This is a genomic window from Streptomyces cucumeris (genome assembly GCF_024295805.1).
Taxonomy (GTDB): domain Bacteria; phylum Actinomycetota; class Actinomycetes; order Streptomycetales; family Streptomycetaceae; genus Streptomyces; species Streptomyces cucumeris.
The window spans coordinates 56,955-151,292 of record NZ_JANCLX010000022.1; the positions used below are offsets into that span (position 1 = coordinate 56,955).

The following is a 94,338-nucleotide window of genomic DNA, read 5'->3' on the forward strand; positions in this document are numbered from 1 at the left end:
CCAGGCCGCACGCTGCGGCTGTTCCTGCACTGGATGGAGAGCGAGGAGTCCGGCGACACCGATCTGGACCTGTCGCTCGCGCTGTTCAACGGGGCGTGGGAGCACATCGGCACCTGCGACTACACCCGACTCCGCCACACCGGTGCCGTCCACTCCGGGGACCGCACCAGCGCCCCGGCCCCGGACGGCGCGTCGGAGTTCCTCGACCTGGACCTGGACGAGCTGGAGCGGGCGGGTGTGCGCTACGCCGTCGCCGTGGTGTTCTCCTACAACGGCGTGCCGTTCGACGAACTGCCCGAGGCGTTCGCCGGTTTCATGGTGCGCGACGAGCCGGGCGACAAGGGGCCGGTCTTCGATCCCCGCGCCGTCGAGCAGCGCTTCGACCTGACGTCCGCCGCCCGGAGTTCGGTACCGCTGGTCCTGGACATCCCCGGGCGCACCATGCGCTGGCTCGACGTGGTCCAGGGCGTCTCCGGCACCCACCACGCCGTCCACCGGCACGTCGAGGTGCTGGCCGCCCTCGGCAGGAGCCTGACCGGTCTGTTCACCTCGGGTGCCCGGGTCGAGCTCGGTGAACTCGCCGTCTGGCAGGCCGCGGCCCGTGCCACCACCGTGCTGCTGCGCCACTCCGACGGTTCGGTCACCCCGTACCGCCGCCGTGCGGACGAGGACGCCCTCGCCTTCGCGGGACGTATCGGCGCACCGGACCACGACCCGTCGGCCGGTGACACCGGTCAGGATCCCGCCCGGATCGGCGCGGCGTTCCTCGTCCGCGGGGACGTCCCGCTGCCCGCCGGCTGCCCGGTGTACGCACTGCACCCGGCGGGTCTTGACGCGGCGGTGGTGCGCCTGCTCACCGCCTCCGATGTGGTCAACTCCCTGGCGCACAGCGGCCCGACGGCCGACTGAGCGCCGGTGGCCCCGGGCGGGGCGCGGCACCGCGCCCCGCCCGAAGTCATGAGCTTCGTCGTACTCATGCGCCCTATGTCCATTCCGGGGGAATTCCCGGCCTTTCAGTGGGGCCGCGGCCCGATGGTGCAGTTGTCATAACGCACGCCGATCGGCGGGATGGACGGAATTCAGTCGCGTTATCGGCTCCCCGCCGCACATGTCGCATTCCCGATCTGTACGGGATGGGGAATTCGAGTACAGGTCGTCCAGTCTTCAAGCGATCGGCACACCTATTCCACAGACGCCCTGTGTACCGCCTGTGCCGGGCAGTGGAGCAGGGGCCCGGATGGGGGCTTCGCCCGTGATCGCGGGGATGTCCGGCGAGGTCAACCCGGGTGCGGCGGGCGAGCGTGACGACAGTGTGAAGAAAGACCGGTCACCGCGTGGGCAGATGTGTGTTCCCCGTGATCGGAACGTGGCGGAATGCACGGTTCCGCGCGATGTCTGATTCGCAGCCCACCGTGCGGGCGTGGTTACATCCTTTCGCGCTGAGGCGTTCTCAGGATCCCGGGCTCCGGAATCCTGTGGTTGTTCTGCGGGGGCCGAGTCATTCGGCAACCGCGGGCCGCTGAAAGCTCATTTCGAGATTATTTATCCAAGGGAGACGCAATAATGAACAACGCACCCAAGGTCGCGACCCAGGAGATCTCCGACGCTGAGCTGGACAACGTGGCCGGCGGGCTGGGTGCGACGGTCACCGACACCCTCGGCACCGTCGACGCCGTCACCGCCCCGGTCACCGGCGTGGTCGGCACCGCCACCGGCACGGTGGACGGCCTCACCGGCCTGAACACCACCGGCATCGTCGGCACCGTCGGTGCCCTCTGAGGCGACCCTCACCCCCTGAGGCGATCTCACCTCTGAGGCGACCTCACCTCGCCTCACGGTGCCGCCGAGCGCGGCACCTCCGGTCGGACGGCTCCGCCGTACAACCGGCCCCGTGCCCCGGGCCCGCCTGGTCCGGGGCATTCGGCGGTCCACCGGCGCCCTGCCGGCGGACCGCCGCGGCGCCACCACGACGAGGTCCTGTCCTGTCGGGCTGGGCGGGCCCCCCCACACCCCCCGGCACGGGGCGGGGCGCCCCCCCCCACCCGCGGCCCGGGCCGGCGGGCCGGCGGGGGCCCGCGACGCCCGACAGGACAGGGCCTGGCCGCGCACTCCATCCGTTCCCGCGGTTGAGGACAGATCTCGTGCAGTTCCGCCAGCAGGCCCTTTCCAAAGCGCAGTCGGCAGAGGACATCGATCTGCCGGTGCGCTACGCCCGCCCGCAAGGGTGGCTCGCCCTGGCGGTCACACTCGTCGTCATGGCCGCGGCCGCCGTCTGGTCCGTGACCGGCACGGTGTCCAGCACCCTGGCCGCGCCCGCCATCCTCACCCATGGACAGGGCAGTTACATCCTCCAGAGCCCGGTGGCCGGACAGGTCACCGCCGTGCTCGCCAAGGAGGGCAGCACCCTGCGCGCGGGCGCCCCGCTGCTGAAGATCCGTACCCCGCGCGGCAACAGCGTGGTGCGCACCCTCGCCGCGGGACGGCTCACCACCCTGGTGGTCTCGATCGGCTCCGTCCTCACCACCGGCGCCGATGTCGCCTCCGTCGAACGGGTCCGCCGCTCCGGCGACCCGCTGACCGCCACTCTCTACGTACCGGCGGAACGCGCCGCGTCGGTGCCGGTCGGCGCGGCCGTCGACCTCGGCGTGCAGTCGGTGCCGACCCAGACCTACGGGGTGCTGCGCGGCCATGTCCGGGCCGTCGGCCGCACCGCCCAGTCACGTCAGCAGATCGGCTCACACCTCGGCAGCGAACAGCTCGGCGAGGAGTTCTCCCGGCACGGGTCGCCCGTCGCGGTGCTGGTCCGGCTGGACCGCTCGGACACCACCCGCTCCGGCTACCGCTGGTCCTCCCCGAAGGGCCCGCCCTTCACCCCCGACTCCATGACCCTGGCCACCGGTACGGTCCACCTCGCCGACCGGCACCCGATCGAATGGCTGCTCCCGTGACCCCCACCCACGACGGCGGACCGCCCCGCCCGGCACCCGCCGGAAGCAGTGGACGCCGCCGCCCCGAGCCCGCCCGGGGGCGGCGGCGCGCCCCGCGGCGCACGGCCGGGCCCGCGCGGCCCCGGCGCCGTACGGTACGCACCCCCACCGTGCTCCAGATGGAGGCGCTGGAGTGCGGGGCCGCCTCGCTCGCCATGGTGCTCGGACACTACGGACGCCACGTACCGCTGGAGGAGCTGCGGATCGCCTGCGGCGTCTCCCGGGACGGCTCCCGCGCGAGCAATCTGCTGCGGGCCGCGCGCAGCTACGGGCTGAGCGCCAAGGGCATGCAGATGGAACCGGAGAGCCTGGCCGAGGTGCGGGCACCGGCCATCCTCTTCTGGGAGTTCAACCACTACGTCGTCTACGACGGCACGGGGCGACGGTTCGGCAAGCGCGGGGTGTACATCAACGACCCCGACAAGGGGCGCCGGTTCGTCCCCACCGAGGAGTTCGACACCAGCTTCACCGGTGTGGTCCTGGTCTTCGAACCCGAGGCGTCCTTCCGCCGCGGCGGCCGCCGCCCCGGAGTGCTGGGCGCCCTGCCCGCCCGGATGCGGGGCACCACCGGCACCCTGCTGGCCTCCCTGCTCGCCAGTCTGCTGCTGGTCGTGGTGGGCGCCGCCGTCCCCGCGCTCAGCCGCACCTTCATCGACACCTTCCTGATCGGCGGCGAGACCTCCGCTCTGGGGCCCCTGTTCACCTCCATGGCCGTGGCGGTACTGCTGACCGCCGTGCTCACCGGAGTCCAACAGGCCAATCTGCTGCGCGGCCGGATCATCTCCTCCACCCTCAGCAGCGCCCGGTTCCTGCGGCATCTGCTGCGGCTGCCCGTCACGTTCTTCGCCCAGCGCAGTCCCGCCGACCTCGTCCAGCGGCTGCGCTCCAACGACACCGTGGCCGAAACGCTCGCCCGCGACCTGGCCGCCGCCGCGGTCGACGGGATCGTGGTGGTGCTCTACGCGCTGCTGCTGTGGACCTACGACCCCCAGCTCACCCTGGTCGGCGTGGGACTGGCGCTGCTCAACGTGGTCGCCATGCGCGTCGTGATCCGGCTGCGCGCCACCCGCACCCAGAAACTGCGGGCCGACACCGCCCGGCTGACCACCACCTCCTACACCGGCCTCCAGCTCATCGAGACGATGAAGGCCACCGGCGGTGAGAACGGATACTTCCGTCGCTGGGCGGGCCAGCACGCCATCACCCTGGAGGAACAGCAGCGGCTGGGTGTGCCGAGTGCCGTCCTGGCCGTGGTGGCGCCCACCCTGGCCACCCTCAACAGCGCGCTCATCCTGTGGATCGGCGGACTGCGCGCCGTCGAGGGTCATGTGTCGGTCGGTCTGCTGGTGGCCTTCCAGGCGCTGGTGGCCCGCTTCACCGCACCCATCACCCGGCTCAACGGCGTGGCCGGGCGCATCCAGGACTTCTCCGCGGATGTGGCCCGGCTGAAGGACGTCGAGAACTTCCCGCTGGACAGCCTCTACACACGTGACCAGCCGGAGCCCGACACCCGCAGGCTCACCGGCCATGTCGCGCTGGAGGACGTCACCTTCGGCTACAACCCGCTGGACGAACCCCTGCTGCGCGGTATCTCCCTGTCGGTCGGACCCGGCCGGCAGGTGGCGCTGGTCGGCGGCTCCGGAAGCGGCAAGTCCACCGTGTCCCGGCTGGTCTCCGGCCTCTACAGCCCATGGGAGGGGAGTATCCGCATCGACGGGCAGCGGCTGGAGGACATCCCCCGCGGCGCGCTCGCCGCCTCGGTGTCCTTCGTCGACCAGGACGTGTTCCTCTTCGAGGGAACCGTGCGGGACAACGTGGCGCTGTGGGACCCCTCCATCCCGGACGAGGCGGTGGTGGCGGCCTTGAAGGACGCAGCGCTCTGGGACGATGTCATCGCCCGTCGCCCCGAGGGCATCCACGGCCGGGTGGAACAGGACGGCCGCAACTTCTCCGGTGGCCAGCGGCAGCGTCTGGAAATCGCCCGTGCCCTGGTCCGCCGCCCCAGTGTGCTGGTGCTCGACGAGGTCACCAGCGCCCTGGACGCGCGCACCGAACGCACCGTCATGGACAGTCTGCGCCGCCGAGGCTGTGCGTGCGTGGTGATCGCCCACCGGCTCAGCACCGTGCGCGACAGCGACGAGATCCTCGTCCTGGACCGGGGCACCGTCGTGGAACGCGGCCGCCACGAGGACCTCGCCGCGGCCGGCGGGCCGTACGCGCGGCTGATGAAGGAGCACTGAGATGACCTCCGCCCATCCGGCCGCCGCCGTGGCCGCGGACGGCGGCGACGCGGTGGTCCAGGCGCTGGGCGCGCTCGGCACCCCCGTCGACCGCACCGGACTGCGCAGCCTCCCGCTGGAGGGACCGCAGGTGCTCTGGCTCGTCACCGGCGGCGCCCTGGACCTGTTCGCGGTCGACGCCGCCGAGGAAGGACACTGGCACTTCCTCGGGCGGCTGGAGCCGGGTGCGGCGCTCCCGGGCCCGGTCGAGGGCCCGCGCCACACCCTGGTCGGCAGGCCCTCGCAGGACTGCGCGGTGCGCCGGATCCCGCTGCGCGAGCTGTACCGGCCGGAGAGTTACGACGCGTACGCCACCGGCTGGACGGACGAACCGTACGGCGACGTACCCCCCACCCCGCTGGAGCACGCGGTGGCGCTCGGAGTCAGCCGCAGTCTGGGCGTGCTGTTCCAGGCCCCGCTGGACGGCGGTGGCCCCGCGGGTGAGGGGGAGGCGGCCGACGAGGACCTGCTCTGGCTCCCGGTACCTCCCGGCAGTGTCCGCTACGGCGCCGAGTGCAGCGCCCAGGCCGCCGGGGACCTGCTGGTCGACGGTGCGCTGTGGCAGCGGATGGTCAATCAGCAGTACCGTCTCGGCACCGCCGTGGACCGCTGGATCGAGGCGCTGGAGCGCACTCACGCCGATCGCACGGCAGCCGGGATCCGGGCCGGTGAGGCGGTCCGCTCCCGCGCCGACCAGGCGCTGATCGCCTCCATCGGAAGTCCAAGGCAGGCGGCGAGGGCGGCGGAGGACACCAGCGACGACACCGTTCACGCGGTGTGCCGCACGGTGGCCGGGGCCGCCGGGATCACCCTGGCCGACCCGCCGCGGGGCGCGACCGCCGATGACGACCGCACCAGCCCGGTGGAGCGCATCGCCGTGGCCTCCCGGATCCGCACCCGCGCCGTCCGGCTGGAGGGCGCGTGGTGGCGCGAGGACGCCGGACCACTGGTGGGCTACCGCGCGCTGTCCGGCGCCCCGGTGGCACTGCTGTGGCGCCGCGGCCGCTACGAGGCGGTCAACCCGGCCTCCGGGCTGCGGCTGCGGATCGGCGAGGGCAACGCCGATGAGTTCGAACCGCGCGCCGTGATGTTCTACCGTCCGCTGCCCGACCGTCCGATGACGCCGTGGCGGCTGCTGCGGTTCACCGCCCGCGGGGTGGCGCCCGATCTGCGCAACCTCGTGGTCGGCGGACTGGTGACGGTGGTGCTGGGCGCCCTGGTGCCGGTGGCCACCGGCCAGGTGCTCGGCGGTTTCGTCCCCCGGGCGGAGAAGAGCCCCATCGTCCAGATCTCTCTGGCGCTGATGGTGGCGAGCGTGGTCTCGGCCGCCTTCATGCTGCTCCAGAACCTGACCCTGCTGCGTCTGGAGGGGCGGCTGGAGAGCACGCTCCAGCCCGCGGTGTGGGACCGGCTGCTGCGGCTGCCGACCCGGTTCTTCGCCCAACGCTCCACGGGTGAACTGGCCAGCGCGGCGATGGGCATCAGCGCCATGCGGAGGGTGCTGTCCGGTGTCGCGCCGGTGGTCCTCCAGGCGGGCACCGTCGGGGCCGTGAACCTCGCCCTGCTGATGTACTTCAGCGCCGATCTGGCGCTCGCCGTGCTGGCCATGCTGGTGGTCATCTCCGCGGTGTTCCTCGGTATGGGGCTGTGGCAGGTGCGCTGGCAGCGGCGGCTGGTGGAGAGCGAGAACAAGCTCAACAACCAGGCGTTCCAGACCCTGCGCGGACTGCCCAAACTGCGGGTGGCCGCGGCGGAGAACTTCGCGTACGCGGCCTGGGCCCGTGGCTTCGCCCACTCCCGCGAACTCCACCAGCGCACCGGCCGGATCAAGAACCTCACCCAGGTGCTCGACGCGGTCTACCTCCCGCTGTGCGCGCTCATCGTGTTCATGCTGCTGGCCGGACCGGCGCGGGGGAGCATGTCGGCGGGGGCGTTCCTGACCTTCAACACCTCGGTCACCATGCTGCTCACCTCGGTCACCCAGCTGACCAACGCCCTGGTCTCGGTGGTGGCCGTGCTGCCGATGTTCGAGCAGGTCAAACCGATCCTGGACGAGCCGCCCGAGGTACGCGGCGGCAGCGCCCAGCCCGGGACGCTCACCGGGGACCTGCGCGCCCGCAACCTCACCTTCCGCTACGCCGACGACGGTCCGCTGGTCCTCGACGATGTCTCGCTGGAGATCCGGCCCGGGGAGTTCGTGGCCGTCGTCGGCCCCAGCGGATGCGGCAAGTCCACCCTGCTGCGCCTGCTCATCGGTTTCGAACGGCCGGTGTCCGGCAGCGTGCTCTACGACGGCCAGGACCTCGCCGCCCTGGACCAGGCCGCCGTACGCCGCCAGTGCGGGGTGGTCCTCCAGAACGCCCAGCCCCTCAACGGCACCGTGCTCGACTGCATCCGCGGCGCCGAGCCGTACACCCCCGAGGAGGCGATGGCCGCCGCCGAACTGGCGGGTCTGGCCGAGGACATCCGCCGGATGCCCATGGGGCTGCACACCATGATCTCCGGCAGCGGCGCCATCTCCGGTGGCCAGCGGCAGCGGTTGATGATCGCCCAGGCGCTGATCCGCCGTCCGCGCGTCCTCTTCTTCGACGAGGCCACCAGCGCCCTGGACAACGAGACCCAGCGTGTGGTCATCGACAGCACCCGCGCTCTCCGGGCCAGCCGCCTGGTCATCGCGCACCGGCTGTCGACCGTCATGGACGCCGACCGGGTGCTGGTGATGGAGGACGGCCGGATCGTCGAACAGGGCGCCCCCGCCGAGCTGATGGCGACCCCGGGCGGCAAACTGTACGAACTGGTGCGGCGGCAGATGAGCTGAGCGACACCTCAGCCGTACGCCGCAAAGCAGAGCTGCCGCAGCGCCTCCTGTGTCACCGGGTCGTCGGGCACATGGGCCATGACCTGGTGGTCCACCGCGCCGACCACCGCCAGGGTCACCGGCCGCAGCCGCAGATCACCGACGACCGGATGGTGGAAGTGGCGCAGCGGGGGCGGCGGAGCGACCGCCTCCAGCCGCCCGTACCAGTGGGCCGCGTGCGGATCGGCCATCAACTCGCGCAGCAGCGAGACGATCCTGGGGTCGCCGGGACCAGCCGCGGCCCGCTCCTGGAACGCGGCCAGCAGGGTGCGGGCCTCCCGCTCCCAATCGGCCATCAGAAGCCGGGAGGGCGGCCACCGGAACAACAGCCAGAGCAGATTGCGCTGTTCCGGCAGCAGCCATGCGGGGTCGGTGAACAGCGCCGCGTAGCCGTCGTTCCACGCCAGCAGGTCCCAGTGCCGGTCCACCACGGCGGCCGGATGCGGTGCCATCGCCCTCACCAGGGTCAACAGCTCGCGCGATGCCCAGCCGGGCGCGGGGCCGGGCGTCACGCACTCGTCCACACCACGACAGTACGAGCGTGATCCACGAGCCGTTCAGTGTCATGTGGGGGTTGTCCGGAACGCTGTGCGGCGGAGGCCGAGCGGCGCTGTCGTGGCGTCAGACGCGGGGCTGCTGCTGGGTGGCGCAGTGGATACCGCCACCGCCCTCGGCCACCGCCGGGATGTCCACCTGCACCACCTTCCGTCCCGGGTGGAGGTCCCCGATGACGGAGGCGGCCCGGCGGTCTGCCCCGCGGTCGCCGAACCGGGGCACGATCACCCCGCCGTTGACGACGTAGTAGTTGGCGTAGCAGCCGAGGAAGTCCCTGCCGCGCCGGCCGATCACGGCCCGGTCCGGTTCGGGCAGGTCGACCACCTCCAGCCGGCGGCCGAGGGCGTCGGTGGACCCCTCCAGCACATCCCGGGCCTGGTCGTACACCCGGCTCCACACGGTCGGCCCGTCGTCCGTCCGGGGACGGCTGAGCAGCACCACCCCGCCCCCGGCGAACCGCGCCAGGGCGTCGACGTGGCAGTCGGTGATGTCCTGCCCCTTCACCCCCTTGAACCAGATGACCTTGCTGACGCCCAGCAGTTCCTTCAGCCGCGCCTCGATCCGGTCCCGGCTCAGACCGGGGTTGCGGTTGTCGTTGACCAGGGAGCTCTCGGTGGCCATCAGGGTGCCGTGGCCGTCCACCTCCAGCGCGCCGCCCTCCCCGGTCAGCCGGGCGTCGAGACGGGCGCCCCCGGCGTGGTTGGTGACGGAACGGGCGACCCGGGTGTCCCGCGGATGCCACTGTTTGCGGCCCCAGCCGTTGAAGCGCAGATCGATCCCCTCCAGCCCCTTCCGTCCGGTGACGAAGGTGGGGCCGCTGTCGCGTATCCACAGGTCGTCCACGGGGACCGGGATCACCTCCACCCCCGACCCGCACGCCCGGCGGGCCGCCTTCGCCTCCTCGGGCGCGGCGAGCAGGGTGACCGGCTCGAACCCGGCGACCGTCCGCGCGATCCCGGCGATGTCGCGCTGGACGTCCTCGGCCAAGTCCGCCCACTCCGAGTCCAGCGGCGGCCAGGCCAGATAGGTGCGGCGGTGCCGCGCGGTCTCGGCGGGCATCCGCCGTCCGGCAGGTGTCCGCGCGGGGTCCGTGGCGGACACGTCGCCACGTCCCCCGGTCGTGGCGGGCTTGCCCGAGCCCGGTGAGCAGGCGGCCGCCGCGGCACCGGCCAGCACCGCCGCGGCTCCGCCGCGCAGCACGGTCCGGCGCTTCGATCCGCTCATGGTCTGCCTCCGCGTTCCGTCCGGTTCGATTTCCTGACTGAAATTTCAGTCAGGATTCGAAGGTAACATGGGTCCCCGAGAGAGGACCGAGACAGCATGCGAGAGAGAGTGAGCGACCATGGCCGGCCGCCGCACCGCCATCCTGGAAGCCGCCGCCCGATCCATCGCCCAGCGCGGGATCCGGGGGCTGCGCGTCGAGGAGCTGGCCGAGGAGGCCGGAGTGTCGACCTCGCTGATCTACTACCACTTCCAGGACCGTTCGGGCCTGCTGGCCAGCACCCTGGAGTTCATCAACACCCGGGCCGAGCGCTACACCGACCCCGCCGCCGACCCGGACACCGACCCCCGCGGCCACCTTGAGCAGATGCTGCTGCTCGAGCTCCAGGACGAACCGGTGGTCGTCGAGAACAGCACCGCCTGGGGCGAGTTGCGCGCCACCGCCGTGTTCCAGCCCGAGCTGCGCCGCCAGCTTCGCACCACCACCGACCGCTGGACGGACTACGCGAGCGATCTCATCCAGCGCTGTCAGCGGAGGGGCACGGTTCCGCCCGAGGTGTCCGCCGAGGACGCGGCCGACCGCCTCACCGCGCTGGTCGAGGGGCTCAGCAAGCGGTGGCTCAGCGGCTCCCTGACCCTGGAGCGTGCCCGCGATCTGCTGCGCGGCGCCATCGCGGTGGAACTCGGCCCCTGACCCCGGCTCCACGGCCGTCCGCTCCATACCGGACTGACGGTCCCTGCCGCTATGTTGAGCGCCATGCAGCCACCACAGCCCGACCCCGTGCCCGTTGCGACGACCGCGCCGGCGTCACCGCCCCGCCGCCCCTTCGGGCCCCTGCTCGCCGCGCTCGTGGCCGGGCTGGTGCTCGGTGGCGGGGGAGTGGGCGCCGTCTGGGCCCTCTCCGGCGGTGACGGGGACTCCCCCGGCCGCGGTCCGGCGGCCGACGCCCGGGACGCCTGCACGGCGCTCGACGGATTCGACGAGACGAAATACGGCACCAAGGGCAAGAAGGGCGAGGTCGCCATCAACCGCTACTACGCCGCGAACACCCTCGCCACCGCGGCCGCCGCGGGGGACAAGCGCTACAAGCCGCTCGCCGAAGCGATACGCGGCTCGCAGTACCGCCTCGCCGACGAGCTCGAGTTCACCGCCAAGGTGATGAAGGAACTGAACAAGGCCCGCGGCTTCTGCGACGACCTGTAGTCGTACGGCCCGTACCGCCCGCCCCGGCCGTCACGGCTTCCGGCCGACCCCGCCGAACATCGCCACCTCGTCGGGTTCCTCCCCGGAGGTGTCCTCCAGCCGCCACCGCGAGCACGAGACCACGCCCGGTTCCAGCAGCTCGGTACCGTCGAAGAACCGGGCGACCCGGTCCGGGGTGCGCTGGGTCAGCTTCGGGATGCCGTTCTCGTTCCAGAACGCCACCGCCTCGTCCACATCCGGCATCGAGGGGCTGGAGATGGTGTGGGACAGCACCAGATGGCTGCCGGAGGGCAGGGCGTCCACCAGGCGGCGGACGAGGGCGTAGGGATCCTCCTCGTCACCGATGAAGATCACCACACCGAGCAGCATCAGCGCGATCGGCTGGTCGAAGTCCAGGGTCTTCCGGGCGCGTTCGAGGATGGTGTCGACGTCCCGCAGATCGGCGTCGAGATAGTCGGTGACTCCCTCGGGGGTGCTGGTCAGCAGGGTGCGCGCATGGGCCAGCACCAGCGGGTCGTTGTCCACGTAGACGACCCGGGAGTCCGGGGCGATCCGCTGCGCGACCTGATGGGTGTTGTCGGCGGTGGGCAACCCGGTGCCGATGTCCAGGAACTGACGGATCCCCCGCTCGGCGGTCAGATGGCGCACCGCGCGGCCCAGGAACGCCCGGTCGGCCAGGGCGTAGTCACCGATCCCCGGATGCAGCCGCCGGATCTGATCGCCCGCCTGCTGGTCGACGACGTAGTGGTCCTTCCCGCCCAGCCAGTAGTTCCAGATCCTGGCGGTGTGCGGTTTGGTGGTGTCGATCCGGCCGGACACCCGTGCGGCGGAGTCGTAGGTAGCCTCGTAGTCGGTCACGCCCGCGCCTCTCTCAAAAAGCGTCGCTGATACAGCCGTTGCGCCCCCGCACTGTGCATAATCTAGACGATCCGCCGCGATCAGTACGGGGGAAGGGCCTGTTGGCACCAGATGACCTTGCCGTTCGCGGTGTGCCGGGTGCCCCAGCGCTGGGTGAGCCGTGCGACCAGCAGCAGACCCCGGCCGCCCTCGTCGAGCACCTGCGCCCGGCGGGCGTGCGGGGCGGTGCTGCTGGCGTCGGACACCTCGCAGATCAGCTCGCGATCCAGGATCAGGCGCAGCCGGATGGGCGGCGCACCGTACCGGAGGGCATTGGTGACCAGCTCGCTGACCACCAGTTCGGTGACCACCGCCGTCTCCGCCAGCTCCCGTTCGGTCAGCCAGCGCACCGCGTCCGCGCGCACCTCGGCCACCGCGGCCGGATCGGGGGACACGTCCCAGACCCCGACCCGGTCCGGGTCCAGCCGCCGCAACCGGGCCAGCAGCAGCGCCGCGTCATCGCCGTGACGGTCCGGGAGCAGCCTTCCGACGACCCGGTCGCACAGCGCGTCCAGCCCCTCGGCGGGCAGCGTGAGGGCGTGGCGGAGCGAGTCCAGCCCGGCGTCCGTACCGCCGCCGCGCACCAGTCCGTCGGTGTAGAACGCGAGCAGGCTCCCCTGCGGCAGTTCCACGTCCAGCGCCTCGAACGGCAGCCCGCCCAGCCCCAGTGGTGGCCCGGCGGGCAGATCGAGGAAGGTCGCCGGGCCGTCCGGCGGAACCACCGCGGGGGCCGGATGACCCGCGCGCGCGAGACTGCACCGGCCCGACACCGGGTCGTAGACGGCGTAGAGACAGGTGGCGCCGAAATCACCCGGCGTGGCCTCGTCCGACTGCAGCTCCAACTCGTCGTCCCCCCGCGCCACCAGGTCGTCGAGCTGGGTCAGCAACTCCTCCGGTGTCAGATCGACTTCGGCGAGGGTGCGCAGCGCGGTGCGCAGCCGGCCCATCGTCGCCGAGGCCTTGAGCCCGTGGCCGACCACATCGCCCACCACCAGCGCCACCCGCGCCCCGGACAGCGGGATCACATCGAACCAGTCGCCACCGATCCCGGACCGGGCCGCCGCCGGGAGGTAGCGGCTGGCCACCTCGGCCGCGGACTGCTCCGGCAGCCCCTGCGGCAGCAGACTGCGCTGCAACTCCAGGGCCGAGGCGCGCTCATGGGTGTAGCGGCGGGCGTTGTCCAGACACACCGCCGCCCGGGCCACCAGCTCCTCGGCCAGGGAGAGATCCTCGGTGTCGAACGCCTCGGGGGTGACGGAGCGGACGAAGTCCACCACACCCAGTGTGGTGCCACGGGCGATCACCGGGACCACCAGCCATGAGTGGAACCCGTACTCCACCGCCTTGGCGAACCGTTCGGGATCCTCCTGCGTCGCCCACGAACGCAACTCCTCGTCCATCATCCGGTGCAGCTCCGAGCGCCCGGCCGCCAGCGCCCGGGCATGCGGGGAGTGCACCGAGTAGAACGCCACCTCACCCACCGCGCTCACCGCCTCCGGCGCGCCCTCGCGCACGGACTCGTTCGCCACCCGCCGCAGCACCGCCCCGGTGACCGGCCCCGGCGGCGGCTCCTCACCCCTGAGCAACGACTCCACCAGGTTGACGCTGACGAAATCGGCGAGCCGCGGGACCGCGAGCTCGGCCAGCTCCTGTCCGGTGCGCATCACATCGAGGGTGCTGCCGATCCGCGTACTGGCCTCGTTCAGCAGCGCCAGCCGTTCTCGGCTGCGGTGCTGCTCGGTGACATCGCGGGAGGTGGCGCACAGGCCCACGATCCGGTCCTCCCGGTCGCGGAGCGGGGAGGCGGAGACGGCGAAGAAGTGGTCGTGCTCCGGATCGGCCCGGGTGCGCCCCTGGAACAGGTAGTCCTCCTCCGCGCGTCCCGTCTCCAGCGCCCGGCGCATCCGCGCCTCCCACTCCGCGCTGCCGGGCCCGGTCACCGCGGCCGAGAGCCCGCGTCCGAGCCGCTGCTCGGCCCGGATCCCGACGATGCGCTCCATGGCCGGGTTCTGCCGGACGAACCGCAGATCGGTGTCATAGACGGCCAGGGCGACCGGGGAACTGGTCAGCATCCAGTCCGACAGCGCCTCGTCACCGGGCTGTGCCGGCCCTCCGGCCGGGGGATCCTCCGTCACCAGCCACAACGGTCCGTGACCACGGCCCGCCGCCAGCCGGTGCGCATGGACACCGACCGTGAGCCGATGGCCTGCGCGGTGGCGGAGTACGACCACACCACGCCACTGAGGGCCCGCGTCCCGCCACGGCGGAGCCGTGTCCAGCAGCTCGGACACCGGGCGCCCGACGGCCTGCGCGGGCTCGTGGCCGAGCAGCCGGGTGGCGGCCTCGCCCCAGGCCGTCACCTCGCCGCGTGCGTCGATCATCATCAGCGGGCCGCCCGGGTCCGCACCGGGCCGTCCGGCCCCACCGCTGGGAGGGGCGCCCCGCGTGTCCATACCCTCCAGCGTGGTCCCGGAGCCGGACATACTCAAGCACGCAGCCGTCCGTCACCCCGCAAGGCCCCCGCGCCGGGCGGTCAGCGCAGCCGCGCGGTGAAGCTGCGTCCGTAGGCGTGGCGGGTGCTGACGTCGATCCGGGTGCCACCGCGCACCCGGCTCACCCGGACCCCTTCGTCCGCCGAGACCGCCCGCATCCGGCGGCCCCGGACCAGCACCGAGACCGTCTCCCGCCGGGTGGTCGGATCCGCCACGGCCAGCGACACCGTGCCGCCCCGCGGTGCGCCGCCGGGTGCCGTGCGCAGGATCACCGACCCGGGTCCGTCGAGCGACAGCGGCCCGGCGCGGTGAGTGCCACGGGCGAACGCGTTGAGGGTGACGATCCCCAGCCCCCGGTGGCGGACGGCCTGCGCCCGGGTGGTGTTCACCAGGACCGACAGCGGCCCGTCCGCATACCCCCGCAGCCGCTCCGCCGAGGCGTGCGGCACCAGGGCGTAGGCCATCGCACGGTGCGGCACACCGGCCCGCTGCTCCACCGAGAGAGAGAAGACCCGGGCGGTCACCGCGGTGTCGGGATTGGCCAGCCGTACCGCGCGCCGGCTGCGGGTGACGCTGTCGAGCGTGACGGTGGGCCGCGGGGTGTCCAGGAAGACGTAGCCGACAGCGGCGGACCGGGTGGCGTTGCCGTAGCGCAGCCATGCCAGCGGCACCGTGCCGGTGCCCGACCAGGCGGTGCCGTCGCGGAGCTCCCCGGCGACGGTGACGGTGTCCGAGGGGGCTGCGATCCGGGTGTCCACAGTGGTGGACACCGCGCGCCCGGCGGAGTCGCCCACCCCCGCGGCGAGGACGACGATCTCGTCGTCGAACATGAACCACGACTTGGTGGCGTCCGCGTTGCGGTACACCACGAAGTCCTCCGGCAATTCGCCGTTCCGCTTCGCCGCCCAGGCCACGTCGTTCGACTGCACCCATCCGGCCGCGCCGTACGCGCCGAGGGCCGCGCCACCGGAGAACGCGTGGGTGCCGCGCGGGAAGTACACATAGGTGTTCTGCGCCTCGGACGAGGCGGTGAACCCGCGCGCGGGGTTGTCGTACCACTGCGTGCCGTACAGCTCGGGGACGCTGCGCCGGGTCTCCGCCGGTGCGGTGACACCCGCGAGGCGGTCCGGCGGGACCGTGGTGAAGTAGTCCACACCGAACGCCCGCGTCTGGTCCTGGCCGGAGAGATAGAGGTAGTGCGCGCCGTCGCCCTGGAACCACGGCATCAGGTTCTCGCCGCTCATGTACTCGTACTTGCTGATCCTCGCCGAGCTCCGGGCCAGGGCGAAGGCATAACCGGGGCGCCGGTGGACCGTCTTGTCCATGGCGTTGAACGCGGTATGGTGCGCGGCCGGGATGAGGTCCTGGGCCGGGGCCGACGGGTCCGCGAGGATATCGGCGTAGCGGGCGATGCTCACCGGGGAGACGAACGCCGAGGGATCGAGCGGGGCCTTGGCGGTCTCGTGGACGAACGCCGCGTACCCCTTGAGGGCCGTGGCCTCGGCGCCGGTGGCATGGCCGGACAGATCGACGACGGCCTCGACGACCTGGGTGACATCGGTGTATCCGGTGGTGGTCCGGGACACCCCGCGGCCCTTGACGATCTCCATCATCCAGCCTTCGAAGATCAGCGGGGCGAAACCGTCCACGACCCAGCGGTGGGCGGTGCGCACGAGCTCCGCGCCGCTCACATACCCGGTGCCGTCCAGCATCTTGACGGTCTGCACCACCCGGGTGAGCAGCCCCTTGCCGTAGGAGCCGGTGTACGCGACCGAGGCGTGCTGGATGAAGGAGCCGTCCGCGTAGAAGCCGTCGGTGACGCCGTGCCGCGGCCGGTAGGGGTCGACCGTGGCCAGCACGGTGAGCTGGTCGGCGACCGCCTTGCTCACCCGGGCGTCGTCCGCCAGCAGCGCGCCCTGGAGCATCCGGTTGGTGGTGATGTCCGCGAGATTGGCACCGGTGTGGAAACGGGAGTCCAGATCGACGTCCCCGTCTTTCCCGTTGCGCAGATAGGCGTCCATGGAGGCGACGTAGGTGGCGATGAGGTCCGGGCGGTGGAGCGCGACCTCGTCGCGCAGCAGCGCCAGCGTCCTGCTGACATGGGAGGAGATACCGATCTCCCAGGTGAACCAGTTGCCGTAGTAACCCTTCGACTGATCGCCGTAGTACTGGTCGTGGAGCCACACCAGACCGTCGATGACGCGCCGCTGGACGGCCGTGTCGCCGCGGAGACCGGACGGTGGGCCGCCGGGGACCCGGGTGGCCAGGGCGATCTCGTAGAGGTACTGGTACGAGGTCATCAGATACGGGTCGCTGGTGCCCAGGGGCAGCCCCTGGAAGAGCTCACCGTCCCCGGCGCCGTCCATCGCGGAAAGCCGGGAGCGGGCGGTCGTGGCGATGGCCGTGAGCTTGGCGGCCACTTCGGGCCGTGCGTTGGAGTCCGGGGTACCGGCGAGCACGGCCACCGTATTGCCGATCAGCGCGGTGTGGTCGGCGGCGGCCTCGGCGGCGGTGGGCGCCGGATGTCCCGCCGCCCGGGCACGCGGTGGCCGGGCGAGCGCCGCCAGGGACACGGCGGGGGCCAGGGACAGCAGATCACGACGGGAGAGAGCCACGGCATACGCTCCAACACTCACGAGGGTTCGGATGGAAAGCGCTTGCTGCATTGAACCAACAGCCGCGTGCACTGTCACTAGCGCCCGCTGACACCGGATGTGCCGTCCCCATGACGTCCAGTGTCCCCCGACCGGCGCCGCCACTGCTCCGAAGTGCGCAACTCCTGATCACTTTCTGATGGCGGGCCATGGACGCCCGGGACGGCGGGTTAGCGTCTGTCGGTATGCGCAGGGCGGGTGTCATCGACGGTACGACCCGGGCCGTCACCGGACGGCGACCGGACCGGCCGCGGGTACCGGACCGGCCGCGGGTACCGGACCGGCTCCGGCCGGGGGCCGTGCTCCGGACGCTGCGACGGCACCGGCGGACGCTGTTCGTCCTCGCCGTGGTGGCGCTGCTCGTCCAGATGGCGGTCGCGATGGTCACCACGGCCGCCGAGCAGACCCCGACCATCGACGAGCCGGTGTACGTGGGCTCGGCGGTGGTCAATGTCCATGAGCACAGCCTGCGGTACAACCCCGAACACCCGCCGCTGGGCAAGCTGGTCATCGGGGCCGGGACGCTGTTCACCGATGTCCGTACGGCCCCCGGCTTCACCGGTGACCAGACGGAGCTGGGGCGCCATTTGCTGTACGAGTCGGGCAACGACCCCTGGCGGCTGATGCTCTGCGCACGGCTGCCGGTGATCGCGCTGACGCTGCTGTTCGGCCTGGTCGTGCTGGCGTTCACCCGCGATCTCGTGGGTCCCGCGGGCGCGTTGACGGCGCTCGCCCTGTACACCTTCTCGCCCGATGTGATCGCCCACGGCTCCCTGGCCACGCTGGACGTCCCCACGGCGGGCTTCCTGCTGACCTCGGTCTGGCTGCTGTGGCGGGCCCGACGGCGTCCGCTGGTCCACCTCCCGATGGCCGGGGTGGCGCTGGGCGCCGCGGTGGCCACCAGGATGAGCGCGCTGGCGGCGGTACCCGTACTGCTGCCCCTGGCCGTCCTGTCGTTCTGGTGTGCCCACCGGGCCCGGAACCCCGGACCGCTCGGCCTCCGCGCAGTGGCGCGTCCGCTGGTGCGCGGAGTCGCGGCGGCCGCCGGGATGGGGATCGTGGCGCTGGCCGTGGTCTGGGCGAGCTATCTCGCGGTGGACCCGCGGCTGCGCTGGACCACCCCGCCGCAGGTGCCCGAGCTCCGGGGCCTGCGCGAACTCGCCGTCCAGTGGATGCCGTTCCCCGAGCCGTTCCGGGACGGGATGCGGATCCAGTTCGGCTTCGAGTACCACCGGTACCACGGCTTTCTCTTCGGCCGCCGGTACTTCGGCTCGCTCTGGTACTACCTGCCCGTGGCGCTGCTGGTGAAGACACCGCTGGGAACGCTGGCGCTGTGGGCGGCCGGTACCGTGACCCTGGTGGCGGTACGCCGTCTGCGGTCCGCCGCGCCGTATCTCCTCGTGCCCCCGGCCGTGCTGATGCTCGCGGCGATGGACGGTGCCCGTGACTTCGGGGTGCGCTACGTGGTCTTCCTGCCGCTGTTCCTCGCGGTCGCGGCGGGCTGTGTGACGGCCGTGCGCGGGCGCTGGAGTCCTGTCGCGACGGCGCTGCTGGTGGTGTGGGTCGCGATCAGCTCACTGCGGACGTACCCCTTCTACCTGCCGTACGCCAACGAGGCGTTCGGGGGACCGGCGCGGACCCATCGCCATCTGCACGACTCCAACGTCGACTGGGGACAGGATCTGGGGCGGCTGGCCGACCGGCTGCGCACCCGCTACCCGGGGGAGCGGATCTGGCTCGTCTACAAGGGCGGCGGGGAGCCGTCCGCGTACGGCATCGAGGCGTCCGACCCGCGGACCGTGGCCCCCGAGCGGGTCCACGGTCTGCTCGTGGTGTCGGACTCCTCCGCCGCCCTGGCTCGCGGACGGCTGGCCGATCTCCTCGACGGCAGTACACCGGTCGAGGAGGTCGGCCACTCCATCACGCTCTACCGCCGGTGATCCGACGGCGGCTCCACGACCGGACCGCTAGGAACCGCCGGCCACCGAGGCCGGGCACAGCCGCCGCGGTGCGCTGTCGTCCTTGAGCTCGGCGTCCACACAGCCACCGGGCAGACCCTTGTACGGGGTGCTGCCGAAGTTGGCGGTGACGGTGAGGGTGTCGTCGCCGAAGACGGTGCGCTGGACCGTGCGGTCGGCCGTCAGTGAGCGGAAGCCGGTCAGGGACTCGGTACCGGCCGCCTTGTGCAGCGGGGCGAAGTACTTCTGGAGCGCGGCGAGTTCACCGCCGTTCTTCTTCAGCGAATCACCGGTGAGCACGAAGTTCAGCGGGGTGTTGTACAGCATGGCGAGCAGTGCGCGGTCGGTCTTCTGCCGCGGCAGCTTGTCGTAGGCCAGCTCCCAGCGCTCGGTGTTCACCAGGGAGTCGTGCAGCGCGGTCTCGTACAGCGGCACCCGGTAGACCGGGTCGTACATCGCCTTCGCCACATCGGCGGGCAGCTCCGCGGGCTTGAAGAAGATGTTCGGCGCGTTCGCGGGTGCGTATCCGCCCCAGGTCTCCCGGTCGCGCTGGGCCTTCCACAGTCCGTCCGTCACCGGGGTGCCCGAGCCGTGGTCGAAGGCGAGTTCCCGGTTGGCCCAGGCTCCGGCGGATTCCGAGCCGAGGACGAGGCCCTGGTCCGCCAGCCGCTTCATCCGGGCCAGCCGGTTGGCGCGGTCCTTCGCCTTGGTCATGGGGTGGGCGGTGCTGTGGTCGCGGAACAGCTCACCGGCCGCGTCCACGTCGAGGAAATAGCTGTCGGCGCCCGCCCCGGTCATCCGGCGGGTGCGGTCGGCGAGGTAATGGTGGCGCGGCTCGGCCTTCTCGAACGCCTCGGAGCTGAGGTAGCAGCCGCGGTCGTGGAAACCGGGAACGGGCTTGTCATCGGCGTCCCGGACGCAGAAGTCCGGGTACACCGTCCCCGGCCAGGTGGACGTCGGCGCGTCGGAGGTGGCGGGATCCTGGCCGTTGGCGAACGAGTCGTAGGGGCCGACGAGGTAGCCCGCCTTCTTCGCGGCCGAGGTGGCCGCGGCGTCCATGGGCCGGTCGTCCGCGTCGTAGCCGAGCCACATGCGGTCCACCCCGAGGCCGCGCAACTGGCCCATGAACCCGGCCTTGCGGGCGTCGCCCCACAGATAGGCGTGGAAGGCGCCGAGCAGTTTCCGGGTGGCCGGGGTCTCCTCGATCTTCTTCCGCAGACTCTTCAACTCCCCGTGCTCGGCCAGCCAGCCGCGGTAGTCACGGGCGGAGGCCACCGGGGAGCCGTCGGTGAGGGAGAAGGCGACGGTGTACCGCGTGGTGCCGTCCGCGCGCGAGAAGCGGTGGGTGGCGGCGGTGCGCAACCTGCCCTCGTCGGAGGTGACGCGCAGCGCGGTGCCGATGTCACTGGGCACCAGATAGCTCACACCCTGCCGGTCACCGAGGGTGTAGCCCCACAGTGGCATCGACAGGGACGACTCCATGGCCATCTCGGAGTCGACGAGACCCGCCCGGGAGGAGTTCCAGAAGCGGTCCGCGACCGGCAGCGAGAGCCCCTCGCCACGCGGCAGCTGGACGGCGGAGGCACGCCGGTCGGTGCCGGTGACCGGCCACGACAGTTCGCGGGCGGCCTTCTCGGTGGCCTTGCCGGTGGAGGTGACCGACAGCACCAGCCGGCCGTTGTCCCCGGCGCGCGCGATCACGTCCAGACCGGTGTCCGGATAGCTCCAGCGGGCGGTGCCCGGCGAAGTGGTGACCGAACCGGGCTTCCCCGGGGCGGTGGCGGCGGGAGCGGACAGCTCCACGGTGCCCCGGGCGGTACGGGCCGTGACCCGCAGCGAGGCGGTGTCCACGGTGGCCGTGCCACCGCGCACCGGGACCTCCACCCGATGGCCGCCGACCACGACCGGCCGTGGCGCGTCCCGCTTCCCGGGGTGGGTGGTGGACGCGAGGGTGGTCGAGGCGAGGGCGAGACAGGACATGGCGCCCGCCAGTGACACCGCGGCGATCACCCGCGGCCGGGTGACGTGTTTGCGTTTCATAGGACGTTGATAACGAGCCGATATAAGAAGTCTTCTAAGAACGAGCCTTCCGAGAACGTCCTCGGCATGCCCTCCACGACCCCGGATCGGGGCCCTGGCTCACCCTTTCCGGGGCGGACGCCCGGCCCGGTTGCGGGGGACGCGCAGCCGGAACAGCGCGCCACCGCCCTCGGCCGCCTCCGCGGTGAGCGCGGCGCCGTGCGCGCGGGCGATCTGCCGGGCCATGGCCAGCCCCAGCCCCGAACCGGGCAGCGCACGGGCCTGCCGGGAGCGGTAGAAGCGGTCGAAGACGTACGGCAGGTCCTCGGCGGCGATACCGGGCCCGTGGTCCCGGACGGTGAGGTCGATGGCGTGCTCGCCGGAGGTGAGCCGGACCTCCACCTCGGTACCGGACGGGCTGAACTTGGCGGCGTTGTCCAGCAGATTGGTCAGCAGCCGCGCCAGCCGCGCGGGCACCCCGTCCACGGTGACGTCGGCCAGCTCCGCGGTGAAGGTGGTGTGCGCCCAGTGCGAGCGAGCCTCCTCCACACACCGCGCGGCCAGCAGATCCAGCCGGACCGGCTCCACCAGCGGCTGTGGCTCCTCGTCCCGCGCCAGCTCGATCAGATCGTTGACCAGACCGGTCACCTCGCGTAGCTGACCGCCGAGTGCCGAGGCGGCCCGGTCCCGCTGGGCGGGGGAGAGCCGTTCGGCGCGGGCCAGCAGCTCGGCGTTGGTGCGCAGCGCGGTCAGCGGGGTGCGCAGTTCATGCGAGGCGTCGGCCACCAGGCGGCGCTGGGCGGCCACCGACTCCTCGAGCTCGCCGAGCATGGTGTTGAAGCTCCCGGCCAGCCGGGAGATCTCGTCCCCGCGGTGTCCTTCCTGCGGCGACAGCTCGATGCGATGGGCCGGGTCACGGGTGGCGGCGATCCGTTCGGCGGTGGCGGTGAGCCGGGTGACGGGCGCCAGCGCCCGTCGTGAGGCGAGATAGCCGAGTCCGGCGGCGAGCAGCGCCCCCGCCGCCCCGATGGCGGCGAGCAGTTGCGCGGCCTGCCGTTCGCCCTGCTCGACGGTGTCGGAGCGCAGGGCGAGCTGGAGCGCCCGATCGCTGCTCAGCGGGGTGGTCAGCGTCCGCATCCGGTGTCCGTGCACGGTGATCTCGCTGTAGTACGCGCCACGGGAGCCCGCGGCCACCTGGCGGGTGGCACCGGTCACCGGGATCACCAGCTCCGCACCGGCCGGGTGTCCCGGTGTACCGGTCTTCGGGGTGACGACCTGTGCGCAGGCCGGGGCGGACAGCCAGCGGCACTCGCCGTACAGGGTCCCGGTGTCCTCGTCCCGCCCGTCCTGGGCGAGCAGAGTGGCCTGCTGGGTGAGCTGGAGGTCGAGCTGCCGCACCAGTTCGTAGCGGATGACGACGTACGCCGCCGCGCACACCCCCACCGTGACCAGCGCCACCGCCACGGAGGTGATCAGGGCCATCCGGGTGCGCAGCCGCAGACGGCCCGTCAGACGGCCGAGGAGCCCCTGGCCCGGACCGCGGTGGGCGGCGCTCATCGCTCGGCCAGTTCGTAACCGGTGCCGTGCACCGTGTGGACCAGCCGCGGGGCGTCGTCCGCCTCCAGCTTGCGGCGCAGATAGCCGATGTACACCGCCAGCGAGTTGGAGTCCGAGGCGAACTCGGTGCCCCACACCAGCTCCTGGATCAGCTCCCGCGGCAACACCTGGCCCGGATGGCGCAGGAACACCTCCAGCAGCGCGAACTCGGTGCGGGTGAAATCCATCCGCCGCCCGCCGCGCACCCCGGTACGGGTCTCCGGATCGACGGTCAGATCGGCGAACGACAGCGCGCCGGAGACCTGCTCGTCCACCGCCCCGGCGGGTGCGGCGCGGCGCAACAGCGCCCGCAGCCGGGCCAGCAGCTCATCCAGCGCGAACGGTTTGACCAGATAGTCGTCGGCGCCCGCGTCCAGCCCCGCCACCCGTTCGCTGATCTGGTCCCGGGCGGTGAGCACGAGGACCGGCGTACGGTCGCCGAGACCGCGCAGCCGGCGGCACACCGCGAGACCGTCCATCACCGGCATGGCCAGGTCCAGCACGATGGCGTCCGGCGGCTCGGCGGCCACCGCGCTCAGCGCCGCCAGACCGTCCCCGGCCACCCGCACCTGGTACCCCTCCACGGCCAGCCCGTCCACGAGGGCGGCGCGCACCTCCGGATCGTCGTCCACCACCAGCACGGCCGCCGTCCGGGGATCGGTGGGGTTTCCCCGGCCGGACGGGGAGGGGGCGGCAGCGGACATCGCGGAGCCTTTCGGATGGGCACAGGTCAGTCCCCACCCTGGCAGAACGGGCTCTTAGAAGGCTCTTAATCCGCCCTGGTGAGGCGGATGAACGGGGTGCGGCGGCACAGGGCCGCGGCGCGGCCCTCAGCCGGTCCCGGGGAGGATGAGGCAGGTCGTGGTGGCGTGGGCCACCAGCTTGCCCCGGGAGTCGACGACCCTGCCTTCCGCGGTGGCCGTCCGCCGCCCGGCGTGGACCACGGTGCCCTCGCCGGTCAGCACCTCCCCGTCGGTCCCGACGGACCGGATGTAATTGACCTTGAGTTCGAGGGTGGTGTACCCGACTCCGGCGGGCAGCGTGGTGTGTACGGCGGAACCGAGAGCGGAGTCGAGCAGTGTGGCGGCGATGCCGCCGTGGACCGTGCCGAGCGGATTGGCGAAGTCGGGACGGGTGGCGAGGGAGAGCACGACATGGCCGCGCTCCACGGTCTCCATACGCATGCCGAGCAGACGGCCGATCGACGGGATGTGATCGGGGCGCTCGGTCTGCACCCAGCGCAGCAGGTCCAGGCCGGACAATTCGGCGAGGTCGACGGGGAGCACGGTGGTGGTTCTCCTGGGCGGTCCGGAAACGGTCGGATGGGATGGGCGGAGTGGATTCGCCGCGGGGCCCGGCGGGCCGCCGGGCCCCGCGGGGCCGAGGGGGTGCCAAGCAGAATCCCCGGTACACCCGGGGCCAGCGTGCGATCAGGGAGGAGACACCCTCCGCGGCGTCGGCCGTGGCGAAGAGCCGCGGACCCACGTCGTCCCGCAGGGAGGCCCCCGACCTCTCGATGTGCGCGGCGAGAACGGTGCGGGCGTCGGCCAGGGTGGCCTGTACCGCCAGTGGTGCCTGAGCCGCGATCCGGTGCGCCAGCTCCATGGCCCGGTCCAGTTGCTCCCCGGCGGGCACCACCTCCTGCACCAGGCCGATGCGCCAGGCCTCCCGCGCGTCGAAGCTGTCGCCGGTGAGGAGGTAGCGCATCGCGTTGCCCCAGCCGACCCGCTCGGGGAGCCGTATCGTCGCCCCGCCGAGCGCGACGATGCCCCGGGTCACCTCCTGCTGCCCGAAGACCGTGTCCTCGGCCGCGACGCACACTTCGCTGTTGAGGACGAGCTCCAGGCCGGCGGTGAAGCACCGCCCGTGCACCGCCGTGACGACGGGCTTGCCGGCCGGTGCGCGGTAGAGCCCCCAGGGATCGCGTCCATCCTCGGGGAGGATGGTGTCGTCACCCGTCGCCAGCCGCGGCGCGAGGGAGGCGAGGTCGAGTCCGCCGGTGAAGTGCTTGCCGTTGCCGTGGATCACCGCCACGCGCAGCTCGGGATCGTCGGAGAGCCGGGCCAGGGCACGGGACAGTTGTCCGATCATGTCCGCGTCCAGGGCGTTGGCCTTGTCCGGCCGGTTGAGCGCCACGCGCAGTACCGGACCGTCCTGTTCGACGGCCACCTTCGCGGACGGCCTGCTCGCGTCGGCGGGTGCCGACTGTGTGGATGCCATGGCCTCACCGTAGGAAGGACGGTGAGGGCAGAAGCGACATGCAGCGGGGATTCTGCGACAACCGCGCGGTTCTCGTGCGGAGAGATCACGGCCTATTACGCGGACGGTTAGTCCAACACCCTCCGCGCACTTGTCCATGGGCGGCCGCCCCGCCGCCGCCCCAGGGTGGAGCACTGTTCCCACCAGCGAGGCGGAGGAGCCGGCGCGTTGACCCACACACAGGAGAGGCGGCCAGAGGAAGGGCGTCCCGGCCGCAGAGCGGTCGTGGTCACCACCACACTGGCCGGAATCGGAACGGCCATCGGGGCGGGCGGCACGGCCCACGCCCGTGACACCGCACCCGCCCGCGCGGCCGAGCGCACGCTGCGGTCGAAGCGGCTGGAGGTCCGGGTGGACGCGGACTTCCCGCGCGTCATCGCGTACACCGACCGCGAGACCGGCGCGGTGCTGCACGGACAGCGGGAGCCGGTGCGTTCGGTGCTGATCGACGGCACCGAAAGCCCCCCCCCGCCCCCCCCCCGCCCCCCCCCCCCCCCCCCCCCCCCCCCCCCCCCCCCCCCCCCCCCCCCCCCCCCCCCACCCCCCGGACCACCGCCGTGACCAGCGGCGCGGACCACATCACCTACACCCTCGCCTTCGGCGCGGAGGGCTCCGGCGGGGCCACCGCCCGTCCGGCGGCCGAGATCGAGGTCCGGATCCGGGTCAGCGGATGGCAGACCGACTGGCGGGTCACCCGGATCACCGACACCGACGCCCTGCGCGTGGGCACCCTGCGCATCCCCGGCCTGGCGTTCCTCAGTGTCCGCGCCGATCAGCCGGGCGCGGCGCTGCTGGCTGCCCGGATCGACCTCGACAAGGCCAGGAGCGGCGACACCCTCGTCCGCCCCGCCGCCGACACCCCCACCGACGCCGAACCGATCGGCTGCGCCTACGCCGTCGTCCACACCGACCGGCTCGCCGCCGCCATCGAGACCAACACCGTATGGGACAAGCCCACCTCCGCCGCGGGCACCACCTGGGAGAACGGCAGGCTGCGACGGCAGACCGTGCGGGAGGACGGTCGGATCACCGCCCGGCTCACCTGCGGCGAGTGGACCCACCGGGCCGCCACCGCCCCCGTCGGCGCCACCGAACCGCTGCCGTGGGCCACCGTGGTCCTCACCCGGGACCGCAACGGTGACGGTGTGGTCGACTGGCAGGACGCCGCCATCGCCTTCCGCGACATCATGGTGAACCCGCTCGGCGCCGACGAGCAGCATCTGCGGGTCGTCCCGCACATCCCGTTCAACTTCGCCAGCCAGGCCACCAACCCCTTCCTGGACACCCTCGACAACGTCAAGCGCATCGCACTGGCCACCGACGGGCTGCGGCAGTACACCCTGCTCAAGGGCTACCAGTCGGAGGGCCATGACTCCGCCCACCCCGACTACGCGGGCAACTACAACACCCGCGCCGGGGGCCTGGCCGACCTCAACACCCTGCTGCGGGCCGGACGCGACTGGAACAGCGACTTCGCGGTGCACGTCAACGCCACCGAGTCCTATCCGGTGGCCAACGCCTTCTCCGAGACCCTCGTCGACAAGCACGACAAGCAGTGGGACTGGCTCGACCAGTCCTATCGCATCGACCCCCGCCGCGACCTCGTCTCCGGTGACATCATCCGGCGCTTCCAGGAGCTGCGGAACGACACCGACCCGGCCCTGAGCGCCCTCTACATCGACGTCTTCCGTGAGTCCGGCTGGAACTCCGACCGGCTCCAGCGGGCCCTGCGCGACCAGGGCTGGCACCTCACCACCGAATGGGGCCACGGACTGGAACGCTCCGCGCTGTGGTCGCACTGGGCCACCGAGACCGACTACGGCCCGGACGGCTCGCGCGGCATCAACTCCCGGCTCATCCGGTTCGTCCGCAACCACCAGAAGGACGTGTTCGCCGACAAGTGGCCCACCCTGCTCGGCATCCCCCGGATGGGCAACTTCGAGGGCTGGACCGGCAAGACCGACTGGACCGCCTTCTACCGGCTCATCTGGACCCACAGCCTGCCCGCCAAGTACCTCCAGGCGTACCCCATCCGCACCTGGGGCGACCACGAGATCACTTTCGAGGGGCCCGGCGCCACCTCGGTCACCGACACCGGGGGCGTCCGCCGCATCACCACCGACGGGCGGCTGGTCTACGACGGCGGCACCTATCTGCTGCCCTGGGAACCGCGCGAGGCCACCGACCCCGCCAAGCTCTACCACTACAACCCGGACGGCGGCACCACCCGCTGGCGGCTGCCGCACGGCTGGTCCGGCCGGGCTTCGGTGGTGCTGTACCGGCTGACCGACCAGGGGCGCGCGGAGCCCGTCACCCTCCCGGTGAGCGGTGGCACCGTCACCATCACCGCCGACGCCGACACCCCCTACGTGGTGCTGCGCTCCCACGCCCGGGCCCGGCCGGCGCCGGGCTGGGGCGAGGGCACCCCGCTGTACGACCCGGGCTTCCACTCCGGATCGCTGCGCGGCTGGCGGACCAGTGGCCCGGCGACCGTCGAACGCAGTCGGCTCGGCGACTACGAACTGGTCGTCGGTGAGGGCGCGGCCGCCACCGTCGGCCAGCGGCTCGGCCGCCTCGCCCCCGGCGGCTACGTGGCCTCCGTACAGGTGGAGGTCGGGGCGAAGGCAGGCGAACGGCGGCGGTCCGCACTGCGGGTGCGCACCGCCGACGGCGTCACCGCGGAGAACTGGACCGAGACCTCGACGGCCGCCAACCACATGGCCGCCGACCGCAAACACGGCACCCGCTTCCAGCGGATGTTCACCTACTTCACCGTCCCCGAGGGCGGCGGACCGGTCACCCTCACCCTCGCCGTGGCCGAGGGCCGGGCCCGGGTCCGCTTCGACCGGCTGCGGGTGGTGCGGGCCCGGCCCACCACCAAGCCCGGCACCCTGGTGTACGAGGACTTCGAGCGGGTGCCGCAGGGCTGGGGTCCGTTCGTCAAGGGTGCCGCGGGCGGAGTCACCGACCCCCGGACCCATATCGCCCAGCGCCACGCCCCGTTCACCCAGGCCGGGTGGAACGGCAAGGTCATCGACGATGTCATCGAGGGCGGTCAGTCGCTGAAGTCACGCGGTGAGAACGCGGGCCTGGTCTACCGGACCGTGCCGCACACCGCCCGCTTCCGCCCCGGGCGGCGCTACCGGGTGAGCCTGACCTACGCCAACGAGGCGGCCGGCCAGTACGCGTGGGTCACCGCCGTGGACGAGCCCGGCACACGGGAACTGGAGCGCACCGCGCTGCCCGCCGCCAGCGGACGTGCCACGCACCGCTACACAGTCACCGCGCCCGCGGACGGTGAGATGTGGGTGGGGCTGCGCAAGACCGGTGACAGCGGCACCGCGGAGTTCACCCTCGACTCCTTCACTGTGGAGGAACTGGACTGAGCGGGCCGCGGCCCCGGGCTTCCCCGGTCAGCGCAGCCGCAGCTCCCGCTCACCGGCGCCCTCCAGTTCCAGCACCAGCACCGTGTTGTCCCCGGTCCGCAGCAGCGGGCCGGGGACGTACAGCGTCCGCTGCGGGCCCACCGACCAGTAGCGGCCCAGGCAGTGTCCGTTGACGAGGACGAAACCACGGGTCCAGCCGGGCAGTTCGAGGGTCGCGTCACCCACGGCGGACACCGTGAACCACCCTCGGTACAGCCCTTCACCCGGGCCCTCCGGCCGCTCTTCCCCGGGCTCCCGGAACGGCACCCGGGCCACCGCGTCCACATCCGCCACCGCGGTGAGGCGCAGCGCCCGCGCCCGTACACCGTGTACATACTGGCGTTCATGGAGCACGCCGCCGGTGATGCCCTTCGGTTCGGCCAGCCGGGGCCCGTAGCCGACCCGGCCCAGCGACTCCACCCACAGCTCCACCGCGGCGGGGCCCCGCACCCCCTCGACCACCGCGTCCGTCTCGTCCAGCACCGCGCGCCGCTGCCCGTCCACCGAGCACACCGCGCGGTCGCGCAGTCCGGTCACCCGCAGCGGATAGGGGCCGCGCGGCCCGGGTACGTCCAGGCGATAGCGGACCACTCCCCGGTCCAGGTCCAGTTCCTCGAAGGTCGGTGGCATCGGTGCGACCACTTCCTCATCGCCCAGCGCCGTCATCACATCGCCCAGCGGTGCCCACTGCGGCAGGGCGATCCGCACCGGCCGATCGAGAACGGGCGGCGGGGGCGGCACCTCCGGCAGCGGCTGGTCCGCGTAGTCCGCCAGCACCTCCCGGAACCGCCAGAACTTCTCGGTGGGAAGGCCCCGTTCATCCACCGGGGCGTCGTAGTCGTACGAGGTCACCACCGGCAGCAGCGCGCCGAGGTGGTCCTCTCCGGCGCGGTTCGCGCCTGCCCAGCCGCCGGTGTTCGTCCCGCCGTGCGCCATGTAGAGGTTGACCGACGCACCGCACTCCAGGATCTCCCGCAGCGCGGCGGCGGCGTCCGCCGCCTCCCGGACCGGGCTCTCCACCCCCCAGTGGCCGAACCAGCCACACCAGAACTCCATGCACATCAGCGGCCCCGAGGGCCGGTGGCGGCGCAGGGCGGCGAAGGCTTCCCGGGCTCCCGACCCGAAGTTGACCGTGGCGAGGATCCCGGGCACCGAACCGCCGGTGAGCATATGGTCCTCCGGGCCGTCGGAGGTGAACAGCGGCACCGTCACCCCCAGCCGCCGCAACAGGGCCGCGAGCCGCCGCAGATATCCCTGGTCCGACCCGTAGGAGCCGTACTCGTTCTCCACCTGCACCATGAGCACCGGACCGCCCCCGGCGCCGTGGCCCGGGCCCGCGGGGGCGGTGATCTGACGCGGTACGACCTCGGCCATCAGCCGCTCGAACCACGCCTCCACGGCCGCCAGGTACTCCGGGTCCGCGGTGCGCACCCGGCGGCCCACCAGCCCGGTCAGCCAGTGCGGCAGTCCGCCGTTCTCCCACTCCGCGCAGATGTACGGCCCCGGGCGCACGATCGCCCGGAGCCCGGCGTCCCGCACCGCGTCCAGGAACCGTCCGAGCGCCGCCACGTCCTCGAAGCGGCCCGGTGAGGGCTCGTGCAGATTCCACGGCACATAGGTCTCCACACAGTTCAGCCCCATCGCGCGCAGCATGGCCAGCCGGTGTGCCCAGTGGCCCTCGGCCACCCGGAAGTAGTGCAACGCGCCCGACAGCAGCCGGACCGGCCGTCCGTCCAGCGTGAAATCCTCAGCCCCCACCACGAACTCCGGCACAGCCCGGCCCGCCTCTCGTGCGCCCGCCCTCGTCCATCCGCTCCGACCGGATCACCCTTTCCCCCTGGCGGGCGGGCGGTCCATGGACAAAGATCGGCGATTGATTGGACGCAGCTGACCGGTCGCGGGGGCGCCACGACGCCACCGTCCTGGACGCACCACCGGCGGACACCACCACCGGCAGGAGGGAGCGCGGATGTATCACACCTGGATGCGGTACTTCACGCCCAGTCCGGCCCATCACCGGCTCGGTCTGGTGTGTCTGGGCGTCGGCCTCCAGCACGGCACCCTGCCCGTCGTCGGCCCGCGGGTGCTCGACCACCATGTGGCGGTGGTCATCAGCGCCGGGCGCGGATGGTTCCGCGGCGCCGACGGCCGCCGCCGTACCGTCACCGCGCCCGCGCTGCTCTGGCTCATCCCCGGTGTCATCCACCACTACGCCCCGGACCCGGACACCGGATGGGACGAGGCGTTCGTCGACTTCACCGGACCGGCCACCGCCGCTTACACCGAACTGGGTTTCGTCGACCCGGACGATCCGGTGATCGCGCTCACCGACACCGCCACCGCCCGCACGGCCATCGGCCGGATCGTGCGCGCGGCCCGCCACGGCAACCCGTTCCTGGAGGTCGAGTCCGCCGCCGCCGTCCATGAACTCCTCGTCGCCCTGCGCCGCGTCCGCGCCGACACCGGTGCCGATGGCCATCCGGTGCTCCAGGCGCTGGCCCGGGACGCGTTCCGGCCGCTGTCGGTGGCCGAGCACGCCGCCCGGCACGGTATGACACCCGCCGAACTGCGCACCGCGGTACGGCGGAGCGCGGGGTGCAGTCCCAAGGACTACCTCCTCGGGATCCGGCTGGGCCGCGCCAAGGAACTCCTGGTCGGCACCGACCTCCCGGTGGCCGCCGTCGCCCGCCGCGTCGGCTATGACGATCCCGCCTACTTCAGCAGGCTGTTCGCCCGCCGGGTGGGCACGGCGCCGGTCCGCTTCCGCGAACGGCAGGGCCGTTCGGTGCCCGGCGGCTTCACCGACCGGGTCCCCGACCCGTCCCGTCCACCGACCATCCCGCCGTCCGCGCCGGCGAACGAGGAGCGGCACGGCGACATCTGACCGGACGCCGGTCCTCGGCGGCGGGGCGGGGGAGGGGCCCGGTGCCCCGCGGTCCGGGGTGATCGATAGTGTCTCCTTCGCACGTGCGGGGGCGTGTGTGCTGGAGGAGTGCTGTCTTCCTGCTGTTCTGCGCCCGCTCATTGGACGCCGATATCGAGGAGGGGAGCCATGTCGTACCCAGGGCCACCCGGCCATCCGGGCAACGCCGGACCGTACGGCCGGCAGCCGCAGGGCGGTTGGCAGCAAAGCGGGCCGCAAGGAGGTTGGCAGCAGGGTGGGCCACAGGGCCAGGGCCCGGCCGCCGCACCACCGCCCATGCCGCCACCGCCACCGGCACCACCAGCACCACCGTCCCAGGCACCGCAGGGCTGGCAGGGAGCACCCGGCCAGCCGGGCCCGACGGGGCAACAGCCCGGCCCCATGGGGCAGCCGGGCCGGCCGCCCGCCGGTCCGTGGGCACCGGGACCGCAGCCCGGCCCGATGTCCGTACCGCATCAGCCGCCGGGCGCCCAGAAGGGCGGCGGACGCACCTGCCTCGGCGTCGGCCTCGGTATCGTCGGGGCGCTGGCGCTCATCGGCGGTGGCGCGCTGACCGCCCATGCGTACAGCAACCACGGCCAGACCACCTCCAACCGGTCCGAGTACGGCCCGGCGATGTGGCGCAACGAGCCGGTGGCCACCCTCCTCCCGGAGACCCTCGCGTACCGCGAGAACGTCCAGTCCAAGTCGACCGACCGCAGCCGGGCCCAGTGGCACCGGCTCGGCATCTCCGCGAAGACCGGCTGTGACGAGGGGCTGCGGGGCGCGACCGCGACCGAGGCCGGGAAGCTGGGCTGCAAGGCGGTGCTGCGCGCCACCTATGTCGATCCGACCGGCAACACCGTGGCCACCGCCGCCGTGCTGGTCTTCCCCGAAAGCGACACCGTCAAGACGGCGATGAGCACGTTCTTCGACGGCGAGAGCGAAAAGCGCGATCCATCGGCGGGCGTCACGGCGTATGCGGTGCCGGGCACCCTCGCGGCGCGCTGGAGCGATGACCGCAGTAACGGTTCTGCAGGGCAGTCGGTCACCGAAATGAGCCTTCCCTACGCCGTCGTGGCCTCCGCCGGAGCGGTCGACGGCCGCAAGGCGGGCCCGCTCCCCGGTGAATGGGGCGGTTCCGATATCGACGCCAAGGAGGACCGCTCTCCCTGGAGAGGCGCCGCCGACAATCTGGCGGACGCGATCGACCAGCACCTCGGTGCGCTGGTGATGGAGGAGACCACATGAGTGTCCGGAACATCGCCACGGCGGTGACCGCGGCCGCGCTCGGCACCCTGCTGGCCACGCTGCCCGCAACGCCCGCAGCCGCCGCTCCCGTGCCCACCCCGACCAGCTGGGAGTCCCAGGCGCTCGGCCTGCCCGCGGCACAGCGGATCGCCCAGGGCGAGGGCATCACGGTCGCCGTGCTGGACAGCGGGGTGATGACGGACCATCCGGCGCTCCGCGGCAAGGTGACCACGGGCCCCGACTTCTACAAGGACGGCCTCAAACCCGGCGATCCGCGCTGGGGACGGCACGGTACAGCGATGGCCTCCGATGTGCTCAAGGTCGCCCCGAAAGCCGACATCCTGTCGGTCCGGGTGCTCGACGACAAGCACGATCGAGGCTTGGACGAGGGACCGTCCGGGCCCAGTCCGGTCGGGCAGGGCATCGACTACGCGGTCGATCACGGCGCCGATGTCATCTCGATGTCGCTCGGCGGTGAGATGTGGGGCGCCAGTTATGACGACACCGAGGTCAACGCCCTGGCCCGGGCGGCGCAGAAGGGCATTCCGGTCGTCGCCTCCGCCGGCAACGAGGGGGACTCCTTCAACGAGGCCTCCTATCCCGCGGGTTATCCGGGTGTGATCGCCGTCGCCGCGCTCCAGAAGGGCGGCACCCGCGCCGAATTCTCCACGGTGCGGACCTACAACACGGTGGCCGCGCCGGGCGTGGAGATCGTGAGCGCGAAGCACACCGGTGGCTGGGCGGCGAGCAGCGGCACCTCGCCCGCCGCGGCACTGACCTCCGGTGTGGTGGCCCTGATGCTCTCCCACAACGGCAAGCTGACACCGGCGCAGGTGCGGGCGGTCCTGACCGAGACGGCCACCCATCCGCCCGGTGGACGCAACGCCCTGGTGGGATACGGCCCGATCAACGCCGCAGCGGCGGTGCGGGCCGCGGCGAAGCCGACCGCCGACGGAACCGCTCCGGTGAAGTACCGGGGCAAGGAGTTCTTCGCGGAGCCGGACGGCACAGCGAAGACCACGCATCCGCCGTTGGAGACGGATCTGGTGACGATCGGTCTCGGCGCCGCCGGTGCCGGGCTGCTGATGCTCGCCGGTGCGGTGCTGATCACCCGGGCGGGGCGCCGCCGCGCGGCCGCCCAGGGCTGACCACGGGGGAAAGTCCACCACCGCGGATAAGCGGATAAAGAGAAACACCCCGGTCGCCTTGACGACCGGGGTGTTTCTCTGCGTATATTGGGGGTTTCCATGTTCTGATGAATTCAGGGCATGGAGAAGCTTGATGCAAGTGATATTACCCGGCGGGAGTCGAATTGTCAAATGAGGAATTGCGCCGAGAGCAAGAGTTTCTTGACATGCTCCACGGGCGCCTCGCCGAATTGCGGGACGAAGCGGAGAAAGGCGTCTCCCAAGCCCTGACGATGGGCGGCAGCACCTTCCAGGGGCGGCTGGAGCGGGATGTGCTGGTCTCCGAGCGGTCCGGTCTCCTCGCCGCGTTCAACGCGGGGGAGCGCGGACTGTGCTTCGGGCGGCTGATGTTCGCCGACGGCCGCGACCACCACATCGGGCGGATCGGCATGCGGCGCGACGACGCGGAGCGCACCCCGCTGGTCGTCGACTGGCGGGCCGATGTGGCGCGCCCGTTCTACCTGGCCACCGGGCATACGCCGATGGGGCTGCGCCGCAGACGGCACATCACCACCGAAGGCCGGCGGATCACCGCCCTCCACGACGAGATCCTGGACCTGTCCGACACCATACGGACCGGCCATGAGGGCACGGACGCGGATGCCGTACTGCTCGCGGCGCTGGACACCGCCCGCACCGGTCGGATGCACGACATCGTGCAGACCATCCAGGCCGAACAGGACCGGATCATCCGCGCCCCGCACACCGGTGTGCTGGTCGTCGAGGGCGGCCCCGGCACCGGGAAGACCGCCGTCGCCCTGCACCGTGCCGCCTATCTGCTCTTCGCCCAGCGGGAGTTGCTGGCCCGCCGCGCGGTACTGATCGTCGGCCCCAACCCGGCGTTCCTCGGGTACATCGGCGAGGTGCTGCCCTCACTCGGCGAGACCGGTGTCATGCTCGCCACGCTCGGCGAGCTCTACCCGGGGGTGACGGCCACCGGGACGGACACCCCGGCCGCCGCCGAGGCCAAGGGACGCGCCACGATGGCCGAGGCGCTGGCCCGGTTCGTCCGGGACCGGCAGGCCCTGCCCGATCCGGCCATCGTCATCCCCCACGCGGACGGTGAGTTGGTGCTGGACGCGGACATCGCGTCCGATGCCCGCTGGCGGGCGCGCGGCACCCAGCTGCCGCACAACCTCGCCCGTCCGCACTTCGCGTTCTCCGTCATCGACTCCCTGACCGAGCAGTTGACCGACCGGATCGGCGCCGACCCGTACGGCGGGCCCAATCTGCTCGGCACCGATGACATCGCCCAGCTTGGCAAGGCCATCGCCACCAGCCCCGAGGTGCACGCCGCCATCGAGGAACTGTGGCCCCTGCTGTCCCCGCGGCAGCTCGTGGCGGACTTCCTCGGCGAGCCGGTCCACCTCCCCGAGGCCGACGCCGAGGCGATCCGCCGCACCGGTGGCGCATGGACACCCGCCGATGTCCCCCTGCTCGACGAGGCCGCGGAACTCCTGGGCGAGGACGACTCCGCCGCCCGCGCCGCCGCCGAGGGCGAGCGCCAGGAGCGCATCGCCTATGCGCAGGGTGTGCTCGACCTCTCCTACGGCTCCCGCACCCAGGAGTTCGAGGACCGTGACGACGAGGAGTCGGAGGTGCTGAGCGCCCATGACCTGATCGACGCGGAGCGGCTCGCGGATCGGAACGAGGAGGCCGACCACCGCAGCGCCGCCGAGCGCGCCGCCGCCGACCGCACCTGGGCCTTCGGCCACATCATCGTGGACGAGGCGCAGGAGCTGTCCGCGATGGCGTGGCGGCTGCTGATGCGGCGTTCTCCCACCCGTTCGATGACCCTGGTGGGCGACCCCGCGCAGACGGCCGAACCGGGCGGCTGCGGTTCCTGGTCACGGATCCTCGCCCCGTACGTCGAGGACCGCTACGAACACACCCGCCTCGGGGTCAACTACCGCACCCCCGCAGAGATCATGGACATCGCGGCGGAGGTGGCACGGTCGGCGGATCCCGCGTTCGAACCACCCAGTTCGGTGCGGTCCACCGGGGTCCGCCCATGGGTCCGGCACACCGCCGATCTGCCGGGCGCGGTGGCGGAGGCGGTGGCCCGGGAGACGCGGGAGGAGGGCCGGATCGCGGTGATCGCCCCGCCCGGCCGTCTCGACGCCCTCTCCGTGGCGCTGCCGGACGCCTCGGCCGGACGCGCCCCGGATCTGACCCGCCCGGTGGTCCTGCTCGACCCGCGCCAGGCCAAGGGGCTGGAGTTCGACACCGTGATCGTGGCCGAACCGGCGGAGTTCGGGACGAGCGACCTCTATGTGGCGCTCACCCGTGCCACCCAGCGGCTCGCGGTGGTGCACACCGGACCGCTGCCGGCCGGCCTGGAAGGTCTCACGGAGGAGTCAGCGCTCACGGAGGAGTGAGGAAGCCGGTGACCGGGCGCTCCTGGCGTTCACCGTCGACCGTGATGTCGACCGCCTCGTTGTAGAACGCCACCCGGTCCCTGATGATGTCCACGGCCGGGAGCGGGTCGGGGTAGCTCCAGGCGATACCGGGCGGCACCTCGCCGGCACCCGCCCAGGACCAGTACGCGGTGGCCACCCCCTTGTACGGACAGCGGGTGGTCAGCTCGGCCGGGGCGAGCAGATCCAGCCGTACGTCCTCACGGGGGAGGTAGTAGCGGACGGGCAGACGGGTCTCGAAGAGCAGGACCGGGGAGTGCGAGTCGGCCACCACCGTCCCCTGGACCGAGACCTGGACATGGCGGGTGCTCGGCAGCGCGTCCACGCGCTTATGGGGGTCACGGGGGTGGACGAAGATCTCCTCTTCCTCCTCGTACCAGTGGTCGAGCACCTCCCGGCCGAACCAGGCGAAGGAGAGATACCCGGCCAACTCCTCGCCGGGGTACGTCCACGCCGCGTCCGGGACGGTCGCCCCGCCGGTGTCCAGGTCGTAGTGGGCCGCCCCCGGGTACCGCGCACCGGCGGGCGGCGTAGTCTCGCGCAGCAGGTCCGTCCGGACGTCCTCACGCGGGAACGCGTACAGCGGGACCGGGCTCCCCGGCTCCCACACCAGGAGCGGCCGGCGGCTGTCCACCACCGTGATCCCGTCCTTGGTGCCCCGCACCCAGCGCTCGCTGGGCTCCCACACCAGGTCCGGGCCGGGCGCGGGGTCCCGCCGCCGTACGGGAACGGCCTCCGCTCCACCGCCGCTGTTCGCCACGAACGCCACCTCGCCCCTGATCTCCGGTCCGGACCCCGCCGGTACGGCGTGTGCCGTACCGGCGGTCGACCTCCACCATGCCCGGTCACCGGGGATTCCGCAGCTCCGCCGCGGGAGGCGGTCAGGCGCCGCTCCGGTCAGTTCCTCCGGCGGCGCCCCTGCGGTCATGTCGAGAACACATCCTTCGTCCCGCTCCAACATCCTTCCCTCGAAAGGATGTTGGGAAACCACGGGAGACGAGCCTCACCCCCCGGCTGACCTCGGTTTTTCGACCTCGGCGCGGGTCAGCGCACCGCGATCCGCGCGGCCACGCAGGGGTCCTCGTTGCGGTAGCCGAGACGGTTGTACAGCCGGTCCGCGGGCGCGTTGTCCGCGAGCTGCCACAGGGTGCAGAACCCATGGCTGCGCACCGCGTAGCGGGTCAGCCACGAGGTCAGCGCCGCGCCCAGACCCTGCCCGCGCATCCGGGCGTCGGTCGCCACCGACGCCATCAACGGCGCCCCGCTGTCCCGCAGGCTGCTCAGGGCGCCGCACGCCACCAGCCGTCCGTCGTCGTCGCGGATCCCGGCCCACACACTGACACCGGCGGAACCCGGGCCGGTGGAGTGGGCCGGGCTGTGCTCGTTGAGGAACGCCAGCAGTTCGTCGTGGTGGCGCTCGCCGAGTTCGACCACCCGCTCCTCACCGCGCTGCACCGGTGGTTCCTCGACCGTCCAGCGGAAGATCCACTCGACCACATCGGTCATCGGCAGATGGCGGGCCACCAGGGTGTCGGTGCCCCGCGGCCCGGTGAACTCGCGCACCCGGTCGGGATGGCCCTGCGCCGCGCGCAGTACGAGGGCGGCGGCGGCCACCGGCTCACCGACGCTCCACACATGGCCACGGACGTCGTCCAGCCAGGCCGCGGCACCGTCGCCGGACCAGCTGATCCGGTCGGCGGGTCGTTGCCGCGCGGCGCCGAAACGCAGCAGGGCCGAGCCCGGGCGCTGTTCCAGGCCCTGGTCGAAGAGGTCCGCGGGGCGGGGAAGGACAGTCGTTGCCTGCATCGCTACTCACACAAAGACATGAGGAAGGACAAGGAAGGACGGCTGAGGAGCCACGGGAGGGAGGAAAGGAAGGACGAGGGGACACGGGGACAGAAGGCGAGGGAGGGGAAGGCGGCCGTCCACTTTGGCACACGGTCCCTGGTCCGGGGCAAATTCACGGTGGCCGGTCGTCGGACCCGCGTCGACGCGCTCGTGAATTGACCCATGATTTTGCCGCGGGAATGACCGATGTCGTGGGTCGATCATCCGCCTAGGGTCATAGCCATGACGACGGAGAACACCACGGACCAGGCGGCGAACACCACGATGAACGAGCAGACCGGCGCGGCGCGGCATGCCACCTTCACCCCCGTCCACACCCGGGCCGCCGAATCCGAGACGGCGGCCGATCCGAGCAGTGTGATCACGCTGCTCGCGGATGCCGGGGACACCGGGGGTCTGCTGACGTGCTACCGGTCGACCTTCGCCCGGGGTGCGGTCGGCGCGCCCCCGCACTTCCACACCGCCGCGGCCGAGATGTTCCATGTGATCGGCGGGTCGCTCCAGGTGCTGGTGGGGGAGGAGATCCGGGTTCTGGACGAGGGCGACTTCCTGCTGGTGCCACCGCGTACCCCGCACGCCTTCGCCGCCGCCCCCGGCGCCACCGCCGATGTGCTGTTCACCTTCACCCCGGGGCTGCCGCGCTTCGACTACCTCCGGCTCCTGGGGCGTGTCATGCGCGGTGAGGCCGATCCGCGGGAGATCGCGGAGTCCTCCGAGCGCTACGACAACCACTACGTCGACAGCCCGGTGTGGCGCGAGGCGCTGGCCACGGACCGCTGAGCCGCGGGACACCTCGCCAGGCCATGAGATCTGTCACATCGGTGCCACGGCTCAAAAGGTACGCGGCGGGCGATACCTCCTAGCGGACATAAGAGGTTTTTTCCGCTCTGGTGGACATGCGTACTCCGCCCCGCCGCACCGTGCGAGCCGTGGTGCCGTCGTGTGCACTCGCTCCCGGGTCAGGTGTTCTGACGGTGTGACAGTGCTGTGGTGAACCTGTGAAGCCGGACCAGCATGCATCGCCGTGCGGCGCAAGCCACGTGTGCCACTACGAAGCTCCCTAGGACCGAACACTTGTTGCCCCGCGCGTCCGGCGGCTCTAAGAATGGCGGCCCGCAAGGCGCCCCGGCGGCTCGTGCGCGACAGCGCGCGGAACCCGCCGGACCAGGGGGAGAGGGCGTGCCGCGAACACCGAGTGAGGTCATGTATGAGCAAGCACCGCAGCAAGAAGTCGCACCGCCGGAAGATAGCCATCGCGGCCGTGGCCGTCGCCGCCGTGGGTGTGCCTTCGGTCGCCATGGCCTGTCTGGACGGGGGGCAGGACGACAAGCGGTCCGAGGCCCGTGGCGAGTGGACCACGACCACCGGCCACCGCGGCACCCCCGACGCGGACAAGGACGGCCAGCGGTGGAAGCACCGCGCCGACCGGTCCAAGGCCACCCCCAGCGCATCGCGGTCGGCCTCGCCGCGTAGCGCCACGTCCGCCCCCGCCTCCTCCGCGGCGCCGACCTCGGCCAAGCCCACCCGCACCGCCCCGGCCAAGACCACCTCCAAGGCCACCACCAAAGCCGCCTCGCCCTCCTCCGCGGCGCCCGCGTCGACCACCGCCACCACGAGCTCCGGTTCCTCCGACCTCCAGGACCAGATCGTCGCGCTGGTCAACAAGGAGCGCGCCAAGGTCGGCTGCAAGCCGGTGACCGTCGACGCCAAGCTGACCAAGGCCGCCCAGGCCCACAGCGAGGACATGGCGGAGCACAGCAATATGTCGCACACCGGCTCCGACGGTTCCTCCCCCGACGACCGCATCGAGCGCGCCGGATACTCCTGGAGCACCTACGGCGAGAACGTGGCCTACGGCTACAGCTCGCCCGAGAGCGTCATGGACGGCTGGATGAACAGCTCCGGCCACAAGGCCAACATCCTGAACTGCGACTTCAAGGAGATCGGCGTCGGCCACGCCCAGCCCGGCCACTACTGGACCCAGGACTTCGGCACCGCCCGCTGACCTCACTCGAGCGCACCTCACGCGCACCGGCCGGGGCCGACGCTCAGCCGTCGGACCCGGCCGCCCTCGCCCTCGCCCGTGCCTCCCCGGGCGGCCGGATGAACTGCAGCTCCAGCGTGGCCGGCGGCTCGGCCACCCCCGGCCCGCCCGCGAGCGCCCAGGCGAGCAGATCGTCGGTGGTCTCGTCGTCCAGGGCCCAGCCGATCCATGTCGGCCGTCCACCGTCCCGGCGCCCACCGGCGGACGGCTGGACCACCACCACATTGGCCTGACCGCAGGGGCCCAGACAGTCGGTCGTCCGCACCGCCACCCGGCCCGGCGCCGCGTCGGCCGCCGCCCGCAGCCGGTCCAACTGGCCCTGGTGATCGGTGCGGGGGTGCTTCGCCGCGTCGCCACAGCAGCAGCCCCGGCAGACGACGAGGGTGCACGGGCGTTCCGGTACGCCGCGCTGCGGCCGTCTCTGCATCGGAGCATTGTGGCACGGCGGTTCGGCGCCACCGGGTGCGCACCCGGTGGCGTACGGCCCGGTACGACGGGCGAGTTCACCTGGGCACCTTTGGTGTATCGGCGACCGGGACACGAGCCAGCTACGCTCGCGGCATGACGACGCACAAGGCCGTTCCCGTGAGTGTGGACGCGATGATCGACGACCTCAGGACCCTGGTCGAAGTCGAGTCCCCGTCACGTGACATCGACGCCCTGAAGGCATCGGCCACGACGGTCGCCGCCGTCATCGAGAGCCGCCTCGGCGGCCGGGCGGAGCTGGTGGAGACCGAGGGCGGAACCCATGTCCACTGGGCGGGCGGTGGCGATCCCCGGGTTCTGATCCTCGGCCACCATGACACCGTCTTTCCGCTCGGCACCCTGGAGCGCCGCCCGTTCACGGTCGAGGACGGCCGTGCCACCGGACCCGGGGTCTTCGACATGCTCGGCGGTGTGGTCCAGGCCGTGCACGGCCTGGCGTCGCTCGAGGACCGGTCGGGGGTGGAGATCCTGGTGACCGCTGATGAGGAGGTCGGCTCCCGCTCCTCCCGGGCCCTCCTGGAGGACCGGGCCCGCGCATGCGGTGCCGTCCTGGTGCTCGAGGGCGCCGCCGACGGTGGCGGGCTGAAGACCGGCCGCAAGGGCTGCGGCACCTTCGAGGTCTCCGTCGCGGGCCGGGCCTCGCACGCCGGCCTCGAACCGGAGGCCGGGGTCAATGCCCTGGTCGAGGCGGCACACCAGGTACTGGCCATCGCGGCGCTCGGCCGTCCCGGGATCGGCACCACGGTCACCCCGACCGTCGCCACCGCGGGCACCCTGGACAACGTGGTCCCCGCGGAGGCCACCGTCACCGTCGACGTCCGGGTCGAGACACCCGCCGAGAAGGAACGGGTCGAAGCCGCCTTCGCCGCGCTGACACCCCATCTCGACGGGGCCGCGATCACGGTTCACGGGTCCGTCGGCCGTCCCCCGATGCCCGAGTCGGCCTCGGCCGGGCTGTTCGCGCTGGCGCGCCGGCTGCTCCCCGGTATCGACGGAGTGGCGGTCGGCGGCGGAAGCGACGGCAACCTCACGGCCGCGCTGGGGGTGCCCACCCTCGACGGTCTGGGAGCGGTCGGCGGCGGTGCCCATGCCGACCATGAGTATCTGCTGGTCGACGCCATGGCCGAGCGGGCGGACCTGGTGGCCGGACTGGTGAACGCGGTCCGGGGCCCCGAGCGCCCCGTATGACCGGGCGGGAGGGCACGGCCGGACGGCGGAAACCCTCCGCGCACCCGTTGTCCGGGCAGTCGTCCGGCTCCTCGCCGGTGCCCTCCCCGTAGTCGTCGTCCCGGCCGTCGTGGCCGTGCAGTGGATCCGTGACGGACATGGAGCCCCCTGGGTGCGGGTGAGGTCGGCCAACCGTCCCCACTACGCGGGGAGTTGGTCGGCAGAGCTCACGACAGGACCCTGGCATTGTGCAACAGATCTCCGGCCGCAGCGGGAATCAAGTGATCTTCGACCGCGGGTGGCTACCAAGGGTCCGCGCGGTACGGCGCCCCCTCGGCCGAGGGGGCGCCGTGACGGGGACACCGCTCACTGGGCGCTGGCCGCCGGGCGCACCACGAGCTCGTTGACGTCCACCTCGGCCGGGCTGTGCACGGCGAAGGCGATGGCGTCCGCGATGGCCGACGCCGGGATGGCCACCGAGCGGTAGCTCTTCATCTCCTCACGCGCCCGGGGGTCGGAGATGGAGTCCGCGAGCTCCGACTCGGTCACCCCCGGGGACACCACGGTCACCCGGACGTCCCCCGCCGACTCCTGGCGCAGCCCCTCCGACAGCGCGCGCACCGCGTACTTCGTGGCGCAGTACACCGCGGCGGTGGGCACCACCTCGTACGCGCCCACCGACGCGATGTTGACGATGTGTCCGCCGCCCTGCTCCCGCATCACCGGCAGGACCGCGGCGATACCGTAGAGCACCCCCCGTACATTCACATCGATCATGCGGTCCCACTCGTGGACCTTCAGCTCCGCCAGCGGGGACAGCGGCATCACCCCCGCGTTGTTCACCATCACGTCCACCCGTCCGAACCGCTCCCGCGCGGCGGTTACGAACTCCCGTACGTCCGCGGCGTCGGTGACATCCAGCCGCTGGAACCCGATCCTGTCACCGCCGTCCGCGACCTCCGCGGCCAGCGCGGCCAGCCGGTCGGTGCGCCGCGCTCCCAGGAAGACCCGGTGGCCGTCGGCGGCCAGCCTGCGCGCCGTCGCCTCACCGATCCCACTGCTGGCCCCCGTGATCAGTACGACCTTCTCGGTGCGTGTCATCGCCGTCCGTCCTCTCGATCCTGGAGCGGATCCCGCCCCGGCACCGAGTCTGAGGAGAACACCGCAGGTCAACCAGGTGGCGCAGAGCCTGGGTGCGGCACACCCAGGCAGCGTTCCGCCCGGTTGCCTAGCCTTGGGGCCATGCCCGACAACGCACTCGGAGATTTCCTGCGCGCCCGCCGCGCCGGCCTGCGGCCAGGGGACGTCGGCATGGCGTACCACGGGGTCCGCCGGGTCCCCGGACTGCGCCGCGAGGAGGTGGCCGTGCTCGCCGGGGTCAACGCCGACTACTACACACGGTTGGAACAGGGACGGGAACGCCATCCCTCACCCCAGGTGCTCGACGCCCTCAGCCGCGCCCTGCACCTGGACCCCGACGCCCGCGCCCATCTGTACCGGCTCACCGGCACGGCACCCGACGACCGCCACCTGGCCGCCCCGGACACCGTCAGCGCCGAGCTGCGCGGGCTCATGGACGGTTACGCCCACACCCCCGCCTTCGTCGTCAACCGCACCCTGGACCTCCTGGCCGCCAACACGCTCGCCCAGGCGCTGTACTCGCCCTTCCGGCCCGCGGACAACCTCGCCCGGATGGTCTTCCTCGATCCCGCGGCCCGCCCCTTCTTCACCCGCTGGGACTGGACCGCCCAGGCCACCGTGGCCAATCTGCGCCAGGCGGAGGGCTATGCCGCCGACGGCCCCCGGCTGACCGCCCTCGTCGAGACCCTCACCCGGCACAGCGCCGAGTTCACCGCCCTGTGGAACGCCCACGCGGTGCGCGGCAAGACACGGGACGCCAAACACCTGCGCCACCCCGATGTCGGCGCGCTGAGCCTCACCTACCAGTCGTTCGACGTCCGGGCCGCCCCCGGTCAGCAACTGGTCATCTACCGGGCGGAACCCGGCAGCCCCAGCGCCCAGGCGCTGGGGCTGCTCGGAACCCTCGACGCCACCTGGCGGCGGACCGCAGGGGAGCGCGGTGGCCGGGATCAGCCGGACACGCAGGCCCCGGCGCCGCGGTAGACCCGCGGCACCCGGTCGCCGACCCGGGTGACGATCTCGTACGCGATGGTGTCCGCGGCCCGCGCCCAGTCCTCGGCACCGGGCTCACCCTGGTCGCCGGGGCCGAACAGCACCACCTCGTCGCCGACCGCCGCCCGGCCGTCCCCGAGGTCGACGACGAACTGGTCCATGCACACCGTGCCCGCCACCGTGTGCCGTTCACCCGCGGCCAGCACCGGCCCGGTGCCGGACGCGTGCCGGGGGACCCCGTCGGCGTAGCCCAGGGGCACCACACCGAGGGTGGTCGGGCGGGACGTGCGGTAGCGCGGGCCGTAGGACACGCCCTGTCCGGCGGGGACGCGTTTGACGGAGACCAGCCGGGCCGAGAGCGTCATCGCGGGGCGCAGCCCCAGGGCGGCGGCGTCGGCGGACTCCGGCACCGGGCTCAGCCCGAACACCGCGATCCCGGGGCGCACCAGGTCGAAGTGGGTCTGCGGCAGCCGCAGCGTGGCGGCCGAGTTGGCCAGGTGCAGCACCTCCGGGCGCAGCCCCGCCTTGCGTGCCATGTCCACCGCGGACCGGAAGTTCTCCACCTGTGCGTCGGTGGCCGGATGGCCGGGGGTGTCGGCGTCGGCGAGGTGGGACCAGATCCCCACCACCCGTATGTGTCCGGACGCCTCGGCGCGCGCGGCGGCCTCCAGCAGCGCGGGCCAGTCGGCCGGTGTGGCGCCGCCGCGGCCCATACCGGTGTCCGCCTTCAGATGCAGCAGACAGGGACGGCCCGCCGTCCGCGCCGCCTCCTCCGCCGCCTCGACCGCCCAGATCGCCCCGGCCGACAGTTCGATGTCCGCGGCCACGGCGGCGGCCCAGTCGTCGCCCGGGGCCAGCAGCCAGGCCATCACGCGGATCCGGGAGGTGATTCCGGAGGCGCGCAGGGTCAGCGCCTCATGGATCCGCGCGGCGCCGAGCCAGGTGGCGCCACCGGCCAGCGCCGCGCGGGCGCTGGGGACGATGCCGTGGCCGTAGCCGTCGGCCTTCACCACGGCCATGGTCTCCGCGGAACCGGCGGCCTCCCGCAGCCGCGCCACATTGGCGCTGATGGCCGCGAGGTCGATCCGTGCCTGTGCGAGAGGCGCGTCCTCGCAGGTCCCGTCCGTGCGGTCGCTGACCTCGTGGGAGCTGCCGATCGCCACACCGTCGTCCTTCCGTGGAGACTCCACCGGGCCCGGGGCGGGCCGCGGGTGAAGCCATGGTGGCGCCGGGGACGACGCTCCGTCATCGTGCAAACGCCACTGTCGTACGGCGCCGCGGAGTGCGGAGGGAACAACGGCACGGGCGCGTGGCCGCGTACCGGGCGCGGGGGAGCGGCCGTGCCGTCAGTCCGGCTCGTGCACCGCGGACCGCGGTGTGTCCCCCGGGACCGACGTGCCGTCGGCGCCGTAACGCCGGGCGGTGAGCTGGAGCAGCAGCGCCGCGCGCACCTCGGCGCTCTCCAGCCGCAGGTCCACCACCTCCCGCAGCCGGCGCATCCGGTGGCGGAGCGTGTTCGGATGGATGCACAGCCGGGCGGCCGCCGCCTTCGCGTCGCCCATCTCCTCCAGCCAGGTGTACAGCGTCACCACATGGCTGGTGTGGTGCTCGCCGTCGTGCTCCAGCAGCTCTCGCAGCGGCCCGATGGCCGCGATACGGGCGCCGCTCGCGGCCCGGGCGGTGCGGCGGAGCACCACCGTGGCCCACACCTCGTCGTGGACGGCCGCGCCCCCGGGGACCAGACCGGCGGTGAGCAGTCCGAGCGTGTCATCGGCCTGCTCCCGGGAGCCGGTCAGGCCGGGGACGGTGGTGGCGAGACCGCCCATGGCCACCAGCGGCGCGGTCGTGTCCCCGGCGGGCCCGGCGAGTTCGCCCAGCCAGTCCGCCCGCGCCTCGGCCGCGGAGTTCACTGCGTCGGCGTGCACGATGCCGTAGACCACATCACCGATCACCGCCGCGGGGGAGCGCAGCCGGGTGCCCGGGAACCGGCACAGCCGCTCCCGCACCGTCAGCCGCTGCCGCTCCGCCTCGTCGGCATCCTCACTGGGCACCCCCACGGCGATCACCCGCCAGGGGCCGCTGGTCAGGCCGAGGAGACGCGCGGCGTCGGCCGCGCCCTCCTGTCCGTGCAGCACCTTCGCCACCATGTCCGCCAGCGCCAGCCGCTGCCGGTCCGCCTCCGCGCGCCGGCGCAGCAGGTGCAGCGCGGCCGCGTCCGCGGCGTCGGCGAACGCGGCGGCCCGCTCGGGCTCGACCGGCCCCGGCACGATCGCCCAGATCGAGCCGAGCACATCGCCTCCCGCGTGCACCGGCACCACCAGCCGCGGTTTGGTCCCCTCCACGACCGCCGGAACGTAGATGGGCGTGGTGGCCTGGGCGATCCTGCGGAACACCCCCTGCCGCCGGAAGTGCGCGTTGACGTCCTCGGGTACGTGGCGGCCCATGATGGTGGCCACCCGTGCCTCGTCGCCGCGCTCCTGGCGGGTGGAGTACGCCAGCACCCGTGAGCTGCGGTCCTCGATGGTCACCGGGGCGTCGATGATCCGGGCGATGGCGTCCGCCACCCCGAACAGGTCCCCGGCCTCCGCCACCCCGAGCCCCGCGGCGGACGCGGCCAGTCCCTCGCTGTCGAGCGCCGCGCGCAGCAGGGACAGCACCTGGGCCCAGCCCGCCCCGGCGGACACCCGCAGCAGTGCCACACCCGCCTCGTCCGCCGCCGCGGCCACCCGCTCGTCGGCCGCCAACGGCGCCTTGAGCAGGACGGCGGCGGCCGACCTCCGGCCGCACAGGGCCAGCAGCCGCAGTGCGGCGTCGAGGTCGGTGAGGTTCACCCCGAGCACGATGTCCCCTGTCCGGGGCTGGAGCTCCCCGTCCGGTTCGGCTATCACCGCGTCGCCGACCGTGACGGTCAGCCGCTCCGGGGCACACGGGCCCGACAGCACCGCCGGCCCCACGGCGTCGAGAAGCCGCTGCAGACTGATCATGGCCACCACCCGCTCACCGATCGCCCACCATCCTGCCCCAGGTCCCGGTGCGGGAGGAGTGGCGTCCGGGATACGAGCGGGTCACAGGGCGATGTCGGCGGTCAGGAGCCCGTACACGGGTGTCCGGACGGCATGCGCGGACCCGTCCGGGTGTGCCGCGTGCCGGTCGCGGTCAGCGGTGGTCAGCCGTCGCCGAAGCCTCCGCCGAACCCGCCACCGAAGTCGCCCCCGCCGAATCCGCCACCGTCGCCGTAGTCACCGCCGTCTCCGAAACCGCCGTAGTCACCGCCGTCCCCGAACGCGCCCGCCTCGTCGTAGCCGGGGCTCAGCGAGCCGCCCAGCATCGTGCCGACCAGCAGGGCGGGGAGCAGCGCGGCGCCGTAACCGCCGAAGTACCCGCCTGCCCACGGGGCGTAGGCCGGGCCCGCCTCCCAGTACGGGCGGCGTCCGCCGCCCACGGGGACGGTACGGGTCTCCGGTTCGAGTCCGTCCTCGATCCGGGTGGCGTCCGCGGCGCACGCGGGCACCGACCGCTGCGCGCCACCCGCCGGCGCCCAGTCGACATCGCGCACCGACGGCCCGTGGCGGGGATCGAAGAAGCACGGCGGCCGCCGCTCGGGGAGGCGCGCTCCCTCGCGGCGGGCCTCCAGCGTCGCCAGCGAGAACCGGCCGTCCTCCAGCGCCTCGGTCACCGCCCGTACGTCCTCCGGGCGCCGGGCGGCGTCCGACTTCGCCTTGGCCTCCTCGTAGGCGTCCAGCGCACGGCCGTAGTCCGCCACCATCTCCGGGGTGGCCGTCGGATCGGACGGGGTGAAGCCGAGGCCGCTCAGCTTCTCGCCGTACGCGGTGATGTCCTCCTGGACCGCGCCGCGCACCTGCTCCAGTTGGGCCCGCTCCCGCTCGCGGCGGCGCTTGCGCGTGCGCCCCATGGCGAACAGGGCGCTTCCGGCCAGCGCCGCCAGGATGACCAGCAGGAACAGGGCGCCGCCCGCCGACACCCCGCCGGGCTCCTGGTCGCCCGGTGCCGCGTCACCGTGGGTGGCCGCGGCCACGTCCGTCACAAAGCCGTCCAGCACCTTCGGGAGGTCACCGGGGTGGCGGCGCAGATTCTGCTCCGCCAGCGCCTGGGAGGTGCTGCCCGGCAGCACCGAGGTGTCGGACGCGGCGCCGAAGGAGGTGCCGAGTGCCACCGCGTACACACCGGGGCGGTCGACGGCCTCGCGCAGCCGCGAGAAGACGCGCTCCCCTCCGTACGCGCGGTCGTCCGGCAGCACGGCGACATAGACGGGCACGTCCGCCGCGCGGATACGGTCGGCGAGGGCACGCGCCTGGCCGGCGCTCAGGGCGTCCGAGGCGGCGGGATCGACGTACACGGGGCTGGTGCGCAGTGCCTGGCCGATCCGGTCCACGTCCGTGGCGGCAGAGGCGCCCTGGGCGGCGAACAACGTCGTCACCAGGGCAACCAGGACGGCCAGCAGCAATGTGGCCCGTCGCCGTGTCTTGCGGGGCACATGGATCTCTTACCCACTCATATGGGCTATCGCACGCATTTCGGAGATTTGCCCAGAAGTGTGGCCGCGACGGCTGCTCTCAGCCGCCGTACATCCAGCTGTCGTAGTCGGCGCCGTCGACCAGGTGGTAGAGACCGAGCGCCCCGGGGAAGAGCGCCAGCGCCAGCACACCGAGCCGCACCAGGACCGGCGCCGCCACCGAGGCGCTGTCCCCCTGACCCGTGATGGTGCGCCAGTCGCGGCAGCGCCGGATATCGCCGCCGCAGGCGGTCCAGAGCAAGAGCCCGAACACGGCGAACACACCCCCGCCGACCAAGGCGAAACCGCCGGTGACCGCCAGGAACGTCATGCGGTCGTGGTGGTCGCTCACCCCGAGCGAGGCGACGCCCACCAGGGGTGTCGCGGCGAGTCCGTAGAGCAGTGCCCGCAGCACCACGTCCCGGAATCGCAGGCGTGGCTGGTGTATCCCGTCCTCCCCTGTCATGCGCGCACGATATCCCAGCGCCCCGCCGTTCTACGCTGGGGGAGAGGTGCGGCAGAACCACTCGATGCTCTTCAACGATGCCCGTCGCGAGGGTGAAGACCATGGATGGAGTGCGCAGACGTACGGTGCTCGGGGCCATCGGCGGCACCGTCGCCGCGGGCGGCGCCGTCGGACGCCTCCGGCGCGGGGAGCCCCCGCCCGGTCCACCGGACGGGGTACGGGAGGACCGCCCCCGCCCGTACGAGCCCCGGGTCCAGGCACTGCTCGGACGGATGACGGTGGAGGAGAAGCTGGGGCAGTTGCAGCAGCTCGCCTGGAGCGCCGACACCGGTCCCGGCAGTGGGCAGAACGCCGCGGCGGTCAGGGCGGCCCGCAGGGGCAGGCTCGGCTCGGTGCTCAACCTCTACGGCGCCCGGAAGACCAACGCGTTGCAGCGGATCGCGGTGGAGGAATCCCGTCTGGGCATCCCCCTGGTGTTCGGGCTCGACGTGATCCACGGTCTGTGGACCACCTTTCCGATCCCGCTGGCCCAGGCGGCCAGCTTCGATCCGGCGGTGGCCGGACGGGACGCCGAGGTGTCCGCCAAGGAGGCGCGGTCCAACGGGGTGCACTGGGCGTTCTCCCCGATGATGGACGTCACCCGCGAACCGCGCTGGGGGCGGATCGCCGAGGGCAACGGCGAAGACCCCTTCCTCACCGCGGCGTTGGCGGCGGCCAAGGTGCGTGGCTACCAGGGTGACGACCTCGCCGACGGCGACCGGGTGGCGGCCTGCGCCAAACACCTGGCCGCCTACGGGGGTGCCGAGGGCGGGCGCGACTACAACACCGTGGATGTGTCCGAGGCGCGGCTGCGCAATCTCTACCTCGGTCCCTTCGCGGCGGCCGTGGAGGCCGAAGTGGCCACCGTGATGGCCGCCTTCAACACCGTGAGCGGCATTCCGGCCCACGCCAACCGGCATCTGCTCACCGAGATCCTCAAGGAGCAGTGGCGGTTCGACGGTGTGGTGGTCAGCGACTACATCGCCGTCCGGGAACTCACCGTCCACGGATTCGCGGCCGACGGCGCCGACGCGGCCCGGCTGGCGTTCAACGCCGGGGTGGACATGGAGATGGCCAGCACCTATCTGGTCCAGTACGGCAAACGGCTGCTCAGGAACGGCCGGATCACCATGGCCCGGCTCGATGACGCGGTGGCGCGGATCCTACGGCTGAAGTTCCGGCTCGGCCTCTTCCGCCACCCCTATGCCGACGAAGCCGCCGCTGTCACCGAACCCACCAAGGCCGCGCGGTCGGCGGCGCGGGAGACCGCCGCGCGCTCCATGGTGCTGCTGCGGAACGAGAGGTCCGCGCTGCCGTTGAGCACCTCGTCCCGTTCCCTCGCGGTGGTCGGCCCGTTCGCCGATTCGGCGGACCTCAAGGGCTCCTGGGCCGGGCCCTGGGCGGACACCCCCCGACCGGTCACGGTGGCCGATGCCATCAGGGCCGCCGTCCCGAAGGCGAAGGTGACGTCCGTGCGGGGCGTGGATGCCGGGGGCCGGGACACCGACGACATCCCCAAGGCGGTCTCGGCGGCCAGGGCCGCCGAGGCGACCGTCGTGGTCGTCGGAGAGGGCGCCGAGCTCAGCGGTGAGGCGCGGGTGCGCGGTGACATCGGTCTGCCCGGGAGACAGGAGCGGCTGATCGAGGCCATCGCCGACTCCGATGCACCGTTCGTGGTGGTGCTGCTCAACGGGCGTCCGCTGACCATCGGCGGCTGGCTGGAGTCGGCGCCCGCCGTGCTGGTGGCGTGGCATCCGGGGCTGGAGGGCGGGCACGCGATCGCGGATGTGCTGTTCGGGAAGGTCAACCCCGGTGGGAAGCTGCCGGTCTCCTTCCCGCGCTCGGCCGGTCAGATCCCGGTCCACTACAACCACGAGAACACCGGCCGCCCCTATGATCCGGACAATCCGTACACCTCCGGCTATCTGGATGTGCCGGACGGTCCGCAGTTCGCGTTCGGCCACGGGCTGAGCTACACCGCCTTCGACATCGGGGAGCCCTCGCTGCCGGTGCGCCGGATCGCGGCCGAGGCGCTGTACCGGGGCGACACCGTCGAGGTGGCGGTGACCGTGCGCAACACCGGGCGGCGGAGCGGGGACGAGGTCGTCCAGCTCTATCTGCGCGACCCGGTGGCCAGCATCGTCCAGCCGGTGCGCAGACTGTGCGGCTTCCGCCGGATCACCCTCGGCGCGGGGAAGTCCACCACCGTGCGCTTCCGCCTCGGCGCCGCGGAACTGGGCTTCTGGACCCATGACCGCGACGGCGAGTTCGTGGTGGAGAAGGGCGAGATCCGGCTCTACGCGGGCAACAGCTCCCTGGCCCGGGGGACACGCACCCTCACCATCACCTAGTCACGGGGCGACTGAGCGGGTCGCGCGGTGTCCGGGCCGTGGGTGACCCGGATCTTCGACTGGCCGTGCGGCAGCGCCTCCCAGTCGTCCATGAACCGTGCCTCCAGACCGTGTTTCGCGGCCAGGGCCACCAGTGTCTCGGTGCGGTAGTAGAAGTCCTCGCGCAGCACCTGGTGCTCGGCGCCCTCGGTGCGGTCGAAAGTGAAGTCGAACCAGCCTCCGGGCGCCATCACCCGGCCGATGTTGGCCAGGCACTCCTCGATGACCGGCAGCGGGGAGTGCGAGAAGACGCTGTGCGCGTGGATGACGTCGAACCGCGCCTCGGGCAGGAATCGCAGGGTGAGATCCCGGACCGGGGTCAGATGCGGCAGCCGCTCCTGGAGCCCCGACTGCACCAGGGTGTCCTGCGCCGCGGCGAGGATGTCGGGTGAGATGTCGATGCCGTAGTAGTGGCCGGGTTCCAGATGCCGGATGAACCGCCAGCCCGCCCGGAGATTGCCGCAGCCGATCTCCAGCATCCGGTGTTCGGGCCGCAGCCCGTGACCGACGAGGTAGTCGAACTGCATCGCGCCCAGGGCGAGCCACCGCTCACGGGTCGCGCTGCCCACCGCGGCGTCCGGGCTGGTCCGGGTGTCGGAGCGCATCACGGCGCGGTAGTAGGCGACGTGGTCCGGCCAGCGGTGACGCAGCCAGGCGTCCCGGGCGGCGCGGCTCAGATAGCGCGGTACCCGGTCGGGGTGGCGCAGCGCGTAGCCGATGCGGTGGCCGAGCGACGCGCGGTTGACGGTGACGTTCCTGGCGGGCATGGGGGTCGGTCCTCTCGTGGCGGTGCGGTGTTGTGTGCCTCGATCCCAGCGTCGGTGTCCCGGCGGCACTCCGGCGTCGGTGGGACGGCCCCCGTGCGCACGCGGTCCGGCGGACCCCGGTATCAACCGATCGGATGATGCGCACCCGCGGCGGGCGCTTTAGGACTGGCTGGAGAGGTGGCGTCACGGTGGCCCTACGGTGGCCGGGTGACACGAGAAGACGAGGAGACGGAGGAGGCGGGGATGACGACGGCGATCGACCCACCATCCGTGACCGGCCCCATGGACCCCACCGGCCCCGCCGGCGGCACCGTCCCCGCCGACCCGGACGGGCGGTGGCTCAGGGTCGTCATGGACTCCGCCTTCCTCCTCCTGCTGGGCTCGTCGCTGGTCCGCTTCCTCAGCCGTGACCAGGGCCAGCCGCGTACGGCGTGGGTGGTCACCCTGTTCCTCGTCTTCGGTGCGCTCTATGTCCTCGGCAGACTGCTCGCCCCCGCGCCGCGCCCCGGTACCCGGCCCACCACCCGCCATCTGGTCTGGCTGGGGGCGGTGTCCACGGCGTGGGCCGGACTGCTGGTGCTGGCCCCGAGCGCCACCTGGTGTGCGATGCCGCTGCTCTTCACCGGGTTGCAGAGCCTGCCCGCGCGCACCGCGATACCGCTGGCGGCCGCGCTCACCCTGCTGGTGGTGGTCTCCGAACTCCGGGTGGCGCGGGGCGGACACGGTGGCCACGGCGCGTTCAACCCCAATGTGGTGGTGGCGCCGCTCGCCATCGCCGCGGTCGCCACCGCCGTCCTGGTCCATCTGCGGCGCCAGGCCGCCCGGCAGCGCGTCCTCATCGACGATCTGATGCGCACCCGGCGGGAACTGGCGGCCACCGAACGGCGGGCGGGGGTGCTGGCGGAGCGCCAGCGGCTGTCGACGGAGATCCACGACACCCTGGCCCAGGGGCTGTCCAGCCAGCGGATGCTGTTGCAGGCCGCCGACCGCGTATGGTCGGCGGAGCCGGACACCGCCCGCCGCCATATGCGGGACGCGGCCGAGATCACCTCCCGCAGCCTCGTCGAGGCCCGCCGGTTCGTCCATGATCTGGCCCCGGCCGAGCTCGCCGGGGGCAGCCTCCCGCAGGCGCTGCGCACCCTCGCCGAGCGCGCGTCCGGCGCGGGCCTGGCCGTGGACTTCCGGCTGGACGGCACACCGGGGCCGCTGCCGGAACGCGTGGAGGCGGCGCTGCTGCGCATCGCCCAGGGCGCCCTGGCCAATGTGCGCGAACACGCCTGGGCCACCCGGGCCGCACTCACCCTGACCTGTCTGGACGACCAGCTCTCCCTGGACATCGCCGACAACGGCCGTGGTTTCGACATCGACCGACGCCCGCCGCCCGGCGCGGAGCGGGGCCACGGGCTGCCCGCCATGCGGGTGCGGGCACGGCAGTCCGGCGGCACCCTCACCGTGGAATCCACGCCGGGGGAGGGCACCGTCGTCTCGGCGTCCGTCCCCCTGAACCCCGCCCCCTGATCTCCTCACCCCTGCACCCCTGCACCCCTGCGAAAGGCCCGTCGTTGCGATCACGTCCGACCGAACCCACCCCACCCGTGAGGCTGCTGCTGTGCGATGACCACGCCGTGGTCCGGGCCGGGCTGCGCGCGCTGCTCGCCAGTACCGACGGTATCGAGGTGGTCGGCGAGGCGGGCAGCGGTGAGGAGGCCCTCGCCGTGGCCGCCCGGGTCCGGCCCGATGTGGTGCTGATGGATCTGCAACTCGGCGACGGCATGGACGGTGTGGCGGCGACCCGCCGGCTGACCGCCCCGCCCGAAGAGAAGGGCGCCGAAGGCGACGCCGCCACCCCGCGTGTCCTGGTGCTCACCATGTTCGACACCGACGCCGATATCGCCCGTGCCATCGAAGCGGGCGCCACCGGCTATCTGCTCAAGGCCGAACGGCCGGACGAGCTGTTCGCGGCGATCCACGACGCCGCGTCCGGTCGCACCGCGCTCTCACCGCCGGTCGCCGACCGGGTGATGGCCCGTATGCGCAGTCCGCGCCCCACCCTGTCCGCACGCGAACGTGACATTCTGCGCCAGCTCGCCCGGGGCCTCGGCAACCGGGAGATAGCCCGGGCGCTGTTCATCAGCGAGGCCACCGTCAAGACCCATCTGGGCCGTATCTACGGCAAGTTGGGTGTGGAGACCCGGGCGGGAGCCGTGGCCGTCGCCAATGAGCGACGGCTGCTGTCCTGAGGAGGGCGCTCCGCCGGGTCCGGCTGATCCGGCGTACTCGCCCCGGGTGACCGGTGCGCACACACTGTAGTGATGGCCGTGGGGCGGCTCCGACCGGGAGCCGTCCCATGGATGCGCCCCGACCTGCCCGAACCCGGTACAGAACGTGGAGTCACCTTGACCATCACGCCGCAGGAAGCGCCCGACATCCTCTCGCCCGCCTTCGCCGCCGACCCTTATCCGGTCTACCGGCGCCTCCGCGACGAGGCACCGCTGCTCTGGCACGCTCCCACCCGCAGCTATCTGCTCTCGCGGTACGAGGACGTCCGCCGCGCCTTCAAGGACCCGGCCTTCACCAGCGAGAACTACGCCTGGCAGCTGGAACCCGTGCACGGCAGGACCTTCGTCCAGATGAGCGGGCACGAACACACCGTCCGCCGCGCCCTGGTGGCCCCCGTCTTCCGCGGTACGTCCTTACAGGAGAAGCTGCTGCCGGTGATCGAACGCAATGCCGGGGAACTCATCGACGGCTTCCGCGACACCGGCCGGGTCGAACTGGTCTCGCAGTTCGCGGGCCGCTTCCCCGTCCATGTCATCGTCGACATGATGGGCCTGGACAGGGGTGACCACGACACCTTCCAGCGCTGGTACCGATCGGTCGTCGCGTTTCTCGGCAATCTCTCCCGGGATCCGGAGGTGGCCGCCGAGGGGCTGCGCACCCGGGAGGAGTTCGCCGCCTATCTGCTTCCGGTCATCCGGCGTCGGCGCGCCGCGCTCGGCGACGATCTGCTCTCGAGCCTGTGCACGGCGGAGGTCGACGGCACGGCCATGAGCGACGAGGAGATCCGGGCCTTCTGCAGTCTGCTGCTGTCGGCCGGGGCCGAGACCACCGACAAGGCGGTGGCCGCGGTGATGCGGAACCTGCTGCTGCATCCGGAGCAGTTGGCCGCGGTCACGGCGGACCGCGAGCTCATCCCACGGGCGTTCATCGAGACCCTGCGCCATACGCCCCCGGTGCAGATGATTATGCGTCAGGTGGCCGGTGACGTGGAGATGAGCGGCGGGGTGATCCCCGACGGCTCCACCGTGATCTGTCTGATCGGCTCGGCGGGCCGGGATGAACGCCGGTACGCGGACCCGGACTCCTTCGACGTCTTCCGGACCGATCTGACGGCCAGGACCGCGTTCTCCGCCGCGGCCGACCATCTCTCCTTCGCCCTCGGACGGCACTTCTGTGTGGGCGCCCTGCTGGCGAAGGCCGAGATCGAGGTGGCCATCGGGCAACTCCTGGACGCGATGCCGGATGTCGGTCTGGAACCCGGCTTCACCCCGCGGGACCAGGGCACCTTCACCCGCGGACCGGCCGCCCTGCCGCTGCGGTTCACCCCGGTCCGCGGCCGGGTCGGCGGCTAGGGACCGATGGCTCCGCCCCCGCCGCGGCGCGGTGGGGGCGGGACCGGGAGCCGGGCGGTGTCAGGACAGCGGCTTGCGGGCCACGCCCACCCAGAAGGAGACCTCTTCGTCGGTGACGTCGCCGGTGCCCTGGGGCCCGGTGGCCAGGTCGGGGCGCCAGCGGTGCGGCACCTCGATCCCGGGCTCCACCAGTTCCAGACCGGTGAAGAACTCCGTCACCTCCGCCTTGCTGCGGATCTGCCCCTTGATCCCGCCGCTGTGGTAGACGTCCACCGTCCGCTGGGTCGCCACCGGGTCGAAGTCCGGGGTGATGTGGCTCAGGACGAGATACGAGCCCGGCGCCAGCGCGTCGACCAGCCGCCGCACGATCGTGTAGGGCTCCCACTCGTCCGGGACGAAGTGCAGCAGGGCGCACAGGCTCAGCGCCACCGGCTGGGAGAGGTCCAGCACCTCGCCGAGCTCCGGGGAGTCGAGGATGGTGCCGGGGTCGGCCACATTGGCGTCGACGTAGGCGGTGCGGCCCTCGGGGTGACTGGTGAGCAGGGTCTGCGCGTGGGCCAGCACGATTGGGTCGTTGTCGACGTAGACGATCCGCGCGTCCGCCGCGACCGACTGGGCGACCTCGTGCAGATTGGGGCGGGTGGGAATGCCGGTCCCGATGTCGAGGAACTGCCGGATACCGCAGTCGGCGGCCAGGTACCGGGTCGCGCGCTGCATGAAGGCGCGGTTGGTGCGAGCGGCGATCATGACGCCCGGCCACAGGGTGAGCACCTTCGCCGCGGCCTGCCGGTCCGCGACGTAGTTGTCCTTGCCGCCCAGGAAGTAGTCGTACATCCGGGCGCTGTGCGGACGCCCCTGGTTGATGGGGCTGTTCGGCGGCTCCGGCCCGCTCGCCGTCTGGGATGCTACCCCGTGACCGGTCACGTCGTGTTCTCCTCCACTACAGGGCGCGATCGTTGTATCGCGGCGGCCCACCACAGGATCGTAAGCCGCCCCGCCCCCGCCCATATCCGTGGGTCGGGGGAACTGGGGCGCTTTCAGGAGGCGTTGAGCGCCACGGTGGGGTGGAGACGTGAGGCACGGATGGCGGGATAGAGACCCGCGAGCATGCCGATGACCAGCGTGGCACCGAAACCACCGGCCAGTGCCCAGGCCGGGATCACCGTCGTCCAGCCCTGGGCCAGGGCGAACGCCCATGTCGCCAGGGAGCCGAGCACCACTCCCGCCAGTCCGCCCAGGGCCGACAACAGCAGTGACTCGGTGAGGAACTGCAGCCGGATGGCGTTGCGGGTGGCCCCGATCGCCCGTCGCAGACCGATCTCCTGACGGCGTTCCAGCACGGAGATGACCATGGTGTTGGCCACGCCCACCCCGCCCACCAGGAGCGCCACCGCCCCGAGCCCGAGCATCAGCGCCGTCAGCCCCTCGTCCGTGGTCGCCTTCGCCGCCAGCGCGTCGGAGGGGCGCGAGACCTTGACGGTGCCCTCGTGGCCGGGGTTGACGCTCCGGGCCAGCACCGCGGCCACGTCCTCCACCGACGCGTCCGTGGAGCGTTCGAAGACGGTGGTGGGGTGGCCGTCGAAACCGAAGTACCGTTCGGCGGCCGGGAATCCGATCATCGCCACCCGGTCCAGCGTGGGCACCAGTTCGACCGGCCGGAGGATGCCCACGACCACCACATAGCGGTCATCGACCACGATCTTCTCACCCGGACCGGTGACCCCGAGCCGTTGCGCGGCGACGGACCCGAGCACCGTCACCGGCAGTCGCTCGCTGGCGCGGTTCAGCCAGACGCCCCGGTCCACCCCGGCACCCAGCGCCTCCAGCAGATCGGTCCGGGCGGCCTGTGTGGTGACCCCCGCCGTCCGCTCCTCCGGCACCACATCGCTGCGCCGGATCCGGGTGTCCACCTCGGCGGTCGCCGTGGCGTGCCGCACCGGGCCGATGCGTTCGGCCATCGCCACGGCGCTCTTGGGCAGGGGCACATCGTTCCCCATCGCGTCCTGGCCGGCCTCGGCGGTGAGCAGATTGGTGCCCAGCCGGTCCAGCCGGGCCAGCAGATCGGCACGGCTGGAGGTGGACAGTCCCACCACCGCCACCATCGTGGCGATGCCGATCGCGATACCGAGGGCGGACAGCACCACCCGGGTCCGGCGGGCACGCAGTCCGACGGCACCCGTGCGGAGGATGTCCCGGACGGCCAGCCGGGACGGTTTCAGCCCGCCGCCCCCGGACATCGCACGGGGGGTCTTCCGGTCGGTCATGACCGCACCTCGTGTGTCGTCGGTCATGACCTCACCTCACCCGTCACGGGGCCGGGTTCCCGGGAGTCGTCGACGACCTCGCCGTCGCGGAAGCGCACCCGCCGTGGCAGCGCCTCGGCGATCTCGTGGTCATGGGTGATGACACAGACCGTGGTGCCCGCCGCGTTCAGCTCCCGCAGCAGCTCCATCACGATCCGCCCCGACGCCGAGTCCAGGGCTCCGGTCGGCTCGTCCGCGAGCAGCAGATCGGGCTCACCGACGAGCGCCCGGGCGATGGCCACCCGCTGCTTCTCCCCGCCGGACAGCTCATGCGGCCGGTGGTCCAGCCGGTGGCCCAGGCGGACCCGCTCCAGCGCGGTGCGCGCCAGCGCCCGGCGTTCGCGCGCGCCCACTCCCGCGTACAGCAGTCCGTCCGCCACGTTGTCCACCGCGTCCCGGCCGGGGGAGAGGTGGAAGTGCTGGAACACAAAGCCGATATGGCGGGCGCGCAAGGCGGAGAGCTGGGCGTCGGAGAGCGCGTTCACATCGTGGCCGGCCACCCGTACCGTCCCGGTGGTGGGCCGGTCCAGAGTGCCGATGACGTTCAGGACGGTCGACTTGCCGGAGCCGGACGGGCCCACGATCGCCAGGAGTTCGCCCGAGGCGACGGTCAGGTCCACCCCGCGCAGGGCGTGGACCCCGCCCGGATAGGTCTTGGCGGCGCCCACCAGCTCGATCACGGCCGCCGGGCGGTGCGGTGCGGTGGCGATCACTGCTCGGCCACTCCCACCGTCATGCCCTCGCGCAGTCCCGCGCCGCTGACCTCGATCGTGCCGTCGGCCGTCATCCCGGTCTCCACCCGCACCATCCGGGTGGAGCGGCCCGCCACGATCTCCAGCCCGTAGCCCCCGTGTTCACCGCGCAGCGCCACGACCGCCTCCACCGGGACGGCCAGCACGTTCTTGCGGCTCTCGCTGACGAACATCACGTTCACCGTCGCCCTGGTGTCCTCGCCGGACACCGCCGAACGGCCACCGTCCAGGGTCACTTCCACCGTGATGCCGTCCTCGCGCCCCTCCGACGGACCGTCACCGGACGCCTCCGGGCGGACCGTGCCCGCCACCGAGCCCGGTGCGGTGCGCCCGCTGGCCAGGGTCACCTTCACCGTGGTGCCCTTGGAGGTGAGCGACACATCCCCCTCGTCGAGCTGGGCCCGGACCACCGGTTTCGTGGAGGCGACGGTGAGTACCTTCGTGTCCGGACCCACCTGCTCCGCGGCCCCGGCGTCCGAGGAGACCACCCGCACCCGGTCGGGCTGGAAGACCACATCGCCCTTGCCGACCTTGCCGGTGGGCACGCGGTTGAGCGACTTCTGCCAGCTCCTGACGGCCGCCGCGGTCGCCGCGTCATAGCGCGGGTCGACATACAGCCCGGCGCCGTAGCCCAGGTCACGCAGGTTGCGCTCCAGTTCGAGGACGTCGGAGCCGCGGTCCCCGCGCTTCATCTCGCGGAACATCGGGATCTGCCCGTAGAGCAGGGTGACGGGCTTGTCGTCCAGCTCGTACAGCGCCTGCCCCCGGGTCACGGTGGCACCCGTGTCGGCCGCGACGGTCACGGTGCCCTCGACGGCGGAGGACACCCCGCGCCGCTGGGCGTAGTCGAGCCGTCCGTCGACGGTCTTGCTCTGGACGAGATCGGTCCGGACGACCTTGGCGGTGGAGGGCGGCCGGTCACCCTCCCCGGACGAGCCGTCCGCCCCGGAGCCGCCGCCGAGGAGCAGGGCCGCGGCCCCGGACGCCGCGGCGGCCGCCACGGCACCGCCCGCGATCCATGCGGTGCTCCGCCTCACTGCATACCGTCCAGACCGTCGAGCAGCTTGCCCTTGCACGCCTCACGGGCCTGCTTGTACACCGTGGACTCGGTGTCGATACGGGGGTTCGCCGGGTCCGGGTCACCACCGGGCACCGCGTTCCCGGCGGACATCGTGGGGTTCTGGAACTCCGAGACGCCCTCGTCCCGCATACACGTGGCGTGTGCGAGCAGGGACTCGTAGTCCTTCTGCGCGTCCCGCTCGGGCTCCAGCCGCATCGCCTTCTGCATCTCGGGGCCGCAGACGTTGTCCTTGCCGCCCTTCGTCACCTCGCCGGTGCCGGTCGGATCATCGAGCTTCTCGATCTTCGTCCAGTCCAGATGACCGCTTAGCTTGGGGTCGGGGAAGTCCTTGACCCCGGCCTTGCCGCGCATACAGCGCACATAGTCCATCTGCGCGTCGTAGAAGGCGCTCTTGCCCTTGCCGGAGCCGCCACGGGACTCCTTCGCCGAGCCGCCCGAGGCGTCGGCCTTCTCACCCGGGACGGAGGCGACGCCCTCGTCCTTGGTGCCGGATTCCTCGCCACCGCCGCAGCCCACCGCGAGAGCAAGGACGGGCAGCGCGGCGAAAGCGGCCAGGGTGCGCCGGAAGGTGGCGCGAGACGTCGTGTGGTGTGTCATGCCGAACACCCTCCGGCGCCCGCATGATGGCCGGTCCATGACCACATGATGGCTGTGTAACAAAGCCCGCCCACCGTTGATGCACTGGCCTGACCAGCGGATTCCGGCGATCGGCTGGGTCATAATCGACCGCATGCCGCATGTACTGCTGATCGAGGACGACGCCTCCGTACGCGATGGCATGGAGCTCGTCCTGCGCCGCCACGGCTACCAGGTGTCGGTCGCCGCCACCGGGGAAGAGGCCCTCGCACTGCTCGACGCCCCCGCGGAGACGGCCGTCGAGCTCGCGGTGCTCGACCTGATGCTGCCCGGTATGGACGGCTTCGAGGTCTGCCGCCGGATCCGGGTCCGCTCCACCATGCCGGTGATCATGCTGACCGCACGCGGCGACGACCCGGACATCGTCGGCGGACTGGAGGCCGGAGCCGATGACTACGTGGTCAAACCGGTCACCGCGCCCGTTCTGGAGGCGCGGATCAAGGCGGCGCTGCGGCGCGCCGACCCCGTGCCCCGGCAGCCCGGTGAGGTGCACGCCGGGCTGGTCATCGACCGGGCGGGGCTGACCGTCAGCCGTGACGGCACCCCCGTCCCGCTGCCGCCCACCGAACTGCGGCTGCTGCTGGAGCTCTCCGCCTCCCCGGGCCGGGTCTTCAGCCGTGAGCAGCTCCTCGCCTCGGTCTGGGACCACTCCTTCCTCGGTGACTCACGGCTGGTCGACGCCGCGGTCGGACGGCTGCGCGCGAAGATCGAGGATGTACCCGCCCGGCCTCGCTACATCCAGACCGTGCGCGGTTTCGGCTATCGGTTCGGTCCGATATGAAACTCCGCCGACCGCGGATGGGCGGACTGCGTACCCGACTCGTCATCGCCTTTGTCCTCGTCGCGCTGATCAGCACGGTCACCGCCACCGCGCTCGCCTACCGCGAGTCCCGCACCGCCGTACTCGAGCGCACCCAGGACGCCTTCCAGACCGATGTCCGGGACCGCGTCGACAGCGTCGCGCCCGACTTCGACATGCCACCGGACGTCCGCACCCTGACCACGTTCGCCGACTCCGTCTCCTCCGGGCTCTCCGGCGCCCCGCTCGTCGTCACCCGCTACCACGACCTGGTCGCCGCCTCCGACGGGCTGGCCGACCGCAGCCGGATCACCCCGGAGCTGCGCGCCGAGGTCCGCTCCTCCGGCCGCACCCGCTTCCAGCGCGTGGAGTACCGGGGAGAGCCGTATCTGGTGGTCGGCACCCCCGTCCGGTACGAGGACGGCCGGGACTCCGGGCTCGAGGTGTTCGCGGTGACCTCCCTGCTGGCGGAGGAGGAGCACACCGCGGCCCTGCTGGACTCGGTGCGCGGCGGACTCCTCCCGGTGCTGGGCCTCGCCGCGCTCCTCGCCCTGCTCGCCGCCGGGACCGTGCTGCGGCCGGTGCGCGAGCTGGGGCGGGCCACCCGGCGGCTGGCCGAAGGAGACCTGGGCTCCCGGGTCGAGGTCAGGGGCCGCGATGAACTCGCCCGGCTGGCCGCGGACTTCAACACCACGGCCGACGCGTTGCAGACGTCCGTGGACGAGCTGCGCGACCAGGAGGCCAGGGCCCGGCGGTTCGTCGCCGATGTCTCACATGAACTGCGCACCCCGCTGACCGCGATGACGATGGTGACGACCGTGCTGGACGAGGACGCGGCGCAGCTCCCGTCGGACGCGGCCCGCGCCGCCCGTACCGTCAGCGATGAAACCGCGCGGCTGGCCCGGCTGGTGGAGGACCTGATGGAGATGTCCCGCTTCGACTCGGGCGCGGCCCGGCTGGACGCCACCGAGACCGATCTCGCCGGGACCATCCGCGGCACGCTGGAGCTGCGCGGCTGGGGCGACCAGGTGGTGGCCCGGCTCCCGGAGGGGGTACGGGCGGTGGTGGACCGCCGGCGGGTGGACGTGGCCGTGGCCAATCTGGTGGGCAACGCGCTCCGGCACGGCGAACCCCCGGTGACGGTGACCCTGTCCGCCGACGCGGACCAGGTGACGGTCGAGGTCACCGACCGGGGGCCGGGGCTGCCGCCCGACGCCCTGTCCCAGGTCTTCGACCGCTTCTACAAGGCCGACAGCGCCCGGGCCCGCTCGGAGGGCAGCGGTCTGGGCACCGCCATCGCGCTGGAGAACGCCCGGCTGCACGGGGGCACGATCGAGGCGGCCAACCGGCCCGCGGAGCGGGGCGGCGGCGCCGTGTTCACCCTGCGGCTGCCCCGCCACCGGCCCGATCCGGACCCGAGGTCAGCGGACGGACCGGGCTCCGGCGGACCGGGCACGGCGACGATCGGAGGGACGCGATGATGACCCGCCTCCGTACGGCGACCGGGGCCTTGGCCCTCGCCCTGGCCGCGACGGCCGGGTGCGGTGTCCAGCCCACCGGGGTGGTGGACGGTGGTGAGCCCGCGAGCGGGCTCACCAAGGACCTGCGGGTCTACTACGTCCGCGGCTCCGGACTCCAGGGCGTCACCCGCCCGGACGTCTCCATCGAGGAGCTGGGCGCGGTCCTCAAGCTGCTGGCCCAGGAGCCGACCCGCGCCGAGGCGGAGCGCGGGCTGACCAACCTCGTCCGGCTCGGGTCGTACTGGACCACCGGTGGCGGCCACCGGATCACCCTGCACGCGCCCGGTGCCTCCTTCACCACCGAACGCGACCGGCTGCCCAACGGCCAGTTGGTGTGCAGCCTCGCCCGCGCCCAGTCCTATCTGCACCGGAAGGAGGCCATCCGGCCCGATGACGTCCGGGTCTCCCTGGACGACGGTGAGCGGACCTCCGGCCCCTACCAGTGCTCGCAGTTCCTCGGCTGAACCCCGGGCGCGAACCTAGATGACCCCGTGCGCGTCCATGGCCTCCGCCACCCGCAGGAAGCCCGCCACATTGGCGCCCAGGACGTAGTCGTCGGGGGAGCCGAACCGCGCCGCGGTGTTCCGGCACAGCTCGTGCACCTCGGTCATGACCGACCCCAGCCGGGCCGCGGTCTGGTCGAAGGTCCAGCGGTCGCGCGAGGCGTTCTGCTGCATCTCCAGCGCGGAGGTGGCCACTCCGCCCGCGTTGGCCGCCTTGCCGGGGCCGAACAGCACATCGGCCTCGCGCAGGATGTCCACCGCCGCCGGGGTGCAGGGCATGTTCGCGCCCTCGGCCACCGCCAGCACCCCGTTCTTCACCAGGGCCACCGCCTGCGGCTGGCCCAGCTCGTTCTGGGTGGCGCAGGGCAGCGCCACATCGCAGGGCACGTCGAAGACCGAACCCCGCTCGGAGTGCGTGGCACCCGGCCGGACCTCCGCGTAGGCGGACAGCCGGGCCCGGCGGGCCTCCTTGATCTCCTTGAGGAGTTCCAGGTCGATACCGTCCTCGTCGACCACATAACCGGAGGAGTCCGAGCAGGCCACCACCCGCCCGCCGAGGGAGTGCACCTTCTCGATGGCGTAGACGGCCACATTGCCGGAACCCGAGACGATGACCCGCCGCCCGTCGAAGTCCTGGCCCCGGGTGCGCAGCATCTCCTCGGCGAAGTGGACGGTGCCGTACCCGGTGGCCTCGGTGCGGGCGTAGGAGCCGCCCCAGCCGGTGTGCTTCCCGGTCAGCACCCCCGCCTCGAAGCGGTTGGTCAGCCGCTTGTACTGGCCGAAGAGATAGCCGATCTCCCGGCCGCCCACCCCGATGTCCCCGGCGGGTACGTCGGTGTGCTCCCCGAGGTGGCGGTGGAGCTCGGTCATGAACGACTGGCAGAACCGCATCACCTCCGCCGAGGAACGCCCCTTGGGGTCGAAGTCCGCGCCGCCCTTGCCACCGCCGATCGACAGCCCGGTCAGCGCGTTCTTGAAGATCTGCTCGAAGCCGAGGAACTTCACGATGCCCAGGTTGACGCTGGGGTGGAAGCGCAGGCCCCCCTTGTACGGGCCGAGAGCGCTGTTGAACTCCACCCGGAAACCACGGTTGACCTGGACGTCTCCCCGGTCGTCCACCCAGGGCACCCGGAAGATGATCTGACGCTCCGGCTCGCACAGCCGCTCGAGGATCCTCGCGTCGAGGTATTCCGGGTGCGCGGTGAGCACCGGTCCGAGGCTCTGTACCACCTCACGCGCCGCCTGGTGGAACTCCGGCTCCCCGGCGTTACGCTCCACGACCTGCGCGTACACGGCCTCGATACGAGTGCTGACGTCCATGAATGGCCCTTTCTGCCGACCCGTCGGCGCGTCAGTCTGTCAGCCCCCGGTCGCCCGCGGCGGCAAAACCGCCGGAGATGTGGTGGACGGCGCGTCGCGGTGGACCGGAGCGGGGCGGCTCCCTCACCGGGGTGCCGCCGACCGCCATCGGACCGGTGGTCATCGGAGGTTGACGACCGATTTGCGTCCGCCCGCGGCCGGAGGGACGGTGGAGAGGGGGTGGTGCACAAGTACCAGGCCGTGCCCTCCGGGAGCCCGGCCCGTACACAGGCGAGTACGCGCGTACGCGGTGCGCGCACGCGCGATCACGCACATACGCGATGACGACGCGCCGGTACACGGCGGAACCGCACTCCCGCCAGAACCGCACAACCGTCCTGGCCCACTGATCACTCCGCGCATCGGCGCGTCCCCTCCGAGCGGGGGAAGCGCACAGGAAGCGGAGACAGCCATGACCAACGGACCCATGGACAGGCGTCCCTTCGGCGGCGAGCCGCCGGGGTGGGCGGAGTCCCCCTTGATGAAGCAGAACGCCGAGTACACCGGCCGGTATGTGGTCCTGCTCGACCAGCGGGAAACCCAGCGCGGTATCGACGCCCTCCGCACCTCGGCGGGCATCGCGTCCGTCGAACGGGTCCGCGGGGCCGAGGCCGAGGGCGCCACCGAAATGCTCCAACGCCCCGACACCTCGGTGCTCTTCGACGAACTCGCCACGGCCGTCGTCGAGGTACCCCCCGACCAGCGCCACGCACTGGTCACCACCGCCGAGGCGGAACCCACCATCATCGCGGCCGAGCCGGAGCGGATGGTCTATGCCACGGTGATCACCGAACCCCAGCGGACGCTCACCGGCTTCTTCCCGACCTACCGCAGCGACGAGGACGAGGTGAGCCGGCACACCCGCGCCGAACTCGCCGCCTCGCTCGGCCCGGCCTGGGACGAGCAGAACACCACCTGGGGGCTCCAGGCGATCCGGGCCAACTGGTCCACCCTGACCGGGCAGGCGGTGAAGGTCGCCGTTCTGGACACCGGGGTGGACACCGACCACCAGGACCTGACCGGCTGCATCGAGGCCACCGCCTCCTTCGTCCCCGGGGAGACCGTGGAGGACGGCAACGGCCACGGCACCCACTGCATCGGCAGCGTGGCCGGACCGGTCAAACCCGACCATGCGCCCCGCTACGGCGTGGCGGGCGAGGCCCGGATCCTGGCCGGCAAGGTGCTCAGCGACCGGGGCGTGGGCACCGACGGCCAGATCCTCGCGGGCATGGCCTGGGCGGTCTCCCAGGGCGCGCGGGTGGTCTCCATGTCGCTGGGCGCCGTGGTGGAACCGGGTGAACTCTTCCCGCAGACCTACGAGAACGTGGCGCTGCGCGCGCTCGAACGCGGCACGGTGATCGTGGCGGCGGCGGGCAACGAGAGCCGCCGCCCCCGGTTCGTCGCGCCCGTGGGCCGCCCGGCCAACTGCCCGTCCATCCTCGCGGTGGCCGCGCTCGGCAAGGACCTGGCCACGGCCTGGTTCTCCTGCGGGGCCATCAACGGCGCGGGCGGCGAGGTCAACATCGCCGCTCCCGGTGTGGACATCTTCTCGGCGGCGCCGGACGGCACGTACCAGACGCTGAACGGCACCAGCATGGCCACACCGCATGTGGCCGGGGCACTGGCGCTGATGGTGCAGGCCCATCCCGAGGCCACCGCGGCCGACCTCCGCACCCGGCTGCTCTCCGGGGCGTACCCGCTGCCGCAGCCCGTCGCGGACATCGGCTCCGGTCTGCTCCAGGCACCGTGACCGGCGCGTCCCCGTCCGGCCCGGTCGGGGTGATCCTCTCGGTCGATCCGGACCGGTTCGCCGAGGTGGTGGCCGCCGCGCGCCGGGCCGGACTGACCGTCACCGGGGAACAGGAGGTGCTGGGTTCGCTCTCCGGGACCATCGCGGAGGACCGGATCCCGGCCCTGGAGGCCGTGGACGGAGTGGAGTCCGTCGACCGGGACCGTACCGTCCGGCTCCCCCCGCCGGACGCGCCGGTCCAGTGACCGGCCGGGGCCACCCCCGGCCGGTTGGACCTCATCCCGTTCGGCTGGACGTCATCCCGGTCGGTTGCAGAAGACACAACCGTCCCAGAGCGGCAGGGCGTTCAGCACCCGGTGCCGCACACAGCAGGCCACGGCCGCCTCCCGTGCGGCGGGGAAACCGCCGTCGGCGGCGGGCGGACCGCCGGCCGACGGGGCGTACGAGGCCACCATGGCCCGGAACCGGCGCAGGGACGCCTCGGCGGACACCGGTTCGTACCCCAGCTCCTCCCAGCGGTGCCGGGTCAGGGCGAGATCGACCGTGCGCAGGACGAACTCCCGGGCGCGCGCCCGCTGCTGGGGCGTGGCGCCCCAGTCCACATCGGCCAGGTCGAAGCCGACGGCGCCCCGGCCCATCACGTTCTGGTCCTGGAGCGTCAGCAGCGCGGCGAAGCGGAAGTGCCACGGCCGTTCGGCCAGGGCGCTCACCGCCAGCGTCAGCACCTCGACGAACACCTCCGTACCGCCGTTGGACAGATCCAGCGCCCGGCCGTCGGAGCCCCCGAAGACATTGCCCATCGGGCCAACCTACGCCGGGCGGTGGCGGTGGGGCATCATGGGCACCATGGACGTCGCGTATGCCGACCGGATCACCGTGGCGGAGTACCGGAACCTCCCGGGCCGCCCCACCCCGATGGCGGCCGTCCGCGGTTGACTGCGGGAGCGCGGTATCGACTGGATGCCGTTGGCGGCCGAGGAGATCTGCTGGGACCACGCCTGCGGTATCGGCCCCGACGGCCACTGGTTCGGCTGGTTCCGGGTCCGGGTCGAGGCCGCCGCCCTGTGGCGGCTCGGCCTCCACCCCGATCAGCCCGCCGCCCGGGTCACCGGGCCCTCCCCGCCTGCCTGGTGGCACGCCGAGGCCGAACGCCGGGCCCGCCACCGGCCCGGCCGGACACTCTGAGCGCCGCCCGGCCACCCCGGCGCCCGCCTTGCCGTGGGGCGCCGCGTCACCAGGTCGCCTACGGTGGAATCCCGAGGGGCACAGGAGGTGCCCGTGACGAACGAGCACATCGTCTTCATCCCGGGAGTCGGTGGCCGGGAGTGGCTGTGGCGCCACCAGCAGGACGCCCTCGCCGACATCGCGACCAGCGAGGTCATGGTCCTGGACCGGCAGGCCACCCGGGCCGAGATGGCCGAGCACGTCCTCGCGCACGCCCCCGAGGTGTTCTCCGTCGCCGGTCATTCGCTGGGCGGCTGGGTCGCCCAGGAGATCGCCGCGCGGGCGCCGGACCGGATCTCCCGGCTCTTCCTGTGCGGCACCTGGACGCGGATGGCCCCCGGCACCATCGCCTACCTCGACCACTACGCGGCCCATCTCGTCCGTGACGCCGACGGGGCGCTGGACGCCCACTTCGACCAGCTGCTGCACCACGCCCGCTACGCGGACAAGGGGTTCTGCACCCGGCTCAGGGCGTGGCAGCGCGAGACGGCGCCCGACATCTACGTCCGCCAGCTACGGGCGCTGGCCCATGACTACGCGACCGAGCGGCTGCTGCCGAGGATCACCGCGGACACCCTGGTGATCCACGGCCGCCAGGACCGTGTCGTCACCGAGGAGGAGGCGCGCTTCCTCACCGGGGGCATCGCGGGCGCCTCACTGGCCCTGATCGAGGAGTCCGGTCACTGCACCCCCGTCGAGCAGCCCCAGGCGTTCTCCGCGGTGATGCGGCTGTGGCTGTCCAGGGCCGGGGAGCCGGCACCGGCGGAGCGGGTGGCGGAGTCCCTGGCACTGGGTACCCGGCGACGAGCCGGCTGAGGGCCGGGCGCCCACCGGGCCCGGCCGGGAAAGGAGCCGCCGTCGTGTTCGCCGTGGACACCCTGGCCATCGAGGGCCTGGGCAACCGCAGTTATCTGGCGGGCGGGAAGCACCAGGCGGTGGTGGTGGACCCACCGCGGGACATCGACCGGGTGATCGCCGCCGCGGCCCGGCGCGGGGTGCGGATCGCCTACGTGGCCGAGACCCATGTGCACAACGACTGGGTCAGCGGTGGTCTCGAACTGGCCCGGGTCACCGGCGCCGGATATCTGGTGCCCGCCCGCGCCTCGGTCGCCTTCGACCGCACCCCGGTCGCCGACGGCGACACCCTCGCCCTCGACGACGGGCTGGTGCTGCGGGCGCTGGCCACCCCCGGCCACACCCCGCACCACACCTCGTACGTGGTCGAGGACGACGGCCGTCCCGCCGCCGCGTTCACCGGCGGATCGCTGCTGATCGGTACCGTCGGACGGCCGGACCTCGTCGAGCCCCGGCTCACCGAGCCGCTGGCCCGCGCCCAGTACGCCTCGGCCCACCGGCTGGCGGACGAACTCGACGACGCGGTGCCGGTGCTGCCCACCCACGGCTTCGGCAGTTTCTGCTCCTCCTCCCAGGCCGGTGGCGAGTCCACCACCATCGGCCGGGAACGGGTGCGCAACCACGCCCTGACCGAGGACATGGACACCTTCGTCGCCGAAACCCTCGGCGGACTGGACGACGTGCCCGCGTACTACGCGCATATGGGTCCGGCCAACGCCGCCGGGCCCGCCCCGGTCGACCTCACCCCGCCGCACCGGGCCGGGCCGGACGAGATCGCGGCCCGGCTGGCGGCGGGGGAGTGGGTGGTGGATCTGCGCGGCCGGGTCGCCTTCGCCGACGGGCATCTGGCCGGATCGTTCAACTTCGAGGCGGACGGCAACCTCGCCACCTATCTGGCCTGGCTGATCCCCTGGGGCAAACCGGTCACCCTGCTCGGGCGGAGTCCCGAACAGATCGCCGCCGCCCAGCGCGAACTGGTCCGGGTGGGCATCGACCACCCGGCCGCAGCGGCCAGCGGCGGCCCCGCCGCCTGGGTCCGGGCGGACGAGGAGACCCGTTCCTTCCGCCGGGCCACCTTCGCCGCCCTGGCCACGGCCCTGCGGCGCGGCGCGGAACCGGTCGTCCTCGATGTCCGCCGGGACTCCGAACGCTCCCGCGGCTTCCTCGCGGGCTCGTACCACCTCCCCGTCCACCAGCTGCACGACGGGATGGACCGGGTGCCGCCCGGCACTGTGTGGGTGCACTGCGCAAGCGGGATGCGCGCGGCCATCGCCGCCTCCCTGCTGGACGCCGCCGGACGCGCCGTGGTCGCCGTCGACGACGACTTCGAGACGGCGGCCCGGGCCGGGCTGGAGGTCGTCCGGCCCCGCTGACCGCCCGTCGGCCGGAAACCACCGCGAACCGGGCGAAGAAGTGCACGGGGTCACATCCGAAGGCCCGCGACGCGCCGGTATCGCGTCAACACCCCACCGAATCCCGTCAGCATCGCGTCAGGGACGGCGTCGCTTCCCGGCCCCGGGGAATGAGCAGCCCGACGCGCCCCGGCCGTTCCGGCCGGTGGCCGCGCACCGTTGCCCACCATTCCTCAGGGGAGGACCGCCATGACCGAGCTGCGGTACGGAGACGACGCCGATCCCTCAGAACGGGTCCCGGCCGGACCGCTCTACGTGCCCGTCCGGCCGGGACACGACAGCTGCGCGGTGCGGGTGTTCCGCACCCCCCTCGGTGGCCGCGCCGCCGTCGGCTTCTCCAGCCAGCGGCGTCTGACGGAGGTGCTCGGGGCCCGTCAGCAGTGGATCAGGCTCGCCGCACCGATGCTGCGCGCCCTCACCGAACCGCTGGGCGTCACCGACCTCATCGTCGATCCCAAGGTGGCGGGCGGTCGCGGACAGGCGTCCTCCCGGTCGCTGGAACGCCGCATCCGGCGCCCCCGGGACCCCGAAGGCGTCACCCTCGCCGCACTGCTCTCCGGACGCAGGCCCGGACCCCTCGGCACCGGTATCGGCTGAGGCACGGCGCGTCGTGGTCACACCCCTGCTCCCGGACACCGGGCGCCCGGCACCGGAGCCCGATGACGGGCCGGCCCTCTGGCCCGCCTCGGCCTCCCTGCTCGCCCACGGTGACCTGGCGGTGGGCGGGGTACCGCTCACCGAGGTCGCCGACCGCTTCGGCACCCCGGTCCAGTTGCTCGACGAGGCCGAGGTTCGGGCCCGCTGCCGCGCCTACCAGCGGGCCTTCCCGGGTGCCGGCGTCCGCTACGCGGCCACGGCGTTCCTGTGCCGCGCCATGGCCCACTGGCTGGAGGACGAGGGGCTGGGGCTGGCCGTCCGCTCGGCCGGGGAGCTGGAGCCCGTGTTCGCCGGCGGTTTCCCGCCGGACCGGATCGTGCTGCACGGCACCGCCGAGAGTCCGCGGGACCTGGCGGTCGCACTGCGCCTCGGCGTCGGCCGCATCGTGATCGACAGCCCCTCGGAGATCGCCCGGCTGGCCGCCGCGGTACCCGCGGGCAGCCGCCAGAAGGTGATGGTGCGGGTGGCGCCGGGGATCGCCGCGGGCGGCCACGCCACGATCCGCACCGGTGCCGGGGACCGGAATCCCGGTCTGTCGCTCACCGACGGCTCCGCGCACCACGCCATCGCGCGGGTCCTGGACCAGCCGCGGCTCGAACTGGTCGGTCTGCACTGCCACCTGGGATCCCAGATCACCTCCGCCAAGCCCTACCTGGCGGCGGTGCGGCGCCTGGTCGGGCTGATGGCCCGGGTCCGGGAGCTGTACCGGGTGGTCCTCCCCGAACTGGACCTGGGCGGCGGCCACGCCATTGCCCACCGGCCGGGTGAACCCGCGCTGGACATCGCGGCCCTGGCCCGGCGGGTGCGGACGGAGCTGACCGGGGGCTGCGCCGCGGCGGGGCTGCCGGTCCCGCGGCTGCTGATCGAACCGGGGCGCGCGGTGGTGGGACCGGCCGGAGTGGCGCTCCACCGGGTGGTGACCGTCGAGCGCACCGGGGAGCGCACCTCCGTCGTCGTGGACGGCGGGACGGGCGACAGCCGGCGGTCCGCGCCGTACGGGGTGCGCACGGCGCCCCGGCTGGTCGGCCGCCGCTCCTCGGCCCCGCCGGCCCCGGTGACGGTGGCCGGACGCCACCGCGGGGCCGGTGATGTCCTCGGGGGCGGCACCGAGCTTCCCGCCGACGTCCATCCCGGCGATCTCCTGGCGGTGCCGGTGGCCGGCGCGTACCACCCCGCCATGGCCCCCGGTGACCACCTGGCCGGCCGTCCGCCGGTGGTGGCCGTGGCCGACGGCCACGCCCGGCTGCTGGTACGGCGCGAATCGCCGGCGGATTTCCGCGGCCGCGACATCGGACCGTAGACGCGGCGGAGGGACCGCGGACGGGGCCGCCCCTCCGCGCGGCGGTCTACGGTCGGACCGTGCCAGGCCCCGTCCTCCGGGCACGGGCCGCCACGCCGCCCGGCCCGGCGGCCCGTCCGTCCTTCCGTCCGAGAGAGAGTCCGCACCGTGCTCATCGCCCGCTCCGTCGCCCTGTTCGTGGTCGCCGCCCTCTTCGAGATCGGCGGCGCCTGGCTGGTCTGGCAGGGGGTGCGGGAACACCGGGGCTGGATCTGGATCGGTGCCGGGGTGATCGCCCTCGGGCTCTACGGCTTCGTGGCCACCCTCCAGCCGGACGCCGAGTTCGGGCGGATCCTCGCCGCGTACGGCGGGATCTTCGTCGCCGGATCGCTGGCCTGGGGCATGGTCGCCGACGGCTACCGCCCCGACCGGTTCGATGTGCTCGGCGCACTGGTCTGCCTCGCGGGAGTGGCCGTGATCATGTACGCCCCGCGCGGCCACTGACGGTGCCGCCGGTCCGTGCGGCCGGCTCCCCGGGAAAAGCCATGGGAAAATTTCAATCTCCCCATATCGGACACCGCTTCGGTTCCCGTATACCACTCCAGGGCAACGCATACCTTTCTTTCAGTTGTCCGAAAGGTGGATCCGGTTTGTGTGGTGGGGGTCGGCGGCTCAGAATGCTGATGTATTCAAGGTTGGCTCACTGCGTGTTATCTCACTGAGTGCGGAAATAGCAGGATTTAGCCTTCCGGGCATGGTTCAACTCCACACGCCGACACGGCCCCGGAGCGCGGAACAGAGCGCGGAACAGGGCACGGCCCGCTCCGAGGGCGTCACGGCCAAGGGCCTCAGCGGCAACTCCGTCGGACTGCTCGGCAGCGCCGTGATCGGACTGTCCACCGTCGCCCCGGTGTACTGCCTCACCAGCACGCTCGGTCCCACCGCGGGCGAGGTGGGCCTCCAGATGCCCGCCGTCTTCCTCGCGGGCTTCCTGCCGATGCTGCTGGTCGCCTTCGCCTACCGGGAGCTGAACCGGGCCATGCCCGACTGCGGGACGTCCTTCACCTGGACGGTGAAGGCGTTCGGACCGCGGATCGGGTGGATGTGCGGATGGGGGCTGGTGATCGCCACGATCATCGTGCTCTCGAACCTGGCGGGCGTCGCCACCTCGTTCCTCTATCTGCTCCTCGGCGACATCACGGGAAGCGAACGGGTCGCCGCCATCGGCGACGAGACGGTGCCCCACGTCCTGACCGTCCTCGCCCTGGTCGCCGTCGCCACCGCCGTGAGCTACCGCGGCATCACCACCACCAAGTGGTTCCAGTACACCCTGGTCGGCCTCCAGATGGCCGTGCTCGCGGGTTTCGTCGTCATGGCGTTCGCCAAGGCCGGGGACGTCAGCGGCGCCGCGCACTTCTCCTGGACCTGGATGGACCCGTTCTCGGTGACCTCCTTCGCCTCCTTCACCGCGGGACTGTCCCTGTCGATCTTCATGTACTGGGGCTGGGACGCCTGTCTCACGGTGAACGAGGAGACCCGCGGCAGCGACCGCACCCCCGGGCGGGCCGCGCTGATCTCGATGGTCGTCCTGGTCGGCTCCTACCTGGTGACCGCCGTGGCGGCCCAGATGTACGCGGGCGTCGGCGACCGGGGCGTCGGCCTCGGCAACCCCGAGACCAACGACAACGTCTTCGCCGCCCTCGCCGAGCCGGTCATGGGCCCGTTCGGGGTGCTGCTGTTCGTCGCCGTCCTGGCCAGCGCCGCGGCCAGCCTCCAGACCACCTTCCTGCCGGTGGCGCGCACCGTGCTGGCGATGAGCACCTACGGGGCCATGCCCGCCTCCTTCGCCCGGGTGCACCCCCGCTTCCGCACCCCGGGGCGGGCCACCGTCGCCGCGGGCGTGGCGACGGGCGTCTTCTACACGGTGATGACACTGCTCAGCAAGAACGTCCTGGTGGACACCATCTACGCGCTGGGCCTCATGATCTGCTTCTACTACGCGCTCACCGCCTTCGCCTGCGCCTGGTACTTCCGCCGCGACCTGCTCCGTGACGTCCGGGGCTTCGTGTACAAGGGGCTGCTCCCGGTGCTGGGCGGCGGGCTGCTGACGGCCGTCTTCGCCAAGACCCTCATCGACATGTGGAACCCGGCCTACGGCTCCGGCAGCGCGGTGTTCGGCATCGGCAGCGTCTTCCTCATCGGGGTGGGGCTGCTGCTGCTCGGCGCGGTCCTCATGGTCCTGATGAACCGCCGCAGCCCGGCCTTCTTCCGCGGTGACGTCCTCACCCGGGAGACCCCGGCGCTCGTCGTGGAGGAGTGAGCCCGGGCCCTGCGGTGGCGGGTCCGGCCGGGGCGAGGGACAGTGGTGGAGGGGGATGTCCCGGGGCGTCGCGGAGAGCGGCGTCACCGGCGTCACGGGGGGAGCGGGGGCTCGGGGAACCGACCACAGGCCGTCGGCGACAGGTGGCCCACCATGGCAGGCGACATCGTCCGCATCGCCGTCCACCCCGCGATCGGGATCGCCCGGGTCGGCAACAGCGCCACGGAGTTCTTCCACGGCCCCGAGCTGCCCGACGAACGGCCCGCGGCACCCGGCTTCCACCGCGATGCCCAGGGCGCGATCAAACGGCAGGGCGCCCGGTTCCGGCTGTACGGCTACGACGCCGACGGCCGGGTCGTCCGGGAGGTCACCGCGGACGGCCACGCCCGGATCACCTGGCGGGTCCACCTGGCCAACAAGAAGGCCGCCTGGTACCAGTTCCACCTGGCGCTCGACATCCCCGACGCCAGGGCGCTCGCCGCCGACCGGCTCACCCTGCGCAACAAGGCCGAGGCGGACCGCGCGTCCCTGGTCATCGACCCCGGCAGCCGGACCCTGAGCGGATCCTCCGCCGGTACGGCGGCCTTCGACACCGGGAAGATCAAGGGCGTCACCGTCCGCCTCGGCGAGATGCGCACCGACGCCCTCGGACGGCTGACCGTCCTCGGCGGCACCGGCCGCTCCGGCTCGTGGAACCAGAGTCCGCTGACCGGATTCGCCAACAACGACGGCTGGTACGACGACACCGCGGACGGACCGGTGAGCGCGACCGTCACCCTCGACGGACGGCAGATCCCGGTGGATCCCGCCTGGGTGGTGGTGGCACCGCCCAACTACGCGCCGGGGCTGAAGTCCATCCGCACCCTCTACGACCTCCTGCAGGACGTGTTCATCAGCAAGGGCCGGCTGCCCCGGCCCGAGAAGGTGTCGTTCACCGCACATATCGAACCGGTGCTCCGGCGCTTCTGTGAACTCCAGTGGGTCAACCGCGGTTTCGCCGTCCAGTTCGGCTGGGGCGCCCCCCACCACTTCCTCGACCCCCGCCGACGGGCGCGGCTGGCCGCCCCGGACGACCGCAACCGGGAGACGCGCCGCCAGTTGTACCTGGCCCTGCGCCACTACCCGCGCGACGGTGCCTCCCCCGCTCCCTGGCCGTGGATCTACGGCGACGCCATGGCCTCCCGCCCCCGGTCCCAGCTCCAGCACCTCGCCCTGACGGCCACCCAGGACGCCCTGCTCCAGCGCTGGGTGGCCGGTGACTTCGTCCCCGGGAACTCCGCCGACGGCCCCGCCACCCTGGCCGACGCACCCCTGGCCGAACAGCCCGCGCTGCTGGACCGCGCGGCGCTGGACCACTGTCTCGCGGACGCCTTCCACCCCGGCTGCGAGGTCACCTGGCCGCTCCGGCACGACACGCTCTACACCGCGCCGTTCCGCGTCCGGCAGCGCGCACCCGGCCAGGCCGAACCGTCCTACGGCGCCGAACTCACCCCGGACGTGGCGCTGTCGGCCCGTGGACCGCTGCACGCCCAGGGGCCAGGTGACCTCACCCGGTGGATGGCCGTCCCCTGGCAGGCGGACACCGCGAGCTGCCGCTACGGCTACGAGAGCCTGGCCGGGCTCGGCCCGCGCTACGACCCCTACCTGCCCACGTTCTGGCCCGCCCGGGTGCCCAACCAGGTGCTCACCGAGGAAGCCTTCCGGACGGTCAATACACCGCCTTCGTCGGAGACCGTCGACCGCGACGCGGTGTTCGAGCGGCGGGCGGTGTGGCTGCGCGGACTCACCGGGGCCACCAACCTCCAGCAGATGACCCAGATGGTGAAGGACTGGCCCAAGCTGGGCATCGTCGAGGCACGGGACTACACCGTGGGCGACGGCCGGTTCCCCACCCGGATGCATGTGGAGTCCACCCCGCTGGCACCGCTGGACGCGGAGCCGTACGACCGGAACCTGATCAATCTGCACGTCCCCGAGGCCGGACTGCCCACCCTCGACGCGGACGCCGCCGACACCGCCCTCAGCCGCGCCGTCCGGGCGGCCGTCGAACGGTGGGGCTATGACGAGGCCGAGGTCGCCGTCGGCTACATCGACAAGATCGACCCGTTCCACGAGGGCTGGTGATCCCCGTTCCGCCCGCGCCCCGCGCCCGCTACGACGTCGTGGTCGCCGGTGGCGGACCGGCCGGAACGGCCGCGGCCCTGACCCTGGCCCGGGCGGGCCACCACGTCCTGCTGGCCGACGCGGGCGGCGGCCCCGCGAAACGGGGCGAGTCCCTGCCCGCCGCCGCCCGGGTGGTCCTGGCCGACCTCGGCGTGGCCGACCGGGTGCCGGGCGAGGGCCATCTGCCCGGCTTCGCCCACCTCTCCGCCTGGGGCTTCGCCGTGCCGCACCGGACGGACTCCCTCGACGACCCCCACGGCGCCGGCTGGCACCTCGACCGCGGCCTGTTCGACCGGCGGCTGCGCGACGGTGTACGCGCCACCGGGGCCGAGGTGGCCGAGCACACGGCCGTCCGCCGTCCCACGCGTGCCCCTGGGGGCGGCTGGACCCTGTCGCTGCGCGGGCCCGGCGGCCCCACGACCGTGCGCTGCGCCTGGGTGGTGGACGCCACCGGCCGCCCCGGTGCCGTCGCCACCCCGCTCGGCGCCCGGCACCACCGGCACGACCGGCTCGTGGCGGTCAGGCTCACGCTGGAACCGCACCCCGGGGCCGGCGACGGCACCTCGCTCGTCGAAGCGGTCCCCGACGGCTGGTGGTACACCGCGCTCCAGCCCGGCGGCCACCGGATCGTCGTCCACTGCACCGATGCCGATCTGAGCCCGGCCGCCCTCGCCACCGGTCAGGCCCTCCAGCGGCATTGGGCGGTGACCACCCGTCATCTGGTCCACCGCGCCGCCGGTCACCCCCTCGCCCCCGACGCGGTGCCACGGCGGGCGCCCGCCCACAGCGCCCATCTGGAGCCGGTGTGCGGCGACGGCTGGATCGCGGCGGGCGACGCGGCCGTCGCCTTCGACCCGCTCTCCTCCCAAGGGGTGCTCACCGCCCTGTGCACGGGGCTGCGCGCCGGTCAGGCCGTCGACGCCCGGCTGCGCGGTGACCGCGGGGCGCTACGGGACTACGCCGCGCGGCTCCGGTGGATCCGCGCCGTCTACGCACACCATCTCGACGACGCCTACCGCGCCGAGCGGCGTTGGCCCGCCCAGCCGTTCTGGCGGCGGCGGCACGCACCGGACGCGGGGCTGACCTGGCCCGGAGGGGACGAGGGAAATCCCCAGGGAGAACTCCGGATCGGGCAGACGTAAACCGCGCCCCCCGGGGTACCCGCGTCGCAAGCTGTCGACGGAGCCCCCGGGGGAACGCGATGGCCAGGCTCTTCCGGTCCAGAATGCGGGCCGGTGGAGCCGCCCTGATCGGTGGGGACGGGCCACAGGAGCCACCCGGCCCGGCGGATCAGCGCTCACCGGGCCGGCTCTTCCTCACCGAGGTGCCGGTCCGGTGCGCGCACACCGGGGCGCCGGGCGGCGGTCGCCCTCAGGACCGCATCCATCCCAGCGAACGTTCCACCGCCCGCCGCCAGTTCTCGTACTCCGCCTCCCGGCGCGCGGGATCCATCGTGGGCATCCACTGACCGGCCCGGTGCCAGTTGCGGCGGAGACCTTCCAGGTCCGGCCAGTAGCCGACGGCCAGCCCGGCGGCGTAGGCCGCGCCCAGGGAGACCGTTTCGGAGACCATGGGCCGCACCACGGGGACATCGAGCACATCGGCCACGAACTGCATCAGCAGATTGTTGGCCGTCATCCCGCCGTCGACCTTCAGGGCCTTCAGCGGTTCGGGTGAGTCGGCGTTCATGGCGTCGATGACCTCACGGGTCTGCCAGCCGGTGGCCTCCAGCACCGCGCGGGCCAGATGTCCCTTGGTGATGTACGAGGTGAGGCCGACGACGACCCCGCGGGCGTCGCTGCGCCAGTGCGGTGCGAAGAGCCCGGAGAACGCGGGCACGATGTAGCAGCCGCCGTTGTCCTCGACCGTGCGGGCGAGGGTCTCGATCTCCGGGGCGCTGTGGATCAGCCCCAGCCGGTCCCGGAACCACTGCACCAGCGAACCGGTCACCGCGATCGGCCCCTCCAGGGCGTAGACGGTCGGCTCGTCCCCGATCTTGTAGCCCACGGTGGTGAGCAGTCCGTGCCGGGACCGCACCGGATCGGTGCCGGTGTTCATCAGCAGGAAGCTGCCGGTTCCGTAGGTGCACTTCGCCTCCCCCATGGCGAAGCAGGTCTGTCCGAAGAGCGCCGCCTGCTGGTCGCCGAGGGCGGCACCGATGCGCACGTCCGGCAGCAGCGCCCGCGCCACGCCGTAGCGCTCGGCGGACGGGCGGATCTCCGGCAGCATCGCGCGCGGCACCCCGAAGTAGCCCAGCAGTTCCTCGTCCCAGCTCAGCGTGCGGATGTTCATCAGCATGGTGCGGCTGGCGTTGGTGGCGTCGGTGATGTGCAGTCCGCCGTCCGGCCCGCCGGTGAGGTTCCAGATCAGCCAGCTCTCCACGGTGCCGAACAGCACCTCACCGCGTTCCGCGCGCTCGCGCAGACCGTCGACATGGTCGAACAGCCAGCGGATCCGCGGGGCGGAGAAGTAGGTGGTGGGCGACAGCCCGCAGCGGTCGAGGAAGAAGTCGTCGCCCGTGGTGCGGCGCAGCTCGTCCACCAGGGCGTCGGTGCGGGTGTCCTGCCAGGTGATGGCGTTGCCGATGGGGACACCCGTACGGCGGTCCCAGAGGACCGTGGTCTCGCGCTGGTTCGCGATGCCGATGGCCGCCACCTGGCCGGGGCCGACCCCGGCGTTCTCGAGCGCCCGGGGGACGATCCGGCCCAGGTTGGCCCAGATCTCGGTGGCGTCGTGTTCCACCCAGCCGGGCTGGGTGAAGTACTGCTGGTGCTCCCTCTGGGCGACGGACACCAGACGTCCCTGGTGGTCGAAGAGGATGCACCGGGTGGAGGTGGTGCCCTGGTCGATGGAGAGCACATAGCGTTCAACCATGGCCTGGCCTGCCTTCGCGCGGTTTCGAGCAGGGCATGGCGGTCACCAGCGGGCCGCGCCCAGGTCCCGTGAGACGGCCCGTGCGGCGTCCCGCACCAGGCCGACGAGCGGGGGGTCGGGCCGCCCCCGGCTGTCGCAGAGCCGTTCCACGGAGCCGGAGACGCCGATGGCACCGACCACCAGACCGCCCTGGCCGCGGATCGGCGCCGCGATATCCGCCTCACCCATGATCATTTCTTGGACCGCGGCCGCCCATCCGGCCTCCCGGATCTCGCCGAGCGCTCTGCCCAGCTGCTGGTGGGAGGTGAGGGTGTGCCGGGTGTAGCCCTCTGGTTCTGCTTCCATGACCGGCTCCAGGGGTGTCGCCCCGAACGCCAGCAGGACCTTGCCCAGGGCGCTGGCGTGCAGGGGCAGCAGAGATCCCACGTCCAGGGTCTGAAATGTGTCATCGGGACGGAAGACGTGGTGGACGATGAGTACCTTGCCCTCGAGGGGCACGCCGAGCCGCACCGCCTCACCGCTGCGCGCGGCGAGGGCGTCGGCCCAGTTGATGGAGCGCGAGCGCAGCTCGTTGATGTCGAGGTAGCTGGTCCCCAGGTGCAGCAGCGCGGCGCCGAGCTGGTACTTGCCGGTTTCCTTGTCCTGCTCGACGAAATCCACGCTCTGGAGGGTCCGCAGTATGCCGTGCGCGGTGCCCTTGGCCAGGCCCAGCGCGGCCGACACCTCGCCCAGGCCGAGCCGTCCCGAGCCCTGGGCGAGCAGCCGCAGGATCGCCGCCGCCCGCTCGATCGACTGCACCGGGCCGGCCATGTCGCGATCGTAGCTCTATGTCCCACGATCCAGCTTGTTGACCAGTGGTATCCCTTTGGGGGCTAATGGCTCATCGATGCAGTTAGCTGCATGTTTTTACGTTTGTTCAGCGTTGTACGAGAACGTTCGGTAATGCCGACCTGGATTCGTTGACCGCGCCCCCTTACGCCCATAGCGTCCGTATCAGGACAGCCCCGGCATCCGGGGCGGCCATCCCGGCCCCCGATCGGCCGGGGACCGGCAGACAGACCCACTGGGCGCTCGACAGGGCGGTGCCTGGCAGAGCACCCGGAGGAGGAGAAGTGGCGGACCAGCTGAATTATCCGACCGTCGGCGACGCACCGTCGACTGATCCCCACGTGGGAGCGACTCCCCAGGTGGGCGCGGGGGACCGGAGCGTCCCCGCGGCGTTCGGCTTCGTGGGGCCCACTGCCCGGACCGGGCCCGAGCCGTTCATCGGACCCCAGGCGCGCGGGGTGGGCACCGCGGGCGGCACGGTGCCGGGCGGTGACCGGACCGTCCCCGGCGAGGGCACGCCGCTCGGCCATGTCGACCACCGTGCCGACCACCACCTTCCGGTACCGCACCTCCACGAGGCCGTCGCCACCGTACGGCGCCGGGCGCGGCTGCTGCTGGACCAGTGGGACCTGCCCGACGCCTGCCTCGACGACGCGCTCATGGTGATCTCCGAGCTGATCACCAACGCGGTGCTGCACGCCCTTCCCCCGGCCGTGCTGCGGCTGCGCTCGGGCGAGGCCGACGGCTACCGCGTCCTGCACATCGAGGTCACCGACGGCGGTCCGGTGCCCCGGGACGAGCGGACCGACGAGGAGGTCGAGCCGGATGAGCACGGTCGTGGCATCGGCATCGTCGCCGCGCTGTCGTCCTGCCACGGCACCCGGGTCGGCTGCTCCGGTGTGACCCGCTGGGCGGAGCTGCCGGTGGCCGCCTGACGGGCGGCCGGGACACCGTGACCGCGGGGGTCAGAGCCGTCCGTGCGGGGAGAGGGCGAGAACGGCGACATCGTCGTGGAGCTTGCGCGCATGGCACGGCAGATCGGTGTTGAGGAAGTTGATCACATCGAGGGGGTCCGGGCCCGGGCGGCCCGCGAAGCGGTCGCGGAGCCGGTCCAGCAGGGGGTAGAAGTTCCCCTCCGCGTCCCGGGCCTCGATCAGCCCGTCGGTGCACATCAGCAGCACATCGCCGCGCAGCAGCCGGTACTCGGCGGCCACGGGCGGCTCATCGGCCAGGGTGCCGAGCCCCAGGGGGAGACACGGGGTGCCGGTCAGTGTGGTCACCTCACCACCGGAGATCAGGACCGGCTCGATATGGCCGAAGTTCACGATCGTCAGCCGGTGGGCCACCGGGTCGTACTCGATCAGCGCGGCCGTGACGAACAGCTCGTCGTCGGGGATGTCCGCGGCCTCGCCCGCCATCCGGCGCTCCAGCCGGTTGGCCACCTCGAGCAGGTCCCCGGGGTCGTAGACGGCCTGGCGGAAGCTGCCCAGTACATCGGCCACGGTGCGCACCGCCTGGAGCCCCTTGCCGCGCACATCGCCGATGATGGCCCGTTCACCGTGCTGGGTGGCGCGGATGTCGAAGAGATCCCCACCGACCATGGTGCCCGCCTCGGCGGGGCAGTAGAGCGCCGCCGCCAGGACGTGGCCCACCTCGTGCGGCAGGGGACGCAGCAGGGTGCGCATCAGCGCCTCGGCCACCGAGCTGGCGTGCAGCAGATGGGCCTCCTGGCGCTTCCGGTGTGCCGCGAGCGCCGTACCGAGGGCTCCCACCAGGGCGGTGGCGATGTAGATGGCCACGTAGTGGCGGTCCCAGATGTAGCCCACACTGCGGCCCGCGCAGCACGGGGTGCCCGCGAGGACCCCCACGAAGCACACGGCGAACACGGTGATGGCGGCCACGCTCAGCGGACCGTGGCTGAACGCCGCCACCACGGGCAGCGCGATGAGCAGGAAGCTCACCGGCCACTCCACGGGGGTGATGGGCTCGACCGCCAGGATGACCGCGACGTAGATCAGCGGCAGCCAGCGCATCCAGGCCGGGGGAGAGGGGATCCCCAGACCGCCGTCGCTCAGCCGGGGCGCCTGTCGGCGTCCGCCGTGCCCGGCCCCGCCGCGGCCCGGCCGCCTCACGGCCCGCTCCGTGCCGGTGGTGCCTCAGCCGACCCCGCACACGGGCTCCTGATACGGCCGTGATCCACGGTCCCAGCCTGTACCGGTCGGCGGCACCCGGCGACCGGTACTGCGCCATCGGCGGCATGTCATCCGGCCGACGGCACCACCGGGTTGTCCGCCGCCGGGGCCGTCGGCCGGACCGTCGGCAGATCGCGCGCCCACCGGACCGGGGAGCGCCACAGGATCAGCCCGGCCAGCGGGATCCCCGCCGTGGTGATCCACATCGCGGCCCGGACGCCGAACGCGGTGCCGAGGGCACCGCCGAGCAGCGCACCGAGCGGGATCGTGCCGTAGCTGATGAAGGCCGTGCTCGCGGTCAGCCGGCCGAGCAGCTCCGGCGGGCAGTAGAGCTGCTGGAAGCCGGCTTTGATCACATTGCCCGCCACCACGCCCATCGAGACGCAGAAGCCGCCCGTCACGAAGAACAGGACCCCGGGTCCGGCGACGGCCAGCGGAATGAGCAGCGCACACACGGCCAGGCCCAGTTCGAACACCAGGGTGGCGCGAGCGGTGCCGAACCGGGCGGCCACCCGGCGCGCCACCATCGCTCCGACGACGCCGCCCGCGCTCACGGCGGCGATGAGCGCGCCCACCGTGCCCGGGGCCAGTCCCACGGTCCTGACCAGGAAGACCACCCGTATCGACTGGTATCCGACCAGTGCGAGGTTGGAGACGGCGGAGAACAGCGCGAAGGTCCGGAACCACGGATCACGGACGATCAGCCGCAGCCCCTCGCCGACCTCCTGGCCCAGCGCCCGGCGCGGCCGCGCCGCGGTCGCGCCGGCCGGTTCGCGGTGGCGGATGGCGGACAGACAGAAGAATGTGGCGAGGACGGCGGCGGCGTTGGTGAACATGCCGTTCACCGTGCCCGCCCACTGGGCGATCACACCGGCCGAACCCTGCCCGGCGATCTGCGCGGCGGAGGCGCTGCCGTGCAGTGCGGCATTGCCCTCGGCCTGGTCGTCGGGGTCCAGCAGACCGGGGAGGTAGGCACGGTAGGCGGTCTGGAAGAACACCATCGCCGTGCCCGTGAGCAGTGCCACGGTCAGCAGCAGACCGAAGCTCAGCAGACCGCGCCAGGCGGCCACCGGAACGCTCGCGTAGAGGACCACTGAGACGGCGGAGGCCGAGAGCATGATCGGTCTGCGCGGCAGCCGGTCCACCCAGACCCCCACCGGCAACCCGATGACCAGCCAGGGGATCCAGGAGGCGGCGGTCAGCAGACCGATCTCGAAGGGACCGGCGCGCAGGGTGGACACGGCGATCAGCGGCATGGCCACCGCGGTGACGGACGAGCCGAACGTACCCGCCGTCTCACCGCACCACAGCAGCCGGAAGTCGCGGTGGCGGCGCAGCAGGCCACCGCGTGCGGGACGGCTCATGCGCTGCCACGCTCCCTGCGGGGGAAGGACTGGAGCTGCACCGTCACCGGCAGTGCCTCCGCGTCGGGCTCGGTGTCCGGGGCGGGCGTATGACGGGCGATCACCTCCATCAACTCGGCGTTCAGCGCCCTGAGCTGATCAGGCGACAGGCGCAGGTCGCGCCAGTCGGAGACGGTGCCCGCGTTCCGCCACCGCTCGTCCCAGTCCTCCCCGACATAGGTCATGACCCGGTCGAAGGACTGGTGCACCAGCTCGCGCAGGAAGACCGACAGTGCGCCGTGGGACTCGGGGTCGTCCCGGAAATCGGCGATTCGCAGGTCGTTGACCGGCCCTGCCTTCCGCCACCACCGCTCCCGTCTGGTGCCCCGGGCGGTGTCCTCCTCGATGAAGCCGTGCTCGGCCAGATGGCGCAGATGCCAGCTCACGGTGCCGGTGTTCTCGCCGAGCTGCCGGGCGAGCAGGGTGGCGGTCGCCGGGCCGTCCAGGGTGAGCAGTTCGTACAGGCGCATCCGCAGCGGATGGGCCAGGCCCCGCAGGCTCGTGGCGTCCAGGCGCCTGGTGGGGCCGGGCAGCGGGGGCGGCGGTATGGGGTCGGAGGCGTCGGTCACCCTCGCATCCTAGGTTGCAGAGGATCCTCTGCATAGAGTTCTCTGCCTGTCGCTCCCGCGTGGACACTTGATGCCAAGCTCCCCTGCCCGGTGCGCCCTTGACCTCCGGTCGGCGACTCGATGGGATCCAACGGCGCGGAGTGTCGGGGTTCCGGTGATTGACACGGCGCCGTGGTCTGGGGGACTTTCGACTCCTCGAGCGTGGGTCACCCACGTCCCGGAACCGTAGAGCGTGGTCCGTTTCGTTCGACGCATGGGGGAATCCGAGTGGCTTTAGAGCGGTCCGTCAGCCCCGCCGGTCCCGATCCCTCCGCAGGCAGAGGGGATCCACCGCCCGGAGGCCGACGGCCTGCCGCGCCACCTCCCTCCGCCGCCTCGAAGTGGTGGACGCTGACCGCCGCCGTGCTCGGAACGTTCATGCTGATGCTCGACCTCAGTGTGGTGAACGTGGCGCTGCCGGTGATCCGTCAGGAGCTGGACGCCGGTTTCGAGGAGGTCCAGTGGGTGCTCGACGCCTATGCCCTCACCCTCGCGGTCTTCCTGCTCACCGCCGGCGCGCTCGCCGACACCCTCGGCCGCAAGAAGATCTTCCAGGTGGGGTTCGTGGTGTTCACGCTGGCCTCCCTGGCCTGCGGTCTGTCCGACACCGGCCTGGCCCTGGACATCTCACGGGGTGCCCAGGGCATCGGCGGAGCCGTGCTGTTCGCCGTGGCGCCCGCGCTGATCTCCCATCAGTTCCGGGGGAAGGAACGGGCGGTCGCCTTCTCGGTGTTCGGCGCCATCATCGGACTCGCGGTCGCCCTGGGCCCGCTGATCGGCGCCGCGCTGGTGACCACGGCGAGCTGGCGGTGGATCTTCTACCTCAACATCCCCATCGGGGTGTTCGCCATCGTCATCACCGCCGTGTTCGTCCGTGAGTCACGCGACCCCCGGGCCCGGGGCGTGGACGTCCCCGGTCTGCTGGTGCTCTCCGTCGCGCTGCTGTCCCTCGTCCTGGGGCTGATCCGGGGTCCGCAGGACGGCTGGGGCGATCCGCGGATCGTCGGGCTGGGGATCCTGGCGGTGGCGGGCCTCGCACTGTTCGTCGTGGTGGAACGCCGCCGGGGTCCCGCCGCGATGCTCGATATGAGCCTGTTCCGCAACGTCACCTTCGTGGGACTGGCCCTGGTCGCGCTCTTCGCCTACATGGCCGGTACGACCTCCATCTTCCTGGAGGCCAACTACGTGGAGAACGTGCTCGGGCTGAGCGCGTGGGACACCGGTGTCCGGTTCCTGCCACTGACCTTCGGCATGCTGGTCGCCGGGACCGTCGCGGGTATGGTGATGAACCGTGTGCCGACCCGGCTGCTGCTGTTCGGCTGCGGTGTGTTCCTGTGCGCCGCGATGCTCCTGGTACTGCTGGCCGACCAGCACTCGTCGTGGACGGCGCTGCTGCCGAGCATGATCGCCGCCGGTATCGGGATGGGGGCCTTCAACCCACCGCGCGCGTCGGTCGCGATGCTGGTCGCCGAACCGTCCCGGGCCGGGATGGCCTCGGGTGCGAGCGAGACCTTCCAGCAGATCGGCGTGGCACTCGGAATCGCCGCCACCGGTTCGCTGTTCCAGAACCACGTGGCGCGGGAATTCTCCGACAGTGCGGTCGGCCGGCAGCTCGGCGCGACCGGAGTGGACACCCACACCCTCGGGGTCACCATCGCGGGTGGCGGTGCCAGAGAAGCGAGTGAGTCCATTCCGGAACCATTGCGGAACGACTTTCTCCGCTCCGCCGACAGTGCATTCGTCAGCAGTATGCATCTGTGTTTTGTGGTGCTCGCGGTGGTCGCGGGGATCGGTGCGGTCACCGCTCTGCTGTTCATCCGGCGTCGTGACATGCGGGAAGACGTTGCCGAGGACGAGGAATCCGAGAACGCGCTGTCAACGCTGGCCGTTTCGGACCGGTGACGCGTAAGCTCTTCGCATCATCAGCGCACGGCATCATCAGCGCTAGGGGAAGGAAACGGGGCGTGCCTGTCTTAACTCCCTCGATCGGCATTGCGGGGACCGGGAATTACCTGCCGAATACGCCGATCAGCCTGGAGTCGTACGTCGAGGCGGGTCTGGAACTGAGCCCGATGGACAACGGACCGCTGTTGCGCGCACCCCAGTGGCGCCACCATGTGGCTCCCGGTGACCGGGCCGCCGAAATGATCGAGCGGGCCGCGGTGCCGATGTTCGAACGGCTGGGTGTCGATCCCGCCCGTGAGGTGGACGTACTGGTCACCAATGTGCTGCTGCCCGACGACCTGTTCACCGGATGCGGTGCGGACACCGCCCACCGGATGGGGATGTCGCCCGAGTGGATCATCGATCTGCACAACGGCGGCTGTGCGTCCTTCCAGTACATGCTGAAGGTCGTGGCGGCCATCATGGCGAGCGAGGGCGCCAGAACCGCGCTGATAGCCAATGTGCAGAACACCGCGGGCCAGATCTTCGCCCAGGACGGCAACCGCTTCAAATCCCACTCCGTCGCCGCCGGTGACGGCTGTGGAGTCGCCCTGGTCACCGCCGACCCCGGTCCCGGCACCCCGCTGCTGCTGGGCACCCGCGTCCGCCACAGCCCCGCCACCGCGCGCGACCTCGGCATGGCGACCCCGGACGGCCGCCACCACTGGCAGACCGGTGACAGCGTGCTCGATGTACGGTTCGACGCCGCGAAGACCAAGGAGACCCTGGAGCTCGGCAATCGGCTGGTGCCCGAGCTCGTCCGGGAACTGGGAGAGCGGTGCGCGTTCGGCGTGGACGAGATCGACGTCCTCATCACCAACCAGCCGAACCGTGTCTTCCTGCGCAACTGGCGCAACGCGCTCGGGATCGACGCCGAGCGCCATGTCGACACCTATGACCGCTTCGGCAATCTCTACGGAGCCGGAGTGCCCGTCACCCTGCACGAAGCGGTCTCCGACGGCCGGGTCAAACCCGGCGATCTCGTGGTCACCGCGGGTTTCGCGCACGCCGGGGATTTCGCCGCCGCGGCCGCCTTCCGATGGTGAACCCGTACCACACCGGGAAACGACCGCACACTCAATGATCCGAAAATGTCACGGAGTTGACGTTGAGGAAAACCGGGTTATCCCCTCGCACGGATGAACCGCCTGGCGAGCGCGTCGGGCGAGGAAAGCCGACACATCCTCCTCCCCTCCCACCACCGGGGCCACCGGCCCCCTTTTACGGCCCGACCGAAGGTTCGTAGAAAGGGTGGACAACGTGGGGACTTCAGCAACCGACGGCACACCGTCCGGCGATTCCCTGGCCGGCCGGCTGGCGGAAAGCCCGGCACCTGAGCGGCTGCGGATCGTGCTCGATGCGGTGGTGGGGGAAACGGCGGCGCTGCTCGGCCGACCGCCCAGCGCCATCGACCCGGGGCGGCCGTATCTCGACTACGGCTACAACTCCCTCGCCGCCGTGGCGCTGACCGAGGAGCTGAGCTCCCTCTGCGCGGTCGAGCTGCCCCTCACCCTGTTGTTCGACCAGCCCACCCCCGACGCGGTCGCCCGCTATCTGCTCTCCCGTATGGGGCTGTCGGACGAGGCCCCCGTCCTGTCCGAGGCACCGTCCGCGCGAGGCGAGGAGGGTGCGGACGAGAAGACGGACGACCCCATCGCCGTGGTGGGCATGGCCTGCCGCTATCCCGGTGGTGTCGGGACTCCCGAAGAACTCTGGCGGCTGGTCGACGAGGGCCGTGACGCGATCACCGGCTTCCCGGACGACCGCGGCTGGCCACTGGACGAGCTGTACCACCCCGACCCGGACCACCCCGGCACCGCGTACACGCGATCGGGCGGTTTCCTCCACACCGCGACCGAGTTCGACGCGGAGTTCTTCGGTATCAGCCCCCGTGAGGCGCTGGCCATGGACCCACAGCAGCGGCTGCTGCTGGAGGGTGTCTGGGAGGCGTTCGAGGACGCCGGGATCGACCCCGGCACCCTGCGCTCCAGCCGCACCGGGGTGTTCGCGGGTGTTTCCGGCGTCGACTACAGCTACGTGGCCCGTTCCGGCGGCACCGGACTCCAGGGCTACTGGGGGATCGGCACCCTGCCCGCCGTGGCCTCCGGCCGGGTGGCGTACACCTTCGGTTTCGAGGGTCCGGCGCTGACCGTGGACACCGCGTGTTCCTCCTCGCTGGTGGCCACCCATCTGGCGATGCGCTCGCTGCGCCACGGCGAATGCTCGATGGCCGTCGTGGGCGGGGTCACCGTGGCGGCCACCCCCACCGTGTACCTGGAGTTCTCGCGGCAGCGGGCGCTCTCACCGGACGGCCGCTGCCGCTCCTTCGCCGAGACGGCGGACGGTACGGGATTCTCCGACGGCATGGGTGTGCTGTTGCTGGAGCGGTTGTCGGACGCGCGTCGAAACGGTCACCGCGTACACGCGGTGCTACGCGGTTCGGCGGTGAATCAGGACGGCGCCAGTAACGGCCTCACCGCCCCGAACGGTCCGGCGCAGGAGCGCGTGATTCGGGGGGCGTTGGTGGATGCGGGGTTGTCGGGGGGTGAGGTGGATGTGGTGGAGGGGCATGGGACGGCGACGGTGTTGGGGGATCCGATCGAGGTGCAGGCTTTGCTGGCGACGTATGGGTGTGGGCGGTTGGGGGAGCCGTTGTGGTTGGGGTCGTTGAAGTCGAATATCGGGCATGCGCAGGCGGCTGCGGGGGTGGGTGGTCTGATCAAGATGGTGATGGCGTTGCGGGCGGAGAGGTTGCCCGCGACGTTGTATGCGGAGGCGCGGTCGTCGAAGGTGGACTGGTCCTCGGGTGCGGTGGAATTGTTGACGGAGGGGCGTCCGTGGCCGCGTGGTGAGCGTCCGCGCCGTGCGGGGGTGTCCAGCTTCGGTGCCAGCGGTACCAACGCCCACCTCATCGTCGAGGAGGCACCGGCCACGACGTCCGCCGGGTCCGTCCTCCCGGCCGACGGCCCCACGCCGCCCGCGGACACCCCGACCGTCTGGGTGCTGTCCGGGAAACAGTGGTCCGGACTCGCGGCGCAGGCACGCGCTCTGCGCGCACGGCTGCTGGCCGATCCCGGACTGGACCCGGTGGACGTGGGCTACTCCCTGGCCACCACCCGTGCCGCACTTCCGCACCGTGCGGTGGTCGTCGGCCACGACCGCGACGAGCTGCTCGGCGGACTGGCCCGGATCGAGCACCCGGACCCAGCGGACGAGGCGACTGGTGCCGCTGCCCGGCCGGGCCGGGTCGCGTTTGTCTTCCCCGGCCAGGGATCCCAGTGGGCGGGTATGGCCCAGGCGTTGCTGGTGTCCTCACCGGTGTTCGCCGAGCGGATGCGGGAGTGCGGGGAGGCTCTGGAGCCGCACACCGGATGGTGTCTGTCCGATGTGCTCGCCGGTGACCCGGACGCTCCCTCGCTCGACCGGGTCGATGTGGTCCAGCCCGCCCTGTTCGCCATGATGGTGTCCCTCGCCGCTCTGTGGCGCTCCTACGGTGTGGAGCCGGACGCGGTGATCGGCCACTCCCAGGGCGAGATCGCCGCCGCCTGTGTCGCCGGTGCCCTGACCCTCGACGACGCCGCCCGGGTGGTCGCGCTGCGCAGCAAGGCGATCGCCACCCTCGGCCGCGGCGGCGGGATGCTGTCGGTCGCCGAGTCCGTGGAGGAGGTGAGCGCACGGCCGGCCGTGGTGTCCGGCGAGGTGTCCGTGGCCGCCGTCAACGGCCCGTCGTCGGTCATCGTCTCCGGTGACACCGCCGTGCTGGACCGGCTCTTCGAGGACTGTGTCGCGGAGGACGTCTGGGTCCGCCGGATCCCCGTCGACTACGCCTCCCACTCACCGCGTATCGAGGAGCTCCGCGAACGGCTGCGCACCGCGCTCGCGCCGGTGCGACCGCGAGCGGGGCAGCCGGCCTTCCACTCCACCGTGGCGGGAAAGGCCGTCGAGACCACCACGCTCGACGGCGACTACTGGTACGCCAATCTGCGCAACCCCGTGCTCTTCGAGCAGACGGTCCGCGACATGACCGACCGGGGTTTCCGTGTGTTCATCGAGATCAGCCCGCATCCCGTGCTGACCGCCGCCCTCCAGCAGAACCTGGAGGCGGCCGGGGACGATCGCGACACGGTGGTCCTGGGGTCGGTGAGACGGGATCACGGACGGCTCGAGGACTTCCTCGGCTCGCTCGGCGAGGCGTATGCGCGCGGTGTCGCGGTGGACTGGTCGGCCGCCTTCGGCGGATGGTCCGCCCGCCGTATCGACCTGCCCCGCTACGCCTTCACCCGGCAGCGGTACTGGGCCACCGGCGGTGAGGGTGCGGGCGATCCGCGCCCCGCCGGACTCATCTCCGCACGCCATCCGCTGCTGGCCGGACAGGTGCGGCTGGCGGGCGGACTCGGCTCGGTGTTCACCGGACGGCTCGCGCTGGACCAGGTGCCGTGGCTCGCCGACCACACCGTTTTCGGTGAGGTGTTCGTACCGGGCACGGCGCTGGTGGACCTCGCGGCGAGCGCGGGTGACCGGCTCGGCATGCCCGTCGTGACGGAACTGACCCTGGAATCGCCCCTGGTGGTGCGGGAAGCGGGGATCGCCATCCAGCTCCAGGTGGCCGAGCCCGACCCGGCCGGGAGGGCCGCCTTCACTCTGCACTCCGAGGACGGCGCGAACGGCGCGGACGGCTGGACGCGGAACGCGTCCGGGGTGCTGGCGGTGGCCGCCGACGCACCATCCGCCGAGGCCCCGTCCACCGACGTGGCACCCGCCGTCTGGCCCCCGGAGGGCGCGGTCCCCCTCCGCACCGGCGACCTGTACGACCGCCTGGCCGACCGGGGTATGGAGTACGGCGGGATGTTCCGGGGGCTGCGGGCCGCCTGGCGGTGCGGGGACGAGATCTGGGCCGAGGTCCGGCTCGACGGCGGCGGCGAGGACGTCGATCCCCGCCATCTCCTCCATCCCGCGCTGCTGGACACCGCCTTCCATGCGGCCCTCGCCGACCGCGCGGACGACGGCCGACCAGGCTCCGCGTGGCTGCCGTTCGTCTGGTCCGGGGTGCGGATCCGGCCCGGTGACCGCACCGTGACCGACCTGCGTGTCCGGCTGACCCCCCTCGGCGCCGACACCCTGCGGATGTCCGCCCGGGACGCGGACGGACATCTCCTCGTCTCGGTGGACTCGGTGCTGGCACGGCCGGTGTCCTCGGCCCAGCTCGCCGCCGCCCGTTCGGTGACGGCCGACTGTCTGTTCGGTGTGGACTGGGTGGCCGCCACCCCGGCCGCCCCGGTGTCCGCCGACGCCATGGCCGTCCTCGGCACGTCGGAGGGGCTGGAGACGCACGGGACGCCTCTGCACACCTGTTCCGGCCTCGGCTCGCTCCCGGCGGGCGACGACGGCGCCCCACCCCGGTGGGTCGTCGTGCCCATCGGACCGCCGGCCGCCGCGACCCCGCCCGAGGCGGTGCGGACGGTGACGGGCCGTGTGCTGTCACTGCTGCGGGAGTGGCTTGCGGATGAGCGACTCCAGGGCTCCCGCCTGGTGTTCGTCACCCGGACCGCGGTGGCGGCGCTCCCCGCCGACGAGCCCTCGCTGGAGCTGGCGCCGCTGTGGGGTCTGGTGCGCAGCGCCCAGGCCGAGAACCCCGGCACCTTCCGGCTGATCGACCTCGACACCGCATCCAGCGCGGACTCCCTCGCCTCCGCCCTGGCCGTCGACGCACCCGAGCTGGCCGTGCGGGGCGAGGCGTTGCTGGTGCCCCGGGCGGTCCGGATCCGTCCCGCGCCGTCCACTCCGTCCTTCGACCCGGAGGCCACGGCGCTGATCACCGGCGGCACCGGCGGTCTGGGAGCGCTGGTGGCACGCCATCTGGTGGCCGAACACGGGGTGCGCCATCTGCTGCTGGCCAGCCGCCGCGGTCCGGCGGCAGAAGGTGCCGGGGCCCTCACGGACGAACTCACCGCTCTGGGAGCGCGGGTGAGGATCGCCGCCTGTGATGTGTCCGACCGCGACGCCGTGGCCGAGCTGCTCGCCACGGTCCCCGCGGACCATCCGCTGAAAGCTGTCGTCCACGCCGCCGGGGTGCTCGACGACGGCCTCATCCCCACCCTGACCGATGAACGGATCGACCGGGTACTGAGCGCCAAAGCCGACGCGGCATGGCATCTGCACGAGCTGACGGCTCATCATGACATCAGCGCCTTCGTACTGTTCTCCTCGCTCGCGGGGGTCCTCGGCGGCCCCGGACAGGGCAACTACGCGGCCGCCAACACGTTCCTGGACGCCCTGGCGCACCGGCGCCGCGCACGGGGCATGCCCGCCGTCTCCCTCGCCTGGGGGCTGTGGGAGGAGGCCGGCGAGATGACCGGCCGGCTCAGCCAGGACGACACCGACCGGCTGGCCGACGGCGGGGTGATCGCCCTCACCGCCGGGGAGGGGCTGCGGCTGCTGGACGCCACCCTCGGAGCGACCGCGCCGCTGGTCCTGGCCGCCCGGCTGGACACGGCCGCCCTGCGCAACCAGACCGCCGCGGGCGTGGCCCCCGCCCTGCTGCGCGGTCTGGTGCGCGGTGTGCCCGCCCGTACCGCCGCCACCTCCGCGGCGCTCAGGGAGGAGCTGGCAGAACGGACCGGACCGGAGCGCGCCCGTCTGCTGCTGCGGCTGGTGCGCACCGAGATCGCCGCGGTGCTCCGGTATCCGGGGCCGGACGCGGTGCCCCCGGACCGGGCCTTCAACGAACTCGGCTTCGATTCCCTGGGAGCCGTCCAACTGCGCAACCGCCTGAACCTGGCCACCGGCCTTGGCCTGCCCGTGACGGCGGTGTTCGACCACCCCACCCCGCGTGCCGTGGCCCTGTTCCTGGCGGGCACGCTCGCCCCCGCCGGAGAGTCCACCGGGAGCGGCGACGGCCCGCCCGGTGATGGCCCGCGCGGTGACGGCTCCCGCGGTGTCGGCGCGCCCGACGCGGCGGCCGAGCTCGACGACATGGACACCGAAAGCCTCGTCCGCCTGGCCCTGCGCGGCAACGACTCGTGATTGGACCCGTATCGATGCCCGTCGACCATGAGGATGTCGTAGAAGCACTGCGCGCGGCCATGAAGGACAACGTCCGGCTGCGGCAGGAGAACGAACGCTCCCGGGAGCCGATCGCCGTCATCGGCATGGCGTGCCGCTACCCCGGCGAGGTGATGTCCGGTACGGATCTGTGGGAGCTGGTGGCCGAGGGCCGGGACGCCATCTCCGGTTTCCCCGACGACCGGGGCTGGGACCTGGACGCCCTCTACGACCCCGACCCCGGCCACCCGGGCACCAGCTATGTGCGCACCGGTGGATTCCTGTCCACCGCCACCGAGTTCGACCCCCGCTTCTTCGGTATCAGCCGCCGTGACGCCCTCGCGATGGATCCGCAGCAGCGGCTCATGCTCGAAGGTGTGTGGGAGGCGTTCGAGGACGCCGGGATCGCCCCCGACGCGATGCGCGGCAGCGCCACCGGGGTGTTCGCCGGGGCCATGTTCCAGGACTACGCCTGGCTGGCGCGCCAGCGCGAGGACCAGGTCGGTGGCCGCTGGGGGCTGGGCAACCTGGGCAGCTTCGTCTCCGGCCGGGTGGCGTACACCTTCGGTTTCGAGGGTCCGGCGCTGACCGTGGACACCGCGTGTTCCTCCTCGCTGGTGGCCACCCATCTGGCGATGCAGTCGCTGCGCCGTGGCGAATGCCCGATGGCCCTGGCCGGCGGGGTGACCGTACTGGCCACGCCTGGCGTCTTCGTGGAGTTCTCGCGTCAGCGCGCGCTCTCGCCCGACGGCCGCTGCCGGTCCTTCTCCGCATCGGCCGACGGCACCGGATGGGCTGAGGGCATGGGTGTGCTGTTGCTGGAGCGGTTGTCGGACGCGCGTCGAAACGGTCACCGCGTACACGCGGTGCTACGCGGTTCGGCGGTGAATCAGGACGGTGCGAGCAACGGTATGACGGCGCCGAATGGTCCGGCGCAGGAGCGCGTGATTCGGGGGGCGTTGGTGGATGCGGGGTTGTCGGGGGGTGAGGTGGATGTGGTGGAGGGGCATGGGACGGCGACGGTGTTGGGGGATCCGATCGAGGTGCAGGCTTTGCTGGCGACGTATGGGTGTGGGCGGTTGGGGGAGCCGTTGTGGTTGGGGTCGTTGAAGTCGAATATCGGGCATGCGCAGGCGGCTGCGGGGGTGGGTGGTCTGATCAAGATGGTGATGGCGTTGCGGGCGGAGAGG

General features: G+C 72.3%; 73 protein-coding genes and 1 pseudogene (1 of these 74 cut by a window edge). 42 read left to right on the top strand and 32 right to left on the bottom strand.

Translation table 11 applies throughout. The features are described from left to right. The 5 genes from NMK44_RS27685 to NMK44_RS27705 form a co-directional block, all read left to right on the top strand. Positions 1–909, top strand: partial view of an MXAN_6230/SCO0854 family RING domain-containing protein gene (locus tag NMK44_RS27685; protein WP_254748016.1) — the 3' end only. 1,710 nt of this gene lie to the left of the window's left edge; only the last 909 of its 2,619 coding nucleotides appear in the window; the start codon falls outside the window, past its left edge; it ends in the stop codon at positions 907–909. Between the two features lie 654 nt (positions 910–1,563). Beyond that, positions 1,564–1,779, top strand: coding sequence for a type A2 lanthipeptide (locus NMK44_RS27690; RefSeq protein ID WP_254748018.1), 216 nt, complete (start codon positions 1,564–1,566; stop codon positions 1,777–1,779). 362 nt (positions 1,780–2,141) lie between these two features. Continuing rightward, on the top strand, positions 2,142–2,948 hold the full coding sequence (locus NMK44_RS27695; protein WP_254748020.1) for an HlyD family efflux transporter periplasmic adaptor subunit: 807 nt from the start codon (positions 2,142–2,144) through the stop codon (positions 2,946–2,948). Beyond that, the gene (locus NMK44_RS27700) at positions 2,933–5,227 is read left to right on the top strand and encodes an NHLP family bacteriocin export ABC transporter peptidase/permease/ATPase subunit (protein ID WP_374215352.1); all 2,295 of its coding nucleotides are present in this window, start codon (positions 2,933–2,935) and stop codon (positions 5,225–5,227) included. Before NMK44_RS27695 ends, NMK44_RS27700 begins: the two co-directional genes overlap by 16 nt. A 1-nt stretch (position 5,228) precedes the next feature. Further along, positions 5,229–8,084, top strand: coding sequence for an NHLP bacteriocin export ABC transporter permease/ATPase subunit (locus NMK44_RS27705; protein ID WP_254748022.1), 2,856 nt, complete (start codon positions 5,229–5,231; stop codon positions 8,082–8,084). An 8-nt stretch (positions 8,085–8,092) separates the two neighbouring features. Here the strand turns inward: NMK44_RS27705 and NMK44_RS27710 are convergent, their stop codons facing one another. Continuing rightward, complete coding sequence (locus NMK44_RS27710) at positions 8,093–8,647, bottom strand: MmyB family transcriptional regulator (protein ID WP_254748024.1); 555 nt, start codon at positions 8,645–8,647, stop codon at positions 8,093–8,095. Positions 8,648–8,744: 97 nt separating this feature from the next. Further along, a complete protein-coding gene (locus tag NMK44_RS27715; RefSeq protein ID WP_254748025.1) occupies positions 8,745–9,902 on the bottom strand; it encodes an agmatine deiminase family protein in 1,158 nt (385 codons plus the stop codon). Positions 9,903–10,020: 118 nt separating this feature from the next. On the opposite strand from NMK44_RS27715, the gene NMK44_RS27720 reads away from it, so the two are divergent. Together NMK44_RS27720 and NMK44_RS27725 are read left to right on the top strand one after the other, a co-directional pair. Further along, positions 10,021–10,593: a TetR/AcrR family transcriptional regulator gene (locus tag NMK44_RS27720; protein WP_254748027.1), complete on the top strand. Its 573-nt coding sequence runs from the start codon at positions 10,021–10,023 to the stop codon at positions 10,591–10,593. Between the two features lie 63 nt (positions 10,594–10,656). After that, positions 10,657–11,103 (top strand): hypothetical protein, encoded by a 447-nt coding sequence (locus NMK44_RS27725; RefSeq protein ID WP_254748029.1) that lies wholly within the window; start codon positions 10,657–10,659, stop codon positions 11,101–11,103. A 30-nt stretch (positions 11,104–11,133) separates the two neighbouring features. On the opposite strand, the gene NMK44_RS27730 is transcribed toward NMK44_RS27725, so the two are convergent. The 3 genes from NMK44_RS27730 to NMK44_RS27740 form a co-directional block, all read right to left on the bottom strand. Beyond that, positions 11,134–11,961, bottom strand: a complete 828-nt coding sequence (locus tag NMK44_RS27730; protein ID WP_254748030.1) for an SAM-dependent methyltransferase — start codon at positions 11,959–11,961, stop codon at positions 11,134–11,136. Between the two features lie 80 nt (positions 11,962–12,041). Next, positions 12,042–14,453 (bottom strand): SpoIIE family protein phosphatase, encoded by a 2,412-nt coding sequence (locus tag NMK44_RS27735; protein ID WP_254748032.1) that lies wholly within the window; start codon positions 14,451–14,453, stop codon positions 12,042–12,044. Positions 14,454–14,533: 80 nt separating this feature from the next. After that, positions 14,534–17,107 carry a polysaccharide lyase family 8 super-sandwich domain-containing protein gene (locus tag NMK44_RS27740; protein ID WP_254748034.1) on the bottom strand — a complete coding sequence of 858 codons (2,574 nt, stop codon included), beginning with the start codon at positions 17,105–17,107 and terminating at the stop codon, positions 14,534–14,536. A gap of 224 nt (positions 17,108–17,331) precedes the next feature. Between NMK44_RS27740 and NMK44_RS27745 the strand changes: the two genes are divergently transcribed. Continuing rightward, the gene (locus tag NMK44_RS27745; RefSeq protein WP_374215353.1) at positions 17,332–19,086 is read left to right on the top strand and encodes a glycosyltransferase family 39 protein; all 1,755 of its coding nucleotides are present in this window, start codon (positions 17,332–17,334) and stop codon (positions 19,084–19,086) included. A 27-nt stretch (positions 19,087–19,113) separates the two neighbouring features. Here NMK44_RS27745 and NMK44_RS27750 read toward each other — a convergent pair whose 3' ends face one another. From NMK44_RS27750 to NMK44_RS42745, 5 genes and pseudogenes are all read right to left on the bottom strand, one after another. Beyond that, positions 19,114–21,144 carry a glycoside hydrolase gene (locus tag NMK44_RS27750; protein WP_254748036.1) on the bottom strand — a complete coding sequence of 677 codons (2,031 nt, stop codon included), beginning with the start codon at positions 21,142–21,144 and terminating at the stop codon, positions 19,114–19,116. Positions 21,145–21,243: 99 nt separating this feature from the next. Then, complete coding sequence (locus tag NMK44_RS27755; RefSeq protein WP_254748038.1) at positions 21,244–22,680, bottom strand: sensor histidine kinase; 1,437 nt, start codon at positions 22,678–22,680, stop codon at positions 21,244–21,246. Continuing rightward, positions 22,677–23,423 carry a response regulator transcription factor gene (locus NMK44_RS27760; protein ID WP_254748040.1) on the bottom strand — a complete coding sequence of 249 codons (747 nt, stop codon included), beginning with the start codon at positions 23,421–23,423 and terminating at the stop codon, positions 22,677–22,679. Before NMK44_RS27760 ends, NMK44_RS27755 begins: the two co-directional genes overlap by 4 nt. Positions 23,424–23,549: 126 nt before the next feature. Beyond that, positions 23,550–24,005 (bottom strand): PaaI family thioesterase, encoded by a 456-nt coding sequence (locus tag NMK44_RS27765; protein ID WP_254748042.1) that lies wholly within the window; start codon positions 24,003–24,005, stop codon positions 23,550–23,552. A 127-nt stretch (positions 24,006–24,132) separates the two neighbouring features. Beyond that, positions 24,133–25,077: pseudogene (locus NMK44_RS42745) on the bottom strand (crotonase/enoyl-CoA hydratase family protein); the annotation flags it as partial. A 252-nt stretch (positions 25,078–25,329) separates the two neighbouring features. Here NMK44_RS42745 and NMK44_RS42915 point away from each other — a divergent pair. Further along, positions 25,330–25,539 (top strand): hypothetical protein, encoded by a 210-nt coding sequence (locus NMK44_RS42915; protein ID WP_428849365.1) that lies wholly within the window; start codon positions 25,330–25,332, stop codon positions 25,537–25,539. Next, positions 25,536–28,364: an endo-alpha-N-acetylgalactosaminidase family protein gene (locus NMK44_RS27775; RefSeq protein ID WP_254748044.1), complete on the top strand. Its 2,829-nt coding sequence runs from the start codon at positions 25,536–25,538 to the stop codon at positions 28,362–28,364. The genes NMK44_RS42915 and NMK44_RS27775 overlap by 4 nt, the downstream gene beginning before the upstream one ends. Before the next feature lie 27 nt (positions 28,365–28,391). Here NMK44_RS27775 and NMK44_RS27780 read toward each other — a convergent pair whose 3' ends face one another. After that, positions 28,392–30,176, bottom strand: a complete 1,785-nt coding sequence (locus tag NMK44_RS27780; RefSeq protein WP_254748046.1) for a beta-galactosidase — start codon at positions 30,174–30,176, stop codon at positions 28,392–28,394. Positions 30,177–30,372: 196 nt separating this feature from the next. Here NMK44_RS27780 and NMK44_RS27785 point away from each other — a divergent pair, with 196 nt between their 5' ends. The 4 genes from NMK44_RS27785 (at position 30,373) to NMK44_RS27800 (ending at position 36,121) form a co-directional block, all read left to right on the top strand. Beyond that, positions 30,373–31,287 carry a helix-turn-helix domain-containing protein gene (locus tag NMK44_RS27785; protein WP_254748048.1) on the top strand — a complete coding sequence of 305 codons (915 nt, stop codon included), beginning with the start codon at positions 30,373–30,375 and terminating at the stop codon, positions 31,285–31,287. A gap of 480 nt (positions 31,288–31,767) precedes the next feature. Continuing rightward, positions 31,768–32,556 carry a hypothetical protein gene (locus tag NMK44_RS27790; protein ID WP_254748050.1) on the top strand — a complete coding sequence of 263 codons (789 nt, stop codon included), beginning with the start codon at positions 31,768–31,770 and terminating at the stop codon, positions 32,554–32,556. Next, positions 32,553–33,704 carry a S8 family peptidase gene (locus NMK44_RS27795; RefSeq protein ID WP_254748051.1) on the top strand — a complete coding sequence of 384 codons (1,152 nt, stop codon included), beginning with the start codon at positions 32,553–32,555 and terminating at the stop codon, positions 33,702–33,704. Before NMK44_RS27790 ends, NMK44_RS27795 begins: the two co-directional genes overlap by 4 nt. 206 nt (positions 33,705–33,910) lie before the next feature. Then, positions 33,911–36,121, top strand: a complete 2,211-nt coding sequence (locus NMK44_RS27800) for a HelD family protein (RefSeq protein ID WP_254748053.1) — start codon at positions 33,911–33,913, stop codon at positions 36,119–36,121. Here NMK44_RS27800 and NMK44_RS27805 read toward each other — a convergent pair. Beyond that, complete coding sequence (locus NMK44_RS27805; RefSeq protein ID WP_374215354.1) at positions 36,108–36,920, bottom strand: DUF427 domain-containing protein; 813 nt, start codon at positions 36,918–36,920, stop codon at positions 36,108–36,110. The two genes, NMK44_RS27800 and NMK44_RS27805, sit on opposite strands and share 14 nt — an antisense overlap. 284 nt (positions 36,921–37,204) lie before the next feature. Next, positions 37,205–37,966: a GNAT family N-acetyltransferase gene (locus tag NMK44_RS27810; protein ID WP_254748055.1), complete on the bottom strand. Its 762-nt coding sequence runs from the start codon at positions 37,964–37,966 to the stop codon at positions 37,205–37,207. 18 nt (positions 37,967–37,984) lie between these two features. Here NMK44_RS27810 and NMK44_RS27815 point away from each other — a divergent pair, with 18 nt between their 5' ends. The 3 genes from NMK44_RS27815 to NMK44_RS27825 all read left to right on the top strand — a co-directional run bounded on the left by NMK44_RS27815 (position 37,985) and on the right by NMK44_RS27825 (position 40,013). Then, complete coding sequence (locus NMK44_RS27815; RefSeq protein WP_254748057.1) at positions 37,985–38,167, top strand: hypothetical protein; 183 nt, start codon at positions 37,985–37,987, stop codon at positions 38,165–38,167. Positions 38,168–38,272: 105 nt separating this feature from the next. After that, entirely contained in the window at positions 38,273–38,788 is a 516-nt protein-coding gene (locus tag NMK44_RS27820) for a cupin domain-containing protein (protein ID WP_254748147.1), read from the top strand. Positions 38,789–39,215: 427 nt separating this feature from the next. Next, positions 39,216–40,013 (top strand): CAP domain-containing protein, encoded by a 798-nt coding sequence (locus NMK44_RS27825; protein WP_254748059.1) that lies wholly within the window; start codon positions 39,216–39,218, stop codon positions 40,011–40,013. Positions 40,014–40,056: 43 nt separating this feature from the next. Here the strand turns inward: NMK44_RS27825 and NMK44_RS27830 are convergent, their stop codons facing one another. Then, entirely contained in the window at positions 40,057–40,479 is a 423-nt protein-coding gene (locus NMK44_RS27830) for a (2Fe-2S) ferredoxin domain-containing protein (protein ID WP_254748061.1), read from the bottom strand. Positions 40,480–40,613: 134 nt separating this feature from the next. On the opposite strand from NMK44_RS27830, the gene NMK44_RS27835 reads away from it, so the two are divergent. Continuing rightward, entirely contained in the window at positions 40,614–41,726 is a 1,113-nt protein-coding gene (locus NMK44_RS27835; RefSeq protein WP_254748063.1) for a M20 family metallopeptidase, read from the top strand. 345 nt (positions 41,727–42,071) lie between these two features. On the opposite strand, the gene NMK44_RS27840 is transcribed toward NMK44_RS27835, so the two are convergent. Continuing rightward, entirely contained in the window at positions 42,072–42,806 is a 735-nt protein-coding gene (locus NMK44_RS27840) for an SDR family oxidoreductase (RefSeq protein ID WP_254748065.1), read from the bottom strand. A gap of 141 nt (positions 42,807–42,947) precedes the next feature. Here NMK44_RS27840 and NMK44_RS27845 point away from each other — a divergent pair, with 141 nt between their 5' ends. Continuing rightward, the gene (locus NMK44_RS27845) at positions 42,948–43,829 is read left to right on the top strand and encodes a helix-turn-helix transcriptional regulator (protein ID WP_254748067.1); all 882 of its coding nucleotides are present in this window, start codon (positions 42,948–42,950) and stop codon (positions 43,827–43,829) included. Here NMK44_RS27845 and alr read toward each other — a convergent pair. From alr to NMK44_RS27865, 4 genes are all read right to left on the bottom strand, one after another. Next, positions 43,796–44,995 (bottom strand): alanine racemase, encoded by a 1,200-nt coding sequence (gene alr, locus NMK44_RS27850; protein ID WP_254748149.1) that lies wholly within the window; start codon positions 44,993–44,995, stop codon positions 43,796–43,798. The genes NMK44_RS27845 and alr overlap by 34 nt on opposite strands. 189 nt (positions 44,996–45,184) lie before the next feature. Next, positions 45,185–46,822, bottom strand: coding sequence for a PucR family transcriptional regulator (locus tag NMK44_RS27855; RefSeq protein WP_254748069.1), 1,638 nt, complete (start codon positions 46,820–46,822; stop codon positions 45,185–45,187). A 182-nt stretch (positions 46,823–47,004) separates the two neighbouring features. Further along, a complete protein-coding gene (locus NMK44_RS27860; protein ID WP_254748071.1) occupies positions 47,005–48,333 on the bottom strand; it encodes a hypothetical protein in 1,329 nt (442 codons plus the stop codon). 79 nt (positions 48,334–48,412) lie between these two features. Next, positions 48,413–48,817, bottom strand: a complete 405-nt coding sequence (locus NMK44_RS27865) for a DUF6336 family protein (RefSeq protein WP_254748073.1) — start codon at positions 48,815–48,817, stop codon at positions 48,413–48,415. A gap of 101 nt (positions 48,818–48,918) precedes the next feature. Between NMK44_RS27865 and bglX the strand changes: the two genes are divergently transcribed. Next, positions 48,919–51,207 (top strand): beta-glucosidase BglX, encoded by a 2,289-nt coding sequence (gene bglX, locus NMK44_RS27870; RefSeq protein ID WP_254748151.1) that lies wholly within the window; start codon positions 48,919–48,921, stop codon positions 51,205–51,207. On the opposite strand, the gene NMK44_RS27875 is transcribed toward bglX, so the two are convergent. Further along, the gene (locus NMK44_RS27875; RefSeq protein WP_254748075.1) at positions 51,204–52,013 is read right to left on the bottom strand and encodes a class I SAM-dependent methyltransferase; all 810 of its coding nucleotides are present in this window, start codon (positions 52,011–52,013) and stop codon (positions 51,204–51,206) included. The two genes, bglX and NMK44_RS27875, sit on opposite strands and share 4 nt — an antisense overlap. Positions 52,014–52,295: 282 nt before the next feature. On the opposite strand from NMK44_RS27875, the gene NMK44_RS27880 reads away from it, so the two are divergent. From NMK44_RS27880 to NMK44_RS27890, 3 genes are all read left to right on the top strand, one after another. Beyond that, positions 52,296–53,531: a sensor histidine kinase gene (locus tag NMK44_RS27880; protein WP_254748153.1), complete on the top strand. Its 1,236-nt coding sequence runs from the start codon at positions 52,296–52,298 to the stop codon at positions 53,529–53,531. Between the two features lie 77 nt (positions 53,532–53,608). Beyond that, positions 53,609–54,253, top strand: coding sequence for a response regulator (locus NMK44_RS27885; protein ID WP_254748077.1), 645 nt, complete (start codon positions 53,609–53,611; stop codon positions 54,251–54,253). 162 nt (positions 54,254–54,415) lie between these two features. Beyond that, complete coding sequence (locus tag NMK44_RS27890; RefSeq protein ID WP_254748155.1) at positions 54,416–55,645, top strand: cytochrome P450; 1,230 nt, start codon at positions 54,416–54,418, stop codon at positions 55,643–55,645. A 60-nt stretch (positions 55,646–55,705) separates the two neighbouring features. On the opposite strand, the gene NMK44_RS27895 is transcribed toward NMK44_RS27890, so the two are convergent. From NMK44_RS27895 to NMK44_RS27915, 5 genes are all read right to left on the bottom strand, one after another. After that, on the bottom strand, positions 55,706–56,569 hold the full coding sequence (locus tag NMK44_RS27895; protein ID WP_254748079.1) for an SAM-dependent methyltransferase: 864 nt from the start codon (positions 56,567–56,569) through the stop codon (positions 55,706–55,708). A gap of 113 nt (positions 56,570–56,682) precedes the next feature. Then, positions 56,683–57,882: an ABC transporter permease gene (locus tag NMK44_RS27900; protein ID WP_254748157.1), complete on the bottom strand. Its 1,200-nt coding sequence runs from the start codon at positions 57,880–57,882 to the stop codon at positions 56,683–56,685. A gap of 50 nt (positions 57,883–57,932) precedes the next feature. After that, complete coding sequence (locus NMK44_RS27905) at positions 57,933–58,661, bottom strand: ABC transporter ATP-binding protein (RefSeq protein WP_254748080.1); 729 nt, start codon at positions 58,659–58,661, stop codon at positions 57,933–57,935. Then, positions 58,658–59,737 carry an efflux RND transporter periplasmic adaptor subunit gene (locus tag NMK44_RS27910; protein WP_254748082.1) on the bottom strand — a complete coding sequence of 360 codons (1,080 nt, stop codon included), beginning with the start codon at positions 59,735–59,737 and terminating at the stop codon, positions 58,658–58,660. The genes NMK44_RS27905 and NMK44_RS27910 overlap by 4 nt, the downstream gene beginning before the upstream one ends. Continuing rightward, a complete protein-coding gene (locus NMK44_RS27915; RefSeq protein ID WP_254748084.1) occupies positions 59,734–60,378 on the bottom strand; it encodes a hypothetical protein in 645 nt (214 codons plus the stop codon). Before NMK44_RS27915 ends, NMK44_RS27910 begins: the two co-directional genes overlap by 4 nt. A gap of 133 nt (positions 60,379–60,511) precedes the next feature. Between NMK44_RS27915 and NMK44_RS27920 the strand changes: the two genes are divergently transcribed. From NMK44_RS27920 to NMK44_RS27930, 3 genes are read left to right on the top strand one after another with little or no spacing between them, the layout of a single operon-like run. Continuing rightward, positions 60,512–61,198 carry a response regulator gene (locus NMK44_RS27920; RefSeq protein WP_254748086.1) on the top strand — a complete coding sequence of 229 codons (687 nt, stop codon included), beginning with the start codon at positions 60,512–60,514 and terminating at the stop codon, positions 61,196–61,198. Continuing rightward, on the top strand, positions 61,195–62,697 hold the full coding sequence (locus NMK44_RS27925) for an ATP-binding protein (RefSeq protein ID WP_254748088.1): 1,503 nt from the start codon (positions 61,195–61,197) through the stop codon (positions 62,695–62,697). Before NMK44_RS27920 ends, NMK44_RS27925 begins: the two co-directional genes overlap by 4 nt. Further along, positions 62,694–63,200: a hypothetical protein gene (locus NMK44_RS27930; protein WP_254748090.1), complete on the top strand. Its 507-nt coding sequence runs from the start codon at positions 62,694–62,696 to the stop codon at positions 63,198–63,200. Before NMK44_RS27925 ends, NMK44_RS27930 begins: the two co-directional genes overlap by 4 nt. 15 nt (positions 63,201–63,215) lie before the next feature. On the opposite strand, the gene gdhA is transcribed toward NMK44_RS27930, so the two are convergent. Continuing rightward, positions 63,216–64,559 (bottom strand): NADP-specific glutamate dehydrogenase, encoded by a 1,344-nt coding sequence (gdhA, locus tag NMK44_RS27935; protein ID WP_254748092.1) that lies wholly within the window; start codon positions 64,557–64,559, stop codon positions 63,216–63,218. A gap of 451 nt (positions 64,560–65,010) precedes the next feature. Between gdhA and NMK44_RS27940 the strand changes: the two genes are divergently transcribed. Beyond that, positions 65,011–66,348: a S8 family peptidase gene (locus NMK44_RS27940; RefSeq protein ID WP_254748094.1), complete on the top strand. Its 1,338-nt coding sequence runs from the start codon at positions 65,011–65,013 to the stop codon at positions 66,346–66,348. Beyond that, positions 66,345–66,593 carry a hypothetical protein gene (locus tag NMK44_RS27945; RefSeq protein ID WP_254748096.1) on the top strand — a complete coding sequence of 83 codons (249 nt, stop codon included), beginning with the start codon at positions 66,345–66,347 and terminating at the stop codon, positions 66,591–66,593. Before NMK44_RS27940 ends, NMK44_RS27945 begins: the two co-directional genes overlap by 4 nt. Before the next feature lie 51 nt (positions 66,594–66,644). On the opposite strand, the gene NMK44_RS27950 is transcribed toward NMK44_RS27945, so the two are convergent. Then, the gene (locus NMK44_RS27950) at positions 66,645–67,148 is read right to left on the bottom strand and encodes a hypothetical protein (protein WP_254748098.1); all 504 of its coding nucleotides are present in this window, start codon (positions 67,146–67,148) and stop codon (positions 66,645–66,647) included. A gap of 160 nt (positions 67,149–67,308) precedes the next feature. On the opposite strand from NMK44_RS27950, the gene NMK44_RS27955 reads away from it, so the two are divergent. The 9 genes from NMK44_RS27955 (at position 67,309) to NMK44_RS27995 (ending at position 77,400) form a co-directional block, all read left to right on the top strand. Beyond that, positions 67,309–67,533 carry a hypothetical protein gene (locus NMK44_RS27955; RefSeq protein ID WP_254748100.1) on the top strand — a complete coding sequence of 75 codons (225 nt, stop codon included), beginning with the start codon at positions 67,309–67,311 and terminating at the stop codon, positions 67,531–67,533. Positions 67,534–67,626: 93 nt separating this feature from the next. Then, entirely contained in the window at positions 67,627–68,388 is a 762-nt protein-coding gene (locus NMK44_RS27960) for an alpha/beta fold hydrolase (protein ID WP_254748102.1), read from the top strand. Positions 68,389–68,432: 44 nt separating this feature from the next. Further along, the gene (locus tag NMK44_RS27965; RefSeq protein ID WP_254748104.1) at positions 68,433–69,800 is read left to right on the top strand and encodes an MBL fold metallo-hydrolase; all 1,368 of its coding nucleotides are present in this window, start codon (positions 68,433–68,435) and stop codon (positions 69,798–69,800) included. A gap of 228 nt (positions 69,801–70,028) precedes the next feature. Continuing rightward, positions 70,029–70,436, top strand: coding sequence for an SAV_915 family protein (locus tag NMK44_RS27970; RefSeq protein WP_254748106.1), 408 nt, complete (start codon positions 70,029–70,031; stop codon positions 70,434–70,436). A 25-nt stretch (positions 70,437–70,461) separates the two neighbouring features. Then, the gene (gene lysA / locus NMK44_RS27975; protein ID WP_302888727.1) at positions 70,462–71,796 is read left to right on the top strand and encodes a diaminopimelate decarboxylase; all 1,335 of its coding nucleotides are present in this window, start codon (positions 70,462–70,464) and stop codon (positions 71,794–71,796) included. Between the two features lie 147 nt (positions 71,797–71,943). Then, a complete protein-coding gene (locus NMK44_RS27980) occupies positions 71,944–72,279 on the top strand; it encodes a YnfA family protein (protein ID WP_254748110.1) in 336 nt (111 codons plus the stop codon). Positions 72,280–72,529: 250 nt separating this feature from the next. Continuing rightward, a complete protein-coding gene (locus tag NMK44_RS27985; protein ID WP_254748112.1) occupies positions 72,530–74,095 on the top strand; it encodes an APC family permease in 1,566 nt (521 codons plus the stop codon). 153 nt (positions 74,096–74,248) lie between these two features. Next, positions 74,249–76,219, top strand: a complete 1,971-nt coding sequence (locus NMK44_RS27990) for a LodA/GoxA family CTQ-dependent oxidase (protein ID WP_254748114.1) — start codon at positions 74,249–74,251, stop codon at positions 76,217–76,219. Further along, on the top strand, positions 76,216–77,400 hold the full coding sequence (locus NMK44_RS27995) for an FAD-dependent monooxygenase (RefSeq protein ID WP_254748116.1): 1,185 nt from the start codon (positions 76,216–76,218) through the stop codon (positions 77,398–77,400). Before NMK44_RS27990 ends, NMK44_RS27995 begins: the two co-directional genes overlap by 4 nt. A 229-nt stretch (positions 77,401–77,629) precedes the next feature. On the opposite strand, the gene glpK is transcribed toward NMK44_RS27995, so the two are convergent. Together glpK and NMK44_RS28005 are read right to left on the bottom strand one after the other, a co-directional pair. Further along, positions 77,630–79,132, bottom strand: coding sequence for a glycerol kinase GlpK (gene glpK / locus NMK44_RS28000; RefSeq protein WP_254748117.1), 1,503 nt, complete (start codon positions 79,130–79,132; stop codon positions 77,630–77,632). A gap of 42 nt (positions 79,133–79,174) precedes the next feature. Further along, entirely contained in the window at positions 79,175–79,942 is a 768-nt protein-coding gene (locus NMK44_RS28005; RefSeq protein ID WP_254748119.1) for an IclR family transcriptional regulator, read from the bottom strand. 302 nt (positions 79,943–80,244) lie between these two features. Between NMK44_RS28005 and NMK44_RS28010 the strand changes: the two genes are divergently transcribed. Further along, positions 80,245–80,895 carry an ATP-binding protein gene (locus tag NMK44_RS28010; protein ID WP_254748121.1) on the top strand — a complete coding sequence of 217 codons (651 nt, stop codon included), beginning with the start codon at positions 80,245–80,247 and terminating at the stop codon, positions 80,893–80,895. Between the two features lie 30 nt (positions 80,896–80,925). On the opposite strand, the gene NMK44_RS28015 is transcribed toward NMK44_RS28010, so the two are convergent. From NMK44_RS28015 to NMK44_RS28025, 3 genes are all read right to left on the bottom strand, one after another. Beyond that, positions 80,926–82,092 (bottom strand): PP2C family protein-serine/threonine phosphatase, encoded by a 1,167-nt coding sequence (locus NMK44_RS28015; protein WP_254748123.1) that lies wholly within the window; start codon positions 82,090–82,092, stop codon positions 80,926–80,928. A 128-nt stretch (positions 82,093–82,220) separates the two neighbouring features. Beyond that, entirely contained in the window at positions 82,221–83,516 is a 1,296-nt protein-coding gene (locus tag NMK44_RS28020; RefSeq protein WP_254748125.1) for an MFS transporter, read from the bottom strand. After that, on the bottom strand, positions 83,513–84,124 hold the full coding sequence (locus tag NMK44_RS28025) for a helix-turn-helix domain-containing protein (RefSeq protein WP_374215355.1): 612 nt from the start codon (positions 84,122–84,124) through the stop codon (positions 83,513–83,515). The genes NMK44_RS28020 and NMK44_RS28025 overlap by 4 nt, the downstream gene beginning before the upstream one ends. A gap of 267 nt (positions 84,125–84,391) precedes the next feature. On the opposite strand from NMK44_RS28025, the gene NMK44_RS28030 reads away from it, so the two are divergent. From NMK44_RS28030 to NMK44_RS28045, 4 genes are all read left to right on the top strand, one after another. Then, the gene (locus tag NMK44_RS28030; protein ID WP_374215356.1) at positions 84,392–86,065 is read left to right on the top strand and encodes an MFS transporter; all 1,674 of its coding nucleotides are present in this window, start codon (positions 84,392–84,394) and stop codon (positions 86,063–86,065) included. A gap of 62 nt (positions 86,066–86,127) precedes the next feature. Beyond that, positions 86,128–87,153 carry a 3-oxoacyl-ACP synthase III family protein gene (locus NMK44_RS28035; RefSeq protein ID WP_254748129.1) on the top strand — a complete coding sequence of 342 codons (1,026 nt, stop codon included), beginning with the start codon at positions 86,128–86,130 and terminating at the stop codon, positions 87,151–87,153. A gap of 214 nt (positions 87,154–87,367) precedes the next feature. Continuing rightward, positions 87,368–93,130, top strand: a complete 5,763-nt coding sequence (locus NMK44_RS28040; protein WP_254748131.1) for a type I polyketide synthase — start codon at positions 87,368–87,370, stop codon at positions 93,128–93,130. Positions 93,131–93,144: 14 nt separating this feature from the next. Next, on the top strand, positions 93,145–94,338 hold a 1,194-nt coding region (locus NMK44_RS28045), incomplete at its 3' end, for a beta-ketoacyl synthase N-terminal-like domain-containing protein (RefSeq protein WP_254748133.1).

What these genes read in the sequence shown, in the direction of transcription:
- NMK44_RS27690 (WP_254748018.1), top strand. Translation starts at nt 1,564, where the DNA reads ATGAACAACGCACCCAAGGTCGCGACCCAGGAGATCTCCGACGCTGAG.
- NMK44_RS27700 (WP_374215352.1), top strand. Translation starts at nt 2,933, where the DNA reads ATGGCTGCTCCCGTGACCCCCACCCACGACGGCGGACCGCCCCGCCCG.
- NMK44_RS27705 (WP_254748022.1), top strand. Translation starts at nt 5,229, where the DNA reads ATGACCTCCGCCCATCCGGCCGCCGCCGTGGCCGCGGACGGCGGCGAC.
- NMK44_RS27715 (WP_254748025.1), bottom strand. Translation starts at nt 9,902, where the DNA reads ATGAGCGGATCGAAGCGCCGGACCGTGCTGCGCGGCGGAGCCGCGGCG.
- NMK44_RS27720 (WP_254748027.1), top strand. Translation starts at nt 10,021, where the DNA reads ATGGCCGGCCGCCGCACCGCCATCCTGGAAGCCGCCGCCCGATCCATC.
- NMK44_RS27725 (WP_254748029.1), top strand. Translation starts at nt 10,657, where the DNA reads ATGCAGCCACCACAGCCCGACCCCGTGCCCGTTGCGACGACCGCGCCG.
- NMK44_RS27735 (WP_254748032.1), bottom strand. Translation starts at nt 14,453, where the DNA reads ATGGACACGCGGGGCGCCCCTCCCAGCGGTGGGGCCGGACGGCCCGGT.
- NMK44_RS27745 (WP_374215353.1), top strand. Translation starts at nt 17,332, where the DNA reads ATGCGCAGGGCGGGTGTCATCGACGGTACGACCCGGGCCGTCACCGGA.
- NMK44_RS27750 (WP_254748036.1), bottom strand. Translation starts at nt 21,144, where the DNA reads ATGAAACGCAAACACGTCACCCGGCCGCGGGTGATCGCCGCGGTGTCA.
- NMK44_RS27755 (WP_254748038.1), bottom strand. Translation starts at nt 22,680, where the DNA reads ATGAGCGCCGCCCACCGCGGTCCGGGCCAGGGGCTCCTCGGCCGTCTG.
- NMK44_RS27760 (WP_254748040.1), bottom strand. Translation starts at nt 23,423, where the DNA reads ATGTCCGCTGCCGCCCCCTCCCCGTCCGGCCGGGGAAACCCCACCGAT.
- NMK44_RS27785 (WP_254748048.1), top strand. Translation starts at nt 30,373, where the DNA reads ATGTATCACACCTGGATGCGGTACTTCACGCCCAGTCCGGCCCATCAC.
- NMK44_RS27790 (WP_254748050.1), top strand. Translation starts at nt 31,768, where the DNA reads ATGTCCGTACCGCATCAGCCGCCGGGCGCCCAGAAGGGCGGCGGACGC.
- NMK44_RS27795 (WP_254748051.1), top strand. Translation starts at nt 32,553, where the DNA reads ATGAGTGTCCGGAACATCGCCACGGCGGTGACCGCGGCCGCGCTCGGC.
- NMK44_RS27800 (WP_254748053.1), top strand. Translation starts at nt 33,911, where the DNA reads ATGCTCCACGGGCGCCTCGCCGAATTGCGGGACGAAGCGGAGAAAGGC.
- NMK44_RS27810 (WP_254748055.1), bottom strand. Translation starts at nt 37,966, where the DNA reads ATGCAGGCAACGACTGTCCTTCCCCGCCCCGCGGACCTCTTCGACCAG.
- NMK44_RS27815 (WP_254748057.1), top strand. Translation starts at nt 37,985, where the DNA reads ATGAGGAAGGACAAGGAAGGACGGCTGAGGAGCCACGGGAGGGAGGAA.
- NMK44_RS27820 (WP_254748147.1), top strand. Translation starts at nt 38,273, where the DNA reads ATGAACGAGCAGACCGGCGCGGCGCGGCATGCCACCTTCACCCCCGTC.
- NMK44_RS27825 (WP_254748059.1), top strand. Translation starts at nt 39,216, where the DNA reads ATGAGCAAGCACCGCAGCAAGAAGTCGCACCGCCGGAAGATAGCCATC.
- NMK44_RS27830 (WP_254748061.1), bottom strand. Translation starts at nt 40,479, where the DNA reads ATGCAGAGACGGCCGCAGCGCGGCGTACCGGAACGCCCGTGCACCCTC.
- NMK44_RS27835 (WP_254748063.1), top strand. Translation starts at nt 40,614, where the DNA reads ATGACGACGCACAAGGCCGTTCCCGTGAGTGTGGACGCGATGATCGAC.
- NMK44_RS27840 (WP_254748065.1), bottom strand. Translation starts at nt 42,806, where the DNA reads ATGACACGCACCGAGAAGGTCGTACTGATCACGGGGGCCAGCAGTGGG.
- NMK44_RS27845 (WP_254748067.1), top strand. Translation starts at nt 42,948, where the DNA reads ATGCCCGACAACGCACTCGGAGATTTCCTGCGCGCCCGCCGCGCCGGC.
- NMK44_RS27855 (WP_254748069.1), bottom strand. Translation starts at nt 46,822, where the DNA reads ATGATCAGTCTGCAGCGGCTTCTCGACGCCGTGGGGCCGGCGGTGCTG.
- NMK44_RS27865 (WP_254748073.1), bottom strand. Translation starts at nt 48,817, where the DNA reads ATGACAGGGGAGGACGGGATACACCAGCCACGCCTGCGATTCCGGGAC.
- bglX (WP_254748151.1), top strand. Translation starts at nt 48,919, where the DNA reads ATGGATGGAGTGCGCAGACGTACGGTGCTCGGGGCCATCGGCGGCACC.
- NMK44_RS27875 (WP_254748075.1), bottom strand. Translation starts at nt 52,013, where the DNA reads ATGCCCGCCAGGAACGTCACCGTCAACCGCGCGTCGCTCGGCCACCGC.
- NMK44_RS27880 (WP_254748153.1), top strand. Translation starts at nt 52,296, where the DNA reads ATGGACCCCACCGGCCCCGCCGGCGGCACCGTCCCCGCCGACCCGGAC.
- NMK44_RS27900 (WP_254748157.1), bottom strand. Translation starts at nt 57,882, where the DNA reads ATGTCCGGGGGCGGCGGGCTGAAACCGTCCCGGCTGGCCGTCCGGGAC.
- NMK44_RS27915 (WP_254748084.1), bottom strand. Translation starts at nt 60,378, where the DNA reads ATGACACACCACACGACGTCTCGCGCCACCTTCCGGCGCACCCTGGCC.
- NMK44_RS27920 (WP_254748086.1), top strand. Translation starts at nt 60,512, where the DNA reads ATGCCGCATGTACTGCTGATCGAGGACGACGCCTCCGTACGCGATGGC.
- NMK44_RS27925 (WP_254748088.1), top strand. Translation starts at nt 61,195, where the DNA reads ATGAAACTCCGCCGACCGCGGATGGGCGGACTGCGTACCCGACTCGTC.
- NMK44_RS27930 (WP_254748090.1), top strand. Translation starts at nt 62,694, where the DNA reads ATGATGACCCGCCTCCGTACGGCGACCGGGGCCTTGGCCCTCGCCCTG.
- gdhA (WP_254748092.1), bottom strand. Translation starts at nt 64,559, where the DNA reads ATGGACGTCAGCACTCGTATCGAGGCCGTGTACGCGCAGGTCGTGGAG.
- NMK44_RS27940 (WP_254748094.1), top strand. Translation starts at nt 65,011, where the DNA reads ATGACCAACGGACCCATGGACAGGCGTCCCTTCGGCGGCGAGCCGCCG.
- NMK44_RS27950 (WP_254748098.1), bottom strand. Translation starts at nt 67,148, where the DNA reads ATGGGCAATGTCTTCGGGGGCTCCGACGGCCGGGCGCTGGATCTGTCC.
- NMK44_RS27955 (WP_254748100.1), top strand. Translation starts at nt 67,309, where the DNA reads ATGCCGTTGGCGGCCGAGGAGATCTGCTGGGACCACGCCTGCGGTATC.
- NMK44_RS27970 (WP_254748106.1), top strand. Translation starts at nt 70,029, where the DNA reads ATGACCGAGCTGCGGTACGGAGACGACGCCGATCCCTCAGAACGGGTC.
- NMK44_RS27985 (WP_254748112.1), top strand. Translation starts at nt 72,530, where the DNA reads ATGGTTCAACTCCACACGCCGACACGGCCCCGGAGCGCGGAACAGAGC.
- NMK44_RS27990 (WP_254748114.1), top strand. Translation starts at nt 74,249, where the DNA reads ATGGCAGGCGACATCGTCCGCATCGCCGTCCACCCCGCGATCGGGATC.
- glpK (WP_254748117.1), bottom strand. Translation starts at nt 79,132, where the DNA reads ATGGTTGAACGCTATGTGCTCTCCATCGACCAGGGCACCACCTCCACC.
- NMK44_RS28005 (WP_254748119.1), bottom strand. Translation starts at nt 79,942, where the DNA reads ATGGCCGGCCCGGTGCAGTCGATCGAGCGGGCGGCGGCGATCCTGCGG.
- NMK44_RS28020 (WP_254748125.1), bottom strand. Translation starts at nt 83,516, where the DNA reads ATGAGCCGTCCCGCACGCGGTGGCCTGCTGCGCCGCCACCGCGACTTC.